General features: G+C 65.5%; 100 protein-coding genes and 1 pseudogene (2 of these 101 running past the window's edge). 58 read left to right on the top strand and 43 right to left on the bottom strand.

What is annotated here, in order from left to right:
• Together AB4Z10_RS09425 and AB4Z10_RS09430 are read left to right on the top strand one after the other, a co-directional pair.
• Nucleotides 1–953, top strand: the 3' portion of a protein-coding gene (locus AB4Z10_RS09425; protein ID WP_441470131.1) for a Na/Pi cotransporter family protein. Its footprint begins 712 nt before the window's first position; the window shows 953 of its 1665 coding nt (coding positions 713–1665); its start codon lies off the left edge, out of view; it ends in the stop codon at nt 951–953.
• A 98-nt stretch (nt 954–1051) separates the two neighbouring features.
• Nucleotides 1052–1789 (top strand): metallophosphoesterase family protein, encoded by a 738-nt coding sequence (locus tag AB4Z10_RS09430; RefSeq protein WP_441470132.1) that lies wholly within the window; start codon nt 1052–1054, stop codon nt 1787–1789.
• Nucleotides 1790–1799: 10 nt separating this feature from the next.
• Here the strand turns inward: AB4Z10_RS09430 and purU are convergent, their stop codons facing one another.
• The 5 genes from purU to pbfA all read right to left on the bottom strand — a co-directional run bounded on the left by purU (nt 1800) and on the right by pbfA (nt 8663).
• Nucleotides 1800–2672: a formyltetrahydrofolate deformylase gene (purU, locus tag AB4Z10_RS09435; protein WP_441470133.1), complete on the bottom strand. Its 873-nt coding sequence runs from the start codon at nt 2670–2672 to the stop codon at nt 1800–1802.
• A gap of 24 nt (nt 2673–2696) precedes the next feature.
• The gene (locus AB4Z10_RS09440) at nt 2697–5132 is read right to left on the bottom strand and encodes a GcvT family protein (protein ID WP_441470134.1); all 2436 of its coding nucleotides are present in this window, start codon (nt 5130–5132) and stop codon (nt 2697–2699) included.
• 72 nt (nt 5133–5204) lie between these two features.
• Entirely contained in the window at nt 5205–6179 is a 975-nt protein-coding gene (locus tag AB4Z10_RS09445; protein ID WP_441470135.1) for a DeoR family transcriptional regulator, read from the bottom strand.
• 72 nt (nt 6180–6251) lie between these two features.
• Nucleotides 6252–7262: a 2-hydroxyacid dehydrogenase gene (locus AB4Z10_RS09450; protein ID WP_441470136.1), complete on the bottom strand. Its 1011-nt coding sequence runs from the start codon at nt 7260–7262 to the stop codon at nt 6252–6254.
• A 39-nt stretch (nt 7263–7301) separates the two neighbouring features.
• Entirely contained in the window at nt 7302–8663 is a 1362-nt protein-coding gene (gene pbfA / locus AB4Z10_RS09455; protein ID WP_441470137.1) for a (R)-1-hydroxy-2-aminoethylphosphonate ammonia-lyase, read from the bottom strand.
• 194 nt (nt 8664–8857) lie between these two features.
• Between pbfA and AB4Z10_RS09460 the strand changes: the two genes are divergently transcribed.
• Nucleotides 8858–9718 (top strand): LysR substrate-binding domain-containing protein, encoded by an 861-nt coding sequence (locus AB4Z10_RS09460; protein WP_441470138.1) that lies wholly within the window; start codon nt 8858–8860, stop codon nt 9716–9718.
• A 209-nt stretch (nt 9719–9927) separates the two neighbouring features.
• Here AB4Z10_RS09460 and AB4Z10_RS09465 read toward each other — a convergent pair whose 3' ends face one another.
• Complete coding sequence (locus AB4Z10_RS09465; protein ID WP_441470139.1) at nt 9928–10638, bottom strand: L,D-transpeptidase; 711 nt, start codon at nt 10636–10638, stop codon at nt 9928–9930.
• 417 nt (nt 10639–11055) lie between these two features.
• Here AB4Z10_RS09465 and AB4Z10_RS09470 point away from each other — a divergent pair, with 417 nt between their 5' ends.
• Nucleotides 11056–11601 carry an ureidoglycolate lyase gene (locus tag AB4Z10_RS09470; RefSeq protein ID WP_441470140.1) on the top strand — a complete coding sequence of 182 codons (546 nt, stop codon included), beginning with the start codon at nt 11056–11058 and terminating at the stop codon, nt 11599–11601.
• A gap of 154 nt (nt 11602–11755) precedes the next feature.
• Here AB4Z10_RS09470 and AB4Z10_RS09475 read toward each other — a convergent pair.
• Together AB4Z10_RS09475 and AB4Z10_RS09480 are read right to left on the bottom strand one after the other, a co-directional pair.
• Nucleotides 11756–11869 (bottom strand): annotated as a pseudogene (locus tag AB4Z10_RS09475) (IMP dehydrogenase); the annotation flags it as partial.
• Between the two features lie 299 nt (nt 11870–12168).
• Entirely contained in the window at nt 12169–13098 is a 930-nt protein-coding gene (locus AB4Z10_RS09480; RefSeq protein ID WP_441470141.1) for a LysR substrate-binding domain-containing protein, read from the bottom strand.
• Between the two features lie 174 nt (nt 13099–13272).
• On the opposite strand from AB4Z10_RS09480, the gene AB4Z10_RS09485 reads away from it, so the two are divergent.
• The 10 genes from AB4Z10_RS09485 (at nt 13273) to AB4Z10_RS09530 (ending at nt 24503) form a co-directional block, all read left to right on the top strand.
• Nucleotides 13273–14106 carry a transporter substrate-binding domain-containing protein gene (locus AB4Z10_RS09485; protein WP_441470142.1) on the top strand — a complete coding sequence of 278 codons (834 nt, stop codon included), beginning with the start codon at nt 13273–13275 and terminating at the stop codon, nt 14104–14106.
• A 63-nt stretch (nt 14107–14169) separates the two neighbouring features.
• Nucleotides 14170–14832 (top strand): amino acid ABC transporter permease, encoded by a 663-nt coding sequence (locus AB4Z10_RS09490; RefSeq protein ID WP_441470143.1) that lies wholly within the window; start codon nt 14170–14172, stop codon nt 14830–14832.
• Nucleotides 14829–15608 carry an amino acid ABC transporter ATP-binding protein gene (locus AB4Z10_RS09495; RefSeq protein ID WP_441470144.1) on the top strand — a complete coding sequence of 260 codons (780 nt, stop codon included), beginning with the start codon at nt 14829–14831 and terminating at the stop codon, nt 15606–15608. The genes AB4Z10_RS09490 and AB4Z10_RS09495 overlap by 4 nt, the downstream gene beginning before the upstream one ends.
• A gap of 24 nt (nt 15609–15632) precedes the next feature.
• Nucleotides 15633–16754 (top strand): enolase C-terminal domain-like protein, encoded by a 1122-nt coding sequence (locus tag AB4Z10_RS09500; protein WP_441470145.1) that lies wholly within the window; start codon nt 15633–15635, stop codon nt 16752–16754.
• A 92-nt stretch (nt 16755–16846) separates the two neighbouring features.
• Nucleotides 16847–18136 carry an NAD(P)/FAD-dependent oxidoreductase gene (locus AB4Z10_RS09505; RefSeq protein ID WP_441470146.1) on the top strand — a complete coding sequence of 430 codons (1290 nt, stop codon included), beginning with the start codon at nt 16847–16849 and terminating at the stop codon, nt 18134–18136.
• A gap of 146 nt (nt 18137–18282) precedes the next feature.
• The gene (locus AB4Z10_RS09510; protein ID WP_441470147.1) at nt 18283–20037 is read left to right on the top strand and encodes a thiamine pyrophosphate-binding protein; all 1755 of its coding nucleotides are present in this window, start codon (nt 18283–18285) and stop codon (nt 20035–20037) included.
• A 245-nt stretch (nt 20038–20282) separates the two neighbouring features.
• Nucleotides 20283–21224: an ABC transporter permease gene (locus tag AB4Z10_RS09515; protein WP_441470148.1), complete on the top strand. Its 942-nt coding sequence runs from the start codon at nt 20283–20285 to the stop codon at nt 21222–21224.
• The gene (locus tag AB4Z10_RS09520; RefSeq protein WP_441470149.1) at nt 21224–22105 is read left to right on the top strand and encodes an ABC transporter permease; all 882 of its coding nucleotides are present in this window, start codon (nt 21224–21226) and stop codon (nt 22103–22105) included. Before AB4Z10_RS09515 ends, AB4Z10_RS09520 begins: the two co-directional genes overlap by 1 nt.
• A 2-nt stretch (nt 22106–22107) precedes the next feature.
• Nucleotides 22108–22872: a glycerophosphodiester phosphodiesterase gene (locus AB4Z10_RS09525; protein WP_441470150.1), complete on the top strand. Its 765-nt coding sequence runs from the start codon at nt 22108–22110 to the stop codon at nt 22870–22872.
• A 71-nt stretch (nt 22873–22943) separates the two neighbouring features.
• Nucleotides 22944–24503: an ABC transporter substrate-binding protein gene (locus tag AB4Z10_RS09530; protein ID WP_441470151.1), complete on the top strand. Its 1560-nt coding sequence runs from the start codon at nt 22944–22946 to the stop codon at nt 24501–24503.
• A gap of 200 nt (nt 24504–24703) precedes the next feature.
• Here AB4Z10_RS09530 and AB4Z10_RS09535 read toward each other — a convergent pair whose 3' ends face one another.
• The 4 genes from AB4Z10_RS09535 to AB4Z10_RS09550 all read right to left on the bottom strand — a co-directional run bounded on the left by AB4Z10_RS09535 (nt 24704) and on the right by AB4Z10_RS09550 (nt 28754).
• Nucleotides 24704–26170 (bottom strand): alkaline phosphatase family protein, encoded by a 1467-nt coding sequence (locus AB4Z10_RS09535; protein ID WP_441470152.1) that lies wholly within the window; start codon nt 26168–26170, stop codon nt 24704–24706.
• 31 nt (nt 26171–26201) lie between these two features.
• Nucleotides 26202–27185: an ABC transporter ATP-binding protein gene (locus AB4Z10_RS09540; protein WP_441470153.1), complete on the bottom strand. Its 984-nt coding sequence runs from the start codon at nt 27183–27185 to the stop codon at nt 26202–26204.
• Entirely contained in the window at nt 27182–28192 is a 1011-nt protein-coding gene (locus AB4Z10_RS09545) for an ABC transporter ATP-binding protein (RefSeq protein WP_441470154.1), read from the bottom strand. Before AB4Z10_RS09545 ends, AB4Z10_RS09540 begins: the two co-directional genes overlap by 4 nt.
• Nucleotides 28193–28454: 262 nt before the next feature.
• Complete coding sequence (locus tag AB4Z10_RS09550) at nt 28455–28754, bottom strand: type 2 periplasmic-binding domain-containing protein (protein ID WP_441470155.1); 300 nt, start codon at nt 28752–28754, stop codon at nt 28455–28457.
• On the opposite strand from AB4Z10_RS09550, the gene AB4Z10_RS09555 reads away from it, so the two are divergent.
• Entirely contained in the window at nt 28753–29028 is a 276-nt protein-coding gene (locus tag AB4Z10_RS09555; RefSeq protein WP_441470156.1) for a hypothetical protein, read from the top strand. The genes AB4Z10_RS09550 and AB4Z10_RS09555 overlap by 2 nt on opposite strands.
• 190 nt (nt 29029–29218) lie before the next feature.
• Here the strand turns inward: AB4Z10_RS09555 and AB4Z10_RS09560 are convergent, their stop codons facing one another.
• Nucleotides 29219–30127: a LysR family transcriptional regulator gene (locus AB4Z10_RS09560; protein WP_441470157.1), complete on the bottom strand. Its 909-nt coding sequence runs from the start codon at nt 30125–30127 to the stop codon at nt 29219–29221.
• Between the two features lie 135 nt (nt 30128–30262).
• Here AB4Z10_RS09560 and AB4Z10_RS09565 point away from each other — a divergent pair, with 135 nt between their 5' ends.
• From AB4Z10_RS09565 to AB4Z10_RS09590, 6 genes are read left to right on the top strand one after another with little or no spacing between them, the layout of a single operon-like run.
• Complete coding sequence (locus tag AB4Z10_RS09565; RefSeq protein WP_441470158.1) at nt 30263–30922, top strand: RraA family protein; 660 nt, start codon at nt 30263–30265, stop codon at nt 30920–30922.
• Nucleotides 30919–32139, top strand: coding sequence for an aspartate transaminase (locus AB4Z10_RS09570; protein WP_441470159.1), 1221 nt, complete (start codon nt 30919–30921; stop codon nt 32137–32139). The genes AB4Z10_RS09565 and AB4Z10_RS09570 overlap by 4 nt, the downstream gene beginning before the upstream one ends.
• A gap of 13 nt (nt 32140–32152) precedes the next feature.
• A complete protein-coding gene (locus AB4Z10_RS09575; RefSeq protein WP_441470160.1) occupies nt 32153–32965 on the top strand; it encodes an ABC transporter substrate-binding protein in 813 nt (270 codons plus the stop codon).
• 28 nt (nt 32966–32993) lie between these two features.
• A complete protein-coding gene (locus AB4Z10_RS09580) occupies nt 32994–33692 on the top strand; it encodes an amino acid ABC transporter permease (protein ID WP_441470161.1) in 699 nt (232 codons plus the stop codon).
• Nucleotides 33692–34402, top strand: a complete 711-nt coding sequence (locus AB4Z10_RS09585; RefSeq protein ID WP_441470162.1) for an amino acid ABC transporter permease — start codon at nt 33692–33694, stop codon at nt 34400–34402. The genes AB4Z10_RS09580 and AB4Z10_RS09585 overlap by 1 nt, the downstream gene beginning before the upstream one ends.
• 7 nt (nt 34403–34409) lie before the next feature.
• Complete coding sequence (locus tag AB4Z10_RS09590; RefSeq protein ID WP_441470163.1) at nt 34410–35141, top strand: amino acid ABC transporter ATP-binding protein; 732 nt, start codon at nt 34410–34412, stop codon at nt 35139–35141.
• A gap of 195 nt (nt 35142–35336) precedes the next feature.
• On the opposite strand, the gene phhA is transcribed toward AB4Z10_RS09590, so the two are convergent.
• Both phhA and AB4Z10_RS09600 read right to left on the bottom strand, forming a co-directional pair.
• A complete protein-coding gene (gene phhA / locus AB4Z10_RS09595; protein ID WP_441470164.1) occupies nt 35337–36212 on the bottom strand; it encodes a phenylalanine 4-monooxygenase in 876 nt (291 codons plus the stop codon).
• 393 nt (nt 36213–36605) lie between these two features.
• Nucleotides 36606–36812: a hypothetical protein gene (locus AB4Z10_RS09600; protein WP_441470165.1), complete on the bottom strand. Its 207-nt coding sequence runs from the start codon at nt 36810–36812 to the stop codon at nt 36606–36608.
• Nucleotides 36813–37167: 355 nt separating this feature from the next.
• Between AB4Z10_RS09600 and AB4Z10_RS09605 the strand changes: the two genes are divergently transcribed.
• Complete coding sequence (locus tag AB4Z10_RS09605) at nt 37168–37824, top strand: Hsp20/alpha crystallin family protein (RefSeq protein WP_441470166.1); 657 nt, start codon at nt 37168–37170, stop codon at nt 37822–37824.
• 171 nt (nt 37825–37995) lie between these two features.
• Nucleotides 37996–38193 carry a hypothetical protein gene (locus tag AB4Z10_RS09610; protein ID WP_441470167.1) on the top strand — a complete coding sequence of 66 codons (198 nt, stop codon included), beginning with the start codon at nt 37996–37998 and terminating at the stop codon, nt 38191–38193.
• Between the two features lie 53 nt (nt 38194–38246).
• Here AB4Z10_RS09610 and AB4Z10_RS09615 read toward each other — a convergent pair whose 3' ends face one another.
• Nucleotides 38247–38720 carry an NUDIX hydrolase gene (locus tag AB4Z10_RS09615; RefSeq protein WP_441470168.1) on the bottom strand — a complete coding sequence of 158 codons (474 nt, stop codon included), beginning with the start codon at nt 38718–38720 and terminating at the stop codon, nt 38247–38249.
• Between the two features lie 113 nt (nt 38721–38833).
• On the opposite strand from AB4Z10_RS09615, the gene AB4Z10_RS09620 reads away from it, so the two are divergent.
• The 3 genes from AB4Z10_RS09620 (at nt 38834) to AB4Z10_RS09630 (ending at nt 41496) form a co-directional block, all read left to right on the top strand.
• Entirely contained in the window at nt 38834–39235 is a 402-nt protein-coding gene (locus tag AB4Z10_RS09620) for a phasin family protein (RefSeq protein ID WP_441470169.1), read from the top strand.
• A 249-nt stretch (nt 39236–39484) separates the two neighbouring features.
• On the top strand, nt 39485–40468 hold the full coding sequence (locus AB4Z10_RS09625) for a zinc-dependent alcohol dehydrogenase family protein (protein ID WP_441470170.1): 984 nt from the start codon (nt 39485–39487) through the stop codon (nt 40466–40468).
• A gap of 86 nt (nt 40469–40554) precedes the next feature.
• The gene (locus AB4Z10_RS09630) at nt 40555–41496 is read left to right on the top strand and encodes an ABC transporter ATP-binding protein (RefSeq protein ID WP_441470171.1); all 942 of its coding nucleotides are present in this window, start codon (nt 40555–40557) and stop codon (nt 41494–41496) included.
• Here the strand turns inward: AB4Z10_RS09630 and mgtA are convergent.
• The gene (gene mgtA, locus AB4Z10_RS09635) at nt 41482–44085 is read right to left on the bottom strand and encodes a magnesium-translocating P-type ATPase (protein WP_441470172.1); all 2604 of its coding nucleotides are present in this window, start codon (nt 44083–44085) and stop codon (nt 41482–41484) included. The genes AB4Z10_RS09630 and mgtA overlap by 15 nt on opposite strands.
• Before the next feature lie 94 nt (nt 44086–44179).
• Nucleotides 44180–45304 (bottom strand): NAD(P)-dependent alcohol dehydrogenase, encoded by a 1125-nt coding sequence (locus AB4Z10_RS09640; RefSeq protein ID WP_441470411.1) that lies wholly within the window; start codon nt 45302–45304, stop codon nt 44180–44182.
• A gap of 192 nt (nt 45305–45496) precedes the next feature.
• Between AB4Z10_RS09640 and AB4Z10_RS09645 the strand changes: the two genes are divergently transcribed.
• The gene (locus AB4Z10_RS09645; protein ID WP_441470173.1) at nt 45497–46387 is read left to right on the top strand and encodes a universal stress protein; all 891 of its coding nucleotides are present in this window, start codon (nt 45497–45499) and stop codon (nt 46385–46387) included.
• Between the two features lie 52 nt (nt 46388–46439).
• Nucleotides 46440–47246 carry an ABC transporter ATP-binding protein gene (locus AB4Z10_RS09650; RefSeq protein WP_441470174.1) on the top strand — a complete coding sequence of 269 codons (807 nt, stop codon included), beginning with the start codon at nt 46440–46442 and terminating at the stop codon, nt 47244–47246.
• 152 nt (nt 47247–47398) lie between these two features.
• Here AB4Z10_RS09650 and AB4Z10_RS09655 read toward each other — a convergent pair whose 3' ends face one another.
• From AB4Z10_RS09655 to AB4Z10_RS09665, 3 genes are read right to left on the bottom strand one after another with little or no spacing between them, the layout of a single operon-like run.
• Nucleotides 47399–48469, bottom strand: coding sequence for a ligand-gated ion channel (locus AB4Z10_RS09655; protein ID WP_441470175.1), 1071 nt, complete (start codon nt 48467–48469; stop codon nt 47399–47401).
• A complete protein-coding gene (locus AB4Z10_RS09660) occupies nt 48466–49431 on the bottom strand; it encodes a cache domain-containing protein (RefSeq protein ID WP_441470176.1) in 966 nt (321 codons plus the stop codon). Before AB4Z10_RS09660 ends, AB4Z10_RS09655 begins: the two co-directional genes overlap by 4 nt.
• Nucleotides 49432–49448: 17 nt before the next feature.
• On the bottom strand, nt 49449–52526 hold the full coding sequence (locus AB4Z10_RS09665) for a S8 family peptidase (protein WP_441470177.1): 3078 nt from the start codon (nt 52524–52526) through the stop codon (nt 49449–49451).
• Nucleotides 52527–52755: 229 nt separating this feature from the next.
• Between AB4Z10_RS09665 and AB4Z10_RS09670 the strand changes: the two genes are divergently transcribed.
• Nucleotides 52756–53742 (top strand): AraC-like ligand-binding domain-containing protein, encoded by a 987-nt coding sequence (locus AB4Z10_RS09670; protein ID WP_441470178.1) that lies wholly within the window; start codon nt 52756–52758, stop codon nt 53740–53742.
• Nucleotides 53743–53770: 28 nt separating this feature from the next.
• On the opposite strand, the gene AB4Z10_RS09675 is transcribed toward AB4Z10_RS09670, so the two are convergent.
• Entirely contained in the window at nt 53771–54541 is a 771-nt protein-coding gene (locus tag AB4Z10_RS09675) for a response regulator (RefSeq protein ID WP_441470179.1), read from the bottom strand.
• Nucleotides 54542–55054: 513 nt separating this feature from the next.
• On the opposite strand from AB4Z10_RS09675, the gene AB4Z10_RS09680 reads away from it, so the two are divergent.
• Together AB4Z10_RS09680 and AB4Z10_RS09685 are read left to right on the top strand one after the other, a co-directional pair.
• A complete protein-coding gene (locus AB4Z10_RS09680; RefSeq protein ID WP_441470180.1) occupies nt 55055–56101 on the top strand; it encodes a DUF1254 domain-containing protein in 1047 nt (348 codons plus the stop codon).
• Nucleotides 56102–56309: 208 nt separating this feature from the next.
• A complete protein-coding gene (locus tag AB4Z10_RS09685) occupies nt 56310–57587 on the top strand; it encodes a DUF1254 domain-containing protein (RefSeq protein ID WP_441470181.1) in 1278 nt (425 codons plus the stop codon).
• A 220-nt stretch (nt 57588–57807) separates the two neighbouring features.
• On the opposite strand, the gene AB4Z10_RS09690 is transcribed toward AB4Z10_RS09685, so the two are convergent.
• The 8 genes from AB4Z10_RS09690 to AB4Z10_RS09725 form a co-directional block, all read right to left on the bottom strand.
• Entirely contained in the window at nt 57808–59391 is a 1584-nt protein-coding gene (locus AB4Z10_RS09690; protein ID WP_441470182.1) for a bifunctional aminoglycoside phosphotransferase/ATP-binding protein, read from the bottom strand.
• 457 nt (nt 59392–59848) lie between these two features.
• Entirely contained in the window at nt 59849–60124 is a 276-nt protein-coding gene (locus AB4Z10_RS09695; RefSeq protein ID WP_441470183.1) for a c-type cytochrome, read from the bottom strand.
• A gap of 268 nt (nt 60125–60392) precedes the next feature.
• Nucleotides 60393–60722 (bottom strand): c-type cytochrome, encoded by a 330-nt coding sequence (locus AB4Z10_RS09700; protein WP_441470184.1) that lies wholly within the window; start codon nt 60720–60722, stop codon nt 60393–60395.
• Nucleotides 60723–61031: 309 nt separating this feature from the next.
• Nucleotides 61032–61361, bottom strand: coding sequence for a hypothetical protein (locus AB4Z10_RS09705; protein WP_441470185.1), 330 nt, complete (start codon nt 61359–61361; stop codon nt 61032–61034).
• Between the two features lie 450 nt (nt 61362–61811).
• A complete protein-coding gene (locus AB4Z10_RS09710) occupies nt 61812–63272 on the bottom strand; it encodes an efflux transporter outer membrane subunit (RefSeq protein ID WP_441470186.1) in 1461 nt (486 codons plus the stop codon).
• 135 nt (nt 63273–63407) lie between these two features.
• Nucleotides 63408–66683 carry an efflux RND transporter permease subunit gene (locus tag AB4Z10_RS09715; protein ID WP_441470187.1) on the bottom strand — a complete coding sequence of 1092 codons (3276 nt, stop codon included), beginning with the start codon at nt 66681–66683 and terminating at the stop codon, nt 63408–63410.
• A gap of 2 nt (nt 66684–66685) precedes the next feature.
• On the bottom strand, nt 66686–69793 hold the full coding sequence (locus AB4Z10_RS09720; RefSeq protein WP_441470188.1) for an MdtB/MuxB family multidrug efflux RND transporter permease subunit: 3108 nt from the start codon (nt 69791–69793) through the stop codon (nt 66686–66688).
• Nucleotides 69790–71046: an MdtA/MuxA family multidrug efflux RND transporter periplasmic adaptor subunit gene (locus AB4Z10_RS09725; protein WP_441470189.1), complete on the bottom strand. Its 1257-nt coding sequence runs from the start codon at nt 71044–71046 to the stop codon at nt 69790–69792. The genes AB4Z10_RS09720 and AB4Z10_RS09725 overlap by 4 nt, the downstream gene beginning before the upstream one ends.
• Before the next feature lie 179 nt (nt 71047–71225).
• Here AB4Z10_RS09725 and AB4Z10_RS09730 point away from each other — a divergent pair, with 179 nt between their 5' ends.
• Entirely contained in the window at nt 71226–72908 is a 1683-nt protein-coding gene (locus AB4Z10_RS09730) for a SulP family inorganic anion transporter (RefSeq protein WP_441470190.1), read from the top strand.
• A 258-nt stretch (nt 72909–73166) separates the two neighbouring features.
• On the opposite strand, the gene AB4Z10_RS09735 is transcribed toward AB4Z10_RS09730, so the two are convergent.
• Nucleotides 73167–74174 carry a LacI family DNA-binding transcriptional regulator gene (locus AB4Z10_RS09735; protein ID WP_441470191.1) on the bottom strand — a complete coding sequence of 336 codons (1008 nt, stop codon included), beginning with the start codon at nt 74172–74174 and terminating at the stop codon, nt 73167–73169.
• Nucleotides 74175–74385: 211 nt separating this feature from the next.
• Between AB4Z10_RS09735 and AB4Z10_RS09740 the strand changes: the two genes are divergently transcribed.
• From AB4Z10_RS09740 to AB4Z10_RS09770, 7 genes are all read left to right on the top strand, one after another.
• The gene (locus AB4Z10_RS09740) at nt 74386–76299 is read left to right on the top strand and encodes an ABC transporter substrate-binding protein (RefSeq protein WP_441470192.1); all 1914 of its coding nucleotides are present in this window, start codon (nt 74386–74388) and stop codon (nt 76297–76299) included.
• 73 nt (nt 76300–76372) lie between these two features.
• The gene (locus tag AB4Z10_RS09745; RefSeq protein ID WP_441470193.1) at nt 76373–77359 is read left to right on the top strand and encodes an ABC transporter permease; all 987 of its coding nucleotides are present in this window, start codon (nt 76373–76375) and stop codon (nt 77357–77359) included.
• 7 nt (nt 77360–77366) lie between these two features.
• The gene (locus tag AB4Z10_RS09750; RefSeq protein ID WP_441470194.1) at nt 77367–78506 is read left to right on the top strand and encodes an ABC transporter permease; all 1140 of its coding nucleotides are present in this window, start codon (nt 77367–77369) and stop codon (nt 78504–78506) included.
• A complete protein-coding gene (locus AB4Z10_RS09755) occupies nt 78499–79566 on the top strand; it encodes an ABC transporter ATP-binding protein (protein WP_441470195.1) in 1068 nt (355 codons plus the stop codon). Before AB4Z10_RS09750 ends, AB4Z10_RS09755 begins: the two co-directional genes overlap by 8 nt.
• Nucleotides 79559–80623 (top strand): ABC transporter ATP-binding protein, encoded by a 1065-nt coding sequence (locus tag AB4Z10_RS09760; protein ID WP_441470196.1) that lies wholly within the window; start codon nt 79559–79561, stop codon nt 80621–80623. The genes AB4Z10_RS09755 and AB4Z10_RS09760 overlap by 8 nt, the downstream gene beginning before the upstream one ends.
• Nucleotides 80616–81449 (top strand): 5-deoxy-glucuronate isomerase, encoded by an 834-nt coding sequence (locus AB4Z10_RS09765; RefSeq protein WP_441470197.1) that lies wholly within the window; start codon nt 80616–80618, stop codon nt 81447–81449. The genes AB4Z10_RS09760 and AB4Z10_RS09765 overlap by 8 nt, the downstream gene beginning before the upstream one ends.
• Nucleotides 81450–81643: 194 nt before the next feature.
• Complete coding sequence (locus AB4Z10_RS09770) at nt 81644–83482, top strand: GH39 family glycosyl hydrolase (RefSeq protein WP_441470198.1); 1839 nt, start codon at nt 81644–81646, stop codon at nt 83480–83482.
• A gap of 259 nt (nt 83483–83741) precedes the next feature.
• Here the strand turns inward: AB4Z10_RS09770 and AB4Z10_RS09775 are convergent, their stop codons facing one another.
• Nucleotides 83742–84440 (bottom strand): IclR family transcriptional regulator, encoded by a 699-nt coding sequence (locus AB4Z10_RS09775; RefSeq protein WP_441470199.1) that lies wholly within the window; start codon nt 84438–84440, stop codon nt 83742–83744.
• A 173-nt stretch (nt 84441–84613) separates the two neighbouring features.
• On the opposite strand from AB4Z10_RS09775, the gene AB4Z10_RS09780 reads away from it, so the two are divergent.
• The 6 genes from AB4Z10_RS09780 (at nt 84614) to AB4Z10_RS09805 (ending at nt 90428) form a co-directional block, all read left to right on the top strand.
• Entirely contained in the window at nt 84614–85399 is a 786-nt protein-coding gene (locus AB4Z10_RS09780) for an ABC transporter ATP-binding protein (RefSeq protein WP_441470200.1), read from the top strand.
• Nucleotides 85400–85487: 88 nt separating this feature from the next.
• Nucleotides 85488–86252 (top strand): ABC transporter permease, encoded by a 765-nt coding sequence (locus AB4Z10_RS09785; RefSeq protein WP_441470412.1) that lies wholly within the window; start codon nt 85488–85490, stop codon nt 86250–86252.
• Nucleotides 86253–86294: 42 nt separating this feature from the next.
• Complete coding sequence (locus AB4Z10_RS09790) at nt 86295–87323, top strand: ABC transporter substrate-binding protein (protein WP_441470201.1); 1029 nt, start codon at nt 86295–86297, stop codon at nt 87321–87323.
• A gap of 23 nt (nt 87324–87346) precedes the next feature.
• Entirely contained in the window at nt 87347–88573 is a 1227-nt protein-coding gene (locus AB4Z10_RS09795; protein WP_441470202.1) for a CaiB/BaiF CoA transferase family protein, read from the top strand.
• Complete coding sequence (locus AB4Z10_RS09800) at nt 88570–89412, top strand: citryl-CoA lyase (RefSeq protein WP_441470203.1); 843 nt, start codon at nt 88570–88572, stop codon at nt 89410–89412. Before AB4Z10_RS09795 ends, AB4Z10_RS09800 begins: the two co-directional genes overlap by 4 nt.
• Nucleotides 89409–90428 carry an amidohydrolase family protein gene (locus AB4Z10_RS09805; protein WP_441470204.1) on the top strand — a complete coding sequence of 340 codons (1020 nt, stop codon included), beginning with the start codon at nt 89409–89411 and terminating at the stop codon, nt 90426–90428. Before AB4Z10_RS09800 ends, AB4Z10_RS09805 begins: the two co-directional genes overlap by 4 nt.
• A 243-nt stretch (nt 90429–90671) precedes the next feature.
• On the opposite strand, the gene AB4Z10_RS09810 is transcribed toward AB4Z10_RS09805, so the two are convergent.
• The 7 genes from AB4Z10_RS09810 to AB4Z10_RS09840 all read right to left on the bottom strand — a co-directional run bounded on the left by AB4Z10_RS09810 (nt 90672) and on the right by AB4Z10_RS09840 (nt 96508).
• Complete coding sequence (locus tag AB4Z10_RS09810; protein ID WP_441470205.1) at nt 90672–91466, bottom strand: ABC transporter permease; 795 nt, start codon at nt 91464–91466, stop codon at nt 90672–90674.
• On the bottom strand, nt 91460–92416 hold the full coding sequence (locus tag AB4Z10_RS09815) for an ABC transporter permease (RefSeq protein ID WP_441470206.1): 957 nt from the start codon (nt 92414–92416) through the stop codon (nt 91460–91462). The genes AB4Z10_RS09810 and AB4Z10_RS09815 overlap by 7 nt, the downstream gene beginning before the upstream one ends.
• Nucleotides 92417–93943, bottom strand: coding sequence for an ABC transporter substrate-binding protein (locus AB4Z10_RS09820; protein ID WP_441470207.1), 1527 nt, complete (start codon nt 93941–93943; stop codon nt 92417–92419). It abuts the gene before it with no gap.
• Between the two features lie 95 nt (nt 93944–94038).
• On the bottom strand, nt 94039–94476 hold the full coding sequence (gene nikR, locus AB4Z10_RS09825; protein WP_441470208.1) for a nickel-responsive transcriptional regulator NikR: 438 nt from the start codon (nt 94474–94476) through the stop codon (nt 94039–94041).
• 103 nt (nt 94477–94579) lie between these two features.
• Nucleotides 94580–95275 (bottom strand): urease accessory protein UreF, encoded by a 696-nt coding sequence (locus tag AB4Z10_RS09830; RefSeq protein ID WP_441470209.1) that lies wholly within the window; start codon nt 95273–95275, stop codon nt 94580–94582.
• Nucleotides 95276–95278: 3 nt separating this feature from the next.
• Complete coding sequence (gene ureG, locus AB4Z10_RS09835) at nt 95279–95929, bottom strand: urease accessory protein UreG (protein ID WP_441470210.1); 651 nt, start codon at nt 95927–95929, stop codon at nt 95279–95281.
• A gap of 42 nt (nt 95930–95971) precedes the next feature.
• Nucleotides 95972–96508, bottom strand: coding sequence for an urease accessory protein UreE (locus tag AB4Z10_RS09840; protein ID WP_441470211.1), 537 nt, complete (start codon nt 96506–96508; stop codon nt 95972–95974).
• A gap of 262 nt (nt 96509–96770) precedes the next feature.
• Between AB4Z10_RS09840 and AB4Z10_RS09845 the strand changes: the two genes are divergently transcribed.
• From AB4Z10_RS09845 to AB4Z10_RS09885, 9 genes are all read left to right on the top strand, one after another.
• The gene (locus AB4Z10_RS09845) at nt 96771–97751 is read left to right on the top strand and encodes an urease accessory protein UreD (RefSeq protein ID WP_441470212.1); all 981 of its coding nucleotides are present in this window, start codon (nt 96771–96773) and stop codon (nt 97749–97751) included.
• A 29-nt stretch (nt 97752–97780) separates the two neighbouring features.
• A complete protein-coding gene (ureA, locus tag AB4Z10_RS09850) occupies nt 97781–98083 on the top strand; it encodes an urease subunit gamma (protein ID WP_441470213.1) in 303 nt (100 codons plus the stop codon).
• 9 nt (nt 98084–98092) lie between these two features.
• Nucleotides 98093–98404: an urease subunit beta gene (locus AB4Z10_RS09855; protein ID WP_441470214.1), complete on the top strand. Its 312-nt coding sequence runs from the start codon at nt 98093–98095 to the stop codon at nt 98402–98404.
• Between the two features lies 1 nt (nt 98405).
• Nucleotides 98406–100109 (top strand): urease subunit alpha, encoded by a 1704-nt coding sequence (ureC, locus tag AB4Z10_RS09860; protein ID WP_441470215.1) that lies wholly within the window; start codon nt 98406–98408, stop codon nt 100107–100109.
• Nucleotides 100110–100859: 750 nt separating this feature from the next.
• Entirely contained in the window at nt 100860–102239 is a 1380-nt protein-coding gene (locus AB4Z10_RS09865; protein ID WP_441470216.1) for an L-serine ammonia-lyase, read from the top strand.
• A 74-nt stretch (nt 102240–102313) separates the two neighbouring features.
• On the top strand, nt 102314–103360 hold the full coding sequence (gene ltaE, locus AB4Z10_RS09870) for a low-specificity L-threonine aldolase (RefSeq protein ID WP_441470217.1): 1047 nt from the start codon (nt 102314–102316) through the stop codon (nt 103358–103360).
• A gap of 176 nt (nt 103361–103536) precedes the next feature.
• Nucleotides 103537–104976 carry an FAD-binding oxidoreductase gene (locus tag AB4Z10_RS09875; RefSeq protein WP_441470218.1) on the top strand — a complete coding sequence of 480 codons (1440 nt, stop codon included), beginning with the start codon at nt 103537–103539 and terminating at the stop codon, nt 104974–104976.
• Nucleotides 104977–105209: 233 nt separating this feature from the next.
• The gene (locus tag AB4Z10_RS09880; protein WP_441470219.1) at nt 105210–105695 is read left to right on the top strand and encodes a transporter substrate-binding domain-containing protein; all 486 of its coding nucleotides are present in this window, start codon (nt 105210–105212) and stop codon (nt 105693–105695) included.
• A gap of 44 nt (nt 105696–105739) precedes the next feature.
• The gene (locus tag AB4Z10_RS09885) at nt 105740–106063 is read left to right on the top strand and encodes a type 2 periplasmic-binding domain-containing protein (protein WP_441470220.1); all 324 of its coding nucleotides are present in this window, start codon (nt 105740–105742) and stop codon (nt 106061–106063) included.
• A 121-nt stretch (nt 106064–106184) separates the two neighbouring features.
• Here AB4Z10_RS09885 and AB4Z10_RS09890 read toward each other — a convergent pair whose 3' ends face one another.
• The 4 genes from AB4Z10_RS09890 to AB4Z10_RS09905 all read right to left on the bottom strand — a co-directional run bounded on the left by AB4Z10_RS09890 (nt 106185) and on the right by AB4Z10_RS09905 (nt 109297).
• On the bottom strand, nt 106185–106934 hold the full coding sequence (locus AB4Z10_RS09890; protein ID WP_441470221.1) for an SDR family NAD(P)-dependent oxidoreductase: 750 nt from the start codon (nt 106932–106934) through the stop codon (nt 106185–106187).
• A gap of 275 nt (nt 106935–107209) precedes the next feature.
• Nucleotides 107210–107476, bottom strand: a complete 267-nt coding sequence (locus AB4Z10_RS09895) for a tautomerase family protein (RefSeq protein ID WP_441470222.1) — start codon at nt 107474–107476, stop codon at nt 107210–107212.
• A gap of 29 nt (nt 107477–107505) precedes the next feature.
• Entirely contained in the window at nt 107506–108216 is a 711-nt protein-coding gene (locus tag AB4Z10_RS09900; RefSeq protein ID WP_441470223.1) for an SDR family NAD(P)-dependent oxidoreductase, read from the bottom strand.
• Between the two features lie 145 nt (nt 108217–108361).
• Nucleotides 108362–109297 carry a LysR family transcriptional regulator gene (locus AB4Z10_RS09905; RefSeq protein ID WP_441470224.1) on the bottom strand — a complete coding sequence of 312 codons (936 nt, stop codon included), beginning with the start codon at nt 109295–109297 and terminating at the stop codon, nt 108362–108364.
• 386 nt (nt 109298–109683) lie between these two features.
• On the opposite strand from AB4Z10_RS09905, the gene AB4Z10_RS09910 reads away from it, so the two are divergent.
• The 4 genes from AB4Z10_RS09910 to AB4Z10_RS09925 all read left to right on the top strand — a co-directional run.
• Complete coding sequence (locus AB4Z10_RS09910; protein WP_441470225.1) at nt 109684–110739, top strand: NAD(P)H-dependent flavin oxidoreductase; 1056 nt, start codon at nt 109684–109686, stop codon at nt 110737–110739.
• A gap of 298 nt (nt 110740–111037) precedes the next feature.
• Complete coding sequence (locus AB4Z10_RS09915; RefSeq protein WP_441470226.1) at nt 111038–111694, top strand: VOC family protein; 657 nt, start codon at nt 111038–111040, stop codon at nt 111692–111694.
• A 93-nt stretch (nt 111695–111787) separates the two neighbouring features.
• Nucleotides 111788–113167, top strand: coding sequence for an FAD-containing oxidoreductase (locus tag AB4Z10_RS09920; RefSeq protein ID WP_441470227.1), 1380 nt, complete (start codon nt 111788–111790; stop codon nt 113165–113167).
• Between the two features lie 110 nt (nt 113168–113277).
• A protein-coding gene (locus AB4Z10_RS09925) for a DUF1684 domain-containing protein (protein ID WP_441470228.1) crosses the window boundary here: on the top strand, nt 113278–113904 show its 5' portion. It continues 45 nt past the right edge of the window; the window shows 627 of its 672 coding nt (coding positions 1–627); its start codon is at nt 113278–113280; its stop codon lies off the right edge, out of view.

A 113904-nucleotide genomic window follows, 5' to 3' on the forward strand; every position in this document is an offset into this window, starting at 1 on the left:
ATGCCGCGGCCAGGCGCGTGCCGGTGGGCAACCTCGTCAACCGCATTCTGGGCTGCGCGGCTGGCCTGCTGCTTCTGCCCGTGCTCACACCGCTTGCGGAGCGGTTCGCGAGCCATCCGGCGCAATCGGCAGCGCTGTTCCACCTTGCCTTCAACATCGCGATGGCCGCGCTCTTCCTTGTCCCGCTGCCGGCTTTCGCGGGCATTCTGACGCGGCTGCTGCCCGATCCCGCTCCGGAAGCGGACCCATCGCGCCCGCGCTATCTCGATATCGCAGCGCTCACGACACCGACGATCGCGCTCGCCAACGCGACCCGCGAAGTGCTGCGCATGGCGGATGTCGTCGACGAGATGCTGAAGACGTCTCTGATGGCGTTCGATGGCGACGATCCGGCTCGGGTGGCCGAAGTGAGCCGGACCGACGACGTGCTCGACAACCTCTATAACCAGATCCAGCTCTATGTGGGCGCGATTGCGCATGAGACGCTGTCGGAATCCGACGAGCACCGGCTATCGGAGGTGCTGACATTGGCGATCAATCTCGAGCATATCGGCGACATCATCGAGAAGAATCTGATGCAGATGGCCGGCAAGCGCATCCGCGATCAGCGCCGATTGCCCGAGGAAGCACTCGGCCGCATCGCCGATACCCACGACAGGTTGCGGGATCATCTGCGCCTGGCGCTCACGGTCTTCATCTCGCAGGACGAAGCGACGGCGCGCCGGATCGTGCGCGAGAAGGAAACCTTTCGCGAACTGGAGCGAGGCGCGATCGAGGCCCATCTCGCCGAGATGCGCACCGGCAGCCGCGAAGCCGTGATCGTCAGCGCTCTGCAGCTCGATATCGCGCGGGACCTCAAGCGGATCGACGCTCATATCGCAGCAACCGTGCACGGACTTCTCGAGCAGAGGGGAGCCCTCATGGGAAGCCGCCTTTTGCGGGCAGCGGAGTGAGGGCACTTGCAGCCTGCCCGATCGGGCGCCGATTTCGTCGGCCTGCCTCGCATGCAGTACCCCGTGGGCACTCACACGCCCAACCATAGGAAGCCAACGTGCGCCTTGGCGTCATTGCCGATATTCACGGAAACCTGCCCGCCCTCCAGGCGGTGCTGTCGAGGCTCGACGCGCTGGGCGTGGACCACATCGTCAATCTCGGTGACTGCGCCTCGGGGCCACTCTGGCCGGTCGATACCGTTGCCCTGCTTCGCTCGCGTGCGCTGAGCCATGTCCGCGGCAACCACGACCGCGCCATGGCGGCCCGATCCCCTGACGGCCTCGGCTCGTCGGAGAGCTTTGCATGGCGCGCGCTCGACGCCGAGGCACGAAGCTGGCTGGCGGGACTGCCGGAAGAGGTCCGATTGGAAGAGGCGCTCTGCTTCCACGCCAGTCCCGGGTGCGACGAAAGCTATCTGATGGAAGAGGTCCGTGACGGCCGTCTCATGCCGGCTCGGCTTACGGCGATCGAGCAGCGCCTTGCCGGCAGAACCGCGCCGCTGATGCTGTGCGGGCACAGCCATCTGCCTCGGGTGGCGCGGCTGCGCTCCGGCACGGTCGTCCTGAACCCGGGTAGCGTAGGAAATCCGGCCTATCGTTCGGATGGGCCGCCTCATGTCGCCGAAACCGATACGCCTCATGCCCGCTGCGCGGTCGTCACGAATGAGGGCGGCATCGCTGCGGAACTTCACCTCGTCAGCTATGATTGGGAGCGCTCGGCGCGTCGCGCCGAGGAGAACGGGCGCAGCGACTGGGCCCATGCCTTGCGGACCGGAACCGCCCTGTCGCACCGATGACACAAGGTTCCTAGCGGAAGATGACCGTGCGTCGACCGGCCAGCATCACCCGCCGTTCGATGTGCAGGCGCAGGGCGCGCGCCAGGACGACGGCCTCGATGTCGCGGCCCACGCTGACGAGATCGTCGGGCGCGAGCGAATGATCGGCCCGGGCGACGTCCTGGTCGATGATCGGCCCCTCGTCGAGATCTGGGGTCACGTAATGCGCGGTCGCTCCGATCAGCTTCACGCCGCGCTCATAGGCCTGATGATAAGGCTTGGCGCCCTTGAAGCTCGGCAGGAAGGAATGATGGATGTTGATCGCCCGCCCGTCGAGAGCGCGGCAGAGGTCGTTGGAGAGCACCTGCATATAACGGGCGAGCACGACCAGCGACGCTTCGGTCTGCGCGACGATCTCCAGCAGCTTTGCCTCCTGCTCCGCCTTGGTCGCCGCCGTGACGGGCAGATAGTGAAAGGGAATGCCGTAGTTCTTCGCGAGCGGCTCGAAATCACGGTGGTTCGAGACGATGGCGGGAATCGCGATGTTGAGATTCCCCGTTGCCTGGCGGAAGAGCAGATCGTTCAGGCAATGGCCGAAGCGCGAGACCATCAGGACGACGCGTTGCGGGCGCGTTGCGTCGATGGCGTCCCAGCTCATGCGGAAGGTTCCGGCGACACCGTCGAATTCGCGTCGGAAGGCGGCATCGTCGAAGCGCTCGCCCGCGGCAAAGGCGACGCGCATGAAGAAGCGGCCATGGCGCGGATCGCTGAACTGCGCACTCTCCAGGATGTTGCAGCCGTGCCGGTAGAGCACCCCGCTGACGGCGTGCACGATGCCGGGCCGGTCCTCGCAGGAAAGGGTGAGGATGCGGGCAGGCTTCTGCACGACGATGTCCCGGGGCATGGCTGGCGAGAAGGGCGTGATCGCTCATGCCCGCACTCCGCGCACCGGCTTGCGGTCGAGCGGCGCAGCGAGGCTGGCGGTGACGGGTATTGCCGTGCCCGCGAGGTCGATCGTCCAGTTCCGCCCATCGAGCCACGCCTGGTCGATAGGCTCATGGCTTTCGGCCCAGCCGAGCGCGACGATGCCGTCGACGGTCGCGCCGAACGCCGCCGAGGTGATCTCGCCGACCGGCTTGCCATCGGCCAGGATCGCCTCACCGCCCCAGGCCATCTGACCATCCGGACGGGGGCCGACGAGCGCGATCAGCCGCTTGGTGCGCGGAGCTGCGCGGGCCGCGACGAGTGCGCTGCGGCCGAGGAAATCGCCCTTGTCCAGCCTCACGGCGAAGCCGAGGCCGGCCTCATACGGATTGACGTCCGGCGTCAGCTCGCGGCCCCAGGCGCGGAAGCCCTTCTCGATGCGCAGCGAGTCGACCGCATAGTATCCGACGTCGACGAGGCCGAGATCGGCACCGGCCTCGTGCAGCGCATCGTAGATGGCGGGCGCGAATTCGACGGGAACATAGAGCTCGAAGCCATCCCCCAGATAGGAGCGGCGGCAGGCCCAGCTCGTGGCATAGCCGATCGTGACCTGCCGGATCGCGTTGGCCGGGAATTCGGCTAGGTCGAAGGTGGCCGGCGAGACGCGGCCGAGGATCTCCACCACCTTCGGGCCGGCCAGGGAGAGCACGGCATAGGCCGAGGTCACATCCGTCAGCGTCACCCCCTCCGGGAGCTGGCGCCTGATCCAGTGCGCGTCGCGGGTCGCCTGAGCCGTGCCGGTGAGAAGGAGATAGGTGTCGGGCCCGATGCGGGCGGCGGTGAGATCGCTCTCGAAAGTGCCGCGCGCGTTGAGCAAGGCGGTGTAGACGGAGGTGCCGACCGGCACGGCGACATCGTTGGCCGCCAGGCGCTGCAGCGCCGCTTCGGCCTGCGGCCCCTGCAGCAGGAACTTGGCGAAGCTGCTCATGTCGACGAGCCCCGCCGCCTCGCGGCAGGCGCGGTGCTCGGCCGCGACCGTCTCGAACCAGTTCTGCTGTCCGAATGAATAGCGGATCGTGCGCTCATCCTCGTTGCGGGCAAAATAGTTCGCGCGCTCCCAGCCCATCTTGGAACCGAAGACAGCCCGCTTGGCTGCAAGACGTTCATAGAGCGGCGAGCGCCGGAATGGCCTTGCGGTATCGAGCTCGCGGTTCGGCCAGGGCATGGCGTAGTGGAGGCCCAGCGTCTCCTTGATGCGATCCTTCAGCCAGGCCGGATTGTTGTTGAAATCGGCGAAGCGGCGGATGTCGACGGGCCAGAGATCGCTCGTCGCCTCTCCCGCGACGATCCACTCGGCGAGCGCCCTTCCGGCACCGCCGCCGGAGGCGATGCCCATCGAGTTGAAGCCGGCGCCGATATAGATGCCCGCCACTTCCGGGGCCTCGCCCAGAAGGAAGTTATTGTCTGGCGTGAAGCTCTCGGGGCCATTGAGGAAGGTCTTGATCTCGGCCGTCTCCAGCGCCGGCACGCGCTGCAGCGCGTTCTCCATCAGGATCGAGAACTGATCCCAGTCGTCGGGCAGGAGCTGGAACTCGAACGGATGGGGGATCCCGTCCATGCCCCATGGTTTCGCATCGGGCTCGAAGCCGCCCATGACGAGACCGCCGACCTCCTCCTTGTAGTAGGTGTAGCCATCGGGATCGCGCATCACGGGCAGGTCCGGCGTCACGCCCTCGATCTTGCCGGTGACGATATACATGTGCTCGGCCGAATGCAGCGGCACCGACACGCCGCACATCTGTCCGACCGCACGCGTCCACTGCCCCGCGCAGATGGCGAGGACCTCGCACTCGACCCGGCCGTGGTCGGTGTGCACCGCCCTCACCCGTCCCTTCTCGGTCTCGATGCCGGTGACGCGGATACCTTCGCGCACGATTGCGCCGCCGTTACGGGCACCGCGCGCCAGCGCCTGGGTGATGTCGGCCGGGTTGGCCTTGCCGTCGCCGGGGAGCCAGACGCCGCCGACGAGATCGTCGGTGCGCATCACCGGCCATTTGTCGCCGGCCTCCTTCGGGCTCAGTTCCTCGATTTCCACGCCCTGAGCGCGCGCCGCCGAAATGGTCCGGCGCAGTTGCGTCATGCGCTCCGGCGTGCGTGCGACCGAAACCGAGCCGCAGCGCTTCCAGCCCGTGGCGAGCTCGGTCTCCTGCTCGAGCGAGGCGTAGAGCTCCGTCGAATAGCGGATCAGGCGCGTCATGCTCGACTGGCTGCGCAGCTGCCCGACCAGACCGGCCGCGTGCCAGGTGGTGCCCGAGGACAGGCGCCCCTGTTCGAGCAGGAGCACGTCGCGCCAGCCGAGCTTGGTCAGATGATAGGCGACAGAGCAGCCGACGATACCGCCACCGATGATGACAACGCGAGCTTGGGTGGGAATGGACATGAGCGCCTCCGCGATGGAGGCAGCTTAGCGGGCAAAATTCATAAAACAACAAAAAACCACAAAACGGGCAAATTAGGAAACGAGCAGGCGAACTCCGTTCTTCGTCAGATTGGAGGCGATCGGATCCGGAGGAAGCCGGTCGAGCAGCAGACCCGCGAAGGTCGCGTCACCGCCGATCCGGCTCGGCAGGACAAGGCCGAACTTGCTGCTGTCCGCCATCAGGAAACCTTGCTCTGCATTGCTCAGGAGCGCGCTTCGGATGGCCGCTCCGGCTCGCGTGTAGTCAGTCAGCCGTCCCTCCGCGTCAACGCCGCCGACGCTGACGAAGGAGAAATCCGCCGAGAGCCGTCCGATCGCCCGCAGGGCTTCGGCGCCCGAGGTTGCGTCCTCGTTGCGATCGAATTCGCCACCGATCAGGAAAACGCGGGCGCCCGGTAGCCGGCTGGCCAGCCGCGCATTCTCGAGCGAAGTCGTATGCACGACCAGTCGCTTTCGGTCCGATCGCACCAGCGCGCGCACCACCGCTTCGGTCGTGGTGCCGGAATCGAGCAAGATGGTCACGCCATCGCCAAGCATGGAGGCGGCGAGATTGGCGATCAGTTCCTTGCCTGCACGGTTCACGGCCCGGCGGCTGGCAAAGGATGCTTCCGAGCGCTCGGCTCGGATCGCTCCGCCGTGAACGACCGATAGCAGTCCCTCGGCCGACAACGCCTTGAGGTCTCGCCGGATCGTCTCGCGGGAGACGTCGAGCGATCGGGCAAGTTCCTCGACGCTGATCGTTTCCAGTCTTTCGAGACTTTCGAGGATGATGTGATGCCGTCGCGCAGCGATGTCGCGGGTCATGGAAACGAGGCCAAAAATCCTGGTCGGCAGGTGAAGCGACCATAATCTGCCACATATCGTTGATTCGTGCTTGGCAATCGAGCGGACACGGCCGGGTTCAACCGCAGCGCGGCAAACAAGGCGCGCAGCCAACGCAAGCAGCCTGAACCATCGCTCGAACGCCCCGAACGGCGGCATCCGGTTTTGATAGCCGGCCAGTTGCACGGGCCTGCCCCCCGACCCGGCGGAACTCAAGCCGCCGGCCGCAGGAATGCCGGCTCAGCGATCCCTTGCGCTTCAGGCGAAGGCGACGTTCTCGCGCTGCGCGCGCAGGCGGGGATCACGCGAGCGCACCTGGACCGGCCGCCCGTCGAGAACCTCGAAGCAGCGGGCGAGCGTATCGTCCGAGAGGCGCCGCATCGCCTCGACGGTGAAAAAGGTCAGGTGCGGAAAGAGAATGACGTCGTCGCGGCCAAAGAGCGGGCTGAGCACGTGCCCTGCCTTCGCCAGCGGTTCCTGGGAGTAGACATCGAGCCCGACGCCCCCGAGGCGGCCCGCAAGCACTGCCTCGACCAGCGCCGCCTCGTCGATGAGCGCCCCGCGCGAGACGTTGACGAGGACCGCGGAGGGCTTCAGGCAGGCGAGCTCGGCGGGTCCGATCAATCCACGCGTGGCTTCGCTCAGCACGCAATGGAGCGAGACGAAGTCGCATTCGCGCAGCATCGCATGGAGATCGTCCATTTTCTCGATCCCGGCCGCGGCGAGCGTCGCCCGGTCGACATTGGGGTCATAGCCCAGCACGCGGGCGCGAAACCCCTGCCCCGCCATCCGCGCCATGCTGCGGCCGATCTTGCCGGCACCCACGAGTCCCACCGTGGCACCGGCGATGTCGCGGCCGAGCCAGCGTTGTTCGGGCCAGATCCAGCCATCGGCCGCCATGGCGCGGCCGATTTCGGGCAGGCGTTTGGCCAGAGCGATCATCAGAGCGAACGCGCCCTCCGCGACGGTCTCCTCGGCGTATTCGGGGACGTTGACGACCGGGATGCCGCGCGCGCTAGCGGCGGGGATATCGATCGCATCGATGCCGACACCGTATTTGACGATGCCCCTGAGTTTCGGCGCAGCCTCGATGACGCGGGCCGTGATGGGCGTGTAGCACATCAGGATGAGCTCGGCGTCCGCGACGGCCTCGATCAGCTCGGCCTCCGGGATGCCATCGGGCAAGGTGACGAGCTCGACGCCACGTGCCCTGAGGCCGGCATCGATGTCGGGGCATTCCAGCTCACGATCCGTGCGGACGGCTTTCATATCGGACCCTTTCGATCGCAGGGAAGAGAGAGAGGCGCCTCAGCCTGCCGCGATCGCGGCCTCGACGATGTCGAGCGCACGGTCCAGGTCGGTTTTCGCGATCACCAGCGGCGGCGAGAGCGTCAGCACGTTGCCCTGGCTGATCTTGAAGCTCAGCCCTGCTTCGAGGCAGCGATAGTAGACACGTTCGGCGAGCGCGTTGTCGGGAGCCATATCCGCCTTGTCGGTCACGATCTCGACGCCGAACATCAGCCCGCGCCCGCGCACATCGCCGACATGAGGCGACCCTTCGCCGAAGGCGCGCAGACGGTCCATCGCCTGGCCACCGAGCTCGGCTGCCCGCTCCGGCAGCCCCTCCTCGCGGATGATCGCGATCGTGGTCAGCGCCGCGCGCGTCGTCACCGGGTTCTTCTCATGGGTGTAGTGGCCGATCGCGAAGTCGCCGGCGACATCGAGGTCGCGCCGCGCGATCGCCGCCGCGATGGGCAGGATGCCGCCGCCCAGCGCCTTGCCGACGACGAGGATGTCCGGCGTCACCTCGTCATGTTCGCTGGTGAAGAAGCGGCCGGTCTTGCCCAGCCCTGTCGGGATCTCGTCGAAGATCAGCAGCGTGCCGTGGCGGTCACAGGCTTCGCGCACCTTCTTCCAGAAGCCGGGCGCCGGCGGGTTCGGCGTCGCCCGCATCGGCTCGGCGACGAGGGCCGCGAAATCACCCTCCCGGCCGAGCACATAGGAAATCATGCTGGCGCAGGCGCGGGCCGAATCCTCCAGGCTGTTATGGCCATAGGCGCAGTGATGGTTCGCCCAGGGCGCGACATGCTCCGTGCCGGGCAGGAGCGGCCCGGCGATACCGGAGCGGAAGGTCGCCTCGCCACCGACGCTCGAGGCGCCGAAGCCCGCGCCATGAAAGGCATCCCAGAACGACAGCGTCTTGAAGCGCCCGGTGGCGGCGCGCGCGAGCTTCAGCGCCACCTCGACCGCATCCGAACCGCCCGTCGTGAACAGCACCTTCCCGAGATCGCCCGGTGCAAGGCGGCCGAGCGTCTCGGCCAGCTCGACTGCCGGCTCGCAGGTGAAGCGGCGCGGCGCGAAGCAGAGATCGTCGATCTGCTGCTTGATCGCAGCCTTCAGCCGGGGATGGCCGTAGCCGATATGGTGGACGCTGTTGCCATGGAAATCCATGTAGCGGCGCCCGGCCGTATCCTCGATCCAGATGCCCTCGGCCTTGGCGATCGCCGTGACGCAGGGGCTCGACAGGCTCTGGTGCAGAAAGGCCTCGGCGTCCCGCTTCAGCAGGCTACGCGTCGCCGGGTCATCGAGCCGCGCCGACCAGGCGCCGCGCGCTGCCGAGGTGTTCGACTCACCTTCAGTATGCACGAGTTTGGCGGAAAGACCTGACATCCTGAGGCTCCGTGCCGAGGCGATAAACCGGCGTTGCGGCAGGTCAATCCCGTCGCGACTGCTTTCGACGCCGGCATCATCGTCGGCGATGGGCCATCTGAAAAATCGTTATTTTCGATCGACTGATAAATTAAATCGTTGCATTAGGAATCGCCGTATCGCCTCCTTCGGTCCCAACCCGCCCGGATCCCCCCATGCGCTACGTCCAGCTCCGTGCTTTCCATSAGGTCGCGATCGCCGGCGGCTTTTCGCGCGCCGCGAGCGAGTTGAACCTGACGCAGCCGGCGATCTCCGATCAGGTCCGGAAGCTCGAGGAGGAATATGACGTGCTGCTGTTCAGCCGGCAGCACAGGCAGATCGCCCTGACGGCGATGGGCGAGAGGCTGCTCGCGATCACGCACCGCCTGTTCGATGCGGAGGACCAGGCGCGCGGGCTGCTCTCCGAGTCGCGCGCCTTGCGGCTCGGGACCCTGCGGCTCGCAGCCGATTCCGTCCACCATGTCCTGCAGGTGCTGACGGCGTTCCGCGAGATCTATCCGGGCGTGCGGATAACGGTGAGCGCCGGCAACACCGAGACCATCGTGGCGCAACTGCAGAGCTATGAGGCAGATATCGGCGTCCTCGGCGACATGGCTCCCCACCGCGATTTCGAGTTCATTCCGCTGAATGCGGCGCCGATCATCGCCGTCGCCGCACCCAATCATCCTATTGCCTCGCGCCGGTCGCTGGCGCTGGCGGAGCTCGCCGGTCTCCCCCTGGTGATACGGGAAAGCGGCTCGCGGACGCGCCGGCTTCTAGAACAGCGCGCGGCCGAGACCGGCGTCAGGCTGGGCTACGCTATCGAGGTCGAAGGGCGGGAGGCTGCACTCGACATCGTTGCGTCGGGTGCCGGCATCGGCTTTGTCTCGGAGGCCGAGCTGCGCGGAGATCGCGGCCTGGCCCGCATCGCTCTCGATGGGCCGCCAATCCTTATGGAGGAATCTCTGATCTGCCTGAGCGAGCGCAAGGAAAACAAGGCGATCAAAGCCTTCCTGGACGTCGCTCGAGGTCGCTGACGGTCAGGCCGGACTTGCCCGCACTCTTCGCTCGTACCGCGCCAGCACGCGCGCAGATGCGGACAGCAACGAGGCTCGGTGGGCGCCCATGGACTAGGCGTCGACCTCCAAGGGGATCGCCCGCCACAATCGCTATGGCTGTAATGAACGCCCCTGTCCTTCGCGCTGCCTGCATCGGCAGCGCAAGGATCAGGGGCTGACGCCGCCGCCTAGGCCGGCAGGACGACCACCTTCGTCTTGACCGGCGTCTGGTTGTAGAGATGGATCATGTCCTGGCTGAGCAGGCCGACGCAGCCGCTGGTGATGCCGTTGCCGATCGTCTCCGGGTCGCTCGACGCATAGATCGTGTAGAGCGTGTAGGCGCCGTTCTGATAGAGATGGAGCGTGCGGGCGCCGAGCGGATTGTCGAGGCCGCCCGGCATGCCGCGGGCGTATTTCGCCGCCTCGGGCTGGCGCTTGATCATTTCCTTCGGCGGGGTCCAGGTCGCCCATTCGGACTTGCGCCCGACATAGGCGTCGCCGTTCCAGCGGAAGCCGTCGCGGCCGACATTGGCGCCATAGCGGGTGGCGGTGCCGTCGCCCTCGACGCGATAGACATAGTAATTGCCGGGATCGACGATGATCGTGCCGGGCGCTTCCTTGGTCTCGTAGCGCACGGTCTTGCGGAAATATTTCGGATCGACCTTGCTGACATCGACCGCCGGGATCGGGAACTTCTCTTCGGGCACCGGCCCGTAGACCTTCTGCGCCTCGGCGAAGCTCATGCCGTCGGACGTCGCACAGCCGCCCAGCCCGAGCGCGCCGACACCGACGGCCGAGCCGACCAGAAACGACCGGCGGCTCAGAAGCCCCGCCCGATGCCCGAGCAGAGCGATCTCCTCCACGTTGCCGGCATCGGCATTCCTACCGTCCATAATCATGATTTGGCAGTTTCCCATGTCCTGTTGCCCGACGAGAGAATACTCCGGCAGACACCCGCTGAACCTCTTGCTGAGCTGAGATTGCCGTCACAAGGCGCGATTGGCAAGCTCGGGTCTAAGCTGCGCGGGGCTTGCGATGCGCCGAATTCGGTAACGTCCCCGCTGTCTCGCGGTCTGACTGCGCATGGCGCTCGGCGGGACGAAAATTCACGGACACGCACATTTGAGGACGGAATCCGATCGGCTGGGGCGGTTACGAACACCGAGGACCCAGGCTCAAAGAAGAGGTGAACGCTTCCGGAAGGATAGCCGCGGGCCATCTATTCGAGCTACACCGGCTCCACCGCCGCGCATCGGCGCGCTCATGGATGGCATGGGGTTCTGCGCGCCCGAATGCCTCGGAGAGAGATCGGCACCATGCGAGACAATCAGCCCACCGCCGGGCTTCTTTCCCCTCTCCCGCTCCGTGTTCAGCCGGTCACGAAGGCCGCCTTCGAGCCCTTCGGATGGGTGGTGGAAGCAGGCGATTCCGGCCGCGCTGCGAATAACGGCACGGCGCGCCGGCACGACATTCACGCGCTCGCGGCTGCGGATGTCAAAGCCGGATCCCGGCTGGTCACCTCGATTTTCGAAGCGAAGCGGCAGCCGCCGAACCCGGTGATCACGATGCTCGAGCGGCATGTGAATTCGGTCCAACTGATCGTTCCGCTGGATGGCGCCGGCCATATCGTCATCGTCAGTCAAACCAGCGAGGACGGCACGCCCGAGATTTCGGCGCTCGCCGCATTCGCGTTCACCGCGTCGCAGGGAATGATCTACCGACGGGGGCTTTGGCACCACCCGATCATAGCGATCGGGGCGGACGCTCGCTTCCTCGTCCAGTCCTGGCAAAACGGCACCGAGGCGGACTGTGAGATAGTCGCCATCGCCCCCTGGGCGGTATCCCCGGGCAGCGCAATCTAGAGCGTTTCCGCTGATAGACGCGCTGCGCCGATCAAATGCGCCATCATCGCGTCGACGTCACCTAGCCATACGCACTCGCGTCGAACCGCGATGAAGAATAGCCAAGGATATCCGCACCTCTCATGACCGGCGCCGCCCGCGCCGACTGGCTATTCTAGACAAGAAGAAGCGTCTTGATGGCGCGGCGCTCATCCATTGCGCGGTAACCTTCAGCCACGTCGGCCAAAGGAATAGTGAGATCAAACACCTTACCGGGATTGATCTTGCGACCAGCGGCCCGCAGCGGAGGCGGGCGGGTTCACGCCCAAGCCAACCGGCTCGCGTTCCCGGCGATCGACAAGCTGGAGCACGACACCGCGGTGCGGCGAGGCAATGTCACCAGGCCCATCATGACGACGGCTGAGGCGATCCAGACAGCCAAGGGTGCAAGCCCGTTTGCGTCTGGCGCTCGGCCGACGGAATTGAACGGCTATCCGGCGGGCTTGGGCGCTGGGCGAACGCTCGCTCACCGAGGCCGCAAGCCTCAACAGACCTTCGCGGCGATCTGCATGCCGGATATGACGCGCGCTACTGGGCCTTTAGCTTTCGATAGGTTCGCGTCTCCCGTGTGACCCACCCGCGGAATGCCACAACGCTTGGCAGCTGCGCCTTTCGTTCAGGGTAGACCGCATAATAGGAGTCGCCGGACAGAATTGGCGGCCCAAAGGGCATGTGGAGTTCGTTCCGCGCGAGTTCCGCTTCGATGTAGCAAACGGGCACGATGGCGATACCTATGCCCTGAACCGCGGCGTTGATGAGCATCTCGGTGTGCGCGAAACGAGTTCCCTGAATTCGACCCTGATAGTTGAGCCCTGACAGGCGCAACCAATGCAGCCACATACTGGGGCGGCTCGCGTTCTGCAGCATTGGGAATTTCGCGAAATCGCCGTTTTCGAGCTTCGTTCCGAGATTCACCAATTTAGGTGAGGTCACCACGGCGATCTCTTCAGCAAATAATTCAACCGATCTTGCGTTCAACCAAGTTCCCACCCCTCGCAGGATGGCAACGTCGAGACGCGTGGTTTCAAAGTCCAGATCGGCAGACGCGAGGGTTACTTCCACCGGAATGTCTGAATGCGCACGGATGAATGTTTCAATCCGTCTCGGCAGCCAACGCGCGCCCAGCGTAGGATGGGTCCCGATCATGAGGGAGCTATCGACGGAACGCCCCCGCACGGCGTCGATCGTGATTTCCTGGAGCTTGTCCAGCGTCAGCGCGAGGTCCCGGTAATAATTCGCGCCGACTTCCGTGAGGACCAGACGCGGCCCTGTTCGGTGAAACAACGGTACGCCGAGGAACTTCTCGAGATTGTGGATCTGCCTGCTGATGCCACTCTGCGTGAGGCCCAGGTCCTCCGCCGCCTTGGTGAAATTCATGAATCGCGCTGCCGCCTCAAACGCATGCAATGCTGACAACGATGGCAGATATCGTCTCATTAGAACCCCGGCGGCGACCATGATTAAAACTCATCCTAGACGAAATTTTCAACGTTTTTGTTTCGCCCGGGGCTCGGTCACACTCGATCCGTCCGGCTCAAAAACAAAAGCGCGAGCGTCTGATCCGAGGGGAACAGAGACCAGCTCCGTTGCGCACAATCAGAGCCACCAAACGAAGATTGAGAGGGGAAGAGTATGGACAGGCGCGAATTCAACAAGCTCATGGGCTTGGGCGCGGTTTCCGCTGCAGCAGGTCTTTACACCGGCAAAGGCGCTCTCGCGGCTGGCTCTCTCGAGCGGGTCAAGTCCTCGGGGACCCTGCGTATCGGAGCCGTTGCCGACGGTGCTCCCTATTATCAGAAGATGGTGACCGACGGCAGTTGGCGCGGGTTCTACATCGACATCTGCAAGAAGCTCGCAGACGATCTCGGGGTCAAGATGACGATCCTCGAGACGACCTGGGGCAACTCGGTGCTCGATCTCCAGGCCGACAAGATCGACGTCTTCTTCGGCCTCAACCCCACACCGGAACGGCAGAAGGTCATCGATTTCTCCGGTCCCGTCTTCAAGAACGCCTTCACCATGGTCACCAAGAAGGGGCTGGGAGCGAAGACCTGGGACGACTTCAACAAGCCGGAGATGCGGATCGCGGTCGACGCGGGTTCTTCACACGACGCTGCCGTCACCCGCCTCGCGCCGCAGTCCCAGATTTCACGGTTGAAGACGGCTAGCGACGCCACCGCCGCGCTGCAGGCTGGCCGCGTCGATGCACAGTGCCTGGTTCTGATCCTCTCGCTCTCGCTGCGGGCCAAGAACGCCGCGCTCGGCGAGATCGTCATGCCGACGCCTGCCGACTTCACCACTTCGAATGCGGGCTTCCGGCGAGAGGCGGATCAATCCTGGCGTGAATTCGTCGACGGCTGGATCAGCAAGGAGCGCGCCAGCGGCTTCATCAAGAACGCCGTCGTGAAGAACATGGAGCTCGTCGGCGTCAAAGAGAGCGACTTCCCCCCCGGCTTCGAAATCTGATGATCTCATATGGCGGGGCCTCGGCCCCTCCATATCCGGTTTCGAGCACGGGAACTCACCACCATGTATGAATGGGATTTCTCCATCCTGTGGGGCTACCGCTGGTTGCTCCTGCAGGGTCTGGGCGTGACTGTGGCTTTCACAGCCGCGACGATCGCCGGTGGCTTGGTCATCGGCATGACCGCGGCCATCTGCCTCCTGTCCCGCTTCAAGATTCTGCGCGGGATCGCCCTCGGCTTCATCGAGATCTTTCGCTGCACCCCGGTCCTGGTGCAGCTGATCTGGTGCTATTATGCGCTGCCGATGATCGCGGGCATCGAGATGACCCCGATTACCGCCTCGCTTCTCGCTCTATCCTGCTACGGCGGCTCGTTCTACGCCGAGATCATCCGCGGCGGCATCGTGTCGATCGATTCCGGCCAATCCGAAGCGGCTTCGGCGTTGGGAATGACACCGGCGCTGGCGATGCGCCGCATTATCCTGCCGCAGGCGCTGCGCCGGATGCTCCCGGCGCTGATGAACCAGTCGATTCTTCAGTTCAAGAACACGTCCCTGGTGTCCGTTCTCGCTGTTCCGGACCTGGTCTACCAGGGCCAGATCGCGGCCCATGACAGCTTCCGCCCGCTGGAAACCTACACAGCCGTGGCGGTCGCCTATTTCATGATCCTCTTCCCCCTGACGCTGTATGTGCGCCACCGCGAACGCCGGTTGGGAGCAGCCCGATGACAGCGACATCGCCAATGATCGAGATCTCGAAACTGCGGAAGCGTTTCGGCCAGCTCGAGGTCCTGAAGGACATCAATCTTCAGGTCCAGCAGGGCGGCGTCGTCGCCTTGCTGGGACCATCCGGGTCGGGCAAGTCAACACTTCTGAGGTGCATCAACCTGCTGGTGGTGCCTGATGACGGAACCATTCGCGTCGGGCAAACCAGCTTCCAGTTCGGCAAATCGGTTCAGGAACCGAAAGCAAAACCGCTTGCCGCGTTCCGCTCCCGTACCGGGATGGTGTTCCAGAGCTTCAATCTGTTCCCGCACATGTCGGTCCTGGGGAACGTCATCGAGGCTCCCATCCATGTGAAGGGATTGGACAGGAAGACGGCGACCGACCGTGCGATGGCTCAGCTCGAAAAGGTCGGGCTTGCTGACCGCGCTTCCCAGATGCCCGACACGCTGTCGGGCGGCCAGAAGCAGCGCGTCGCGATCGCCCGGGCGCTGGCCATGGAGCCGGAAGTCATGCTGTTCGACGAGGCGACCTCGGCTCTCGATCCGGAACTGGTCGGCGAAGTCCTGCAGGCGATCCAGAAGCTTGCCGCCGACGGGATGACGATGGTGATCGTCACCCACGAAATCACCTTTGCGCGCGACGTCGCGGACCGCGTGGTCTTCATGCGCGACGGCTATGTCGTGGAAGAGGGGCCGGCCCGCGACGTGATCGACACACCCAAGATGGACGCGACGAAGACGTTCCTGAGCCATTTCCATAAGGGCGCGGCGCCCCGGTAAGTGCCTAGAGAAGAGTTCGATACCATGGAAACAATCAGCAATCTCCGCGTCTTTCTGATCGAAAGCCCGATCAAGATGGCGAGGCAACAGGGTGTCGGCGACGTCAAGGGCACGGTGAAGCGTGTCCTGGTCGAGTTGACCTCTTCATCCGGCATCGTCGGATGGGGCGAGGCGGCGCCGTGGGAAGTGTTCACTGGAACGGCCGAGGCCGCCGTTGCGGCCATCGACATCTATCTGCGTCCGCTTGTCATCGGCGCCCGGGTCGACCGGATCCGCGCACTGACACTGCAGATGAAGAAGGCTCTCGTCGGCCATGGCGAGGCCAAGCTCGCGATCGAAACCGCAATGTTCGACATTCTCGGGCAATCGTCGGGGCTCTCGATCGCCGATCTGCTAGGCGGCCGCGTTCGTGACACCATCCCCCTCTCCTTCTCCATCGCCGATCCAGACTTCGACGCGGACATGCGGCGAATGGAAGAGATGGTTCCGCAGGGCAACCGGATCTTCAAGGTGAAGACCGGGGTGAAAACCCATCAGGAGGACGTGGCGCACCTCGAAGCGATGCGGAACGCCTTCGGCGACCGGATCGATCTGCGCATCGATTACAATCAGGCCCTGCAGCCATTCGGCGCGATCAAGAAGCTACGTGACGTCGATCAGTTCAAGCTGACCTTCATCGAGCAGCCGGTCCCACGAGATTGCCTGGCGGCCATGGCGTCTTTTACTGCGGACCTGGACACCCCGATCCTGGCCGACGAGAGCTGCTTCGACGCGCGCGACTTGCAGGAGATCATCAGGCTGCAGGCAGCCGACGCCATCTCGGTTAAACTGATGAAAACCGGCGGCATGCTCAACGCACAGGCGCTGATGGCGCTGGCGGATCTCGCCAGCATCCCCGGCTACGGTGGAACGCTGTACGAGGGCGGGGTCGCGCTCGCGGCCGGAACACAGTTCATCGCGGCGACACCAGGCATTTCGCTCGGCTGCGAATTCTACATGCCTCACCATGTCCTCACCGAAGACGTGCTCGAGGAGAAGATCCAGAACCGCAACGGCGAAGTCGTCGTGCCCGATGGACCGGGTCTGGGAATTCGCGTGTCCGAGCGCTCGCTGAGATCGAACGCGCGCGTTCTCGCAGAGCGCTGACGCCCGACTGAAAACCGCCGCTTTTCCTTGCCGCTCACGGTCCTGCCGTGACGGAGACGAGAACTCTTGCCCAAATGCCGGGGGAAATGGCCATGCCCAGCGCCGCCAGAACGCACACATTGGTCATCGGCAGCGGCATCATTGGCGCCTGCAGTGCACTGGAACTCGTGCGCGCAGGCCATGCCGTAACTCTGATCGACACCGGCGAGCCGGCGGGCAGGCAGTCCGCAAGCTATGGCCATGGCTGCTGGATCAGCCCGGCATCGGTCGTCCCGATGTCGATGCCCGGCCTCTGGAAAAAGATCCCGGGATATCTGCTGAACCCGAAGGGCCCCCTCGTCATTCGATGGCGCCATTTTCCGCGTCTCGTGCCGTGGCTGATTCGTTTCCTGTGGGCGGGCTCCTCCATGCCGCGCGTCGAGGCAACCGCCCGCGCGCTGAGCCATTTGCTTCATGACAGCCCCGCACGTCACCGAGCGTTGAGCCAGGAGATCGGCGTGCCGGATCTGATCCGCCGCGAAGGGCTGCTCTATGCCTATCCCGACCGGAGCGCGTTCGAAGCTGAGGCCCTGTCCTGGCATCTGCGGCGGATGACCGGCCTGCGATGGCGAGAACTTGACGCCAGCGCGCTAGCCAACCGGGAGCCTGGCCTCGATCAGCACTACACGTTCGGGATCCTCGCCGAGGACGGCGCTCATTGCCTGGATCCTGCAGCTTACGTCTCCAAGATCGTCGAAACCGCTTGCGCGCAGGGCGCAAAGGCGATCCGCGCCAAGGCGAACGGATTTGTATTCGACGGGGAGCGGCTTGTCGGCGTCCAAACCGATGTCGGCTTGATCAAATGCGACCAGGCGGTCATCGCGGCCGGGGCATGGTCGAAAAGGCTGGCGAGCGGTGCCGGCGATAACATTCCGCTCGAAAGCGAGCGGGGCTATCACGGCGTCATTCCCCTGAACGCGGGAGGACCGCGCCACCCGGTCATGCCGAGCGACGGCAAGATGGCGAACACGCCGACGCTGGCGGGCCTGCGCCTTTCCGGCCAGGTCGAGCTGGCATCGGTCGATACGCCCCCGAACTGGAGCCGCGTCGATATCCTGATCGGCCATGCCCGCAGGACCTACCCTGCGCTGACCCGGATGCAGGAGCTGAGCGTCGACAAATGGATGGGGCATCGCCCATCGACGCCAGACGGCCTTCCGGTCATCGGGAGATCCACGCGATCCCCAAACGTCTTCTACGCCTTCGGGCATGGTCATGTCGGCTTTGCCTCGGGCCCGGTGACCGGACGCATCGTGGCCGAGCATCTGGCGGGGCTCCCCGGCGCCTTCGACATCGACCCGTATTCGCCCCGGCGCTTCGGGCTCGGACGGATCGAGCCATGAGGGCCGGCATCGTCGGCTGCGGCATCTCGGGCAAAGCCGCCGTTCCGGGCACGCGGCTCCCGAATACGAAACAGGCCGTCCGCTTCCGGGCTCAACGGCCCCGTCGATAGCCAAGACATTGCAAGACATTGAAGGAGAAATCGGAAATGCGTGGCGCAGATATCCTCGTGGAGATGCTGATCGGCTATGGCGTCGAGGTGGTCTTCGGCGTGCCGGGCGACACGAACGTGCCGTTCTACGAAGCGCTGCAACAGCACGAGGGCCGCATTCGCCATGTCATGGCGCGCGACGAGCGTTCGGCAGGCTACATGGCCGATGCCTATGGCCGCTTCACCAAGAAGCCGGGTGTCTTCGAGTGCCCGTCGGGCGCCGGCGCCATGTATTCGCTGCCCCCGGTCGCCGAATCCAACGCCTCCTCGGTCCCGGTCATTCTTCTGACGATCGACATTCCCCTGCCGGGCGAAGGTCGCGGCGTCCTGACCGAGCTCGATTGCGCTCGGCTTTTCGAGCCGATCACCAAGATGTCCGTGCAGGTGAAGTCGGCGGAGAAGCTGCCTGAGATCATCCGCCGCGCGTTCCGCGTCGCCTGCTCCGGCAAGCCCGGCGCCGTTCACCTGCAGATCCCGGAGGATATGCTCCTGGCCGAGGTCGATCCGGCTCGCATCTCCATGCATGTCGAGGCGGAATGCATGGAGTTTCCAGCCTATCCGACGCTCCCTGCCCCGGAGAAGCTCGACACGCTGCTTGCTCAGCTGACCACCAGCAAGCGGCCGCTGATCGTCTCGGGCGGCGGGGTCAATCGCTCCTGCGCCGGCGCGGAAGTCACCGCGTTGGCGGAACGCCTGAACATTCCGGTCTGCACAACGATGACCGGACAGGGAACCATGCCTGACGACCATCGACTCGCGGTCGGCGTCATCGGCGACAACGGCTTCCACCCGCATGCCAATTGGGCCCTGGAACATGCCGACTTCGTGCTCTTCGTAGGCTCCCGAATGGGCTCGGTCGTCACCATCGGCTGGACCTTCCCCAAGATCACCCTGAACAAGCGCGTCGCCCAGATCGACATCGATCCCGAGATCATGGCGAACAACTATGAGAACGTGGTGTCCGTCCAGGGCGATGCGAGCCTCGTCCTGCGACGCCTGATCGACATGGCTCCCCCCAACAATGACGCCGGCAGGACGCAGGAGTGGGTGGATGAACTCAACGAGCTGCGCGCGAATTTCTGGGCGAACGCCGAAACCCTGCTAAGCTCGGAGGCGACGCCTCTGCGGCCGGAACGGGCGGTGCGCTGCTTCAATGAGGCTCTGGAGCTCTACGGCAAGCCCGCTCACATCTACTCGGACGCGGGTACGCCAACGCCTCACATGACGCGCTTTCTCAAGCTCAAGGATCGCAGGACGCGCTTCGCCATCCCGCGCGCCTTCGGCGGCCTCGGTTCGGCGCTGCCCGCAACTGTCGGCGCTTGGTTCGCGGACAAGGAGCGCAGGCCCATCGGCATGTTCGGCGATGGCTCATTCGGGATGTCGGTCGGCGAATTGGAGACGCTGGTCCGGCTACAGGTTCCAGCCATCCTTTTGCTGTTCAACAACGGCACCTTCGGATGGATCAAGGGCCTGCATCGGCTGAAAGGTCATAACCAGTGCTTCGGCGTCGATTTTACGCCTCCGCGCGGACAAGCCATCGCCGAGGCCTTCGATGTGAAAGCCTGGACGGCGACGAACTCCGAGGAACTCGACGCGGCGCTGGCCAAGGCCTTCGCCTACACCGACGGGCCGTGCCTGATCGATATCCACATTGAATCGATCGCCGATCGTGTGCCGCCGGTTTATTCATGGCTGACGAAGCGTGGCAAAGATCCGCTGAGCGTCGAGGCCGAGGAAGTGCGCTACTTCTGACGAGCAGAGATGCATCGGGGCGGCGATACGACCGCCTCGCCGCCGTCTGCATTGCCGCAACCGTCAGCAACTGGCTATGAGCCGAACCCTAAGCAGGGGGAGGGAAAGAGGACATACGGAGACAGTGCGCGAGCCCAGTCTCGATCCGGTCATCGCGGCGGAAAGCGTGCGCGACAAAGGTTCGTCATCAATCTGTCGTGGAGCAGCTTGCAGAACCACGGTTCTGCAAGCTGCTGCCGAGTCTGATGTTCCGTTTTCTTTCTCTCCGCCTGTTGCGTGCCCTCCTGACCGTGACGATCTGCGTGTCGGCCGTTTTCATCGCGCTGCGTCTGGCGGGTGATCCCGCCGACATCATGCTGTCGATCGACACGCCACCGGACGTCCGGGCCTACTATCGCGAGCTGTGGGGCCTCGACCGGCCGCTGGCCGAGCAGTATCTGCGCTATATCGCCAGTGCCGTCCGGGGCGATTTCGGCCTGTCCTTCGCCGACGATCGAGCCGCCTTCGCGGCCGTTATGGAAGCCCTGCCGAAGACCCTCCTGCTCGGCGCCTCGGCCCTGATGCTCGCGCTCGTCGTCGGCCTGCCGCTGGGCATCCTCGCGGCGCTCCGCCACAACCGCGCCGCGGACCGACTGGCCATGGCGGTCGCGGTATTCGGCTATGCGATCCCGGTTTTCTTCCTCGGCATCCTCCTGATCCTGCTCTTCGCGCTGAAGCTGCGTGTGCTGCCTTCGGCCGGCTCGGAGAGCCTCTGGCACCTCATCTTGCCGGCCGTGACGCTCGGCCTGCCTCTCGCCGGCCGCTTGGCACGCTTCGCTCGCACCGCGACGCTGGAAGTGCTCGGCAAGCCCTATATCCGGGCCGCGCGCGGGCGAGGCGTGATGCCGCTCGCTGTGATCATCCGGCATGCCCTGCCCAATGCGGCGGTGCCGCTTTTGATGTTCATCGGCATCGAGATCGGTCACATCCTCGCCGGGAGCGCGGTTGTGGAGACCATCTTCGCCTGGCCCGGCATCGGGCGGTTGCTGGTCGACTCGGTCTCGACGCGGGATCTCGCCGTCGTCCAGGCCGTGATCTTCACGGTGACGGTGATCATGGTCGGCGCCAATCTCCTCGTCGACATCGTGCACATCCTGATCGATCCGCGGCTCGGCGGCTTCTCTCGCGCCATGGGCAAGCCGGCCTGATGACAGCTCTCGACCTTCCATCCGCTCCGGCTCCTGCCACCCGTGCCCGCAAGAATGCGATGTCGCCGGTGGTAAGGCTCTCGGCCGGTTTCCTGCTCTTCATCGTCGTCGTGGCGCTGCTGGCCGACTGGCTGGCCCCGCTGCCCTACACCGCGCAGAACCTCGCCGCGCGGCTGAAGCCGCCTCTGACGGAAGCCGGCGGCACGATATACTGGCTCGGCACCGATCAACTCGGCCGCGACATTCTCAGCCGCATGATCTTCGCCGTCCGCAGCTCGATTTTGATCGCAGTGATGGGCACGCTGATCGGCGCGGTCGTCGGCACCTTCCTCGGCTTCGTGGCGGCGCGCCTGCGGGGCTTCGCCGACCAGGCCATCATGATGCTGGTCGATGCGCAGGCCGCGATCCCCGCTCTGTTTCTCGCGCTGACGATGCTCGCCTTCTTCGGCAACAACATCGTCCAGTTCATCATCCTGGTCAGCATCGACGGCTGGGACCGCTACACCCGGCTCGCGCGCGGGCTCGTGGTCTCCGAGCAGGAAAGCGACTACATCAACGCCATCGAAGCCTTGGGCGCGGAACCCTCCCGGGTCATCCTGCGCCATCTCCTGCCCAACATCGCGGCGGCGCTGGTGGTCCAGGCGACGCTGAACTTCCCCGGCACGATCCTGCTCGAAACCTCCCTCTCCTTCCTTGGGCTCGGCGTGCAGCCGCCTGGCACCTCTCTCGGGCTGATGCTCGGCGAAGGGCGCCGCTATCTGCTCAACGCCTGGTGGATCGCGGTCTTTCCCGGGCTGGTGATCTTCTTCACGACGCTCTCCATGAGCCTGTTCGGCGACTGGCTGCGCGACCGCTTCGACCCGACGAGCGACAGGCATTGAGCATGGCGATCGCAAATCTCGGCGCGTCTCATCCGCTGGCGATCGCGCATCGCGGGGGCGCCCTGCTCGGACCGGAGAACACGGCTGAGGCCTTCCGCGCTGCTGCGGCGGCGGGCGCGGCGATGGTCGAGACCGATTTGCGCCTGACGGCCGACGGGGAGCTGGTCTGCCTGCACGACGCCGATTTGACGCGGCTCGCGGGCGACTGCCGCCCGGTCGCGGACACCGACCTTGCTACCCTGCGCGCGATGCTGCCGGACTTGCTGACACTCGACGAGGCGATCTCCGCATCGGCTCCGCTCGGCCTGCTGCTCGACGTCAAGCTGCTGGACGCGGCGATCCTGCCGCCCATCCTGGCCGTGCTCACCGCGAAGGAGGCGCTGCAGCGCTGCGTATTGGGCCTCCGCGACAGCGCTCTCCTGTCGGCAGCGCGCCGGCTTTCGCCGAATGTCGCACTGCTCGCCTTTGCGACCGACCCCGATGCGACGGCCGAAGCAAAGGAGGCCGGAGCGGGCTGGTTCCGGCTCTGGCAGGCCGATGCGACGGAGGAGCGGATGGCGTCCATCCGCACTGCCGGCATGCGGTCGGTGATCATGGTCGGTCAACCGCGCTCGGTCGCCCTGCCGGGCTACCCGCCCTTCCCGGTCGGGCGCATCGATGCCGACGGCATCCGCCGGGTCACCGCGTTGCGCCCGGACGCGGTCATGCTCGACGATCCACGCCAACTCATTGCCTCGCGCGCTGTCACGGCCCTGTCGCCAAGCTGAGTCAAGGCAGCGGGACCGGCGCGCCGCTCCGATCCGCGCGCCGCAACAGCTCGACACGAGAAGGCTCAATGATGACGATCTCCCGCCGCCGTTTCCTGGAAGGTGCGGCCGCCACCCCGGTCCTGCTCGCCGCGCCGCTGGCGTTCGCTGCCGGCGATACCCGGCCGAACTTCACCGTCGCCGTCGCCGACCTGCCGGCCACGCTCGAGCCGGCTCGCGAGCTCTCCAATGTCGGTACCCGCGTCACCTATTCGATCTTCGACACGCTGATCCGCCGCGACTTCCTGGGCGCGGCCGATGGCGGCGGCTCGGAGCTGAAGCCGCACCTCGCGACGAAGTGGGAACGCGTTTCTCCGCAGGAGCTGGTCGTCACGCTGCGCCAGGGCGTCAAGTTCCACAATGGCGACGAGCTGACCTCGGAAGACGTGGCCTATACCTTCCGCGAAGGCCGCCTCTGGGGCGACAAGGCGCAGATCCCCGGCGGCAAGCCGTATTTCGGCATTCTCGCCAGCGTCGAGCCGATCGACCGCTACAGCGTCCGCTTCAGGACGAAGGTTGCGGATGTGCTGCTGGAGCAGCGCTTGGCATCCTGGTGCGCCTGGATCGTCAACAAGCGTGCCTATGAAGCGATGGGCTTCGAGGCCTATTCGCGCAAGCCGGTCGCGACCGGGCCCTATCGCGTCGTCTCGCACTCAGCGGCGGATGCGACGGTTCTCGAAGCCTTCGACGACTATTTCATGGGCAAGCCCACGGCGAAGCGCGTCACCTTCAAGCGCGTGCCTGAACTCGCTGCCCGCGTCGCCGGCCTGGTCGCGGGCGATTACGATCTCATCACCAATATCCCGCCCGATCAGATGGGCGTCGTCGGCGGCTACAAGGACATCGACGTGCGCTCGGTCGTGCTGGCCAATGTCCATGTGCTCGCCTTCAACGAGCAGGACAAGGTCCTCGCGGACAAGCGCGTCCGGCAGGCGCTCTGCTACGCGATCGACCGCCAGAAGCTGGTCGACACGCTCTGGCAAGGCACGGCCCAGGTTCCGGCCAGCCACAACTTCCCGGAATACGGCCAGATGTTCGTCGAGGGCCGCAAGCTGCCTTACGACCCGGCGAAGGCGAAGGCTCTGCTGAAGGAAGCCGGTTACAAGGGCGAGCCGGTCGTCTACCGCACCCAGGCCAACTACTACACCAACGCGCTGGAGGCGGCGCAGATCCTGGTCGAGCAGTGGAAGGCCGTCGGCGTCAATGCCTCCCTGCAGGTCGTCGAGAATTCCGCGCAGCTGCGCGGCCCCGGCGTGCAGATCTTCAACTGGTCGAACTCGACCCGCCTGCCCGATCCGTTGGGCTCGATCTGGGTCGCCTGGGGTCCGGCCGGCGAAGCCCAGGTCTCGAAGTTCTGGACCTCGGCGCAGGCCTTCAACAAGGCCGGCACGGCGCTGGAGGCGGAGGTCGATCCGGCCAAGCGCAAGGCGCTCTTCACCGAGATGCTCGACAGCTGGGAGGCCGAAGCCCCGGCGACGATCCTGTACCAGCCGAGCGAGGCCTACGCGATCAAGAAGTCGATCGGCTGGCGGCCGACGACCTTCTATTTCATGGATCTGCGCCCGGACAATCTCAGCTTCGCCAAGGCCTGAGGCTTCGGTCTGCAACCCAAGATTGGAAAAGGCGGCCGTGGGCCGCCTTTTTTTACTTTTCCGGAGAGGTGCGGGTCATCCCGGCGGGAGCGAAGCGCAGAGCCGGGATCGATGCCTGAACCTCGATCGGAAGCACTACAGCATGGATCCTCGGCTCAAGCCCGGGATGCCGGCGGGGCTCTCTGAAAAACCGCCAGAGGCTACTGCCCGCCGCCGAGGATGAAGCGGCGGCCGTCCTGCTCGACGACATCGACATGCTGGGCGAAGGCGCCCGCTCCCGCCGAATGCCGCACGACGCGGGCCTCCTGCCGCGCCGGCTGCGCGAGGTTGCGGCCGAGCATGCTGTCTGCCGGTGCCAGCCCGAGCAGGCCGAGCACGGTCGGGCCGATATCGATGATCCCTGCCGGCTCATGCGAAACCGAGGCGGCTTCGTTGCCGCCAAGGATCAGCACGGTGTTCAACTCGTGCGGATTGATGCCGCCATGCATGCCGCCGCCGAGCGGCACATCCCCGGGCGTCATCGCCCCAAGCCCGGGCAGCCCATACTGGTCCGGGTCGAGGCTCGATTTCAGGATGAACATCAGTTCGGGCCGGCGCGCGGCATGGCCAGCGCCCATCAGGGCGAGCGAGAGCGTGCCTGCGACCTCGCCCTCGACGCCGTTGCGGTCCGGCGAAAAGACGTGGCCGACTGCGGGATGCTGCATCAGCCACGCGGCAATACGGTCGATCTCGCCGCGATCGCCATCGCGCAGACGGATCTCGCCGCTGATGCCGCCGGTCGCGACCAGCGTCGCGCTGTCGATCACCTTCGCCGCACTGAGATCGAATCCGGCCTGCAGCGCCGTCTCGAACAGCGGTTCCACCGAGCCTGTCGAGATCTGGCCATGGTCGGAGGCGGCGATCACCGCGATGCGCTCAGAATCCGGCTGGGCCTCGACCCAGTCGAGAATGGTTCCGAAGGCCTTGTCCGCCTCGCGCAGTCCGGCCATCGCCTCCGGCGATCCCAGGCCCCGATAATGGAAGGTGGTATCCGGCTCGTTGAACCAGATCAGCGCGACATCCGGCTGGAGCTCCGGCAACACGAGATCCGTCATCACGCGGCCGCCATAGGCGACCTCCTGCAGCCGCGGCAACTCGCGCTCCGGCAGAGGGCCGAGCCGTTCGATCGCCTGCTCCACCGCCTCCGGCGTCTGCGTCGCGCCGGCGCCGTGCATGGAGAAGGTCCAGTGCCCGTTGGCGCGGGCGCGCGGATTGATGAAATGCGCGGAACCGGCCGAGCCGGTATGCACGACAGCCAGCCGCTTGCCCGCACGGGCCAGCATGTCGCCGAAGGTGTCGGCGGCGAGCAGGCGGCCGTCATGATGGGCCTCCGCACGGCGGATCATCGCGACATCGCTCGTGTCGAACATGCGGTCGGCGATGGCGGCGCGATGATAGAAGGCGTTGCCGACGATGCCATGCACGATCGGCGGCGCACCGGCTGCGATCGAGCTCGTCGCCACGCGGGTGACCGACGGGAAGACGCTGCGCGCCCGGCGGAACCATGTCCCGCGCGCAACCAGCCGCATGATGTTGGGGGTCAGCTCGGGCGTGACGAGGTCCGGCCGCAGGCCGTCAAAGACGGCGATGACGACGCGGTCGGTGGTCGGCTGGTCAGGGCGGCTCATCTCGTCTCCGGTGCAGGCAAAGGCTATCAGGTCAGGCAGCGGCCGCCGCCGGTGAGGCGGCGACCAGATGGCAGGCGGCGAGGCGGCCATCGGCCACGGCCTTGAGCGTCGGCGCCTCCTCCCGGCAACGGGCCACCGCACGTGGGCAGCGCGGATGGAAGGCGCACCCCCGCGGCCGATCGACGGGATTCGGCGGATCGCCCTTCAGAATGATGCGCCCCTGCGTGCCGCGCACCGGTGTCGGCACGGCCGAGACCAGAGCCTCCGTATAGGGATGAGCCGGCGCATGGAACAGCGCGTCCGGCGGCCCTTGCTCGACGATGCGGCCCAGATACATCACCGCAACCTCGTCGGCGGTCTGCCGGACCACCTTGAGATCATGGCTGATGAAGAGATAGGCCATGCCGAAGCGGGCCTGCAGGTCCTGCATGAGGTTGATGACCTGGGCCGCGACGGAGACATCGAGTGCCGAGATCGGCTCGTCGCAGACGAGCAGCACCGGGTCGAGCACCAGCGCGCGGGCCAGCACGACGCGCTGACGCTGCCCGCCGGAGAGTTCGTGCGGATAGCGTCCGAAGAGATCCGGCCTGAGGCCGACCGCGTCGAACAGCGCGAGCGCCTTCTGCCGCCGCGCGTTCTCGTTGTCCTCGAGCCGGTGGATGGCCAGAGGCTCGACGACCTGCTGCCCCACCGGCAGACGGCGATCGAGCGCGGCGAGCGGGTCCTGATGTACCATCTGCATCCGCCGACGCATGGCGCGCCAATCCCGGTCTCGCAGCGCCGTGACCGGGGCGCCCTCGAAGGTGATCTGTCCGCGCGTCGCTGGCAGCAGGCCGAGCGTCAGCTTCGCGGTGGTGGACTTGCCGCAGCCGGACTCCCCGACGATGCCGAGCGTCCTGCCGCGCTCGAGCGAAAAGCTCACGCCATCGACGGCGTGCAGGATCCGGCGCTCGCCTCCAGCCGTCGAGACGGGATATTCACGCGATAGGTCGCGAACGTCGAGAAGCGGCGTCATGCTGGCACCTCAGTCTGGCGAGGCAACGTCGCGGCGGGAAGCAAGCCATCTCCGGACACCGGCAGCTCATCGAGTCGCAGGCACGCCGCCCGCTGGTCTTGCCCGGCAAAGACGAGCTCCGGCAGCGCGCGGCCGCAGCGCTCGGCGGCAGCCGGGCATCGCGGGGCGAAGGCGCATCCTGCCGGAATGGCGGTCGGCGCGGGAACGGTTCCGGGGATCGGCGTCAGCCGCTGGCGTGGGCCGTCGAGTGTCGGCAAGGCCGCGAGCAGGCCCTGCGTATAGGGGTGACGCGGACGCGTGAGCAGGTCGCGCGTTGCCGCCGTCTCGACGATCCGCCCGGCATACATCACCGCGATGCGATCGCAGAGATCGCCGACCACGCCGAGATCGTGCGAGATCAGGATGAGTGCCATCCCCGTCTCGCGGCGGATGTCGCGGATCAGGTCGAGCACCTGCGCCTGGATGGTGGCGTCGAGCGCCGTCGTCGGTTCGTCGGCGACAAGCACGTCGGGCTCGCCCGCCAGGGCAAGCGCGATCATGACGCGCTGGTTCATGCCGCCGGAGAACTCATGCGGGTATTGCCTCAGCCGCCGCGGGCCATCGGCGATGCCGACGCGATCGAGAAGGCGCAGGGCTTCCCTGCGTGCAGGCTCCCCCGTCAGGCCGCGGTGCAGGCGCAGCACCTCGGCCAGCTGCGTGTCGATGCGCTGCACGGGGTTCAGCGCACTCGAAGGATCCTGGAAGATCAGCGCGATACGGCCGCCGCGAATGCGCGCGAGTTCGCGTTCGGACAGCCCTGCCAGGTCGCGCCCATCGAGCAGGGCTTCCCCGCCTGTCGTCACGCCCTGCCCCAGCAGGCGCAGCGCCGCGAGCCAGGTGATGCTCTTGCCGCACCCCGATTCCCCGACGATGCCGAGCGCTTCGCCTTTGGCGACGGATAGCTCGATACCGCGGACGATCGGCACGTCGCCCCGAATCGAGACGGTGAAATCGTGTAGGCGGAGCAAAGGCGCGCCGGCGCTCGCCGCGGCGAGTGCCGAGACGGACGCCGCAGGCCGATCCGGCGTTGGAACTGATGTTGGCTGCATGGCGGCTGGCATACCGCCGGCCTCATGACCGTCTTGTGACGAGGCCCTCAGAGGTTCAGCGCGACCCACAATTTGCGCCTGGCTGGCCAGCCACGCAGACGCGCCGTTCCCCGGGTGGCGCTGGCTATAGCGCGCCGGTAGAGCTGGACCGGCGCCCTGTCGAGCGCGATCGGGCCCTCGGTTACATCAGGGGGCGACAGGTCCCCGATAGGCCAAGGGGGGCGATCCGGGACCTTTCCTTGGCAACCACAGAGGCTACGGCGGAGAAGGCAGCCACGCTGCCCAGGCTGCGGGTCTCGCGCCGCGTAACGAGATACTCCCCGGCCACGATCTCGAAGTCAGAGACGGTGATTGCCCTGAGCCGAGGGTCGAAACCTCGCTCCTGATCGAGCACGATGCCGATGCCGATCCCCGCCGCAACCGCCTCCTTCACCGCTTCACGGCTGCCGAGGATGAAGCCAGACGGTATGGAAACTTTCATGCGCAACCTCTCCAGCAAGATGATCGCGCGTCTCGCCGCGACGGCGACATTCGCGCTCGCGAGCGGCGCTGCCCTGGCCACGCAGGTCGTGATCTACAACGCCTCCGACTGCGTCAACAGCGCGCTCGTCCGAGCCCGTATGGAGGGCGGTCTCTCGACGACCTCCATGGGCGACGCCAGCATCGGGTTTTCCTTGCCGATGACCGTCAGCGATTCAGAGCTCGATCTGATATTCGAAGCCGTCCGGAAAGTGGCCGAGGCGATCCAACGCTGAACGTCGGATCGTCCGCGCGCCGTCGGATATCGACAAAGGCTTCGGCAGCAGCCCCACCTGCGGCGAGTTCGGCGCGCGGTCGCCGCGGTTCGACAACGCCGTTTGCGGACGCTGGATGACCGCTGCGAAGTCCAGCCCGGGCTGACGTCTCCAAGCTGCGGGCACGCCGCGCTGGCGTGCAACCCGACGCCTAATCGCTCGGCAGGCTGCGAGCGGTGAAATCGCAGCATCGCTGCGCGATGGCGGCGACGCGCTCGGCCAATGGCGAAATATCGCCCTTGCGATGCACGGCGTAGTAGCGCAGCGGCGGGATCGGCGGCTCGGTCTTGATGACGCGCAGGCGGCCGCGGGCGATCTCCGAGCCGAAATGGCTGGCGGTCAGGAAGGTGACGCCGAGCCCGGCCGCGGCGAGCGCCGCCAGGACGTTCAGGCTGTTGCACTGGACCACGCGATTGGACTGCAGCCCGTTGGCAGCCGCCCAATCCAGCACCAGCTTCTGCAGTCCCGAGCCATAAGTCTGGCTCAGGATCGGGTACTTCGCCATCTCACCCAGCGGGATCACGTCCTCCTGCGGGCCGAACCCAGGCGCCGACACCCATTCGAGCTGGACGGAATCGAGCGGCAGCATGGCGAAGTCGGTGCGCTGCGGCGGGTTGAGACCGATGGCGAGATCGAGCTCGTTGGCGCCGAGCTTGCCGAACAGGTCGACGCTGGCGGCAACTTCGGGCACCGGCACGACATTGGGATAATCCTGTTTCATCGCGACGATCAGCTTGGGCAGCCAGGTCAGGGCGACGAGTTCGGTCGTGCCGAAGCGGAAGGGGCCCGAGAGTGTCGCGGCGCCCCCAGCCGCCTCGCGGAAGCGCGGCTCCAGCGCCAGTAGCTCGGCGGCGATCGGCAAGCTCGCCTCGCCGGACCGCGTCAGACGCAGGACGTGGCTGGCACGGTCGAAGAGCGGCCCACCGACCACGGCCTCGAGCTCGATGATCCGCTTCGATACGGTCGATTGCGCCAGATGGAGATGGCGCGCCGCCTCGGTGAAGCCGCCGAGCCGGGCAGTCCAGTAGAAGGCCTCGATCTGCCTCAGGCTCGCTGGCATCGCTCTCCCCGCCTTCTCTGCCGCCGCGTTTCCTAATGAAGAAAAGCGATCGATGCCGAGAAATATATTCGCTTTCTGTCATCGGCACCATGTCACATAATTTCTGTAATGACTCCCTACGGGACAGAATCTTCCATGCCGCTGATCGGTCATCGCAATAATCCAAGCGGCCTCGCCGTCCCCCGCGCGATCCTCGACGGTTTCCGGGACGCTCCGGTCTCGATCATCTCCGACGTGATGAACCGCCTGCACGGGACCAAGTCGCTGCGACCCTATCATCGCTCCGGCCGGCTCCTCGGCACGGCAGTGACGGTCAAGACCAGGCCCGGCGACAACCAGACGCTGCATCGCGCCTACGAAGTGCTGCGGCCGGGCGATGTCCTCGTCGTCGATGGCGGGGGCGACCTGATCCAGGCCCTGGTCGGCGAGATCATGATGAGCCGCGCACGCAAGATGGGCGTCGCCGGCTTCGTCATCGACGGCGCGATCCGCGACGTCGACGCGTTCCAGCAATCGGATTTCCCCTGCTACGCCCGCGGCGTGACGCATCGCGGCCCCTATAAGAGCGGGCCGGGCGAGATCAACGTGCCGATCGCGATCGACGGCATGGTGGTGATGCCGGGCGATGTCGTGGTCGGCGATACGGATGGCGTCGTCGCCTTCGATCGCGCCGATGCGGCCGAGCTCCTCGCCTTGGTGCGCCAGCAGGAAGAGCGCGAGGCAAACGCGCTCGCCGCGATCGCGGAGGGACGCGTCGACACCTTCTATATGGGTGCCGAGAAGGCCGCGCCGTGACCGCGCCTGCGATCTCACTCTCCGCGCGCGTCAGCCGGATCAAGCCCTCGCCCAGCATGATGGCGCGCCGGCGCGCCCAGGAGCTGCAGGCGCAGGGGCACGACATCATCGACCTGACCACCGGCGAGCCCGATTTCGACACCCCTGCCCATATCCAGCAGGCTGCGAACGCCGCCATGGCCGCCGGCGAGACGCGCTATGCACCGGTCAACGGCACGGTGCGCCTGCGCAAGGCGATCGTCGCCAAGTTCGCGCGAGAGAACGGGGTCAGCTACGCCCTCGACCAGATCGTCGTCAGCAGCGGCGCCAAGCAGGTGATCTTCAACGCGCTGGCGGCAACCATCGGCAAAGGCGACGAGGTTGTCATCCCCACGCCCTATTGGGTGTCCTATCCAGACATGGTGCTCGCCTGCGACGGCACGCCGGTGACAGTAGCCTGCGGCGAGAATGCCGGCTTCAAGCTCACCGCCGCGGCGCTGGAGGGCGCAATCACGCCGCGCACGCGCTGGCTGATCCTCAACACGCCCTCGAACCCGACCGGGGCCTTCTACGCCGCTGCCGAGATGACGGCGCTGACCGAGGTCCTGAAGCGCCATCCGCAGGTGGCGCTAATGACCGACGACATCTACGAGCATATCCGCTTCGACGACGGCGAGCCGGTCTGCCCGATCGCGATTGCGCCGGAGCTGCGCGAGCGCACCCTCCTCGTCAATGGCGTCTCCAAAACCTATGCGATGACCGGCTTCCGGATCGGCTATGGCGCCGGCCCGAAGGCGCTGGTCGAGGCGATGAACGTCATCCAGTCGCAGACGACCTCCGGCGCCGCCTCGATGTGCATGGCAGCGGCCGCGGCAGCGCTCGAAGGCGATCAGAGCTTCGTCGAGGAGGCGCGCGCCGCCTATCGGCAGCGACGCGACCGGGCGGTCGAGCTGCTCGACGCAATCGACGGGATGAGCTGCCTGAAGCCCGACGGCGCCTTCTACGTCTATCCGAGTTGCGCCGGCCTTATCGGCCGGCGCCGGGGGGACGGGCGGGTGCTCCAGAGCGATCTCGACGTCGCGCTCTACTTCCTCGAAGCGGCGGGCGTCGCCGTCCTCGACGGCTCGGCCTATGGGCTCTCGCCCTATCTGCGCCTGTCGATCGCGACCTCGCTCGCCACGATCGAGGACGCCTGCGCGCGCCTGAAGCGGGCAAGCGAAGCTCTGCAACGACCATAACAAGGGGATAAGGATGAAGGTCTTTTCGGTTCTCGGCCTCGCGGCCGTCCTCACCGCCGGCCTCGCGGCCACCGCCCAGGCCGACCAGCTCGCCGACATCAAGGCGCGTGGCAAGCTGATCTGCGGCACGCTCGGCACCTCCGAGCCGTTCTCCTTCCAGCATCCGCAGACACGCGAGATCGTCGGCTATGATGTCGACATCTGCAAGAAGGTTGCGGAGGCGGTCGGCGTCCCGCTCGAGCTGAAGACGATCGCGGTCGAGGCCCGCATCCCGGAACTGCTGCAGGGGCGGGTCGACATCCTTGCCGCCAATCTCGGCTATACGCCTGAGCGCGCCCAGCAGATCGACTTCTCCTATTCCTATTTCGTCAGCCAGCAGAAGCTGCTGACCACGAAGGAGTCGGGCATTACGACGATCGAAGGGTTCGGCGGCAAGAAGATCACCGCGCTCAAGGGCTCCACCTCCGAGCAGGGCGTGCGCCGGCTGATCCCGACCGCTGAGACCGTGACCTTCCAAGACACCTCCGCCGCCTTCCTGGCCCTGACGCAGGACAAGGTCGACGCCTTCTGCGCCTCCGAACTGATCCTGGTGAAGCTCGCCAAGCAGTCCAAGGTGCCGATGATCGTGGTCGAGAAGTCGCTCTTCGTCGAGCCGTGGGGGCTCGGCCTGCGCAAGGGCGAGGCGGCCTTCAAGGCTCTGGTCAACGAGACCCTCGCGAAGGCCACCGGCTCGGGCGAGATCGACAAGACCTTCTCGAAGTGGTTCGGGCCGGACACCGCCTTCAACATCCAGCGCGACTACAAGATCGAAGAGATCAAGGGCTGATCTGCAGCGGCGCCTCGGGAACCAGTCGATGACCTATGTCTTCGATCTCGGCAGCGTGCTGAGCGGGAAATATCTCGACTGGTTCCTGACCGGGCTTGCCACCACCCTGGCTCTGACGGCGGTGGCCTGGTGCCTCGCCATGACGATGGGGATCGTCCTGACCCTCATCAGGATGATCCCGTTCCCGCCGCTCGGCTGGTTCGTGGCGCTCTATGTCGAGTACCACCGCAACGTGCCGCTGCTGGTCCAGCTTTTCGTCTGGTATTTCGGCGTGCCTTCGCTGCTGCCACGCCCGGCCCGGCAATGGATCAACGCCCATCACGGCGAATTCCTGTTGGCGGCGGTCGCGCTCGGCCTCGCCGCGGCGGCTTATGTCGCCGAGGATATCCGCAGCGGCATCCGCTCGATCCCGAAGGTGCAGTACGAGGCCGCCCGTTCAATCGGCTTCGGCTATCTCGGCGCAATGGGCTATGTCGTTCTGCCGCAGGCGCTGCGCATCGCCGTGCCGCCGCTGATCAACCAGACGCTGCTCCTGTTCAAGAACACCAGCCTCGCCATGGCGATCGGCGTCGGCGAGCTGACCTATCGGACCCGCGAGGTCGACAGCTACACCTTCAAGACCTTCGAGGCCTTCGCGGTCGCAACCGCGATCTATCTCGCCATCTCCTTCGGCATCATGGCGCTGGGCAGCTGGTGCGGCCACCGCCTCAAGCTCGAGATGCGCTGATGCTCGAGATCCTGCAGAACAACTGGCTGCTCTTCCTGGTCGGGCAGTATCCGCACGGGCCGATCGGCGGCCTCACCATGACGCTGTTCATGGCCTCGATCTCGCTGGCGCTGTGCTTTCCCTTCGCCATCGCGCTGGCACTCGCCCGCTTGAGCCCCTGTCGCTGGCTGCGACTGCCGGCGACCGTGATCGTGCATACGGTGCGCGGCCTGCCGCTGGTCATGTTCATCTTCTGGGCCTATTTCGTATCGCCGCTGATCATCGGCCGGGCGGTCGGCGGGGTCGAAACGCTGGTGATCGCGCTCGTCGTCTACGAGGCGGCCTATCTTTCCGAGATCATCCGGGCGGGCATCGAGAGCCTGCCGAAGGGCCAGGTCGAGGCGGCGACCTCGCTCGGCCTGCGCTACTGGCCGACGACGATCCAGGTCGTGCTGCCGCAGGCGCTGCACAACATGCTGCCGAGCATGGTCAGCCAGTTCGTCTCGACCATCAAGGAGACCTCGCTCGGCTACGTCATCAGCGCCCACGAACTCACCTTCGCGGCCGCCCAGGTCAACAATGTCCTGCTGACGCAGCCCTTCGAGGTCTATGGCATCCTGGCGCTGACCTATTTCGCCCTCTGCTTCGCGCTGACATCGCTGGCGCGCCTCATCGGGCGGCGCATCTCGGCCGGCCGTGGCGGCACGCCCGGCATCGTGATCGCGGCGTGAGGCAAGCATGATCCGCTTCGAAAACGTCGACAAATGGTTCGGGGCGCTGCAGGTGCTGGCCGACGTCTCCGGCGAGGTCCGCCGCGGCGAGGTGAAGGTCCTGGTCGGCCCCTCCGGCTCGGGCAAATCGACTTTGATCCGCACCGTCACGCGGCTCGAGACGATCCAGGGCGGGCGCGTGCTGATCGACGGCGCCGACGTCGCGGCCCGCAGCCTCGACATCAACGCGCTGCGCCGGCGAGTCGGCTTCGTCTTCCAGGCCTACAACTTGTTCCCGCATCTCACCGCGATCGGCAACATCACGCTCGGCCTGACCAAGCTGCGCGGCATGTCGAAGGCGGCAGCGCATGAGCGCGCCATGGAGGAACTCGCCTGCGTCGGCCTGACCGAAAAGGCGAACGAGATGCCCGGCATGCTCTCGGGCGGACAGAAGCAGCGCGTCGCCATCGCCCGCTCGCTGGCGATGGACCCGGCGGTGATGCTGTTCGACGAGCCGACTTCGGCGCTCGATCCGGAGATGGTAGGCGAGGTGCTGGCCGCGATGAAGCGGCTCGCGGCGGCCGGCATGACCATGATCTGCGTCACGCATGAGATCGGCTTCGCTCGCGAGGTCGCCGACGAAATCTGGTTCATGGAAGCCGGCAGGGTGATCGAGCGCGGCAGGCCAGCAGAGCTGACGCATGCCGCCGCTTGTCCGAGGCTCGCAGCCTTCCTGCGCATGGTCGGTCATCACCGATAGGCTTCAGGCTGCCTTTCCCGAGCAAGCCGCGCCTCGAACGCGGACTGGCTCGGGCCGCCCCGAGCTGTTGGCGCTCGTTCCGCGCTTCGTTCGGCCTTGGTATGCCTGTGAGAACGGTTCTTGTTTCGCCCCCAAAAAAGCCCTTCGAGGCCGGCACTGCCACGCTCGAAGAGCTGGCCGGCGTCGGACTAGACCTCACTTCAGCTTCGTCTTCGCTGCCGGGAAATCGCGCCAGAAATGGCCGGTGCCTTTCCGGATGACCACGTCCTGCGGCAGGATGTCGAAGGGCGTGTGGGCCGGCAAGGCGCGCAACTCCTCGAAGCGGTTGGTGAAATCGGTGCCCCTGAGCAGGTCGAACAGGTCCTCGAAGCGGTCGATGACGAAATAGGTCGCCTGGAAATCGTCGATGTAATAGCCGGTGCGCAGCACGCGCTCGAGATCGAAAGCCAGGTGGTGGGCGGAGGGGTCGTCCACCACGTATTTCGCCTCGCCGAAGGACGAGACGATGCCGGCGCCGTAGATGCGGATGCCCTCGGGCTTGCGGATCAGCCCGAATTCGATGGTGTACCAGTTGAGGCGGGCGAGGAACTTCACCCCCTTGGTCTCGACGGCGACCAGTCCGATACGGCCATATTCGTTCATGTAGTCGGCATAGGCGGGATTGGTCAGCAGCGGCACGTGGCCGAAGACATCGTGGAAGATGTCGGGCTCCTCCAGATAGTCGAGCTGCTCGCGGCTGCGGATGAAGGTGCCGGCCGGAAACTGGCGGTTGGCAAGCATCTGGAAGAAGGGGCGCGACGGGATCAGCCCCGGCACCGCCACCACCTCCCAGCCGGTCAGCCGCCGCAACCGTTCGTTCATGCGCGCGAAATTCGGCACGCCTTCGGGGCCGATGCCCAGCGCGGCGAGGCCGTCGAGATATTCCTGGCACACATGGCCCCTCAGGGTCCGCAGCTGACGCTCGAACAGCACGCCCCAGATGGCGCGGTCCTCGGCGGTGTAGCGCTCCCAGCCCTGGTCGATGATGCAGTCCTCGACGGTCTGCGCAGTCAAAAGAGCATGTCCGGACATCGGTTCACTCCTGAGAGCCGGCCCCCAACTCCGGCAGCGAGGCTCCGCATAGCCATAACGAGCGACATGGCCTCGCAGATCCGGCAGCGCCGGGAGTGAATCCAGAATACCCCCTTGGCGGCCAGGCGCGAAGGACGTGAAAGCTTCAGAGCTGCGCTCCCTGCCTGCAGGAGAAAGTGGCCGTGCAGCTACCGGTGGGGCTGCGGCTCTCCAGTTTGCGTGGTTCCGCATGCGGCTTCGCAGGCCGTTTGACAGCTGGCGTGCGATGCAAAGAAAGCCGGTGCCAGCCCACGCGGCCACCTCCGTGGAGCGGCTCGCGATTGCCAGTAGGGTCGGGAAGGACAGAATCTACCGCCGCTTCCGGTCAAGGCGCGCCTTGTTCGCAGTCTATCATCAATCCTGTCTCTTGTTGGGATGCTGCATTTCCCAGTCGCGGACCGCCTCCTTGAGCGCTTCCAACTCGCGGAAACTGCTCCCATCCTGCACCGAGAGCGCCTTGATGCGGTGTTTGACGAGCGCGTAGTCTTCAACTGTCTCGATCGTGAAGCTAGGCGGGTCTGACCTGCAGGATTCCCGCCCGTGTTTGATTGCCGTTTTCATGGGCGACCTCCGCGGACGATAGAGCGTTCGATAATTGATACTCCAGATTTAAGCGCCGGCATTTGCGCCATATCAAACCGATCGCCGCTGCAGGATGGCCGCTGCGCGCGGCACTCCGCCTCCGCAGCCTTATCGCCGTGGCCTCCCACGGCCGACGCGGGGCCCGTCGTCTGCTCCCGGCCAGGCAGACCTCCGAACGCGAGCCAATAGTCGGGTTCCGGCCCAGGTGGTCAGATGGTGCCCACGTCGAGGAAATAGACGGAGCCGGATCGCCGTCATCTCGCAACCCGCCAGCCCGTATCCCTGAGCTTCCGAGCCGGCGTTTTTTTGATTTCTCTCAAAGTGGCGGACATCGATGCGTGTTTGGATCACTCATCGTCCCCGGCTGGCAGGGTGCCACGCGCCGGGCTTCGATCGAGCGGCGCGAGCGCGCAATCCGCGGAGTGACGCCGCCCGCCAAGTCTCACAGGAGGCGATCATGGCAGAAGCACCAACCAAACTCCCGATCAAAAGCGAAACGCGCAAGCCTGGCCTCCCTCAATCCGAATTGGTCGGATTCGATCGCTTCTGGAGCGAGATGGATCGATTGTTCGACAATTTCGGCTTCCGTCCGGGCCGGCGGCCCTTTGCGGCTCCGCTATCCCTCGATTTGTCTCTGCCCCGCTTCGAACGCTGGGGGAGCGTCCCTGCCGTCGACGTTTCCAAGACGGACACGCTCTACGAGATCACGGCGGAGCTCCCGGGCATGGCGCCGGCTGACGTGCAGGTCAAACTCTCGGACGGGCTCCTGACGGTCAGTGGAGAAAAGAAGAGCGAAAAGGAGCGCAAGGACGAAGATGCTTATGTCTCCGAGCGGCACTACGGCTCGTTCCTTCGCTCGTTCCGGCTGCCGGACGATATCGTCGCGGACAAGATCGAGGCTCGGTATGCGAATGGCGTTCTGAGCATCACCGTGCCGCGGCGGGCCAAGGCTCAGCCAAAGGAAGACGTCATCCCGGTCAAAGCGGCCTAACTCGACCGGAAGCCCTCGCCGGCCGGCGCAGTTGAAATTCTCATGAACCAGATTGCTCGCCGCGCCGGCCTCTCGAGCTGAAGACGGCCCCGCATGCCAGAGCGCCCGTCCGCGATCACGAGATCATCGCAAGCATCCGGGTGATTGGCTGGATGATGTCGAGGAGCGGCCATGCTTGCGACACAACTCACGAAGCATGAAGAGCGAAGCATTCGAAGAACCCACTCCGCGTTGATCCCTGCCTACATCTTGCGCGATGACGGCAGCGTCATGAAGTTCTGGCCAAGCGGACATGTCGAGCAGATCGTTCCCCCGCGCGGCGACGACGCTTGTCAGGGCGTCAAAAGAAGCGAGAAAGCGACCAGCTAGCGAGAAGAGGCCACCGGCGGCGCAGCCATCGGGCGGCCTCAAAGCAAGGCCGCTCACGCGCGTTCGTCGACCAGCTTTCTCTCAAGACGGTCAAGAAGTTCGCGTTGCGCCTCCAGGATGCGCAGCCGGGCCTCGGGAAGCGAAAACCACGCCGCCCGGTCGATCTCGGGAAAGCGGCGGATATGACCGCTGCCGCGCGGCCATTCCATCTCGACCTCACTACTGCAACGAGCCTGCTCCGCCGCCAGATCGCCCCTCAGCGCAAAAGCTTCAACGACCTTCCCCGCCCGTTGCTGAATGCATCCGAGCGCAACCAGGGGGCCGGTCGGCACCGTCCCCAATTCTTCTGCGAACTCCCGTCGCGCCGTTTCCTGCGCCGTCTCGCCCGGCTGCGGCTCGCCCTTGGGGATAGACCAGGCGCCTAGATCCTTGCGCTGCCAGAAGGGACCGCCCGGATGGACGAGAAGGACCTCGGCTCCTTCTTCCGCAAGGCGGTACATCAAGATGCCGGCACTGAATGAAGCCATCAAAAAACCTCGGCCCGCGCCCGAATTTGCGATGTGTCAAGGACCGGGCGACGCGGCCCGAGGAAACTCCGCACTGCCGCAGCTCAGGCGGCCGAGACAATCAGGAGGTTCACATGCCTACGATGAAGCCTGTCTCCGACTCCCTCGCTGCCGACCAGATCGGGGCCACAGCGATGATCAATGAAGGAATGCAGATCGTCAAAACCCAGCTCGGCTCGGCAACCGTGCTGCCGCAGAAGATCTGGGAAGCCCAGTTCGCCATGGTCTCCGAAGTCCTGGCCTTCATGGGGCGCCGAATGCAGGCCCAGGCGGAATTCTGCGCCAAGCTCGGTCGCTGCAAGGAGATCGCCCAGGCGGTCGACGCCCAGCAGGATTTCGCCAAAGGCGTCGGAGGCGCTTACGCCGACGAGGCAGAGAGACTGTCCACGCTCGCCCGCCAGAACATGGACGCCTGGACCGGGATCAGCACGCAGTACGCGTCGAACTGGACGAGCGCCCAGAAGGCCGCGGCCTGAGAGGCGCCCTCGAGCCCGTCCGAGCTGCGCCTCGCCGGTCAGCTCGGACGGCTCATCCGGCAGCCTTTGCCGTTCGATGTCATGATGCCGAAGCGGCAGTCGGTAGCAAAGGTCGCCCCGGACTGCCGTCAAACCGGCAGAAGCGGTTCGCAAACATGCACCCTGAGAGCCATATACTCCTTGAGCTTGATCAAGGCCGGCTCGGTATAGCGCCGGTACCGTTCCGTTGCGCGCTGGCCGGAGAAGCCGATGAGAGCGATGGTTCTGAAGGTTCCGGGTCAACCGCTTGTCGAGGAGCGACGCCCCGATCCAGTGCCCGCGCCCGGGGAGCTGCGCATCCGGATCGAGGTATGCGCAGTCTGCCGCACCGACCTGCATGTCGTCGACGGTGAATTGCCCGGCTTGAAATGCCCGCGCGTGCCGGGGCACGAGGTCGTCGGCCGGGTCGATCTGATCGGCAACGGCATCGCGCGCGAGCTGCTCGGCCGGCGGGTCGGCCTCGGCTGGCTGGGGCACACATGCGGACATTGTCGCTATTGCCGCAGCCTTCGGGAAAACCTGTGCGACGAGCCGGAATTCACCGGCTACACGCGCGATGGCGGCTTCGCCACTCATGTCATCGCCGACGCGGCCTATGTCTTTCCGCTGGACGGCTTTGACGATCCGGTCGCGGCCGCGCCGCTGATGTGCGCGGGGCTTATTGGATGGAGGAGCCTGCGTAGCGCCGGCGCGGCCCGGCGGGTCGGCCTCTACGGATTCGGGGCTGCCGCTCACATCCTCGCGCAGATTTGCCATTGGCAGGGCCGCGAAGTCTACGCCTTCACGCGCCCGGGCGACGAAGCGGCGCAGGCCCATGCGCGCGCGCTTGGAGCGTGCTGGGCCGGCAGTTCGGAAGACAAGCCGCCCGAGCCTCTCGACGCGGCGATCATCTTCGCTCCCGTCGGGGCGCTCGTTCCATTGGCCTTGAGCGCGGTAGCCAAGGGCGGGCGCGTCGTCTGCGGCGGCATCCACATGAGCGACATTCCGAGCTTCGGCTACGACCTGCTCTGGCAGGAGCGAGAGCTCGTCTCGGTCGCCAACCTCACCCGGGCGGATGCAACCGAGTTCCTGGGAATCGCCCGGCAGGCCGGGATCGTCACCAAAACCACCGCCTATCCTCTCGAAATGGCGAACGAGGCCCTGTCCGATCTGCGTGCCGGCCGATTGCAGGGCGCCGCGGTCCTGGTGCCGTGAGGCTGCGCGCCATCATCGCCGCGGCTTTCGCCCGGCCTTCCAAGTACCCGCGGGAAGGAGCCAGTGCGCCGGAGCCGCCACCGTCCTTGCTGCGTTTCGTCCTGATATCCGGCGGATGGCATCAGGCGGCGGTCTGTGCGCTGTCCGTCGCGGTCTCCCTGCTCAACGCAGCTCCGATCGAGACGCAGCGACGCATCATCGACACGGCGGTACACCGGGGCCCGATCGCCGTCATCCTGTCGCTCGTGTTGGCGCAATGCACCATCCTGATCGTCTACGGGTTGGCGAAGCTGGCGATGAACATCTATCGCGCCTGGCTCGGCGAATGCGCGACGCAGGACCTGCGCCTCGTGGTGACCCGGCGACTCGCGCAAGCGGATGAGCAGAATCCCTCCTTGGCCAACGGAACCGGCCTCGCCATGATCCTGGCGGAGGCGGACGACATCGGCGGCTTTGTCGGTGCCAGCCTCAGCCTTCCAATCGTCGAGGCCGGCTTCCTGATCAGCGTCTTCATCTATCTCGCTGCGCTCGATCTGGAGATGATGGCGGCCAGCCTGTTGATCCTGGCGCCGCAATTCGTCTTCATTCCAATGATGCAGCGCGCGATCAACCGGCGCATCGCGCAGCGGACCCGGCTGCTGCGGCGCTTCGGCGACGAGATGCTGTCTCCCGGCACCTGGGAGAGGGGCGCGCAGCGCCTGGACGAGGTCTTCACCGTCGACATGGGCGTGTTCAAGGTGAAGTTCTCGCTCAACTTCCTGATGAATCTGACGACGTCCGTCGGCAGCCTCCTCGTCCTGGGCATCGGAAGCGTGCTGGTAGTGCACGGCCGGACCGAGATCGCCACCGTCGTCACCTTCCTGTCCGCGGTCGGCAGGATCGTCGATCCCTGGAATGACATCGTCGACTGGGGCCGCGGTTTCGCGATGACCATGGTGAAGTACGATCTTGTCGTCCAGGCGCTTGCCGGCCCCCCTCCCCCCGACGATGGAGCCCGATCCGGAGCCCCCCGCTCAGAACGGGCCTAGCCGGCTGCGATGACCGGCAGGATGCCGCGAAGCGGGGCCGCGAGCGCCCCGCGAAGCCTTCATGGCAAGGGGTTTCAACGCCTCCGCCAGCGCGAGATAGACGAGCGCGATCGCCAGGATCGACGCCAGGATCGGGGCCGGCAGCGGCACGAAGCCGAAGGGGCGGCCGAGCGGTGTCAGGGCGAGGGCCAGCGCGGCGGCGAGCGCGCCGAGAGAGGTCAGGACGAGAAAGCGGTGCGGCCGGCTGCGCCAGAAGCGTGCCGAGGTTCTGATGACGAAGATCACCAGGATCTGCGTGAGAATCGACTCGACGAACCAGGCGGTGCGGAACGCATCCACGCCCGTACCGAAGACGCCGAGAAGCAATACGAAGGTCGCGGCGTCGAAGAGCGACGAAAGCGGCCCCATCACCAGCGTGAAACGCAGGACCGCACCCATGTCCCAATGCTGCGGCCGCGCGAGATCGCCAGGATCGGCCTCGTCGAACGGGATGCCGGTCTCCGAGAGATCATAGAGCATGTTGTTGACCAGGATCTGCAGCGGGTTGAGCGGCAGGAACGGCAGCACCATCGAAGCGAGCGCCATCGAGAGCATGTTGCCGAAATTCGAGCTCGTGCCCATGCGGACATATTTCATGATGTTCGCATAAGTGCGCCGGCCTTCGGCGATGCCCTGCGCGAGCACGCCGAGATCGGGAGCGAGCAGGACGATCGCCGCCGCCTCGCGCGCGACCTCGGTACCGCCCTCGACCGAGAGGCCGACATCGGCGGCGTGGATCGCCGGCGCATCGTTGATACCGTCGCCGATGAAGCCGACCGTGTGCCCTGCCCTGCGTAGCGCCAGCACGATGCGCGCCTTCTGCTCCGGCGCGATCCGGACGAACAGGTCGATATCTCGCACGCGGGCAGCAAGCGCGGCGTCACCCAATGCCGCGATCTCCTCCCCAGTCATCAGGCCACGCGACGGGAGCGCCAGAGTTTCGGCGAGATGCCGGACGACGGGAGCCGCATCTCCCGAGATCACCTTGACGCACACGCCGGCCGCCGCGAGCTGGCGGACCGCCACACCTGCCGAGGCCTTGGGTGGATCGACAAAGGCAGCACACCCGGCAAAGACGAGCCCGGCCTCATCCTCGCGGACCAGCGTGTCGGTTCCCGGCGCCATGGATCGGCGGGCGACACCGAGCAGGCGCAGCCCCTGTGCACCCCTGGCATCGATGAGGGCGAGAATCCCGCCCCGTGCCGCATCGTCGAGCTTGACGGCCTTGCCATCCGCTCGCTCGAACCGGTCGCACAAGGCGAGCAAGGCTTCGGGAGCGCCTTTGACGATCATCTCCCGCTCGCCGCCTCTCTCCACGAGGACCGAGGAACGACGCCGCTCGAAATCGAACGGCAGATCGGCCAGCGACCGCCAGGAACCGTCATCTTCTCCCGAGGTGGCAAGCAGGGCAGTGTCGAGGTTGTTGCGCAGTCCGCTGCAGAAGCGGCTGTTGACGCGGGCGAGCTCGGTCACGTCGGCGCTTTCGGTGCCGTCGCAGCCGAAGCTCCCGACATGGGCTATCCTCGCTTCCGTCAGCGTCCCAGTCTTGTCGGTACACAACACGTCCATCGCGCCGAGATCGTGGATCGCGGAAAGACGCTTCACCACGACCTTGCGCTGTGCCATCCGCATGGCGCCACGCGCCAGTGTCACCGTCATCACCACAGGCAGCAGCTCGGGCGTCAGTCCCACGGCCAGCGCGACGGCGAACAGGAAGCTCTCCATCGACAAGCCGTGCTGCACGAGCTGCGTCAGCAGGACGAACAGCACCAGGAAACCGGTGAGGCGCAGGATCAGCATGCCGAGACCGTGGACGCCCCGCTCGAAGGCGGTGGGCGGCTCGCTCGCCTGCATCGAGCGAGCAATCGCGCCCAACCGCGTTTCGGCGCCCGTCGCGGCGACGAGCATGCGGACATCACCCGAGACAAGGCTGGTTCCACCAAACAGTGCTGTATTGGTTCCGTCGTTGCCCCGGTCGGACGGCGTCGCCAGTTTCTCGACAGGGAAAGGCTCGCCGGTGAGCACCGCTTCGTCAGCCATCGCATCATGGCTTTCGAGGATCAGTCCGTCGGCCGGGATGAGATCGCCGGCATGAAGGGCGACAACGTCGCCCGGGACGACCTCCCGCACCGGAATCTCGACAGCTTTTCCACTCCGAAGTACCGTGACGTGCACCGCCACGGTGCGCCGCAGCGCGTCGACGGCGTTCTCAGCCTGTGTCTCCTGCACGACATCGAGGGCGATCGACACCAGAACAATCAAAACAATGATGAGCAGGCTCTGCCAGTCGCCGGTCGCGCCCGAGATCAGCGCAGCGATCAGCAGGATCGCGATCAGAGGTTCGACGAGCCGCTTCGCGATCTTGAATAGCAGCCCGCGCCGTAGGCTGGTCACCGCGAGATTGGGGCCACCGCTGCGCAGGCGCTCCGCCGCCTCGCCGTCGCTCAAGCCAACCGGAGTCGACCGAAGTCGTCGCAGCAGCGCGTTCCGGTCTTCTCGCCAGAACTCTCCCTCGCCTGTCGCTGCCGCTTTCGCGGGGGCCGTGGTCATTCCGTGTGCGACCCCCATGGGCATCATCGGGTTCTCGAGCGCCGTGAAGGCAGAGTTCAGCAGATGCGACCGGGAAACGAAACCGATCCGGCCCTCAGGGGGTAATCGCAACCTTGAGCACGCCGTCCCGCTGCTGCGCGAACAGCTCGTAAGCGTCCTTGATGCGCTCCAGCGGGAAGCGGTGCGTGACCAACCCGCCCAGATCGACCCGGCCGGACGCGACGACATCGATCAGGCGGCGCATCCGTTCCTTGCCGCCAGGGCAGAGCGTCGTGACGATGCGGTGGTCGCCGAGCCCTGCGGCGAAGGCGCCGAGCGGGATCGTCAGGTCGCTCGAATAGACGCCCAGCGAGGACAGTGTGCCGCCCGGCCGCAGCACGCGCAGCGCTGCAGAAAAGGTCTCCTGCCGCCCGAGCGCCTCGATCGCGACGTCGACGCCCCGCCCGTCGGTCAGGCGCATGATCTCGTCGACGGGATCGCCCTTCGAGAAGTCGACGATCTCGTCGGCGCCAAGCCTGCGCGCCATCGCCTGCCGCTCCGGAATGCTCTCCACCGCGATGATGCGCGTCGCCCCCATCAGGCGGGCGCCGGCCGTCGCGCACAGCCCGATCGGCCCCTGCGCAAAGACGGCGACGCAATCGCCGATCCTGACCCGGCCGCTTTCGGCGCCGGAAAAGCCGGTCGACATGATGTCGGGGCACATCAGCACCTGCTCGTCGGTCAGCCCCGACGGCACATGGGCGAGATTGACCATGGCATCGGGCACGAGCAAGTACTCGGCCTGCGCGCCGTCGATGGTGTTGCCGAAGCGCCAGCCACCCATCGCCTTGAAGCCGTGGCGCTCGCCGGGGCCGTCCTGCGAGGCGCAGCCGCAGAGGCAGGCGGCGCTGTGTCCCGAAGGCGTGATCGCGCCCGCGATCACGCGCTGGCCCTCCCGGAAGCCCCTCACCTCCGAGCCCAGCTTCTCGATCAAGCCGACCGGTTCATGGCCGATGGTCAGGCCGCGCGCGACAGGATACTCGCCCTTGAGAATGTGGATGTCGGTGCCGCAGATCGTCGTCGTGGTGATGCGCAGCAGCGCGTCGAGCGGACCGACATCCGGAACCGGCTTGTCTTCAAGCTCGATGCGACCTGCCTCCTGGAATACGGCCGCGCACATCATCTTGGGTCGGCTCGTCCGCGTTGCCCTCGGAGCGGACGGTGCGTCGGACTGAAGCATTGGCGACATGTTCGCTCTCCGAAATCGTCGTTGAGATCGCGTGGCCTCAACCTGCCGGGAATCCGCGCCGTTGGATTTGATTCAGCGCAAACCGCATGAAACCCGCGCGCATTTGACGAAAATCAATGCGGACAACCTGCTTCCGCCGCTCAATACTTGGACAAGGGTAGCACTATCGATGCGGAGGTCGGCATGAACGATATCATCCTGTCTTCGGGCACCACCGCAACGGTGCAGCCCAATCCCGGGACCGCCTATCGTGACATCGCGGTCCATCTCGACGGTTCGCCGGAAGACGAAGTGCGTTTGGCTCATGCCGAGGCGCTGGCAGTGCACCACGGGGCGCGGATCACCGGGATCTTTACGAATCTTCTGCCCGATCCTGCCCTTTTCGTGGGTGAATTCGGCACCTCCGCGATCGGGCAATTGGTCGATGACGTCACCGCGGAAGGAGACGCCAGCGAAAAGCAACTGCAACAGCGCCTGAGCCGCCTTGGGGCCGCTCACGAATTGCGCCGCCTGGACGCCTTCCCCGGCCTTCTCGAGCAGTCCGTCACCAGTGAAGCGCGCTGGAACGACCTCTTTGTCGCGACCTGTCCACGCGGCGACGGCCACGCGCGCTGGCGCCCCATGATCGAGAGCGTCTTGTTCGACGGGGGGAGAGGGCTCTACCTCCTCCCCCCGCAAGCCGTACCACGCTCCGCGATCCGAACCGTTCTGATCGCATGGGTCGACACGCGCCAGAGCGCCCGTGCGGTGGCAGAGGCATTGCCTTTGATCGCCCAGGCGACGCAGGTGCAGATTATTACGGTCAGGGAAGCAACGCATGGACGGCTGGGGGGCGCCGAAGTCCTTGCCGATATCACCGCTCACCTCGCGCGCCACGGTGTCGAAGCAGCCGCAAGCGTGCTGAATTCGCGGGGGTTCATCCCGGATGCCATTCTCGCAGAAGCTGAGAGGATTTCGGCAGACCTGATCGTCGCAGGTGCCTACGGCCATTCGCGTTTCCGCGAATGGGTACTCGGCGGGGTTACCGAGGAACTCCTCGCCAGCGCATCTATCCCGCTCTTGTTCGCGCACTAAAGCAGCCGAGGACATCCCGCGCCTCCTTCGAACAGCTCGCCAGGAGAGGTCGATGGATTCTGTTGATCCGGAAGACCCCGGACAAAAGAGCGAATTCGCGGTGCGTGTCCGGGAACTGCAGGTCGTGTTGGACGGCAAGACGATCCTGGACCACCTCGACCTCGACATCATGCGCGGCGAGATTCTCGGCGTTATCGGAGCGTCTGGCTCCGGCAAGTCGGTTCTGGCGCGCACCATACTGGGCCTCGTGCCCAAACGGAGCGGCGTCATCGAGCTCTTCGGCAAGAATCTCGATGACCTGAGAGAAAGCGAGAGACGAGCCCTCGAACAGCGCTGCGGCGTCATGTTTCAGCAGGGCGCCCTGTTCTCTTCGTTGACGATCGCCGAAAATATCCAGCTCCCGATGCGCGAGCTTCTGCATCTGTCGCCAAGTTTGCTGGCCGAGATGGCCATGCTGAAGATCGAGCTGGTCGGATTGCCGCTTGATGCAGCGAAAAAATACCCGGCAGAGCTCTCGGGCGGCATGACCAAGCGGGCGGCCCTGGCGCGAGCTCTCGCTCTCGATCTCGAGATCCTATTTCTCGACGAGCCGACCTCGGGGCTCGACCCGATCGCGGCCGATGCCTTCGATCAGCTCTTGCTGACCCTCAAGGCAAGCCTGAGTCTGACTGTGATGATGATCACGCATGATCTGAGCAGCCTTCACGCGACCTGTGACAGGATCGCGGCAATTGCACGAGGCAAGATCATCGTCGTGGGAACGCTGCAGCACCTGCTGGCGCACGAGGACCCGTGGCTCCGGCAGTACTTCGCAGGCGAGCGTGGCCGGACCATTTTCTCCGATGAAATCACCGCATGATGCTCGGCCCACCGTGGCGGGGCGAGACCGCATGGCTCCGAAACTTCCCGTAATCGCCGCCTGGAACCATGGCGGGACGTGTTCTGTGCGCGTCACTGACCTCCGTGTGGCAGCGCGCCGCCGCCAAAATGCTCGATGACACAACCACCATGTCATCCCGGCAAGGCGCGGACCGCAGCCCCGACGCAAATGATCAACATCATCGCAGGTACAGCCCAACGCAGATGCCAACGCAGTTCTGCGGCATGGCCGCGCCAACGGAAACCGGGGTGAGCGATGGCGACCGACAGGGCGATTTCGAACATCAGCACCGCGACGAGATAGAGGTAACCAAGCGATATCATCTCGGCGACGGGGGTATTGAGAGAGATCGACCCCGGAAAGGAGGATTCGAAGGTGAAGCTGATCGCGGCCAGGGCCAGTAGCGAGGAGAAGATCAGGCCTCCCTTGTCCTGCTCCTTCAAGCCCGGAGACCACAGCACGAACAAGGAGACCGCCAGCACGGCTGCAATGGGAACGAACACACGCAGAAGATAGCGCTCCGCGTAGCGCGCGATCGTCACGGTCGCGTTGAGGCGCGAGTAGGAGCGCGCGTTCCAGCCGATCGCCAGATCGTTGGTGAAACGCAAGCCGACAGGCCGCCAGTCGACGACCGAGAGCGTGTCTTCGACACCGGAGAACGGCCGGTCGGCCTCCGTTGTCAGAACGATCGCCTCCTGCTGCGCATAGCGCGGCAGCGAGAGACCGATCGTCAGGTGCTGCCGGTCGAATGGAAAGGCGTCCATGTTCATTCGAAAGCGGAAATCGCTTTCGAAGCGCTCGATCACCACCACCTCACCATTGGCGTACACCGAGAGAGCTACCGTGCGGGCGTCCTTGTCGCCGATCTGGTTGTCGAGCGAGAGTCCGGGTGACCAGATGGCCTTCAGATAATTGTCGGCCTCCTCGCCCACCTTGTCCTCGCGGGCGAGGCCATGCGCGACAGCGTCGAAAGCAAGGCGCGGGTCGCGCCAGCGCTGTGTCAATTCGAGGTGCAGCCGCCCCTGCCCGGAGACCTCCTTGATCTCAAGGACGTTGAGCACGCGTAACGCGATGTGGACCCGCACCGGCAATCCCGCTGCCTCCGGCAGCGTGGTTCTGCCACTGCTCGCCCTTTCCTCTCCCGATGCGCCCTGAGGCATACCAAGAAGGATCAAGAGAAGGAGGAACAAGCGGCAAGTCATGAAGCGAGCCGCCGCAGGCGCGAGAGCACGAGGAAGCCAACGAAAGCGAGTATGCCGCCGCAAAGGGCGATGACCCATAGCTCCGTGCTCAGGCGGCGCCAGTCCGACCCGGCGTCCTCCTTGAGCATCAGGACGGTTCCGACCAGCTTGCCGGAAAAGTCGACCAGCGGCTGGCTCATGAACGTGTAGCCGCGTTCGCCGATCTGCCTTCGACCGAACTCCACGTCTCGCTGCGGCTGCGCCGCCCGGGCACGCAGGAGGCTCAGGAACAGCTGATCGTCGGTCGACGCCATGATGCTGAGGTCGCCGGCCGAAGGCAGTTTGGGGTCGAGCGCAACGCCAACGAGGGACGCTGCGGAGATCACGGCGATTTCGCTATTGGTCGCCGTTTTGACCAGCTCGATCAACGGGCGAAGGTCCAGCCCGACCTCCATAGTCCCGAAGAACTCAGAACCACTTTGGACGAGTGCGACACCGCGAATGCCGATGCCGGCGATGCCGATCTCGATCCCGGTCTGGGCACGCCGAAGCCGGTTGGCGGCGACGATCATGGCGCGGAAGGCGGATATGTCGTCGCCATGCTGGTCGGGGCGGTGCATGCGCAGCAGGTAGCGCAGGTCCTTGCCGTGATAGCCGAAGATCTGCACGTTCGCCTGCCGGCTGAGGTATTGGTAGGCATCCTCAGACAGAGACTGCAGTCGACCGCGATCTTCAGCCGCCAGCGCTTCGCGGATCTCGGCGTTGCGCGCAAAAGCCTCGGCGAGCGAGAGCGAGAATTTTGCGGCCTGATCGAAACTGGAACTCAGCAAGGAGCCCACGAGCCGCATCTGCTCTTCCCGGCTACGGGATGCGACGTTCTCGAGGCTGCGATGCTGGTGCCAGAGCATCGCCCCGAGAATGAAGGCGATGAGAAGTGCCGGCAGGCCGGCGCCCAGCAGGCGCCTTCTGAAGGTTGGGCCCATTGACATCTCCCGGCAGCCTACCAACGGGTCATCGCCTGGAAGGCGAAGCGATGGGTCGTGGCACCCATGCGGAGGTCGCCATCGTAGGAGCCGGTCACCTCGATCTGCGGCGTGATGAAGCCCGACAGGCTGGCACCGATGACTGCGCCGTCCCGCGCGGCCTCGGGGCTTCGCGTCAGGAAGCTCGCCCCGAGCAGGCTGGTCTGCAGAACGGCGACATTGTCGGCCAGCTCGTGAGACCAGTAGGCCTTGATGTCGAGGCGCAGCTTCGCGTCGCTCGCCAGCGGCGTCGATAGCCGGGCGCCGAGCAGGGAGCGTGCAGAGGTCTGGCTTTGGCCGCGCAGGGTCAAGGCAAAAGCGCCAGCCTGGGTCTCGGTCAGGCCGTCCTGCTGGAAGTAGTTCAGGCTGATGCCGGCTTCGGGCGACAGATCGAGACCGGCAAGCGAGGCAAGACGATATCCGGCGATGACATTGCCGAAGACGCCGTAGCCTTCGCCCTCCCCATGCGCGAGACGCTGGACATTGCTGAGCTGGATCGTTCGGCGGACGTCCGTTTTGCCGTAGCTGGCTCCGATCGAACCGCGCAGCGTCACGGCACCGAAGTCGGCACGGCCATAGGTTGCGAGACTGTAGTTGTCGACCGCGTCGCGGCCGGCAGCATCGGTCTTCGAGTCTCCGTTCGAGCGTGAGTACCCCAGGGCGGCGCCGACCAATCCGGTCTCGAACGCGGTCCTTTCCGCGCCGACAAGGGCACCGGCGAGGCCGAAGCTCGAGCCCGCTCCATTCGCGTCTCGGCCTGTGCGCCCGAAACCGTAGAGCGCTTGCCCCCACAGCGCACCGTCCGCGACCGGTTGCACCCGGCCAGGCTCAGCCACGGCACCGCCAAGGCTGGAATAACCGGCAGCTCCCAGACCGGCCACCGGGTTGGAGCGAGCAGCTCCGCCAGCGGTCAGGCGCTGATCGAGTGCCGTGCCCACCGTCCTCTGCGCGTTCATCATCGCCATGCGGGCATCGGCATAGCTCTGGCCGGATAGCGAACTCAGCGAATTTGAAAGTGCGCTGGGTGCCGTGGTGTAGAGCGCATCGAACACCTCCTGCCGCGCCGTATCCGGGCGGGTACCCGCGGCCGGCCGAACGGTGTCGAGCGCCCTCGCGACGGACCAGGCATTGCCGCTCAGGCCAGCGAGGGCGGCGTAGGAGCCGGGGGTCACGATCAGCGAAAGCCCCGAGGTACCATACAGGGCGTCAAAGCGGGCATTTCCAGGCAGGCCGCTAGCCGGCTGGTCCAGTCCGCTGAAACTGCCGCTCAAGCCCCCCTCGGCCACCAACACACGGAAGGCGGTTCCGAGCGAAGGCGTAAAGACATTGCTCGCATCGCCGGTGATACCACGCAGTACCGGGACGATCCGCCCGTCTACCGTGACATGTCCCAACGTGGTCTGGGCGACGAGGCGGGAATAATTGCCCGCACCGTTGCCTGTGCCGGTTCCGTCCATGTCGAGGACGAAGCGGTTCGTGCCGCCGAAGCTCACCGGCCCCTTGACGAACAGCGTTCCCGGGGAGTTGCCGGGCATGACCGTGCCGGCGCTGAATAGGCCGGCCTCGATCGAGCCGGTTCCGCGCAATGTGCCCTGCCGACCGACGGACACGGCGGAGGCAACGGAGCCGTTCAGTGCGAGCGTCCCCCCGACGACGGAGGTGCCTCCACCATAGGTATTGCGGCCGGTCAGCTCGAGGCGACCTTCGCCCCGCTTGATCAGCCCGCCCACACCGGCAATGTCATTGCCGAACGTCGCCGAATAGCCTTTCGTGTCGACGTCGAAAGTCTGCACAAACTGGCCAGGGCCGCGCACCGCCTTGCCGACGTTGAGCAAACCCCAGCCGTAGATTTCGGGAGAGCCGAGATCGGTCGCTGTGGTCAGGATCGACTGGACCACCTGCGGAGCTGTCATGAACGGGAAGGCTTCGCGGACGAGGGCCGCCGCACCCGCCACATGCGGGGCGGCCATCGAGGTCCCGCTCGAGAGATTATACGGCTGCGTGGGAGAGATTCCCTTGTCCGGGGTCACGGTCGAGAGGATGTCGACTCCCGGAGCGGCGAGGCACCAAGCGGCCGCGATGCCGCAGTAGTTGCTGAATGATGCGATCTTGCGATCGCGATCCACCGCGACGACGGCGAGCGTGTACGGCTGGAGATCAGAGTAGTTCAGGTGGCTTGAGCCGACCTCGTCGCCGTTGTTGTCGAGAAAGACGTAGAGGTTCTTGCCGGCATTCTCGGGACGGATTGCCGGGTAGAATGCGGCCCCCGTCGGATTCTGGGCGATCACCGGCTGGTCCTCACGCTCGTTGCCGGCGGCGAAGACCATGACCATGTCCGCAGCGCCGGCCTGTCGAATGGCCGAGACTTCGGCGGAGGTGCCGTCGACATGGTAGGGCTGGATCGGGACGAGGCTGTAGTCCGGGTTTGGGCTGCCGTCCGGCAGGCTCAGCGAGGGATAGGACGGGCCGTAGCTGCCGTTCAGGACCTTTGCGCCCTGCTCGCTCGCGTAGCGGATGGCGGCGGCAACGTCACCGCCGGCCGGGACGATCGCGCGCAAGGCCAGAATCTCGGCATTGTAGGCAACGCCATGCATGCCGTTGCCGTCTCTCGCAGCGGCAATGGTCCCGGCGACATGTGTCCCGTGCGACGTCCTATCACGATCGAGGAGGTCGGCTGGATCAGGTCGGTCGAAGCCGAAATTGCGGGACAGTGGCGAAAGCCTGCCGGCAAATTCGGAATGAGCCGGGTCGATGCCGCTGTCGACCACCGCCACGAGCACGCCCCTCCCGCTGAGCCCAAGCGAATAGGCGTCGGCGGCGTTGATCTGGGCGAGTCCATAGCTGGCATTGTATTCGGGCGTCACGAAGTACGCGGGCGCCTGCATCGTGAGGGCCGGCGGGAGGCCGCGGGCCGGGCGGCCGTAGAAGGCATCCGGCAGAGGCGTCCCGTCCGACGCCATGGCGACGAGCGGCACGAGAGCCGCAAGCAGAGGTGCTGCGGTCGAGATGAGGAAGGCAGAACGAAGGCCGGAACAGCGCGCGGCGGAGATCGGCATAGGCAAGGCTCGTGGGCGTCGTCCACCAAGCGTGGACCAGTCGTTCGGCGCGTATCATGAAACGAAAATCGAGGAGATGGCTCGCAGGCGACGTTGCGTCCCAATCATCCGGAACGGCGTATCAGGGGGCGTCTGAATGCCTCTTGACGGTGGGCAGATCTCCGGCGTCTAGAGACCTCTCTGATGCGCGGCGACCGGCAGCGCGGCGTGGGCACGGGCGGGCTCGGCGATGAAGGAAGAAGGCAGCCACGCGCGCCGGATTTTCGGCGACTGGCGCGAGACCATCGCGCCGATCTTCGATGTCCGGCCGCTTGCAGCGGACTGGGATACCGGATTTCATGCCGAGCTCGACCGGCATCATCTGAGCACCGCGCTGGTCGGGCGCGTGGCGACGAGCGCCCAACACTACGAACGCTCAGAAGGCCTGATCGGCGCGGTCGGTGTCGATCATCTGCTGATCCAGCTCTACGAGGCCGGTCATACGACGCTCGACCTGGACGGGGAGGAAACGCACGCCGGTCCGGGCGACGTCCTGGTTTTCGACCTGTCCCGCCCGGTGCGGTCGCACGCCAGCGACATGCGGGCTGTCAGCCTGGTGCTGCCGCGCAGCCTTCTCGCCCTCGATGCCAGCAGCCTCGACCGCGTGCACGGCACCGTGCTCTCCTCGGCGAACCCACTCGGCTCCCTGGCGGGAGATCATCTCCGCAGCCTGCTGAAGGCGGCGCCCACGCTCGAACCGACCGCAGCACCCGATATCGCCAAGGCAAGCGCGCAGTTGCTGTCGGCCTGCCTGTCGCCATCGCTGATGCGCGACCGCGAAGCCCCGGCCACGCTGACGGCGACCGTCGCCATGATCTGCCGCTTTATCGACCGCCATATCGGCGATCCCGGCCTGGATGCCAGAATGCTCTGCAGCGCATTTGGCATGTCGCGCTCGGCATTGTACCGGCTGTTCGCACCGATTGGCGGCGTTTCGGACTACATCCGCCAGCGCAGGCTTGCGCGTGCGCGCCTCGCACTCAATGCCGCGACGCGCGGGAGGGGCGGCGTCGGAAAGATTGCGCGCCAGTTCGGCTTTTCGAGCGATGACGCCTTCTCGCGGGCCTTCAAGGCACAGTTCGGCATCGCGCCCCGGGACGCCGCGCATCTGCGCATATCGCCGTCGATCGAACCGGACGTTGGCAGCCTGGCGAACTGGCTACGACAGCTGGCGTGATCGTTAGCCCCCGAAAGGCCTGCAAAGGTCATTCGCGATGCATCAGTCCACGGCCCAGGTCGTGCGGAGCTAATGACTGACCTGTGAAGACGTAGCCAACTCCTCGCACGGCTTTGATGAGCGGGAGCGCATTCTTGTCAGCCTCGATCTTCTTACGCAGGCGTGAGATCTGCGCGTCAATCGCTCGGTCAAACGCCTCGTAATTGCGGCCTCGCGTCAAATTCATCAATGTATCTCGTGAGAAGACGCGCCCGGGATGCTTAGCCATCACCAGCAGGATGTTGAACTCTCCCGTCGTGAGATCGACTTCCGCTCCCTCCGGCGTCACCAGTCGACGTTGCCGCGCGTCGAGCATCCATCCATTGAATCGGATCACCTCCCCTTCTTCGGTATCGATCGATTGAAGGGGCCGTGAATGGTGGCGGCGCAGCACAGTGCGTAACCTTGCCAGGACTTCCCGCAGATGAAACGGCTTTGCGATGTAATCGTCGGCCCCGATTTCCAGTCCGACGATCCGATCCACAACCTCGTCGCGCCCCGTCAGCATGATGATCGGCACATCCGACCTTGTGCGGACCTCGCGCGCCAGCGCCAATCCATCCTCGCCGCCAGGCAAGATCAGATCCAGCAGAATGATGTCGATCGCGAAGCGCTGCAACGCATCGCGCATCCCCCGCCCATCCGCCACCGCGCTGACGTGATAGCCTTCCTCTTCGAAGTAGCGGGCCAACATCTGGCGGATGCGCGGATCGTCGTCCACGACCAAAATATGGGCGTTGCGGGACGCCGGTTCGGCCATGGCGGAATGTTCCGGATAGGGCCACGGGGCGGATGTTACGATCGGTAACAATTTTATGTACACGCTAACACGCAGACCGTTGCAGCGCCATTCGGCGCGCTTTCTTCCCGCCGAGCAGTTCCGCCCTCAGTTCGCCAACTGGCTGTGCCGGGACATGGTCAACGCTCAAGCGATACCGGTGTTGTTCGCCCGCAGGAATGCCGAAAAGCGCGTGTGCAATCTGGTCTGATTGCGTTTGCCGGCAGAGGCCTTTCTGCCAGTCACATTGAAACGCCCCCTCGCGGACGTTGATAGGCCCGAGACGGGTGGAAAGCGCACCTTGCAGAAAAGGCCGTGTCATGTCCGGCGTCAGAGCGCTGGCTGACCTGTCGCACGCTGCATTGCCTCCCTCGAGTGCGTCTGATCAACTCAAGCCACGACACCAGCAGAATCCATCGTCAGCAGTCAAAAACGCCAAAACCGCGATCCCGCTGTGCCGGGTCGATCCGACGGTCTGTGTGAAAGGGCTATTCCATGAAGGCGACGCTCGTATTGCATGCCACGATCCTCGCCCTCGCCACGGCAGGCATGGCCTCGGCCCAACCGGCATCGCCGGGCGGGAATTCCGGCGGTGCCATCAAGGTCACTCCGGACAACTTCGTTCGGGCCGAGTCCGATCTCTACTTCAGCAATGTCGTCAAGGACGGCGGTTTGGGTAAGTTCGTGCATCGGCGCGAGCCTGCGGCGGTCAACAATCAAACCGTGATCCGCCTGAACCGCGACACGCTGTATTCTGCGGCGGTCTTCGATCTCGATGCCGGCCCTGTCACGATCACGATCCCGGATGTCGGCAAGCGCTTCGTGTCGATGCAGGTCATCAACGAGGACCAGTACACCCCGCAGGTCAGCTACGGCTCTGGCGCCCGCACCGTGACCCGCGAGAAGGTCGGCACGCGTTACGCGATCGTCGCAGTGCGCACCCTGGTTGATCCAGCAGATCCGAAGGATGTCCAGCAGGTGCATGCCCTGCAGGACGCGATCAAGGTCAAGCAGAATGGCCCGGGCACCTTCGTTGTGCCCGCCTGGGATCCAGCGAGCCAGAAGAAGGTACGCGATGCGCTCCTCGTCCTGGCCTCGACGCTTCCCGATGCGAACCGCATGTTCGGCACGAAAGCGCAAGTCGACCCGGTTCGTCGACTGATCGGAGCCGCCTCGGCCTGGGGCGGCAATCCCGACAAGGAGGCCATCTACCTCAACGTCACGCCAGCCCGGAATGATGGAACGACGGTCTACAAGCTGAACGTCAAGGACGTGCCGGTGGATGGCTTCTGGTCGATCAGTCTCTACAATCCGGAAGGCTATTACGAAAAGAACCCGCTCGACGCCTATTCGCTGAACAACATCACGGCAAAGAAGAGCGATGACGGATCGATCACGGTTCAATTCGGCGGCTGCGACGGCAAAATCCCCAACTGCATGCCGATCATGAAAGGCTGGAACTACATGGTTCGCCTTTACCGGCCGCGCGCCGAAATCCTGAGCGGCAAGTGGAAGTTCCCGGAGGCGCAAATCGTTCGGTAAGCGCGGTGCGTCGGCGGCGTTCATGCGAAACGCTCACTGCTTTCAAGCAGAGCCGCCGGCTGCAGGTTCGCCGAATGGACAAAGCTCCGGCAAATTTAATCTTCACTGAGATGAGGTCAGCATGTTCCGCGCTCTCAGCATTTTCCTGATATCGGTTGTCGCTGCTCTTCCTCTGAGTGCGGGAGCACAGACTCCCTCTGCGGAGCAGGTGCGCGCCATCGCGAAGGAGGCCTACATCTACGCCTATCCGATCCTGGAAGGCTATCAGACCTGGCGGAAGCAGGCGGTCGACGACAAGGCGCCTGAATATGTCGGGGGCTTCAACAAGTTCCGGCATTATTCGGAGCCTTTCACTCCGGACAACAAGGACATCGTCACGCCGAACAACGACACGCCCTATTCGTGGGCGTGGCTCGATCTGCGGGCCGAGCCGATCGTGGTCTCCGTTCCGGCCGTGGCCAAGGATCGCTACTACGTGATGCAGTGGATCGACCTGTTCACGCAGAACTTTGCTTATGTCGGGGTGAGGTCGACCGGGTTCGGCGCCGGCAGCTACATGATCGCCGGCCCGAAATGGAAAGGCACCAAGCCCGCGGGCATCAAGCGGGTTTTCCGGGCCGAGACCGACATCGTCGGCACGCTGACGCGGACCTCGCTGTCGGGACCCGAGGATGTCGCGAACCTGAAAGCGCTGCAGGCGCAGTACAAGCTCCAGCCCCTGAGCGCATTCCTGGGCCATCCCGCACCTCCGCCGGCGCCCGCATTGTCATTCCCGGCCTATGACCCCGCCAAGGCGCGCACGCACGACTTCATCGGCTATCTCAACTTCATGCTGCAACTGGCTGAGCCGCCCGATCCCAGCGAAGTGGCCTTGCGCAAGCGCTTCGCAACGATCGGCATCGAGCCGGGCAAGGCGTGGGACCCGGCGAAGGTTGCTCCGGCGACGCTCGCCGCCATCGATGCTGGTGTGAAGGACGGCCAGACCGCGATCGACGCGCTCGCGGCGAAGACTTTCGATACGAACGGCCTCTTCGGCTCGCGCGCGCAGCTCAAGAACAACTACCTCAACCGCGCCGTTGCCGCGATGAAGGGGCTCTTCGGCAACTCGATCGAGGAAGCGTGGTATGGCGGCTATCTCTGCGACGGCACGAAGCCATCCGTCGTGCACTTCACGAAAGCCAGCCTTCCGCCGGGACGCTTCTTCTGGTCGATGACGATGTACACGCTGCCGGACCGGCTGCTGTATGCCAATGCGATCAATCGATACTCGATCGGCGATCGAACCAAGGGTTTGGTCTACGGCAAGGACGGTTCGCTGGATATCTACGTCAGCAATACCTCGCCGGGGGCCGGCAAGGAGAGCAACTGGCTGCCGGCTCCTGCCGGGCGATGCAGCCTCGTTGCGCGCGTGTATGGCCCCAGCAGGGCCGCCATGACGGGGAAATGGAAGCTGCCGCCATTGCAGCCCCTCGGCGCCGCACAATGATGCAGCCCGCCGGGCGCCTCTTCCAGAAGCCATGCACATCGAAGGAATTAGCGGTGCGTTCGCGTTTGCTCCTCGATCGAGAGTGCCTTCCGCGACAGAAACGATCTGAGGCAGCGTTCCGGCCCCCCAGTCTCTCGACTGAGCGCCGGCTCAGCAACACGGTAGCTTTGAGCGCGATCCCTCGTCACCTGCGAGACGGCCTGCGCTGCCGGCCTCCCGCTTATCCGATGCCGTGGGTTTCCGGTCGCGTGCAGACCGGATTCGGCCAGATCGCCTGCACCGTCGTGTGAGAGCCGATCTCGGCAAGGGCTGCGGTTGCGACGACGTCGACGTCGCCCCGCGCCGGGATCCACGCCCATTCCGTCGCCGCACCATGCCGGGCGATCTGAGCCATAACGACGTCCGGCGTGGCATCGGAGGGATCGCCGTGGCGCGCAGCCACGCGCTGAACGAGCATCTGTTCGGGTGCCTGGAGCCAAAGGCCGCAGAACGGCACACCGGCGCGCCGGGCAACCTCCTCGATCCGCTCGCGTTCGGCACGACGGTCGAACACGGCATCGGCGACAGCCGCGTGGCCCTGTGCCAGCGCGCTCTCCGCGAGTTGCGTCATCGCGCGATAGGTCCGGGCAGAGATCTCGTCGCTATAGGCATCGGCGGATAGCCGCGTCTCGGCGGCGACACCGCAGAGCTTCTTTCGGATCCGATCGCTGGCCGAGATCCGAGCGCCAGGCGGCGGCCCGAGCGTCGGTGCGACTTGCGCCGCGAGCGTCGACTTTCCCGAACCCGAATAGCCGCCGATGGCGACGAACATGGGCCGCCTCCCCTTCAGAAGGTCGCGGCAAAGCTGCAGATAAGCTTGCGCCTCGGACAACCGCGAAGCCGAAGGTTTGCCGCTATCGATGGCGGTGACATGTGCACGCACGGCAGCTCTCACCGCCATGAAGAAGGGCAGCAAGCGGATGCCGGTCTCATCGCCCGTGGCGTCGAGATAGCGATTGAACAGGATGTTCGCGAGCGGCGCGAGCTTGCGGTGCCAGAGATCCATCAGAACGAAGGCGAGGTCGTAGAGGACATCTACGGTCGCAAGGTCCTCGTCGAACTCCAGGCAATCGAAAAGCAGCGGCTTGCCCTCGACCAGGCAGATATTGCGCAGATGCAGATCGCCGTGCCCGCGCCGGACCTTCCCTTCCCGCGCTCTCCGGTCGAGCAGCCCCGCATGGCGCGCGAGCGCTTCGCGGCAAGCGGAGATGACGGGCTCCACCTCGCTCCGTGACAGTATATCGGCATGGGCGAAGGATCGTTCGTTGACGGTGAGCACGCGCTCCATTCGCTTCGCCCCGTCGCTGTCGGCCGAGACGGGCGCCGTGCGGTGGAAACGTGCGACCGCTCCTGCGAGCTCGGCCATATCGTCTGCCGTGAGACGCCCGCGCTGCGCCATTCGGTCGAACAGGAAACTGTCGTCGAAGCGTTCCATCTCCAGCACAGCGTCGACCAACTCGCCCTGACCATTCAGCGCCAGATCGCCGTTCCGCTCACGCGTGATCCTATGAACCGCACGATACAGATCTGGCGCGGTCCGGCGGTTCAGCATCAGTTCGTGCTCGCACATCGCCAGTCGCCGTTCCGGCGTCGACAGATCGACGTAAGGCAACTTGACCGGACGCTTCAGCTTGAGGGCGCGGGGGCCGATCAACAGCACAATCGAAATATGGGTGGAAACCATCTCGATCCAGTCGGCGCCACCACCGAAGCCGTCGGACGATCCCAGAAAGCAGATCGTTCCATTCTGGCTGGCAATCTGCATAACGAGACTCCGTTCGAACGAACGATCATTCTCCCGTCGCGCAAAACGGCATTGATATTCGTCAAGTTCAGCCGTCTTAAATCTCTTTCCCTTGGAAGAAGCGCGAACAACCGAACAGCGCAAAACGAAAAAGTGCGTCGGCGCAGTTCTCCAACCAGTCCGCGTGCTTGTTTCGAAGGGACAGCGGACGGCTCGCCGCCAATTTATAGGCAGAGCGCTTAGGAAGGCCGTCGCCATGCCCGAGCGAAGCGCGGTTCGCGAACGAATGCTGCGATGTCAGGTTGCAACCGAAGGAGCCCTGTCTGATACCCGAGACGTGCAACCTGGCTATCACGTCACCATGCCGTCAGGGTTGAGCAGGCGCGTTAGCGGCGCTGGTCTGCGTCGCCATCCATGCGGTCAGAGCGCGGCGCGAGTGGGCCTCTCCTGGCGCCACGTTGCAGAACGGCGCTGATCCCTATTTCACCCGGCGCTTGATGTAAGCGACGAGATCCGCAATCTCGGAACGCGTGAGCGACAGGTTCGGCATGCGCGTGTCATGCGGGTTCGCCAGGAAGGCTGCGAGCGTCGCTTCGTCGAAGCGCCCGGCCCTGCTGATCTGGGCGAAAGTCGGGACAGCGTCGGAGGCCCGCCGCTGCCCGGGAGCAACGACATGGCACTCGGCGCACCAGCGCTCGGCAATCCGCTGTCCTCTGGCGCTATCGGCGGCCGCTCCCTCACTCGCAGGTGCCACGAGCAGAGCCGCAACGACGCCCAAATATGCGCGGCGTCCACCTGCCATCCCCATAACCATACCCTCCCCCGAGTTCCCTTCGAGTGGTTCGCCGGCAACCCCGCGCCGGCGGCGACGCTCGCAGCAGCAGGCCGAGGAAGCATGCCTGGGCGCGGCTGCTGCGCGGTTCGGACAGATCGATGGGGCGGTTACACCAGGCCCGGCGCGCGGGAGGCCGCCGGCAAATTCGCCGCGCTCCGCCGTTTGACCGAGTGCTTTCGACTGCCCGTCACTGTCCCCCCTTCAAGCTGAGGATGTAGGCAGCGACATTGGCGATTTCGTCTGCCTCCAAGATCAGGTTCGGCATTGTAGGGTGAGACGTCCGGAGGAACGCATACAACGCCATCCCGGTCATACCGCGCGTGTTCGCGATCGCGCCGAACGGCGGCGCCTGGGCGTTCGGCGAAGAAGGCTGCCCGCGCTCCACCGCGTGACAAGCAGCACAAGCCTGCCGCGCGAACGCCAGCCCCTGTTGCGTGTCACCCGTCTGCTGCGCGCTCAGGCTTGCAGGCACAACCGAAAGGACCGCACCAACCGCAAAGCCCCGCAGGCGTCCCATGACCAGACCCTCGCTGTTAACGCATTTTATTGAATAGAACAGCAGATGGCTATACCGTCGGCGTCGCGATTACCTTGCGTTAGATCCCGCCCCTGGATCAGCGCGCGCTGGTCTGCAGCACGTTGACCGGCCCGTTCCGACCAGGGGCATTCAGCCCGATCGGATCCGGCTCCAGTCATCATCGTACGCCGCAATTCGTTGGGGCGCGAGACCGGAGAAAGCGATCCCGTCTTCGACGGCTCGGTCTGGGAATGAACGAATGGAGCGCTGCTTCACTCCCGAGAGGATGTGCGATGACCGCCGAAAACGTCAGTTCGTTGCACCGAGAGACAGTTTTATCTCCCTGACCATCGCCATGCAGCCTTTTACATCCTGCTTTTGCGCGAGGATACGGGCTTTGGCCAAGCGATCATCGAGCTCGTTCCAAGCCTCTTTGCTGGCCTGCGCCATCGATTGCGCAGTCGGCTGCCGGTGGAGCCTGGCCTGCGCCGTTTCGTCGTACTCAGGGGTCTCTTTCCGGCTCTGAACGAGCTGTTCAATCTGCGCGATCTCGCGCTGGCATTCTCCCGTTTGGCCAAAGGCCAAAGAGCTTTGAAGGCAGAGAACTATCGGCAGCGCCACACCTAACCGTTTCATCATGACGAAACCTTCGAGGCGTTGGACCCTCCCAAGCAACGAGCACCCTATCGCAGGGTTGGCACCTAACAATACGGATCGATCGCATCATGGCCGCGCTAGCCGCATCCGGGGTTCGGAGCTTTCAAGATCGAGCCGCCCGGTATGCTTCTCCGGTCTTCGGCGCGACCACGGTCATATCCACGGCTCGTCCGCGAGAACGCGCGCAGTGTAGCATGAACTCATCGAGAGATTCAGTGGCCACTTGAAGCGCTGGGCTATTGACTTGGAGCTTGCGGCGACGCCGCTGAGAACGGCGCCGATCTCGACCGCGCAAGATCCGCATGAGCGCGTCGGAGACAGATCAAGGCCGAACGCAACTGGCGCATCGGTGGACAGGAACGCGTTCCAGATCCGGCTCGGGCCTCCGAGATGCCGGATACATGCGCGGTTGCGGTATCCGTCTGAGCATCATCAAAGAGGTGGCAGATCGCGGGTCCATCCGCCGCCCAGCGCCTGAAACAGGCTCGTCGCGGCAAGAAAGCGGTTTAATCTGACCTGCGCCAGATTATCCTCGGCGGCAAAGAGCGTCTGCTGGCTCTGCAATACGCTGATGAGATTTGCCGTGCCGCCGCGCAACTGCGCTTCGGCGACTTCGAAGGCCCGGCGCGCACTGGTGACGACCTCTGACTGAAGCCTTTCCTGCCGGGTTATCTGGGTCAGCGCCACCAGTGCTTTCTCGACATCGGCAAAGGACGAGAGAACCGATTGACGGTAGGCCTGCAAGGCCTGCAGTTGTGCCCCCCTCGCTTGGTCGAGTTGGCTTTGCAGGAGCCATCCGTCGAAGATCGGCTGCGTCAAGCCGGCGGCCAGCGTATAGTACCAAGCACCCGGTCCAAACAGCGAGGTCAGCGCCTTGCTTTGGAAGCCGCCAATACCTGTAAGCTGGATCTGCGGAAAGAAGGCCGCCCGCGCTGACTCGACGCTGAAATTTGATGCGGCGAGCTGTGCCTCAGCCTCCAGCACATCGGGTCTGCGGTGCAATAGCTCCGATGGCAGGCCCGGCGTCACCCGCGGCACCGAAACCTTTGCCATACCACCGCTGATCACTCTGAAATTCGCAGACGCCCGGGCGAGCAAAAGGGCCAAGGTCACGTTGTTCTGGGCCGCGGCAAGCTCGAGTGGCGGGACCGTCGCCTTCTGCGTCGCGACGAGTGTCTCCTGTTGGGAGAGATCGAGCTGCGACACCGTTCCGGCGTTGAATTGCTGCCGCACCAGCGTCAGTATCCGCTCGGCCGCGGCGACGTTGCTGTAGGCGATCCGCAAGCGGTCGTTGGCCGTCAGGATCTGGAAGTAGGTATTGGCGACGCTGACGGTCGTACTGAGGGTGACGACGTCGCGATTGTACCTGGCCGCTATGGCATTCTCCTGCGCGGCATATAGGGTTGCTCGGTTTTTTCCCCAGAAGTCGATCATGTAGCTCGCCGTCAGCCCGACGCCGAACTGGGACTTCGTGCTGGACCCCGAACTGCCGCTGGTCGTCGGCAGCCGTATGCGCTCTGCGTTGCCAGTTCCAGTCACGGTCGGGAGCAACGGCGCACCGGCGATCCCGGCCTGCGCATCCGCCTGGACAATCTGTGCGACTGCGACCGCGATGTCGAGGTTGGCGGATTGCGCGGCTTCGATCAGGCTCGTGAGCTCTGCGGAGCGGAAGCCGCGCCACCAGTCGAGACCGGGCAGCGCCGCGTCGGGGCTTCGGTTTCCGCCTCGGTAGCTGGCGGGCACCTCCAAATCGGCAGCCGGATGCTCGCTGCCGAGAATGCAGCCCGACAGGCCGAGCGAAATGGCGACCAAGGCACCGATGCCGTGCCAACCGAACGAAGGCGCGTGCCTTGCCGAGATGCAAGTCGAAGCGAACGCAACGCGATCACACATGCATGGACTCCCCCGCCGATTCTCGGAGTTCATCCGATCGCGCCGCGAAGCGATAGACTTGGTCGGGAAACGGGGAAAGTTTCGGCATGGGGAGCCGTCGCAGCGCAGGCTCCACGGCCTCGCCGTCCTTCCCCATCATGCCGTGGCATCCGGGGCGGGCGCAGGCCGACGTCTGCGCAGCTTCCCGCACCAGGCGCGAAAGCGGTCAGCGTAGAGATAAACGACCGGCGTCGTGTAGAGCGTCAGAATCTGGCTCAGGACCAACCCGCCGACGATGGCGATGCCAAGCGGGCGCCGCAGTTCTCCCCCTTCGCCGAAGCCGATCGCGAGCGGCATCGCGCCGAGCATGGCGGCCATCGTCGTCATCATGATCGGCCGGAACCGCAACAGGCAGGCCTCCTGAATGGCTTCGAACGGGGGCAGGCCGCGCTGGCGCTGCGCGTCGAGCGCGAAGTCGATCATCATGATCGCATTCTTCTTAACGATACCGATCAGAAGGATCACCCCGATCAGCGCCATGATGCTGAATTCGACGCCGAAAGCCATCAGCGCGAGCAATGCGCCGACCCCRGCCGACGGCAGCGTCGAGAGGATCGTTAGCGGGTGCACGAAGCTCTCGTAGAGCACTCCCAGGACAAGGTAGATCGTCACCAATGCCGCCAGGATGAGATAGGGCTGGCTGCCAAGAGCGTCCTGGAAGGCGCGGGCCGTTCCCTGATAGGTGCCGTGGATGGTGACGGGCACACCTATCCGGTTTATGGCGGCCTCGATCGACTCGATTGCCGTGCTCAGCGACACGTCCGCCGGGAGGTTGAACGAGATGGTATTGGCGACGAGCAGCCCCTGATGGTTGACGGCGAGCGGCGTCGCGCCCAGCTCGAAGCGCGCGATCGCCGAGAGCGGTATCATCGTCTCCAGCACCGTGCTGACAGCCGAGCCGGTCGAGACCGCTCCCTTGCCGGTCGCGCCGATGGAGTTGGTGGCGAGATTGCGGGCCGCATCCGCCGCGACGCTGCTCGCCGGGGTCGATTTGCCCGCGGCCGCGACCGTGCCGGCGACCGCATTGGTTGCCTGAGAGCCTCCGACCGACCCGCCGGCAGTGCTGATGAAAACCTGCTTCAGCGTTTCCGGGTTCTGCCAGAAGCGCGGCGCCACCTCCATGATGACATGGTACTGGTTGCGCGCGACATAGATCGTCGACACCTGCCGCTGGCCGAAGGCGTCGTAAAGGGTGTTGTTCACCTGCGCCATGGTGAGGCCGAGGCGCGCGGCCGTATCGCGATCGACGATGACGTTGGATTCCAGCCCCTTGTTCTGCTGGTCGCTGTTGACGTCGGCGAGCGTCGGCAGCGCCTGCAGCGCGGCGGTGATCCTCGGCGTCCATTCCGCGAGATCCTCCAGGGTCGAGCCCTGCAGCGTATACTGGTACTGGGCATTGCCGACCCGGCCGCCTACCCGGATATCTTGAACCGCCTGCAGGAAGAGGCTCGCGCCGGGCACGACTGCCAGATCCCGCCGCAGGCGCGCAATCACCTGGTCGGCAGAGACGACGCGTTCGGCGAGCGGCTTCAGCGCGATGAAGACGCTGCCGGAATTGGTCTGCCCACCGCCGGTGAACCCGACGACGGTGTCGACGGCCGGGTCGGCCTTCACGATCGAGACGAAGCGCGAAAGCTTCTGCTGCATAAGCTGGAAGGAGATGCTCTGATCGGCCTGGATGGAACCGACGATGCGTCCCGTGTCCTGCTGGGGAAAGAAGCCCTTCGGAATGGCGCCGTAAAGATAGAAGTTGAGGCCCAGCACGGCTGCGAAGACCAGCATGATCGCCCCGGGATGGCCAAGCGCGACTGTCAGCGTTCGCCTGTATCCGCCAAGCATCCAGGCGAAGACCCGCTCGCTGCCGCGATATAGTCGGCCATGCCGAAGCTCGGAATTCCTGCGCAGGAGCGCGGCGCACATCATCGGTGTCGTCGTCAGCGAGATCAGCAGCGAGATGATGATCGCCAGCGAGGTCGTCATGGCGAATTCGCGAAACAGCCGCCCGACGATGCCCCCCATCAGCAGGATCGGGATGAACACTGCGACCAGCGAGATGCTCATGGACAGGACCGTGAAGCCGACCTCCTGCGCGCCCTTGAGCGCGGCCTCGCGCGGCTCCATCCCGCCCTCGACATGGCGCGCGATGTTTTCGAGAACCACGATGCAATCGTCGACGACGAACCCCGTCGCGACGGTCAAGGCCATCAGCGACAGGTTGTTGAGGCTGTAGCCCAGCAGGTACATCGCCGCGAAGGTGGCGATCAGCGATACGGACACGGCCACGATCGGCACGAGCATGGTCCGCCAGTCCCGCAGGAACGCGAACACCACGGCGATCACCAGCAGGATCGCGATCAGCAGCGTGCGCTCGACATCGTTGAGCGAAGCCCGGATCGTCGTGGATCGGTCGACGGCCGGCGCGAGATCGATGGCCGGCGAAATGGAGGCCCGGAGCGTCGGCAGGAGGGCCTTCACCCGGTCGACCACGCCGATGATGTTCGCGTTGGGTTGCCGGAACAACACGAGGAGAACGCCGGGCTTGCCGTCGACGAGCCCGGCATTGCGCAGATTCTCGACCGAATCCGTCACCTCGCCGATATCGGACAGCCGGATGGGCGCGCCGTCGCGATAGGCGATGGTGAGGGAGCGATATTGTTGCGCCTTTTCTGCCTGGTCGTTGGCATAGATCTGGTAACGGCGATCGCCGACATCGATCCCACCCTTGGGGCTGTGGGCGTTGGCGCTGGCTATGGCGGCGCGGACGTCCTCCAGGCCGATGCCGTATTTGTAGACGGCCTGCGGATTCAGCTCGACCCTGACGGCCGGCAGCGAACCGCCGCCGACGATGACCTCGCCGACCCCTTCCACCTGAGACAGTTTCTGCGCGAGCACCGTGGAGGCCGCATCGTAGAGCTCGCCCCGGGTCTTCGTGTCCGAAGTCAGCGTCAGGATGAGCACGGGCGCATCCGCCGGGTTGACCTTCCGATAGGTCGGATTCGCGCGCAGGCTTGCCGGCAGGTCGGCGCGAGCCGCGTTGATCGCAGCCTGCACGTCGCGCGCAGCGCCGTCGATGTCGCGCTTCAGGCCGAACTGGAGGGTGATCCGCGTTCCTCCGACCGTGCTTGACGAGGTCATCTCCGTCACATCGGCGATCTGGCCGAGATGGCGCTCCAGCGGGCTCGCCACGGTCGCCGCCACATCTTGCGGGCTTCCGCCCGGCAACGTGGCCTGGACCGAAATTGTCGGGAAATCGACCTCCGGCAGGGGGGAGACAGGGAGCTGGAAGTAAGCGACGGCGCCCACCCCGGCAAGCCAGACGGTCAGCAGCGTGGTCGCAACCGGTCGGCGGATGAAGGTCCCCGACGGGTTCATGACTAAGGCACTTCTTGGGCCGGCGGGACAGCCGCCCCGGCACCGGTGGAGCGCACAGCCAGCCGATCGAACCAGAGATAGATCACTGGCGTGGTGAACAGCGTCAGGAACTGGCTGACCAGCAGCCCGCCGACGATGGCGATGCCGAGCGGATGCCGGAGCTCGGAGCCCACGCCGGTTCCGAGCATCAGCGGGAGCGCACCCAGCATCGCGGCCATCGTCGTCATCAGGATGGGCCGGAACCGCAACAGGCAGGCCTGGCGGATCGCCTCGCGCGGCGCCCTGCCCTCGTTGCGCTCGGCGTCCAGCGCAAAATCGATCATCATGATCGCGTTCTTCTTCACGATGCCGATCAGGAGGATAATGCCGATGATCGCGACGATGGTGAGCTGTTGGCCCGCCATCATCAGAGCCAGCAGCGCGCCGATGCCCGCCGACGGCAACGTCGAGAGGATCGTCAGGGGATGGGTGAAGCTCTCGTAGAGCACTCCCAGCACGATATAGACTGTCACGATCGCCGCGAGGATCAGCAGGACCTGGTTGGACAGGGACGCCTGAAATGCCTGCGTCGTGCCCAGGAAGGTGCTGACGACGCTTCCTGGAAGGCCGATTTCGGCCTGGACCTGCTTGATCGCGCTGACGGCCTCACCGATCGAGGCGTCCGGGGCGAGGTTGAAGGAGATCGTGGCCGAGGGAAATTGGCCGAGATGGGACACCTGCAGCGGTGCGGTTCCCTCGCGGATCTTCGCGACGACCGCCAGCGGCACAGGTCCCCCGCCCACCGATGACGGCAGATAGATCGCCGATAGCGATCGTAGCGAGGTCTGCAGCAACGGATCGGCCTCCAGGATGACACGATACTGGTTTGCATTGGTGAAGATCGTGGAGACGATGCGCTGTCCGAAGGAGTCGTAGAGCGCGTTGTCGATTGTCGCCGGGGTGATACCGAAGCGAGCCGCCTGGTCGCGGTCGATATCGACGAAAACGGCGAGCCCTCGTGCGGAGATATCGCTGGCGACCTCGGCAAGCTGCGGAAGCTCCGCCAGCCGCTCGACGAGCTTCGGTGTCCATTCGGCGAGCTGAACCGCGTCGGCATCCTGCAGGACAAACTGGTACTGCATTCGGCTGACGATGCCCTCGACCGTCAGGTCCTGCACGGGCTGCATATAGAGCGAGATACCCGGCAGCGAGGCTGTGCGCTGCCGCAGGCGATCCATCACCACCGCGATGTTGGACGCGCGCTCCTCATGAGGCTTCAGATTGATCAGGATCCGACCGCTGTTCAGCGTGCTGTTGGTGCCGTCGACGCCGATAAAGGAGGATAGGCTTACGACATCGGGGTCCTTCAGTATCTCGGCGGCGAGCTCCTGCTGCCGCGTGGCCATCGCGGCGAAGGAGACCGATTGCGGCGCCTCCGTGATCGCCTGGATGATGCCGGTGTCCTGTTGCGGGAAGAAGCCCTTGGGAATGACGGCGTAGAGATACCCCGTCAGCCCGAACGTCGTCAGGGCGATCAGCAGCACCATCGTCTGCCGGTCGAGCACCCAGTCCAGCATCCGGGCATAGCCGGCGATGATGCTGTCGAAGGCCTCGCGGCTCGCGCGCTGGAAGCGGTTCTCCGTGGTCTCCGCCACTGGCTTCAGCAGCTTGGCGCAGGCCATCGGGACCAATGTCAGCGAGACGACCGCCGAGATCAGGATCGTCACCGACAGCGTGACGGCGAACTCCCGGAACAGGCGGCCGACCACGTCGCCCATGAACAGCAGCGGGATCAACACAGCGATCAGGGAGACCGTCAGCGAGATGATGGTGAAGCCAATTTGCTCGGAGCCGCGCAGCGCGGCCTCAAGCGCCGCATGTCCCTCCTCAAGATAGCGGGAGATGTTCTCGATCACGACGATCGCGTCGTCGACCACGAAGCCGGACGAGATGGTCAGTGCCATCAGCGTCAGGTTGTTGAGACTGAAGCCCAGCAGGTACATCACGCCGAGCGTCCCGACGAGCGAAAGCGGGACGGACAGGCTCGGGATCAGCGTCGCGCGCGGGCTGCGCAAGAAGACGAAGATCACCAGAACGACGAGTATCACCGCGAGGCCGAGCTCGTATTCGACGTCACGGACCGAAGCCCGGATGGTGACCGTGCGGTCGGTCAGAATCGTCATGTCGACGGCCGCCGGCAGCGATGCCTTGAGTTGCGGCAACAGCGCCTTGATACTCTCGACCACCGAGATGACATTGGCGCCCGGCTGACGCTGGATGTTCAGGATCACAGCCGGCGTCGTGTTCATCCAGGCACCGAGCTTGTCGTTCTCGGCTCCGTCTACGACTTCTCCGACATCGCCAAGCCGGACCGGAGCGCCGTTCTTGTACGCGACGATCAGCGAGCGGTAGCCGCCGGCGGAGCGGATCTGGTCGTTGGCGTTGATCGTCGAAGCCCGCATCGGCCCGTCGAAACTGCCTTTCGGCGTGTTAACGTTGGCGTTGGCCAGCGTGGTGCGCAGGTCATCGATGTTCAGGCCGTAGGCGGCGAGCTTGCGGATATCGGCACGGATCCTCACGGCCGGCCGCTGGCCGCCGCTGATGCTGACAAGGCCCACGCCGGGAAGTTGCGATATCTTCTGCGCCAGCCGCGTGTTGGCGAAGTCCTGCACCTGCGTGAGCGGAACAGTGGCGGAGGTCAGCCCAAGAGTCAGGATGGGCGCGTCGGCGGGGTTGACCTTCGCGTAGATCGGAGGCGCCGGGAGATCCGCCGGCAGGAGGTTGCCCGCGGCGTTGATCGCGGCCTGCACCTCCTGCTCCGCAACATCCAGCGAGATGTTCAGGTCGAATTGCAGAGTGATGACCGAGGCGCCGCCCGAACTGACCGAGCTCATCTGGTTCAGGTTCGGCATCTGGCCGAACTGCACCTCGAGCGGCGCCGTCACCGAGGAGGTCATCACATCGGGGCTGGCGCCCGGATAGAAGGTCTGGACCTGGATGGTCGGGTAATCGACCTCGGGCAGCGCCGCCACCGGGAGAAACCGGAAGGCGAGGATGCCCGAAAGCATGATGGCCACCATCAGCAGCGTCGTGGCCACGGGCCGCATAATGAACGGCCGGGACGGGCTCACGGGGCTGACCTCGCGCCCGCGCGGCGGCCAGTGCCCGCAGGCGGCGGCACCGTTGCATCGAGGGGCGCCCGCACGCTGATCCTGGCGCCTTCACGCAGCTTGTCGGCGCCGTCGATGACGACCGTGTCGCCCGGCTTGAGACCCGACAGGACCTCCACATGGTCGCCATCGGTCACGCCGAGTTCGACCTTGCGGACCGAGACGGTGTCGTTCGCGTTGACGATATAGACGAAGGTACCCGGCACGCCGCGCTGGACCCCCGCGGACGGGATTTGCGTGACGCCTTTGCGCGTATCGAGCAGCAGGCGAATGTTGACGAACTGGTTGGGATAAAGCGACCGCCCCTCGTTTCCGAAGAGTGCACGCAGCTTGATCGTTCCCGTGGTGGGATCGATCTGGCTGTCGAACGTCTGCAGCGTCCCATCTGCGAGCTTCGCCGTGCCGGCGCGGTTGAATGCCTGGACCGGCAGCGTAGCGCCCGTCCGCAGGCGCGCGGCGACCGGCTGCAGATTGTCCTCCGGGAGGGTGAAGAGCACGCTTATGGGCTCGAGCTGCGTGATTACGACGATGCCGCTCGCGTCGCCGGCCGTAACGTAGTTTCCCGCGTCGACCTGGCGCAAACCGGCGCGCCCGTTGATCGGCGAAACGATCCTGCAATACTGGAGATTGACTTCGGCCGCCGTGACCTGCGCGTGATCGGCGGCGACGGTTCCCTCATATTGAGCGACCTGCGCGATCTGCGTATCCAGAGTTTGGTGCGGCACGGCGTTCTGGGCTGACAGTCTCCTGTAGCGCTCCAGGTCGACCCGTGCCCCGCTGAGCAGCGCCTCGTCGCGCGCCAACTGCCCCTTCGCCTGGGCCAGGGCGGCCTCATAGGGACGGGAATCGATCTCGGCTAGCAGATCCCCCTTGCGGAGGTCCTGCCCCTCCTCGAAATCCACCCCGAGGAGCTTTCCGGCGATCTGGGACTTGACCGTGACGGTCGCGAGCGCAGTGACGGTACCAAGCGCATCGAGGTTGATCGCGATATCGCCCTGCGTCGCTTTCGCGGACACGATCGACATCGCTTGAACGCCGCGGTTGGCTCCCACCGGCTTCTCGGCACCCGGTCGCACCCACCACCACAATCCGAGCCCTGCCGCGACCAGAACGACCAACAGCGCGCCAAGACGGCCGCTCCGCGGCTTCGGCGAGACCGTTTGCGAACGATCTGTCACAGGAGCCACGGCTGGGAACTCGGGCTTCTGGTTCATCGCTGCACCGATGCCGCTTATAACTCCACCGGCATGCTATACGTATTTTCGCAGCGCCGCACATGAAACGGGCGTAACCTTCCGTTCATCTCGGACAAATCCATGTGCCTAAGCGTTCATAGGGCGAACTGCTATGATCGCAGCCGCATGGGCTTCGCATGCAACGACGGTGGCCGGTCATGCAAAGCAACGCACCTCTGACCGGATCGGGGCAGCACTCTCCCGGAGGCCCTTCACGTCGCGGAGGTTTTGGGCGCAATGTGCTCGCCGGCTTGACACTTGCGGCGATCACCATCCCGGAGCAGATGGCAACGGCGCGCCTCGGCGGCTTCCCTGTGCAGGTGGGGTTGTTCGCCTTCGTTGCAGCGACGCTCGGCTTCCTGCTGCTGGGCGCCAGCCGGGTCCTCACCGTCGGAGCCGATTCGACGATCACCCCCATCTTCGCCGGCGCGCTCGCCGCGCTTGCGGCCGGTGGCATCATATCCCCGGCGGCGGCGCCGACACTCGCCGTGCTGGTCGGCCTCCTGCTGCTTGGGGCCGGCTTCCTGCGCTTTGGCTGGATCGCCGATTTTCTGTCGACGCCGGTCGTGTTTGGTTTCCTGGCCGGCATCGCAGCCCATATCGTCGTGTCCCAGCTCCCGAGCCTGCTGGGGCTGAACGTGCAGGCGAGCAGTCTGCTTCCCCGGTTGGCGGAAATTTGGGCGGCGCGTGCAGCCAGCAATCCGTTCTCGGCCCTGCTGGGCCTCGGCGTGCTCGCCGTCATCGTCCTCTGCGAAAGGCTGGCGGCCTGGCTGCCCGGGGCCTTGATCGCCTTCGCCCTGGCGACGGCTGCGGTCGTGGTGCTCGGTCTGGAGAGCCGAGGCGTCGCAGTGCTCGGCTCGTTGCCCGAGGGGTTGCCGCCATGGCCGGGCTTCGATCTGTCCTGGGCCGATTTGCGGTCGCTCGTCCCGCTGGCCCTGATCGTCGCGCTCATCGTGATGATGCAGACGGCGACAGTCAGCCGGTCCTTCCGCGACCCCGATGGCTGCGAGCCCGATGTCGGGCGTGACTATCTCGGACTGGCGGGCGCCAACCTGCTTGCCGGGCTGGCTGGCACATTCCCCGTCAACGCCAGCCCGCCACGAACAGCCATCGTCGTCGAGAGCGGGGGCCGCAACCCTGTCTCCGGTCTCGCCGCCGCGGCGCTGGTCCTGGGGCTCGCGCTCTTCGGCGCCGATGTTCTCGCCGATGTCCCCGAGGCAGCCTTTGCCGGCGTTCTCTTCTTCGTGGCCGGGCGGATCTTGAGAGTGGGCCTGATCGTGCAGATCGCGCGCCAGAGCCCGCAGGAATTCGCGCTCGTCCTGCTGACCGCTCTCGCCGTTGCCCTGCTGCCGATCGAAAGCGGCGTGGCCATCGGCATTGGCCTGTCCTTGCTGCACGGCATCTGGATGACGACCCGCAGCCATCTGGTCGAGTTCGGTCGTATCGCTGGCACGACGATCTGGTGGCCACCGGGTCCGGGGCAGCCGTTGACGACCCTTCCGGGAATCCTCGTCGCCGGCTTTCCTGCGCCATTGCTGTTCGCCAATGCGTCCGGGTTCCAGCAGGACCTGCTCGACCGGCTCGCAGAACAAAAGCCGAGGCTGGTCATATTGGAGGCCAGCGGCATTGCAGCCATCGACTATACGGCGGCGCAATCGCTGCTTGCCGTCGCCCGGGCCTGCGAAGAGCAGGGAACCACCTTCGCGATCGCGCGGGTGGAATCCGCACGGGCCCGCGAAGCGCTGGAGCGCTTCGGCATTGTTCGCACGATTGGAGAAGGCCGGATTTTCCACAGCGTCGACGAAGCTGTTACCCAGCTTGGCGGGGGCACTCCCTGCTGAACGGGAAGCGGAGAACATCCGGCATATCAACGAGGTTCGAAAAGGCGCCGAAGATCAAGGGCATCGTCATCTGCGACCGCGCCGAGATTTCCATCACCGGAGCCGACATCCGGCTGCCCGAGGCTGTCTTCGCCAAGGCTCGGAAGCCGGCATACGGACGCTGCAGGCGCAAATGGTAGCAGGCTGCTGTCGACAGGTTGGAGTTCTACGCCGAACTCGCAGCGCTCGATCGAGAAAAAGCGGCGTTCAAGTCTTCCCTCACAAGGTGGGCGTCGTCGCCCTCCAGATCAGATCCGGCTCGATGACGATACCTTGCTGGGCGTTGCGGCCCGCGATCCGGTCGAGCAGCATCCGCATCGCCATCTCGCCGAGATCCTGCTTGGCGATCCTGAGCGTGGTCAAAGCCGGCGACACCAGCGACGCAGCCGGAATGTCGTCGCATCCCACGATCGCGATATCATCCGGCACCCTGATGCCCGCCTGCTCGAGCGGCTTCATCAACCCGAGCGCGATCAGGTCGTTGTAGCAGATCATGGCATCGATCCGCGCGGCCTCGGGCAGGAATCGGGCGGCGATGTCGGCTCCGCCCTGAAGGTCCGGCGTGCAGGGCTGGTCGAAAGCGAGGGAGAGCCCATGGCGCGCCAGGGCCGCCTCGATCCCCTCCCGCCTTTTGCGCCCGCCATGCGACGAGGCCAGCCCGGCAGCGAAACCGAAGCGCCGCCGCCCCTGGGCGACAAGCTGCGTAATGAGGGCCTCCACGCCGGAGCGGTAGTCGACCTCGATGGTGCCGGCATGGCGCTTGGCGACGGATCGGTTGATCAGCACAACGGCCCGGTGCGGCGCGACCGCGCGCAAGAGCCGCTCCTCGTCGAGGCGAGCGCTGCAGATGATGACCCCGTCGACGCGCTTGTCGAGCAGCGTGCCGAGCACCTCCTCCTCGCGCTCGGGATCCTCGACCACATTGCAGGACAGCAGCGTATAGCCGGCCGGCCGCGCCACGAGCTCGGCTCCCCGGATGATCTCGGGGAAGAACGGGTTGACGATATCCGGCACAACGATGCCGACCGTGTGGGAGCGGTCACTCTTCAGGCTCTGGGCGAAGGCATTAGGCCGGTAATTCAGAGCCTGGGCCGCCTCCAGCACGCGCTGGCGTGTTTCCTCACCGGCGCCGCCTCGGCCGTTGAGTACGCGCGAAACCGTCATCGGCGAGACACCGGCCGCCGTGGCGACATCGGTGATCGTGGACGGCCGCAGGGCTGGTTTCATCTCCATGTCGCCTTATCTCACGATAACGATAACTTTTTCCAGAGGCTTCCTTCACAGCCGAAGGCGCAATTTTTTCCAGCTCGATCGCACTATAGTGTCGGTATAGGGCATTCCTCATCGCCGACCCAAGCAGGCTTGACGCCTCGATTGAGATAACGATAACGTATCCCCATAGCGCCCGCCATGAGCAGAAGGCGCAGCGGAGGAAACGATGGCAGCTTTTCCTGGGCGCGCCCTGCGTGGCGTCGCGCTGTCCCTGATCCTTGCCCTCTCCGGCGCCGCCGCGGCCGCCGAGTACCAGGAGGCGCCGGGGCTTTCGGAGCTGGTGAAGGGCGGCAAGCTGCCGCCGGTCCAACAGCGCCTGCCCGAGAAGCCGCTGGTCCTCGCCCCGGTCGAGAAGGCCGGCAAGTACGGCGGCACCTGGCGGCAGGCCCTGATGGGCGGCAGCGACTCGCTGATCGAGCGCTCCGTCGGCTACACCCGCCTCGTCCGCTGGAACCGCGACTGGACCGCGGTCGAGCCCGACGTCGCCGAGAAGGTCGACATCAAGCCGGACGGCACCGAATACGTCTTCCACCTGCGCAAGGGCACGCGCTGGTCGGACGGCGCGCCGTTCACGGCCGACGACATCCTGTTCTGGTACCAGGACGTGCTGATGAACAAGGAACTGACGCCGTCTGCGCCGCGCTGGCTGCGCAGCGGCAACGACCCCGTCACCGTCGAGAAGATCGACGATTACACGGTCAGGTTCCGCTTCACCGGCCCGAACGGCATGTTGCTGGAGAACATGGCGACGACCTTCGGCTCAGACATCCTCGCGGCGGCGCCGGCGCATTACCTCAAGCAGTTCCACAAGAAGTACAATCCCGACGGCGTCGACAAGCTGGTCGCCGAAGCCAAGGCAGCGAACTGGGCAGCGCTTTTCCTCAACAAGACCAGCTTCCCCGGCCGCTGGCGCGATACCGGCCGGCCGGTGCTCGATCCCTGGAAGCTGACCGTGCCCTATGGCGGCACGACCCAGGTCGTGCTCGAGCGCAACCCCTATTACTTCAAGGTCGATCCGGCGGGGCGGCAACTGCCCTATATCGACCGCGTCACCTTCGACATCATGGGAGACCAGCAGGCGATCGTGCTGAAGGCGATCAATGGCGAGCTCGACATGCAGAACCAGCGCCTCAACGGGCTGGAGACGCGCATCGTGCTCGCCCAGAACCGCGAGCGCAGCGGCTACCGGCTGTTCAAGGCGCAGCCGGCCTGGTCGAATGCGATGTGCATCTCGCTCAACCAGACCAGCAAGAACCCGGTGCTGCGCGAGGTCTTCCGCAACAAGGATTTCCGCGTCGCGCTCTCTCTCGCCATCAACCGCGACGAGCTCAACGACCTGATCTATGCCGGCCAGTCGCAACCCTATCAGGCGGCGCCGCGCCCGGGCACCGCGCTCTATGACGAGCAGATGGCGACGCAGTACACCAAGTACGATCCCAAGGCCGCGAACGAACTGCTCGACAAGGCCGGCTTTGCCAAGCGCGATGCGCAGAAATTCCGGCTGGCACCCGACGGCAAGCGCATCTCCTTCGCCGTCGATGCCGCAACCTCGCGCCGCTACCAGATCGACGCGCTCGAGCTGATCAAGAAATACTGGGCCGCAGTCGGCATCGAGATGCAGGTGAAGACGGTCGAGGAGTCCTTCGCCTTCGCCCGCATGCTCGCCAACGAGCATGACGCGATGGTCTGGATCGGCGGCGGCGGCTACGACTTCCTCGGCATCCTCGATCCGAAATGGTACTTCCCCTACGAGAACCAGGCGGCCTTCGCCTCGGCCTGGGGGATCTATTTCCAGAACCCGAAGGATCCCAACGCCGAGGAGCCGCCGGAGCCGGCCAGGCAGCAGCAGGCGCTCTACGTCCAGATGCAGAAGACTCCTGGCACGGCCGGGCAGATCGAGGTGATGAAGAAGATCCTCGCGATCGCCCGTGACCAGTTCTACGTGATCGGCACGAACATGGACGCCGACAATTACGGCGTCGTGAAGAACAATATGCGCAATGTGCCCGATCTGATGCCGGACACGTTCTTCTACATGACGCCGGGCCCGACCAATCCGGAACAGTACTTCTACGAATAGTTCCGGTCAGCGATCCGCAGCCCGGAGCATCTGCTCCGGCCCCCTCCCCGCCCGACCGCACCGGAGGCCCCAGATGCTCCGCTACATGCTGAGACGGCTCGTCTATACGCTCGCCACGCTGGCAGCGGTGTCGGTGGTCGCCTTCCTGGTCATCCAGTTGCCGCCGGGCGATTTCCTGACCTCGTTCAGCGCCAAGTTCGCCGAGCAGGGCGGCTCGCTCGACAACGACACGCTGTCCGCCCTGAAGCTGCGCTACGGGCTCGATCAGCCCTGGTACGTACAATACTGGCTGTGGATCTCAGGCATCCTGTTCCGCGGCGACTTCGGCGAGTCCTTCGAATGGAACAAGCCGGTCTCCGAGCTGATGTGGGACCGGTTCGGCCTCACCGTCCTGCTCTCGGGCATCACCCTGGTCTTCACCTGGCTGGTCGCCCTGCCGATCGGCATCTACAGCGCGGTCCGGCGCTATTCCTGGCTCGACTATGTCGTGACTTTCCTCGGCTTCCTCGGGCTCGCCGTGCCGAGCTTTCTGCTGGCGCTGGCGCTGATGTACGTGTTCTCACGCTATTTCGGCATGAGCGTCAGCGGGCTGTTCTCGCCGCAATATGTCAACGCACCCTGGAGCCTGGCCAAGGTCGGCGACCTCGCCATGCATCTGTGGCTGCCGGTCTTCGTGCTGGCGACCCATGGCACGGCGGCGCTGATCCGCGTCATGCGCGCCAACCTGATCGACGAACTCTACAAGCCCTATGTCCAGACCGCCCGCGCCAACGGGCTCGGCGAGATGGAGCTTCTGTTCAAGTACCCGGTCCGGGTCGCGCTCAACCCCTTCGTCTCGACCATCGGCTGGGTTCTGCCGAACCTCGTCTCCGGCGCGATCGTGACGTCGGTGGTGATGAGCCTGCCGACCGCGGGGCCGCTGCTGCTCTCGGCCCTGCTGGCGCAGGACATGTACCTCGCCGGCAGCTTCATCCTGATGCTGAGCGCACTCACCGTTATCGGCACCCTGATCTCCGACCTCCTGCTCGCGTGGCTCGATCCACGCGTGCGCTACGCCTGAGGCTGGAATGAGCGACATCGCCGCGCCCGCCGCTCCCGAAACCGCCGCCCCGGCGGTCCGCAGGCTTGCCGAAGCCAGTCAGTGGCGGCTGATTGTCCGCCGCTTCCGCCGGCACCGGCTGGCCTATGCCAGCTTCTTCGTCGTCATCGGCATCTATCTCGTCGCGCTGCTGGCCGAGTTCTTCGCGCCCTTCGCGCCCGACGCCTACAATGCCCGCTTCACCTACGGCCCGCCGCAGGCGCTGAGGTTCTTCGGCACGGATGCGGCCGGCGAAACGCACTTCATGTATGTCAACGGCTACCGGATGAGCTTCGACCCGGTGGCGCTGAAGCGGAGCTTCGTGGTCGACGAGAAGTCGGTCCATCCGGTCGTCTTCTTCGCCAAGGGCGAGCCCTACAAGCTCTTCGGGCTGATCCCCTGGGACCGGCATCTGATCGGCCCGGCCGACCCGTCCCAGCCGATGTATCTCTGGGGCGCCGACCGGCTCGGGCGGGACGTGCTGTCGCGCACCATTCACGGCGCGCGCATCTCGATGTCGATCGGCCTCGTCGGCGTCGCGGTCAGCCTCTTCCTCGGCCTGCTGCTCGGCGGCATCTCCGGCTATTACGGTGGCTGGATCGACGAAGTCGTCCAGCGAAGCATCGACTTCCTGAAGTCGATCCCGACCATCCCGCTCTGGATGGGGCTGGCCGCGGCGGTGCCGGCGAGCATGGACCCACTGCTGGTCTATCTCTGGATCACCATCATCCTCTCGCTGATCGGCTGGACGGATCTGGCGCGCGTGGTACGCGGCCGCTTCCTCTCGCTCAGGACCGAGGATTTCGTTCTGGCGGCGCGGCTCGACGGCTGCTCGCGCCAGCGCGTCATCTGGCGGCACATGGTGCCCTCCTTCACCAGCCATATCGTCGCCTCGGTGACGCTGGCGATCCCGAGCATGATCCTCGCCGAGACGGCACTCTCCTTCCTCGGCATCGGGCTGAAGGAGCCGGTGGTGAGCTGGGGCGTGCTGCTCAAGGACGCGCAGAGCATCATGGCCCTGACCACCGCGCCCTGGCTGCTCGCTCCCGGCGCCGCGGTGGTGATCGCGGTGCTCGCCCTCAACTTCCTCGGTGACGGAATTCGCGATGCGGCCGATCCCTATGCCTGAGCCCCGCCCTTACCCGAGCCCGGCGCCGGCGGACGGCGCCACGCCGCTCGTTGCCGTCAGGGACCTCAAGGTCCAGATCGGCACCGATGACGGGCTGGTGCGCGCGGTCGACGGGGTGACATTCGACGTGCGGCGCGGGCGCACTCTCTGCATCGTCGGCGAGTCCGGCTCGGGCAAGAGCGTCACCGGCCGCGCCCTGATGAGCCTGTTGCCGCCGAGCGGCCGCATCGCCTCCGGCAGCATCACCTATTCCGGCCGCGACGGCGAAGCGATCGACGTCACCGCGCTCGACCCGCGCGGCCGCCGGATCCGCGGCCTGCGCGGCAAGGAGATCTCGCTGATCTCGCAGGAGCCGATGGCGGCGCTCTCGCCGGTCCACACCATCGGCCAGCAGCTCGTTCCGGTGATCCGCCGCCATCTCGATCTCTCGAAGAAGGCCGCCGAGGCCCGCGCCGTCGAGATGCTCGGCCGCGTCGGGATCCCAAGGCCGGCGGAGCGGCTGAACAACTATCCCTTCGAATTCTCCGGCGGCATGCGCCAGCGCGTTTGCATAGCGCTCGCCCTCTCCTGCCGGCCGCGCCTCCTCATCGCCGACGAGCCGACGACCGCGCTCGACGTCACCACCCAAGCCAACATCATCGACCTGCTGCAGGAACTGCAGCGCGAGGACGGCCTCTCGATCCTGTTCATCACCCATGATCTCGGAGTGGTCGCCGAGATCGCCGACGATGTCGCGGTGATGTATCTCGGCAAGATCGTCGAGCGCGGCACGGTCGAGGAGATCTTCGCCGATCCGCGCCATCCCTATACGCGGGCACTGCTGAAATCCGTGCCACGGCTCGGCGCCGGGCGCGGCTCCCGGCTCGCCGCCGTTCGCGGCATGGTGCCCTCGCCCTTCGACCGGCCGGCGGGCTGCGACTTCCATCCGCGCTGCGATGCGGCGCTCAAGGGCGTCTGCGACGTCGCCGATCCCGGCACGGTCTCGATCGGGCCCCGGCGGGACGTGCGCTGCATCCTTGCACGCCAGCCCTCTGCCATGGAGGGCGCCCGTCATGGCTGATCCCGCTTCGCTTGCACCCGACGTGCTGCTCGAGGTGCGCGGGCTCACCAAGCTGTTCCCGCCGCGCCGGACACTGTTCCAGCGCAAGGCCGCCAATCCCGTGCGCGCCGTCGAGGATGTCTCCTTCGCGATCCGCCAAGGCGAGACGCTGGGCCTTGTCGGCGAATCCGGCTGCGGCAAGTCGACCGTGACGCGCCTGTTGCTCGGCATCCACCAGCCGACCGCCGGCACCATGCGCTATCGCCGGAAGGACGGCGGCAGCGTCGATCTCGACCGTCTCTCGGAGAATGAGCGGCTCGCCTATTGCACCGATCTGCGCCTCGTCTTCCAGGACCCGCAATCCTCGCTCAATCCGCGCCTGCAGGTCCGCGACATCGTCGGCGAGGTGCTGAAGGTCAACCGGCTGGTGCCGCCGGGCGAGATCGAGGCCAAGGTCCGCGAGCTCCTTGCCAAGGTTGGCTTGCGGCCGGAATACGCCCGGCGCTATCCGCATGCCTTCTCCGGCGGCGAGCGCCAGCGTGTCGGGATAGCCCGTGCGCTCGCGACCCATCCCCGCCTCGTCGTGCTCGACGAAGCCGTCTCGGCGCTCGACGTGAGCGTCCGGGCGCAGACGCTCAACCTGCTGCGCGACCTGCAGGAGGAGTTCGGCCTGACCTATCTCTTCGTCAGCCACGATCTCAGCGTGATCGAGTATATCTGCGACCGCGTCGTCGTGATGTATGTCGGCCAGATCGTCGAGATCGCGAGCTCCGAAGCGCTCTTCGCCCGGCCGCTGCATCCCTACACCGAGGCGCTGCTCTCGGCCCTGCCGATCCCCGACCCCGCCCATCGCCGGCAGAACCGCCGCATCCGCCTGCCGGGCGAGGTCGCCGATCCCGCGAACCGCCCGAGCGGTTGCGCCTTCCATCCACGCTGCCGTTTCGCCACCGAGATCTGCCGCTCGACCCAGCCGCCCTTGCGCGATCTCGGCGACCGCAGCGTCGCCTGCCATCACGCCGAGACGCTCACGCTCCGCGGCGTCGACGCCATCCAGATCGGACAAGCCACACATGCCTAAGCACATACCCGCCCGCGACAACGCCAACAGCGCCATCGTCAGCGACGATCCGGCCCTACCGCACGTCCATTTCAACCTGCTGAGACTGCAACCGGGCGAGATCGTCGAGCAGCGCCTGCCGCGGCATGAGAGCGTCCATGTCGTGCTCTCCGGTACGGTCGACATCGTCGTCGACGGGGAACGCTTCGCGGCCGTCGGCAAGCGGCGCGACATCTGGTCGGGCGAGGCGGATTCCGTCTATGCCCCTCCGGGCAGCGCGGTGCGGCTGGAGAATGCCGCCGGCCCCGTCGAGATCGCCGTCGCCGGCGGCCTCTGCGACGACGACGGGCTGAAGCCCTTCCGCATCGCGCCGGAGGCGGTCGCGATGGTCGATGTCGGCTCGCCCGACACCCATAGCCGCCGCCGCATCTTCCACATCCTCGGCCAGAACGGCCAGGGGCGCGCCGGAAACCTTCTCGTCAGCGAGCTCTATGCCGACCCCGGTTGCTGGTCCGGCTATCCGCCGCACAAGCACGATGCCGACCGCGAGGGCGAGACGGCGCATGACGAGCTCTACCATTACCGCTACCAGCCCGGCACCGGCTTCGGCGCCCAGATCATCTATGCCGACGGCCAATCAGAATGCTTCATGGTGCAGGATCGCGACACGATCCTGGTCGATCGCGGCTATCACCCGACCGTCACCTCGCCCGGCCATCGCTGCTACATCTTCACCATCCTGGTCGGGAAGACACAGCGCGGGCTGGTCCAGCATTTCGACGACCGGCACGCCCACCTGATGGCCGCGATCCCTGGCATCCAGTCGATGCGCGACAAATTCAAGTGAGAGTGCATCCGTGACTCCCACAGGAGCTCATCCTGAGGAGCGAGCTTCAGCTCGCGTCCCGAAGGGTGTTCCAGAGCGCACTGGATCATCCTTCGAGACGCGCCTGTGGCGCTCCTCAGGATGAGGGCTGAGGTTTCGATCTCATTAAAATTAGCCGGCAACAAATTAACTCCGCTATCAGCGAAGGACCCGTCATGTCCGAAAAGACCCGCATAGACATCGACCTCGCCGCCCCGACCAAGCGGTTCCGGCGCTTCTGGCGCAGCACGGGCTTTTCACCGGCCGAGCTGCTGCTGGAGCCGGAGATGCGGCAGACGCTCGCCTATGTCGGCGCCGTGCCCAATCGCGGCATCGAATACATGCGCGTGCACTACATGCTCGATCTCGTCACCGCGTCGTCTTTCGGCCGATACGACTGGTCGCGGCTCGATGCGGCCATCGACGTCATGCTCGAGCACCGCATCCGTCCGTTCTTCGAGCTGATGGGCAATCCCTCCTACATCTACACCGACTTCAACGACGTCGCGCAGGCGCATCATTGGCGCGACTTCATGGGTGAGATGGCGGAGCGCTACCGTGCACGCTACGGCGCGGACGAGCTGCGCCAGTGGTATTTCGAGACCTGGAACGAGCCCGACATCTGGTGGAAGCTCGGCGGCGAGACCGGCTTCAACAACTACTACGACGCCTGCTCGGAGGCGCTGAAGGCGGTCGATCCCCAGCTCAGGCTCGGCGGCCCCGGCGTCGCCCGGCGCATCCCGCCGATCTTCAAGAGCTTCCTCGCCCATTGCGACACCGGCACCAATCTCTTCACCGGCGAGACCGGCATGCGGCTCGACTTCATCTCGGTGCATGAGAAGGGCGTGAAGAAGCATGCCGAGGATTTGACGCCGAACAGCCTCGCCATCATCCGGCACGAGATGATGGCGGTCGACTATATCCGCGAGCATCATCCGCGCTTCGCCAACCTGCCTTTCGTCAATGACGAATGCGACCCGCAGATCGGCTGGCATCTCTACCATACCTGGCACGGCATGCCCTATTTCGCCGGGCTCGCCGCCAAGATCATCGACCAGCACCAGCGCCTGATGATCGATGGCGAAGGCGTCGACTACGAGGTCCTCAGCAATGACAACGGCTTCGTCGGCCACTGGGGGCACCGCACGCATCTGACCTATTTCGGGAAGCGCCCGGTGCGCGCCGCTCAGGCCGAGCACAAGACCGACATCGCTGCGCTGGAAGCGCGCCGGGCAGAGCCCGAGCCGTTCGATCTGGTCAAGAAGCCGGCGCTCAGCGTCATGGAATTGCTCGGCCTGCTGAGCGAGCGCCGATTCACACTCGACGGCCAGGGCCTCGACCCCGACCGCAGCGGCCTCGGCGCGATCGCGACGGCGCTGGGAAGCGCCTCCGAGCCGTCCGGCGCGAGCGTGCTCCTCTACAACAGCGTCGACCGCATCTGGCAGTCTGGCGAGAGCACAGTGGAACTCGCTTTTTCCGGGTTGCAGCCCGGTGCCTATGCGCTCGCCACCTTCCGCATCGCCCATGGCAAGGGCGATCCCTTCACCGTCTGGGAGGATCTCGGCGCGCCCGACCTGCCGGGTGCTGCGGAGCTCGAAGCGATGCGCCTGGCGCAGGAGCCCGCCCTGACCGTCGAGCATCTCCAGATCGGCGGCGCTGCGACGCGGCACGAGGTCCAGCTCGACATGCCGCTGCCGTCGGTAGCCTTGGCCGCGCTCGTCCGACGCGTCGATGCCGCGCCCGCGGCGCCCTCCACTCCCCGCCTCCAGGTCTTTGGCGGGCTGAACGGCAGCAACCGCGTTCTGTTCTGGGAGCCGGCGCCATACGAGAGCATCCAGCTCTTCGACGTGCTCTGGAGCGCGCAGGAAAGCGGCCCCTGGCAGGTGATCAACCCGGCCGGCCTGCTCTCGAGCGTCTATCTTGATCCACGCGACGCGACCGGCTTCTACCGCATCCGCGCCCGCGATCTGTTCGGCCGTGTCAGCGCCGACAGCAACTCCATTGCGGCAGCCTGAGAGCGCTCGATATCGGCGAGTTCTCAGACGCGCGACCGGCAAGACGGAGCAACCTCGTCAGGCTGGCCCGACCGCGATATTCCCGGCAGAAGCGGACTCTGGTGTGCCTGAAGCCCGCTTCCTGCCCAAAGCAGACTATCGTTTGAACGATAGTCTGCTTCTGGCGGATTGGGCGGGGTCCACGCCACTTGCCGAAGACAACCGTGTCAGGCCCCTCTCGGCTCTGCAAGTTGCGCGGTGGCCGCCGGCAAAGCCCTGGTCATTCGGCCGGAAGCCGCGCCGCGAGATTTTTCGCTGCCGGCACGATGGCTTCCGCCAGCTTGTGCTGAGCCGCCTCGTCGAAGCGGCTCATCAGCGTCGAGAGCGAGAGCGCGCCGCGCAGATGGCCGGCACTGTCGATGACCGGCGCGGATACCGCCGCCACGTCGGGATCGCGCTCTCCGCGCGAAATCACCAGGCCAGCGTCCCTGATTGGTTGCAGTGAAGGGTCGTGGAGCTCGGTGAAGGCGAGCAGCACGCGCCCGGCGGCGCCGCGGCCGAGCGGCAGCCGCACGCCCTCATCGAGGTGATGGCGGGCCGAGCGCGGCGAGTTGAGCCGGTAGAGGCAGATGCGCTGATCGCCGTCACGGATGTAGAAGGAGGCCGTCTCCTGCGTTGCCTCGACCAGGGCGCGCAGCGTCGGGCGGACATATTCGCCGAGATCGAAGCTGCGCCGGTAGAGCGAGCCTAGCCGCCAGAGCTCGGGCCCCAGGCGAAAGGTACCGTCACCCCCGCGCGTGAGGAAGCGGGTGTGCTCGAGCGAGGCCGCCAGCCGCAGGATCGTGCTCTTGTAGAGCCCCGTCCGCCGGGCCAGCTCGGCAAGGCTCAGCTCCTGGGCCTGCTCGCTGAAGGCCGAGAGAATGGCCAGCGCCCGCTCCACCGCGTCGACTCCCTCCCGTTTCGTGCCGGGTTCGGACATGTCTACCTCGTCATCAAGATCGTTCTGTCTAGTAGAACGCAGTTTGCATCATCATGCAAGAAGCCAAGGCTCACGAGCTTTTTCCGTTCTGTCGAGCGAAACCCTCTTGACGCGACCATCCAGACCCTGCTAGAAGCGCGACAAAATAGAATGATGTTCTATCAGGAGGAACGATGACAGAGGGGACAGCAGCTGTTCGGCTGCACGACGTCGCTGTGCGCTTTGGCGCCTTCACCGCCGTCGGCAACATGAATCTCACCGTGGGCGACACCGAGTTCGTGGCTGTGGTCGGGCCGACCGGCTGCGGCAAGTCGACCATCCTCAACGTGGTCACCGGGTTGCTTCGGCCGGCCGCCGGTGAGGTCACCGTGTTCGGCAAACCGCTCCAGGGCCTGAACGGCGACAGCGGCTATATGCTCCAGCAGGAAGCGATCCTTCCCTGGAAGACCGCCGAGGACAATGTCGCGCTGGGCCTGATCTTTCGCGGCATGAACAAGGAAGAGGCTCGAGCCAAGGCGCAGATCTGGATGGCCCGGGTCGGCCTGAAGGGCTTCGAGAAGCGCTATCCTCACCAGCTCTCGGGCGGGCAGCGCAAGCGCGTCGCCATGGCGCAGACGCTGATCATGGAACCGCGCATCGTCCTGATGGACGAGCCATTCTCGGCTCTCGACGTGCATACCCGTCGTCTGATGCACCGGATCCTGCTGGATCTGTGGCAGGCGGACCGCCGCTCGCTTGTCTTCATCACCCACGATCTCGACGAGGCGATCACCCTTGCAGACCGGGTCGTGGTCATGTCAGCCGGCCCCGCCAGCCGCGTGATCGGAGAGGTCAACATCACACTGCCGCGGCCGCGCGACGTCTCGGCGCTGGCGACCACCGATGCCTTCGTCAGCCTTTACCGAGAGATCTGGAATCTCCTCGGTGCCGAAGTGGAGAAGAGCTATGTCGTCCAGTAAGTCGCAGACGCTCGCCTTCGCGCCGCCAGTGGACACCACCGAGGATGCCATCGAGGCGCGCCGGCGCAGCGCCGCTTCCGCCTATCGCATGAAGATCAGGCTGACCCGGCTGGTGCTGATCGGTGGCTTCTTCGCCGCCTGGGAAGCGGGCGCCAGAAGCGGCATGATCGACCCGTTCTTCTTTCCGGCCCCCTCGGCCATCCTCGGGCGCATCGCGCAATGGTTCGCGGAGGGCGACATCTGGCGCGACCTCGGCATCACCCTGCTCGAGACCGTCCTGTCGTTCGTGCTCGGTGTCACCGGCGGTACCGCGCTCGGCATCTGGCTCGGCCTCTCGCGCTTCGCGGCCGACGTCATCCAGCCGATCATAAAGGTCTTCAACGCGATCCCGCGCGTGCTGCTGGCGCCGATCTTCGTGATCTGGTTCGGCCTCGGGCTCGCTTCCAAGGTCGCGCTCGGCATGACGATCGTGATCTTCATCGCCTTCTTCAACACCTATCAGGGTGTGCGCGAGGTCAATCCGGTCGTGCTGGCCAATGCCCGCCTGCTGCGGGCCAGCAAGCTCTCGCTGCTGCGGCACGTCTACATCCCATCGGCCATGAGCTGGATCCTGTCGTCGCTCCGCGTCTCGGTCGGCATGGCGGTGATGGGAGCGGTGGTCGCCGAATATCTCGGTTCCTCGATGGGCCTCGGCCATATCATCGCGCAGGCCGAGGGCGTGATGGACGCCACCGGCGTCTTCGCCGGCATCGTCGTGCTCTCCGTCTTCGTGGTGTGCCTCGATCTCGTGGTCGACCGCCTCGAAAAGCGGCTCCTCGTCTGGCGTCCGGCCCCGTCGCTCGACGACGCCTGACCCGCATCGCAACGACAAACATAATCGAGCAGGAGGAAACAGATGACATCGTTCGCAAGCCGGGCTGCGGCCCTCGCCCTCGCGCTGCTTCTCCCGGCGGGCGCTACGCGCGCCGCCGACCCCGAGAACAAGGCGGTTAGCCTCGCCGTCGGCTCCGCCATTCTCAACTACATGCCGCTGGCGCTCGCCGACTCCCTCGGGAACTTCAAGAAGGAAGGCCTCGACGTCACGATCCAGAACTTCCAGGCCGGTGGCGCCAAGGCGCTGCAGGCACTGGTCGGCGGCTCGGTCGACGGCGTGGTCGGCTTCTACGACCATACCATCCAGATGCAGGCGAAGAAGAAGGATATCTCCTGCGTCTTTCTGCTCAACGACGTCCCCGGCATCGTGTTCGGCGTCCGCGCCGATCTCGGGGACAAGGTGAAGAGCGGCGCCGACCTGAAGGGCATGAAGGTCGGCATCACCACGCCGGGCTCGTCGACCGACATGATCGCGCGCTATTACGCCAAGGTGAACGGGCTTGGGCCCCGTGACGTCGAGTTCATCGGCGTCGGCAGCGGCGCCCCGGGCATGAAGGCGCTCGAAAGCAAGGCGGTCGACGTGTTGGGTTTCTACGACCCGACCGCGACCATCCTGACCCGCAAGAACGCCGTGAAAATCCTGTTCGACGGCCGCACCGAGGAAGGGTCGAAGAAGGCCTTCGGCGGCGTCTATCCGACGGCCTGCCTCTATCTCAACCAGAGCTACATCGACAAGAATCCGGAAACCGTGCAGCGCCTCGCCAACGCCATGTTGCGGACCGTGCGCTGGATTCATTCGAACAGCCCGGAGGCCGTCGTCGATGCGATCCCGGCGGCGTACAAGCTCGACGATCGCCAGCTCAACATCGAGATCATGCGCGCCTCGACCGGGCTGTTCTCCAAGGATGGCCGGTTCGCGCCGGAAACCCTGAAGACGCCGCTGTCGGTGCTCACCGCCTATGATCCGGCGATCGCCGCCGCCGGTATCGACCTTTCCAAGACCTACACGAACAAGTTCGCCGACGAAGCCGCAAGGCGTATCGGCAAATAATCCCGCGCAGCCGGAGACAGAAGATGACTATGCCACTTGCGGGCGTGCGCGTTCTCGACCTCTCGAACGTGCTCGCCGGCCCGTTCTGCGGGTACAACCTCGCCCGCCTGGGCGCCGAGGTGATCAAGATCGAGAAGCCGGACGGCGGCGACCTCGCCCGCAAGCTTGGCGCCGATCCCGAGATGGCGGCACGCCTCTCCGGCCTTTCCTTCGTCGCGGTCAATGCCGACAAGCAGTCGATCGCGCTCGATCTCAAGGCGCCGGAGGGTCGCGAGGTCTTCCTGCGGCTCGTCGCCACCGCCGACGTCGTCCTCGAGAACTTCCGCCCCGGCGTCATGAAGCGGCTGGGCCTCGCCTATGACGACCTGTCGCAGGTCAATCCGCGCCTGGTCTACTGCGCGATTTCCGGCTTCGGCCAGACCGGGCCCTGGGCGGGGCGCCCGGCCTACGACCAGATCGTGCAGGGTCTCTCCGGTGTCATGAGCGTGACCGGCGATGAGGAGAGCGCCCCGCTTCGCACCGGCTTTCCGATCTCCGACACGATCTCCGGGTTGACCGCTGCCTTCGCGATCTCGGCGGCGCTCGTCGATCAGAAGCAGAGCGGGCGGGGTCGCTTCATCGACGTGTCCCTGCTCGAATCGACGCTCGCCGCGATGGGCTGGGTCGTGTCGAACCATCTCAATGCCGATGTCGATCCGCAGCCGATCGGCAACGAAAACTTCACCGCCGCCCCGTCCGGGACCTTCCGGACAGCGAACGGGCCGCTCAACATCGCGGCCAACGAGCAGAAGCAATACGAGGCGCTGTGCCGCCTGATCGAACGGCCCGAGCTGATCGACGATCCGCGCTTCGCATCCCGCCAGGCCCGCAAGGACAATCGCCGGGCGCTGACCGCGGCGCTGGAACAGGCGCTCGCCACGCGCCCGGCACGCGAATGGGAGCGTCTGATGAACGCTGCCGGCGTGCCGGCGGGCTGCGTCCTCACCGTGCCGGAGGTGATGGCGGAGCCACAGGTGGCGCAGCGCGGCTTCGTGGAGCCCGTCGATGCCCAGGGCCGCGGCGGTCGCCCGCTGCGCGTGACCCGGCCAGGTTTCCTGCTGGACGAGCCGTTCGCGCCGCCGGCACACCCGCCCGCACTTGGGGCGGACACGACCGCCTGGCTGCGGCGCCTTGGCTATGGCGAAGACGAGATCGAGAGCCTGATCGCGCGCCGGATCGTCGGCTGCGAACGGCACAGGAGCGCAGCATGAACGGTGAAGCTCCGTCCTCGGATCGTGACAAGATCGCCGAGTACTGGTCGACAGGGATCGCGGACATCGCGCCGGGCCGCATCGCCTTTCGCGGCTATCCGATCGAGGAGCTGATCGGCGCCGTCTCCTTTCCGGCGATGATCTGGCTGATGCTGCGCGGCGAGCTGCCGAGCCCGGAGCAGGAGCAACTGCTTCAGGCCGCGCTCGTCGCCTCGGTCGACCACGGCCCGCATGCGCCCTCCATCGCCATCTCGCGCATGGCGGTGTCCTGCGGGCTGCCGCTGAACGGAGCGCTGGCCTCCGCGCTCAACACCCTCGATGACGTGCATGGTGGAGCAGGCGAGCAGGCGCTCGAACTCTATGACGAGCTGCTGGCGAGATGTGCGGCGGGCTGTGGCATGGACGATGCGGCAGCAGCCGCGATCGATGCCTTTATCGCGACGCGCGGCAAGTACCTGCCCGGCTTCGGACACCGCTTCCACCCGGTCGACCCACGCTCCGGCCGCCTGCTGGCACTCGTCGACGCCGCGGTCGGCAAGGGCGGCATCACCGGCCGCTACGCAACGGCCGCACGAGCGGTCGAACGCTGCCTGGAGCGGCGCAAGGGGCGGCTGATCCCGATGAACATCGACGGTGCCACCGCGGTGATCTATGGCGAGCTCGGCTTCGCCGCGCCGCTCGCGCGCGGCGTGTTCTGTCTGTCGCGGGCGGTCGGCATCCTCGCCCATGCCTGGGAGCAGAGCGGACGCGGCGAGCGCAACAAGGGGCCGATCCCGCGCAGCTTCGCCTATCGCTACGACGGGCCGTCACGACGGCCCGTGCCCAGCCGCGAGCGATGAACGCGCCGGTTGCCAATTATCTGCCGCTGCGCCCCGACTGGCTGGCGCAGGCACCGGAGGCTGCGCTCGAACCAGAACTGCCAATCGTCGACGCCCATCACCATCTCTGGGACCGGCCGGGCTGGAGATTCCTGATCGACGATTACAAGGCAGAGCTCGCCGCGAGCGGCCATCGCATCGTCGCCTCCGTTTTCATGCAATGTCAGACAGCCTATGATGCAACCCAGCCGGTGCATCTGCGCCCGGTCGGCGAGACCGCCTATATCGCGGCCGAGGCGGAGCGGCTCGGCCCGGACCAGCCTGCCCTGTGCTCCGGCATCGTCGGCCATGCCGATCTGCGCCTGGGCGCGGCGGTCGAGGACGTTCTTCTCGCGCATCTGGAGAAGGGGTGCGGCAGGTTCCGTGGCATCCGTCACATCACGGTGTGGGACGCCGACCCGACCTTGATGAACCCGCTGAGCGCCGGCCCGCCCGGCCTGCTCGGCGACGCCCGTTTCCGGGAAGGGTTCGCCCGGCTGGCACCGCTCGGGCTAAGCTTCGACGCCTGGCTGTTCCAGCCGCAGCTCGACGAACTGACGGCGCTGGCGCACTCCTTCCCGGAGACGACGATCGTACTCGACCATCTCGGCGGCATCCTCGGCGCCGGTGCCTATCAGGGGCGGCGTGACGATCTGTTCCAGGTCTGGGAGCGCGCGATCCGCAACCTCGCCCGCTGCCCGAACGTGGTCGCCAAGATCGGCGGCCTCGGGATGCGGATCAACGGATTCGGCTTCGAGCGAGCGACGCGGCCGCCCGATTCACGCGCGCTCGCCGACGCGTGGCGGCCTTATGTGGAAACCGCGATCGAGGCCTTCGAACCGAGGCGCTGCATGCTGGAAAGCAACGCACCGGTGGACCGTGGCTCTTATGCCTGCGCGGCAGGCTGGAACGCCTTCAAGCGCCTGACGGCGGACCTCTCCGCCGACGACAGGTCGTCGCTGTTTTCGGACACGGCCACGCGCATCTATCGCCTCTAGCGGGGGCGGCGCGGAAGCGAATGGTGTGGCTCGATCGGCATTCCCGCCCTCATGCCTCAAGAACACCCTCCCCTATAGCTGGCGACACTACCCGCAGAAGAACAGAATTATTGCGGCGGACTTCTTCAACGCAATTTGCCTATATCGGGCACGTGGTGCGTCCACTTACGGGAAGCGCGATGATCCCTGTCGCTCCGAGCCCGTCGTTTCGACCGCGAGGGCGTACGATCCTGGCGGCCGATACTAGGACGCCAGACGCCTGTTGACGCTGCGTGCGATCGAGAGGGCGAAAGCTGTCAGCAGGAAAAGAAACACGCCGGGCGCGATCGCGAGCCAGGGAGCACGCGAGAAATACGGTCGTGCTTCGGCGATCATCGCTCCCCATTCCGGAGTCGGCGGAGCAACACCGATGCCGAGGAATCCGAGCGCGGCGATGTTCAGGATGTTGTGCCCGAACTGGAGAGGGAGCAGGCCGGTGAAGACAGGCAGGAGCTGGGGAAGGATATGCCTCCTGAGGAGATAGAGGCGCCTCCCCCCTGCAGCCCGGGCGGCGGTGACGAACTCCCGCTCCCGGAGCGAGTACGTCGTGGCCCGGGCGATCCGCGCATATTTCACCCATCCGGCCAGCGACAGGGCGAGAACGAGCGACAGCGCTCCACCGCCAAGATAAACGGATAGGATCAGCGCGATCACGATCTGCGGCAGCGCGATCAGCACGTCCATCGCAAAGGTCAGGGCGCGGTCGAGCCGCCCGCCGATCGCGGCGGCCAGCATGCCGATGCCCAAGCCGATCGCGAATGACAACGCCGCGATGGCCAGCGACAGACAGACATCGAGCACGAAGCCATGTGCGATGCGGGCGAGCACGTCGCGGCCGAGATGGTCGGTCCCGAGCAGGAATTCCGCCCCGGGCGGCCGCAGGCTGGCGCGGAGCGAGCCGTCGAGAGGATTGAGCATCAGCCCGTAACCGATCGGCACCAGCAGGAGCGCCGACAGCAGGATGCGCGCCCGCCCCGCCCGCCAAGGCCGTTTCACCACGCGGGCCTGTCGAGCCCGATGCGCGGATCGATCCGCGCGACGGCCAGATCCGCGGCGAGATTGACCGTGGAAACCGTCAGCGCAATGACGCCGATCGCGCCAAGGAAGGCCGGGCCGTCATGGTTGTCGAGGGCATCGGTCAGGTAGCCGCCCAGGCCGGGGATCGAGAACAGGCGCTCGACCACCACCACGCCGCCGATCAGGAAGGCGAATTGCAGCGCGAGATAGGGGATCAACGGCACGACCGCGTTGGGCAGGGCGTGGACGAATAGCACCCTGCCCTCGTCCAACCCCTTCGCTCGCGCGGTCGCAATATGAGGGGCGCCGAAAGCGTCGCTCAGGGCATCGTCCAGAAGAATGGCGTTGAAGCCGAACTGGCCGAGCGCCAGGACGGCGACCGGCAGGACGAGATGCGTCCAATCCGCGAAACCGCTGACCGGCAGCCAATCAAGTCCGATGGCGAAGACGATGATCAGGAGCGCGCCGAGAAAGAAGGTGGGCAGCGCAACCGAGCCGACGGCGAGAAGCTCGAGTCCCCGGGCGGCGAGCGGTGTCGCAACCGCGCGTTTCAGGGCGACGAGGGCGATGGTCAGCGCGAGCGACAGAAGCGTCGCGAAGAAAGCGAGAAGCCCGGTCGCGGAGAGCCGCCAGCCGAGTTCGACCGCGACCGGGCGACCGGTCCGGATCGAATGACCGAGGTCTCCGCTCACGGCGCCGAGGAGCCAGCGCCCGTATTGCACGACCAGCGGAGCGTCGAGCCCGAAGCGCCCGGCAATGGCTGCGACGTCCGCCTGCGAGACGGCCGCGGTCTGGTCCTGGATAAAGACCCGCGTGAGGATCACCTCCGCCGGCTCTCCCGGGACCAGACGCAGGAGCACATAGGTCAGGAAGGTGGCGCACAGGACGATCGCAACCGCCAGCGCTAACCTCCTGAGGACATAGGCCGTCATCTAGTGGGCGACCTTCATGCGCGGATCGAGCATGTAGTCGTGGGCGATCGGATTGAAGGTGTAATTGGTGATGCCGGGCTTCATCACGACGTTGACGCCATAATGAGCGATGGTCAGGCACGGCTCCTCCTCGGCCACGATGCGCTGAACGCGCTTATAGGCGGCCGTGCGCTCGGCTTCGTCATGCGTCGAAAGCACTGTCGCAAGGTCGTGGTCGACCTGCGCATTGGCGTAGCCCCAGCTGTTGATCGCCCCCCGCGAATGATAGGTCTGGCGCAGGTAGAAATCGGGATGCGGATACATGGCCGTGGCCAGGGCGGCGAGCCTAGCGTCGCCGGGTTTCATCTCCCTGGCGATCGCGGAGAAGGTCGTCACCTTGATCTCGACGGGCACCCCCAGCTTGCGGAGCTGGTTCTGGAGCGCCCCGGCGATCGGCACGAGCCCCGGCCGCTGCGCATAGGTATAAAGGGTGAAGCCGAGCGGCTTGCCGTCCTTCGTCATGACGCCGCCCGGCCCAGGCGCATATCCGGCGTCCGTCAGGAGCCTTCGGGCTCCCGCCAGATCGGGCTTCGGCACGGCGATGGACCTGTCGGCGAAAGCCATGTTGTCCGGGAAGGCACCGATGCCGGCGCGGCCCATGCCGAACAAGACGTATTGCGCGATCTCCTCCCGATCGATGGCGAGCGACAGCGCCTTGCGGACACGGAGATCGGCGAAGGGCGTATCCTTGAGGCTGCCGAAGCTCAGCACGTAGTTGCGGGCGGTGACGTTGCGCGAGACGGTGAAACCCTTTCTCGCAAGCAGGTCGAGGTCGCCGTAAGGGACCTCCGAGGCGAAATCGACGCTGCCCTTCTGCAGTTCGAGCGACCGGGTGGTCGGGTCGGGAATCCCGCGGAAATTGATCGCGGGAATCGAGGGCTTCTCGCCCCAATAGCCGTCGAAGCGCTCGACGGCGAAGCTCTGCGCGGCCGGTTGCCAGGCCGTGATCCTGAAGGGGCCGGTGCCGATCGGACGCTCGATCGCGCCGTCATCCGACCGGGGCGAGGTCGGCGATACGATCGCCGCGCTGGAATACACCAATGCCGCGGGCAGCGCCGGGAACGGCTTGGAGGTGGTGATGGCGACGGTGCCGGCGTCGCGCGCCTCCAGATCGGCGATCTTGGTGTAGCTCCTGACGGAGCCGCTCCGCTTCAGCGTGTCGGACAGGCTCGCGACCACCGCCCCGGCCGTCAGCGGCGAGCCGTCATGGAAACTCACGCCCGGCCGCAGCTTGAAAAGCCAGACTGTGTCGCTCTCGCGCGTCCATGACAGCGCCAGCCCTGGACCGAGAGTGAAATCCGGAGTGCTGGTCACCAGCGTCTCGGTGACCATCGCCTTTTCCTTCATCAGGGTGCCGTCCTGAGAGGGGTCGAGCGTCGGGATTTCCCAGATCTCGGCCACGCGTAGCGGCTTCTCCTGTGCCGCGGCGAAGGAAGCGGCGAGCAGGGTCGCGGCCAGAGCAAGGGTGCGCAGATGGGCACGAAGCATGACGCATCGATGTATGAGGTTTTGATAGAAAACTCATACGATATGCGCGGAAGGCTGTATCGCCGAAATGTTGAGCAGCGGAGCGCCCGAAATGCTCAGTGATCGTGCTCGTGCGGACGCTTGTCGTCGGCCGCGGTCGCATCGGGCACGATCTGAAGATGGCCATGCCGGACGCCGCGCTGGCTGGTGACGCTGTCGGCGAAGGCGCGGACCTCGCCGCTGGAACCGCGGAGCACCGAGACTTCCAGGCATTCATGCCGGTCGAGATGAACATGCAGGGTCGCGACCGAGAGATCATGATGGTCGTGCTGCTGGTTCGTCAGCCGGCGTGCGAGATCTCGCGTCTCGTGATCGAAAACGTAGGCAAGCGTCGCGAAGCAGGGTGCGTCGGGATCGGCGTTGGCCTCCACGCGGGCCGCCTGTCGCAGAATGTCCCTGATCGCCTCGGAACGGCTGCCATAGCCTTTCGAGGCGCTCAGCGTATCGACGAATGCGAGCAGATCCGCATCGATGGTAATCGTGATCCGTTCCACCTTCACCCCAATTCTGACCCAGCGGATCGGCTGCAAAGTAGAGCGAGCACCGGGCAATTGCGAGACGCAGATCGTTCGCGTCAGACGCCTGTCTTGCCGTGCGCTAGGATTGAAACAGGCGGCTATACTGCGTCTCGTGCCAGGCACTTGCCATGGCCAAGGCCGGGGACAGGCTGCCGACCTCGTCGTCGCTGAGCGATCGGGCGCGGGTGCCCGCCTGCTCGATCGCATCGACGGCCTCGACGAGGATGCGCTGTCCCGCGGTATGGCCGAGCGGGACCAGCCGGATCGCCGCGTTCACCTGTCCCTCGACATAGACCCACAGCAATCCGCTCAGCGCCGCAGCAGGAGCGATGCGCCAATGATGGGCGGCCAGCGCAAAAGCGCCCGAAAAGGTCAGTTCGCCGTCGCGATGGGACAAGGCGGCGGGAACCTCGAGATCGACGAGGAGGCGCAGGAGCGCTTCGCCCAGGCGTCTGTCCTCCAGTTGGAATTCGCGGCTTTCTCGCCCCGCCGCGAGCCAGGCATTCGCCGCGCGGAAGCTTTCCTGGTCGGCGGCTTCCAGAGCATTCGCCATGCGCCAGAACAGGGCGCCGTCCAGCTGCGCGACATTCGTCCGAAGCGTGCCGAGAATCCAGTCGCGCGCCGTTGCCTCGTTCAGGACCCAACCGGCCTGAACGGCCGCCTCAAGGCCGCGGGAATAGGAGAAGCCGCCGACGGGCAGGCCCTGACTGACCAGGCGCAGCAAGTGCAGCGGTATCGTATCCTGGCGGGCTGGTGAAGTTGGATCCGTGTCCATCGATCAGGCTTCTGCCAAGCCATGCTCCTTGCCACGGCTTTCCGACAGGCCGCCATATTCGACGATGAAGTCGATGACGTCTTCGAGCCCCTTGCCGCGGGAGAGGTCGGTGAAGCCGAAGGGGCGCGTGCCACGCATCCGCGCCGCGTCCGCTTGCATCACGTCCAGGTCGACATTCACATAAGGCGCGAGGTCGCTCTTGTTGATGATCAGGAAGTCGGAGCGCGTGATCCCCGGCCCGCCCTTGCGGGGGATCTCCTCACCCTGGCAAACCGAGATGACATACAGCGTCAGGTCGGCAAGATCGGGTGAGAAGGTCGCCGCCAGATTGTCCCCGCCGGATTCGATGAAGACGATATCGAGACCGGGAATCCTCCGGTTGATCTCGGCAATCGCCTGCAGGTTGATCGAAGCGTCTTCGCGGATCGCGGTATGCGGGCAGCCGCCGGTTTCGACGCCGACGATCCGATCTTCCGGCAGCGCCTGCCGGCGCGCCAGGATCATCGCATCTTCCTTGGTGTAGATGTCGTTGGTGATGACGGCGATGGAGAACTCCTCCCGCATCGCCTTGCACAATTTCTCCGTCAGCATCGTCTTGCCCGACCCGACGGGGCCGCCGATACCGACGCGGAGGGGGCCGTTCTTGGATGTCATCGGTGCAAATGCCTCGGCTTGCGGGATCGGCGCTCCACGGCTTCAGCCGTGATGGCGACCTTGCTCCCCGTGAGTATGGGGATGGGAATGGTGCTCGCCATCCCCATGATGATGCCCCGAACCGCCATGCGAGTGGCCGTGACCGGAATAGGCGCCGCGAACCGGATTGAACTCCGCCACGATCTCCTCGACCCTGGCGCCAAGTCCCTCGAGCATCGCCTTGATGACATGATCGCGCAGGATCAGGATTCGGTCCGCCTCGATGGCCGCGGCGAGGTGACGGTTGCCGATATGCCAGGCGAGCTCCGTGACATGGACGGGATCTTGGCCGCGGATGGCGTAAAGGGGCTCGCTCGCGGCCGCGATCTCGATGCAGCCGCTTCCTTCCAGCAGCAACTCGTCACCGGCCGTCAGCACGACCGTCTCGGAGAGATCGACCTGGATCTTCCGGCCATCGACCAGTTCGATCGCCCGGCGACGCAGGTGACGCTCGTCGTGCTGAAGGACCGCCCTGCCAAGCACCGGCTCATGGCTCGTCCCCATCTGCGATGCGCGCCTGACGGCTACCGCTTTCAACATTCGACATCCCGCCCTGGCTGATGTGGTGCCCGGCCTTCAGCGAAACGACAGGAGGGGCTCCAGTGACGCTTCCGCAATGAAGGCTCGCTAGGAGTTAACGCAAAGAGCGCAGCTGCACTAGTATCCAGTCGGGAACCATTTCGATGCTCGACGGAGCGGCAGTCAGCCAGCGTGAAGTAGACTGTATTGAAATGGGGCTGTGGGCAATTTTTGAGCTATCTGACCGCCGATTGCCGCTTTTATTTGCTGCGCTGCCGAAGCCATGCGACGCAACCCGGCTTCAATTGAGCTTGTTTTTGATCCAAAACACTTGAACGATTTGGCTGAAGAGCGGTTCATGAATGCGACCATGGCAGTTCCGCATTCGGAAGCTGCGCGGTTACCTGCCGATATGAACGAGCGTGCACGCTATGTCGCGCAGCCGAGCCATTGGCTTGCCGAGCTGGAGTTGTGGTTCGCGTCGAATGCCGGCAAGAGCCGCCTCATGCGCCGCCGCCATCTCGGCCCGCTCGTCGTGCAGCGCCCCTTCCATCCGGAAAAGGATGGAACCTGCCATGTCTATCTGCTGCATCCGCCGGGTGGCGTTGCGGGCGGCGACAGGCTCGACCTGCGTTTTCATCTCGATGCCGAAGCGCGCGTGGTGCTGACGACGCCCGGTGCGACGAAATTCTACCGCAGCGACCAGGACAGCAGCACGCAGTCGACCTCCATCGAGGCCGGGGCCGGGGCGGTCTGCGAATACCTGCCGCAGGAAACGATCCTTTTCGATGGTGCCGATGCCTGCATCGAGACCAAGGTGTCGCTCGCGGCCGACGCCACCTATGTCGGGTGGGACTTTCTCTGCCTGGGCCGTCCTGCCGCCGATGAGCGTTTCGAGACGGGAAGACTCAGGCAACGCGTCGAGATCACGCGGGACGGCAAGCCGATCTGGTTCGAGCGGATCGAACTCGCCGGCGGATCCGCCCTCCTCCGCGCAGCATTTGCGCTGGCCGGGCAGCCGACATGGGGCACGATGGTCTATGCCGGGGCAGTTCCTAACGACGCGGCGGAGCAGGTACAGGCCGCCATCGGCGAAAGCGCCCCGGGCACCTTTTCAGTCAGCCAGCTCGAACAGGTGGTGGTGTGCCGCTACCTCGGGCCGCGGGTCGCGGACGGCAAGGCGCTGTTCGTCCGTGCATGGGATAGGCTGCGGACGCTGGGCCAAGGCAAGGCCGCGAGCGCGCCGCGCATCTGGGCAACCTAGACACTCTAGCCGCTGAGCGAGGGAAGGCGATGGAACTTCTTCCACGTGAAAAAGATAAGCTCCTCCTCTTCACGGCAGCGTTGCTGGCGGAACGAAGGAAGGCGCGCGGGATCAAGCTGAACTATCCCGAAGCGGTTGCCTATATTTCGGCGGCCATCCTCGAAGGCGCGCGGGAAGGCCGCACGGTGGCGGATCTGATGTCCTATGGCGCGACCCTGTTGACGCGCGAGGACGTGATGGAGGGCGTGCCGGAGATGATCCACGACGTCCAGGTCGAGGCCACCTTCCCGGACGGAACCAAGCTGGTCACCGTCCACAGCCCCATTCCGTGAGGTTGCGACATGATCCCAGGTGAATTCTTCATCGAGGACGGCGAGATCGAGCTCAATGCCGGGCGCGAAACCCGGTCGATCGACGTCGCCAATTCCGGCGACCGGCCGATCCAGGTCGGTTCGCACTATCATTTCTACGAGACCAATGCGGCGCTGCACTTCGACCGCGAGGCGGCGAGAGGCTTCCGGCTCGACATTCCCGCCGGGACGGCCGTGCGCTTCGAGCCCGGACAACTGCGGACGGTCCGGCTCGTCGCGCTCGCCGGCGACCGGATCGTCTACGGCTTCAACGCCAGGGTCATGGGAAAGCTGGAGGCCTGAGATGGTGCGCATCACCCGCGAAAACTACGCGTCCCTCTACGGCCCGACCAAGGGCGATCGCATCCGCCTCGCCGACACCGAATTGGTGATCGAGATCGAGGAAGACCGCACCGTCTATGGCGACGAAGTCACCTTCGGCGGCGGCAAGGTCATCCGCGACGGCATGGGCCAGGGCCAGCGCAATGCCGCCGAGGTCGTGGACCTCGTGATTACCAACGCGGTCATCCTCGACCATTGGGGGATCGTGAAGGCGGATGTCGGCATCAAGGACGGGCGCATCGCCGCGATCGGCAAGGCTGGCAATCCCGACATCCAGCCCGGCGTCGACATCGTCATCGGCCCGGGCACCGACGTCATCGCGGGCGAAGGCAAGATTCTGACCGCGGGCGGCATCGACAGCCATATCCATTTCATCGCGCCGCAGCAGGCGGACGAGGCGCTCAACAGTGGCACGACCACGCTGGTCGGCGGCGGCACGGGGCCTTCCGTCGGCACGCTCGCCACCACCGTTACACCGGGGCCCTGGTACATCCACCGCATGCTGGAGGCGATCGAGGACCTGCCAGTCAATGTGGGCCTGCTCGGCAAGGGCAACGCCAGCCTGCCGGAGCCGCTGCGCGAGCAGGTTCGGGCCGGCGTCATCGGCCTCAAGCTGCACGAGGACTGGGGCACGACCCCGGCCGCGATCGACAACTGCCTGACGGTTGCCGACGAGATGGACGTCCAGGTCGCGCTGCATTCGGACACGCTGAACGAGAGCGGCTTCGTCGCCGATACCTTCGCGGCGATGAAGGGCCGCGCCATCCACTCCTTCCATACGGAAGGTGCCGGTGGCGGCCATGCACCGGACATCATCACCGCGGCGGGGCAGGAGAACATCCTTCCGTCCTCGACCAACCCGACCCGCCCCTACACGATCAACACCATCGACGAGCATCTCGACATGCTGATGGTGTGCCACCATCTCAGCCCGCAGATTCCGGAGGATGTCGCCTTCGCCGAGTCGCGCATCCGCAAGGAGACGATCGCGGCGGAGGATATCCTCCACGATCTCGGCGCCTTCTCGATGATGTCGTCGGACTCGCAGGCCATGGGCCGCATCGGCGAGACGACGCTTCGCTGCTGGCAGACTGCGCACAAGATGAAGGTTCAGCGGGGACCGCTGCCCGAGGACAGCGAGCGCAACGACAATTTCCGGTGCAAGCGCTATGTCGCCAAATACACGATCAATCCCGCGATCACGCATGGCTTCGCCCATGAGGTCGGCTCGGTCGAAATCGGCAAGCGTGCCGACCTCGTGCTCTGGAAGCCGGCCTTCTTCGGCGTCAAGCCATCGCTGGTCCTGATCGGTGGCATGATCGCCACCGCGCCGATGGGAGACCCGAACGCCTCGATCTCGACGCCGCAGCCGGTGCATTACCGGCCGATGTTCGGCATCCTCGGCCGGGCGCGCGGCAAGACCGGGGTCACCTTCGTCTCGCAGGCGGCACTCGACGACAAGATCGGCGACAAGCTCAATCTGCAGAAGCAGTTGGTGGCGGTGAAAGGCACGCGCGGCGTCCGCAAGAAGGACATGATCCACAATTCGCTGACGCCGAAGATCGAGGTTGATCCGCAGAACTATCAGGTGCGCATCGACGGTGAGCTCATCACCTGCGAGCCGGCGGCTTCGCTTCCCATGGCCCAACGCTACTTCCTGTTCTGAAGTCCCCACGGGCTCGGCATGGCCGCCTGGCCGTGCCAAGCCGGGCCCCGAAGCCGCGTTGAACCTCCCGCGTCCCTCCCCGGCAGGACCATTCAGCCGCCCTGCGCTGCAATCAGCCCGACTTTCGCCCGCGCTCGTTTTCGGAAGGAAGGCGCGCATATTCCTGCATCTACGGCGTGATGTGCCTGCTGGCTGCGGTCGTCGAGCCGCATCCCGATTGGATGGGAGTGTTCCCGCATGCCGAGAGCGTCGAACGGTCGATCCGGCGCCGGACGGTGTCGTTCGTCCGCCGCGCCGAGGAAGAGCGGACGATACCGCGTTCGATCCATGACGACCCCACCGAAAGGGACACCCCGATCGCTTCGTCTGCAGCGAACAGCCGTGCATTGACGGCCAAAGGCGAACGGCCGCTTCTGCAATTCCAGAGCATGCGCCGATCAGATCGCGGTCCGATCCGATTGGATTCCGCGTTCTCTATGGATCATGGCCGTTTCGAACGCGATCGGCATCTCCAACGACATTCGCCGCTGCGTCAGCACCGAACTCACCGGCGCCGGATACGACGTCAGGCGTTCGGCCCAGACATTCCCTTTCGCCGCACTCCATGCGATCGGGATTGTCGATGGGACGTGTTCGGGTGGAGCCGATCCACAGCGCGACGGTATGGCGATCGCTGTCTGAGGTTAGGCGACGGCCGCGGATCCTCGTTCGCGCGCATCGCGCAAGATCGAGTTCGACAGGAGTCGCAGAATGTTCCTGAGCGTTTTCGACGTCTTCAAGATCGGCATCGGCCCCTCGTCTTCGCATACGATGGGGCCGATGACGGCTGCGGGGCATTTCTTGGACCTCCTGCGCCGATGCCCCGCTCGTGGTCGCGCGGCGGCAGTCGGGGCGACGCTGTACGGCTCGCTCGCATTCACGGGAAAGGGCCATGCCACGGACCGTGCCGTGACGCTCGGCCTTCTCGGCTGGACGCCGGCCGAGTTCGATTTCGACGCGGCGGAGCGTCAGTTCGAGGCACTCGGTCGCAGTCATCTCCTGCACCTCGAGGGACTGCCGCCGCTCGCGTTCGATCCAGCCACCGACATCGTCTTCGACTACGGGCCGCCCTTGCCCGGTCATGCAAACGGGCTCGTTCTGTCTGCTCGCGATTCCACCGGGGCGGTGGTGTTGAGCGAGACCTACTATTCGATCGGCGGCGGCTTTGTGGTGACGGCACAGGAGCGCGAGGCGCCGCCGTCCGCGACGGAGGCGGCATCCTGGCCCTATCCCTTCGCGAACGCGGCGACGATGCTGCGCATGGCGCAAGAGAGCGGGCTGTCCATCGCGGAGATGAAGCGCGCGAACGAGATCCACCTCCAGCCGCCCGAAGAGGTCGAACGCGGTCTCGCCCGCCTCTGGTCGGTCATGAATGGGTGCATCGAACGCGGCCTGAACCAGGACGGCGAACTGCCGGGCGGGCTGCGCGTGCGGCGGAGAGCGGCGAGAATTCATCGGCAGCTCATTGCCGAGCGGCAGGCCAATCGCTCCCAGCCTCACGCGGCCGCGGACTGGCTCAGCGTCTACGCAATGGCCGTGAACGAAGAGAATGCAGCCGGCGGCAGGGTGGTGACCTCCCCGACCAACGGCGCCGCAGGCGTCGTGCCCGCGGTGCTGCGCTATTATCTGGATCATTGCATCGGGGCGGAACCCGAGAAGATCACCGATTTCCTGCTCACGGCTGCGGCCATCGGCGGATTGATCAAGCACAACGCTTCGATCTCCGGAGCCGAGGCAGGTTGCCAGGGCGAAGTCGGTTCCGCAGCCGCGATGGCAGCCGCCGGCTTCTGCGGCGTGCTGGGTGGATCGCCGGCACAGATCGAGAATGCCGCGGAGATCGCCCTCGAACACCATCTCGGCATGACCTGCGATCCTGCGGCGGGCCTCGTCCAGGTGCCGTGCATCGAACGCAACGGAATAGGCGCCATCAAGGCCGTCGCGGCGGCATCGCTCGCCCTGCGCGGCGACGGCTCGCATTTCATGCCGCTCGACAACTGCATCGAGGCCATGCGGCAGACAGGCGAAGCCATGAACGAGCGTTTCAAGGAAACCAGCCTCGGCGGCTTGGCGGTCAATTTGCCCGAATGTTGAGCCGCGTCTTTTCGCATACCGCCCGCAGCGGGGCCCTCGCTGCGGCAAACTCACAGTCAAAAAGGATCTGATCGATGCTGGTGGATGACTTCCGTTCGGATACGGTCACGCGCCCCGACAAGGGGATGCGTGCTGCCATGGCTGCGGCTGAGGTTGGCGACGCCGTCTATGACGACTGCCCGACCACCAAGCGCCTGGAGGCCATGACCGCCGAGCGATTGGGGAAGGAAGCCGCCCTCTTCTTCCCCACCGGCACGCAGGCCAACCTCGCCGGGCTGATGGCCCATTGCGGCCGCGGCGAGGAGTATCTCGTCGGCCAGATGGCCCACACCTATCGGCTGGAAGGCGGCGGCGCGGCCGTGCTGGGCTCGATCCAGCCGCAGCCCCTGCCTAACGAGCCGGACGGAACGATCGCGCTGGAGGCCATCGCCAACGCGATCAAGCCGAACGACTTTCACTTCGCGATCACCCGGCTGCTGGCGCTGGAGAACACCTTCAACGGCCTCGTCCTGCCCGATGCCTATCTGGAGGCTGCGACAGGGCTCGCCCGCTCGCGCGGCCTTGCGACCCATCTCGACGGCGCCCGCCTGATGAACGCGGCCGCGGCGAGCAACCGCGATGCCGCCTGGATCGCCGGGCAGTTCGACACCGTGTCCCTGTGCCTTTCCAAGGGCCTGGGAGCGCCGATCGGCTCCATCCTCGTCGGCCCGAAGGAGTTCATCGAAAAGGCCCGCCGGATCCGGAAGATGCTGGGCGGCGGCATGCGCCAGACCGGCGTGATCGCTGCGGCCGCGATCTACGCGCTGGAGCACAACGTCACACGGCTCAGCGAAGATCATCGGCGCGCCGCGGATCTCGCGGCGGTGCTCGCGCATTTCCCCGACCTTGGCGCAGGATCGGCACGCACGAACATGGTGTTCATGACGCCCAAGGGGCTCGACGTCGGCGCCTTCGTCGAGTTTCTGCGCAGTCGCGGTATCGCGGTCAGCGGGCGCTACGGAACGCTGCGCTGGGTCACCCATCTGGACGTCGATGACGAATCCGTAGGGCGCGTCGCCGAGGCCTGCGAGCTCTTCTTCGACAGGCTGAAGCTCACTTCCGACTCCAGATTACACGCTTAACTCTCTGTAAAAGATAAGTTTTTGTGATTTCTGAAGCGGAGTCTATGGAGATCGTCGGTTGTCGCTTTGCAGCTCGCGGCTGTGTGAGCTGCATCACGGAGAGGAGCCACGAATGGACGCACATTCCCGATAGCCGGGGGGCCGAAACCTAGTGCACCCGCTCGGGAGGAGCCATCATGCCTGCATACAGCCTCACGACGCTGACGGCCGGAAAGACGAGCATCGCTACCTCGGTCATCGAAACGCTTGCCGCGCAACTGAGCGGCAGCATCCTCGACACGAGCGACGCAGGCTACGATGACGCGCGCGCAATCTGGAACGGGATGATCGATCGCAGACCCGGGCTGATCATACGCTGTATGTCCGCCGCCGATGTCGTCAGCGCGGTTCGCTTTGCGCGCGACAACGGCCTGCTCGTCTCGGTGCGGGGCGGTGGCCATGGCATCGCCGGGAATGCCGTCTGCGATGGCGGCCTGATGATCGATCTTTCGCAGATGAAATCAGTCCGCGTCGATGCGGCGGCACAGCGTGCCTGGGTCGAACCGGGTGCAACCCTTGCCGATGTCGACAAGGAGACGCAGGCCGCCGGGCTGATCGTGCCGACGGGCATCAATTCGACCACAGGTATCGCCGGGCTGACGCTGGGAGGCGGCTTCGGCTGGATCACGCGGAAGTTTGGCCTGACCCTGGACAACCTCGTGTCGGTGGAGATCGTTACTGCCGATGGCGAACTCCGGCGGGCCAGCGCGACGGAGGATCCGGACCTGTTCTGGGCTCTTCGCGGCGGCGGCGGCAATTTCGGCGTCGTGACGGGGTTCGAGTTCCGGCTTCACAGGTTTGGCCCCAACGTCCTTTCCGGCCTCGTCGTGCATCCGCTCGACGATGCCGAGCTGGTCCTGAAGAACTACCGCGCGGCGCTCGAAACCGCCCCCGACGAGCTGACTTGCTGGGCTGTGATACGGCAGGCACCGCCTCTCCCGTTTCTGCCGGCGGAATGGCACGGCAAGGAAGTTCTGATCCTCGCGATGTGCTACTGCGGCGACATCGCCGAGGGCGAAAAGGCGACTGCCAGGCTGCGCTCGATCGGGATGCCGATCGCCGATGTGGTGGGAGCCGCCCCCTTCACCGCATGGCAGCAGGCGTTCGATCCCCTGCTCACACTGGGCGCCCGCAACTACTGGAAAAGCCACGATTTCACCGATCTCTCGGATGCGGCTATCGAAATCCTGATCCGTGCGGCGCGCCAGCTGCCGGGCCCGGAGTGCGAGATCTTCATCGCTCATGTCGGCGGCGCGGCAGGCCGCGTAGCCGCCGCCTCCACGGCGTTTCCCCAGCGCAGCTCGCATTTCGTGATGAACGTCCATGCGCGATGGCGTGAACAGAGCATGGATCGGGCCTGCATCGGCTGGGCGCGAGACCTATTCGAAACCGCGAGACCGCTTTCTGCCGGGACGGCCTATATCAATTTCATGCCGGCCGACGAGGCGGATCGTGTCCAGGAGGCTTACGGAGCCAGCTATCATCGCCTCGCCATGCTGAAGCAGCGTTACGATCCGTCGAACCTGTTCCGCATGAATCAGAATGTGACGCCGATGACGAGTACAAAAGCTGCCTGAGCCTGGAGCATTTCCGCGTTTCTCCGAAACGTGGAAATGCTTCATCACTTTATTTCGCGGCATTCTTGCGCGGACCGGCGTCCGCTTCGCTCGCAAACGCTCTGGTCGCGCGTGCCGAACGGCCGCGCGCCGGAGGTCGCGATCGCGTCGATACGCAAGCGTCGCAAGCCTCTGCCGCCAGAAACGACGTTCTTCGATTTATCCTGCCGGCCTAGTGTGCGCATACTTGCCAGATGACGGGGGCGATTATGCGGGCGTTTTTGATCGCGTTTCTTTGCACGGCGATATCGACGGCAAGCGCGGCGGCTGACACCCTGGCACGGGCTCGCGAGACCGGTACATTGCGGCTTGGCTTCCGGGCCGATGCGCCGCCCTACTCCTATCGGACGACCAGGGGGGAGCCATCCGGATACATTGTCGACCTCTGCCGCGAAGTCGCTGCCGGCGTGAAGAAGACGCAAGCCATCCCTGCCCTCAAAATTGAATATGTCGAGGTCTCCTCAGCGGATCGCCTGGAAGCGCTGCGTGATGGCAAGATCGATCTTCTGTGCGACCCGACTTCGATGACGATGTCGCGCCGCGCAATCGTCGATTTTTCGCTCCCGACCTTCATTGACGGCGCCGGGGTTCTCCACCGGAGCAGCGAAATCGTCCGCCTCGAGGATCTGCGCGGCAAGAAGATCGGCGTATTGCGGGCACGACGACAGAGGAAGTCCTGAAGGCGACTTTGGCGCAACTCGGAATCCAGGCCGAGATCATTCCGATGCCGACTCATCCGGACGGTGTGCGGAGCCTATCCGCGGGAAGGGTCGACGCCTATTTCGCCGATCGCGGGATCCTCAGCTACCATCTGCTGAACAGCCCGAACCGCTCCGGCATGAAGCTCTCCGACCAGTATTTCACGTTCGAGACCTACGCGCTGGCTCTGCCGCGTGGCGACGAAAAGCTGCGTTTGCTCGTCGACGCCACGCTTGCGGAGCTCTATCGCACGGATCGTGTGAAGGAGATCTATGCCCGTAGCTTTGGAAGCTTCCCGCCCGATCAGTTCACGCGCGCCCTCTTCGTGATCAACGGCGTGCCGAAATGAGCGCGGATTGAAGAACTTTACATCTGCGGACGTCGCGCGTCCGCTAGCGGGCAACGATCCAGCGCTCGCGCTTGGCGCGGTTGCTGCGCGCCAAGGTCATAGCCGCGACGACGGGCGGAGGTCAGGGTCCGACAAGTTGGCCGCCGTCGACCACGATGCTTTGGCCGGTGACCCAGCTGGCCTTGCCCGAAGCGAGGAAAAGCACGACCTCGGCGACCTCCTCGGGCTTGCCCATCCGTCCGAAGGGGATATTGGCCAGCGTCGCCCGGTAGAGCTCGGGGTTGGACGTCTTGCGATTTTCCCACGAGCCGCCCGGGAACTCGATCGAGCCCGGCGCGACGCAGTTCACCCGGATGCCCTTCCGCGACAGCATCTTCGCCTGACTTGCCGTGTAGTGCATGACGGCCGCCTTGATGGCGCCGTAAGGCGCCGAACGCGAGGAGGCCCGCAGGGCTGAGATCGACGAGATGTTCACGATCGACGAGCCCGGTTCCATATGCGGGATTGCCGCATGGCTGCCCCGTACAACGGCCATCATGTCGACGCTGAGCGAGGCCGCCCAGCCCTCCTCGTCATCCGATTGGCCGAAGCCGGAGGCATTGTTGACGAGGACATCCAGCCCTCCGAGAGCCTTCACCGCCTCGGGCACATAGGTCGCAATCGCATCCGCGTCAGCAAGGTCGACGCTGGCCGCATGAGCTGTGACGCCGAGCGCCTCAATCTCCCGGCGCGTCGCCTCGAGCGGTCCCGCGCCCCGCGCACAGATGGAAACGGATGCGCCGCCCGCCGCGAAGCCAAGCGCGATGGAGCGTCCGATGCCACGGCTGCCGCCCATCACGATCACTCGCTTGCCGGTGAATTCCTTGGCCATGCGGGCACTCCCCTTCCGACTGCGTCTTGGCGCCCTTATTGCTGCGGTCACAGGCTCGGTTTCAAGACCCGTCAACGCGCGGGCAGGGTTGCGCAACCGGCGGGCGAGGATGGCCGGGCTCCCGCCGGTTTGACGGCAGATGAGGCCACCGGACCAAACGCGGGCTCTCGAGAAGGACCGCGCCTGGCGCCCTCACCTGCGTAATCGCCACCTCGGCGCCGGGCAGATCGAACGACCGGGACTGGCCAGCCCCGGTCATGGCAGTCCTTTGGATATCACGCGGATTGCCGGCCTGAGCTTGCTGCGGCGGACTCATTTGCCGCTCGTCGCCTGCGGTATTCCGGGACAGGCAGGCCACCCCAGCCCCAGTTGTCGAGATCGACTTCCTCGATCACCACGAAGGTGGAGTCGAGCGGCTTGCTCAGCACGTCGAGCAGGAGCCGGCTGACGCCGGCGATGAGCTTGGCCTTCTCCTCGGCGGTTGCCGCGGTACGGCCAGGGCCGGAGCCCTCCCGCGTGACCTGGATGGTGACGATCGGCATGAAAGCCTCCTTCTGGTTCGGCTTGCGCTTTAGTGGCCGGCGCTCTGTCCGCCATCGACATGCAGGATCTCGCCCGTGACGAACGGGGCGCTCTCCAGGAACAGCACGGCGTCGACGATGTCCTTGATTTCGCCCATGCGCTTGACCGGGTGGAGATTGGCCAGGAACTCGTGCGTCTGCGGCGCGTGCATCGGCGTCTTGATCACGCCCGGCGAGACCGCGTTCACGCGGATGCCGCTCTGGGCGTATTCGATCGCGAGCGCCTTGGTCGCCGAATTGATGCCGCCCTTGGTCAGATTGGCGAGTACGGTGGGGACGCCGGCGATCGCGTGGTCGGACAGGCTCGTGGTGATGCTGACGATGTGGCCCGAGCCCTGCGTCAGCATCGCCCCCGCGGTCTTCTGGGTGATGTGGAAGAAACCGGCGAGGTTGGTCGCGATCTTGCCGGCAAAGTCTTCGGCCGTGTAATCGGTGAAGGGCTTGGCGATGAAGATGCCGGCATTGTTCACCAGCGTGTCGATCCGTCCAAAGCGGGCGAGTGCTTCGCGGACGACCGCTTCGGCCGTCGCGGGATCGGCGATATCGCCGGGAACCGCGAGAATGTCGAGGTCAGTGCCCTGCTTGATGGAGCGCGAGGTCGCGACGACGCGATAGTTGCGATCGCGGAAACCCTTGACCAGCGCGGCGCCGATGCCCTGCGAAGCACCGGTGATGATCGCCACCTTCCGTTCGTTGCTCATGATGATCCTCGTCTCTTCGACAGCGCGCGGAATGCACGCCGCCTGGCCGGCTCGGCCTGGTGACCACCATTTTGGGAATTTCATCGTTCGACTGAATGYGCGACGCTCGGCAGTCATTCTTCCATGAATCGGAAGAATGATGGTCTCAGCGCTGCATCGCCACCGACTCGGCCGAAAGCCGGGCGAAGTCCGCGCGCAGCCGGGGCACCGCGAAGTCGAGGAACGCCCTGACCTTCGGCACGCTCGAACGCCCCTGCGGCAGCACCAGATTGACTGGGCGTGCCGGTGGCTCGGCGTCCCGCAGCAGGAGCTGGAGCGATCCATCCTGCACGCGCTCGGCGACGTGATAGGTGAGGAGGCGGGTGACGCCCAGCCCGCCGACGGCCGCGCCGAGCGCCGCCCGCACGCTGTTGACGATGAGTCGCGGCTTGAACTGGACGGAGCGGGGAACCGAGCCGCCCTTCGCGGGCGGGAAGACCCAGGCGTCGCGCCCGAAATCGGTGCAGGCGACGATGCTGTGCCTGCTGAGATCGCCGGGCTCGGCGATGCGCGGGTGCTGGCTGAGATAGCGCGGCGAGGCCACGATCACCGGCCTGACGCCGCCGCCGATGCGGATCGCCGTCATCGCGGAATCCGGCAGCTCCAGGATTCGCAGGGCGATGTCGATCCCCTCCTCGATCAAGTTCGCGCCCCGCACGAGCAGGACGAGATTGACCGAGACGGTCGGGTAGGCCTCGACGAAGGCGTCGATGATGGGCCGCAGGATCTCCTCGCCGCTGATCGGCGGCGCCGTGATGGTCAGGGTGCCATGCGGCGCGACGCGCTCGCCGGCCGCCACGGCTTCGGCTTCCTGCAATTCGGTGAGGACGCGGCGGCACGCGGTGGCATAGCGCTCGCCGATCTCGCTCAGTCTGATCGCCCGGGTGGTACGGTGGAGCAGCGTCGCGTCGACCTGCTGCTCGAGGAAGGCGATCGCCCGACTCACAGCTGCCGGAGACCGCCCGAGCTGGCGCCCCGCCCCGGCGAGGCTCCCCTCGTCCAAGGCGGCTATGAACACCTTCATCGCGTCGATGCGATCCATGCAGTGCCAGTAGCCTCGTAACGCCCAACCTTCGCGGTTTCAGCAGCTTGTCAAGCGCGGAGCCTCGGCGACCGGATGGCACACTTGCCCTCGTCGACGCGCGCAGCCGGTATCAGCCGGGCGCGACATCCGGGTCGTCTCGTCAGAGCCATGCGCATCAGTGCAATGGGATCCAGAGCGGCCGCCGCCTAAGGGCTTTCGTTCCTCTTCTCGTTCAGCGGCGGAAGCTACCGGCTGCTGTTCGTGATCGGCGCCGCAGCGATGATCCTGGCTTTGACGATCGACCTCGTCGCAAACCGATCGCCAAAGAGCTCCCAGCGGAGGCCTATCGCGGCTAAGCTCCGTCCCGCCCGCCAACAACCGGGCACCAATCGAAGAGGTTCACCGTGAACGCGACAGGAAACACGAGACTCCTGGATCTCCTGGGCATCGATCTGCCGATCATCCAGGGCCCGATGGCTCTCGCGACGACACCGGAGATGGTCATCGCCGTGAGCGAGGCCGGGGGGCTCGGCTCGCTGGCGGGCGCGCAATACAACGAGGCGGGCCTCAGGGCCGCGCTCGACAAGGTGCGGGCCGGCACGCGCCGGCCGATCAATGTCAACTTCTTCTGCCACACGCCCCCGAGCGACGATCCGGCACGGCAGGCAGCCTGGCTCGCACGGCTGTCCGGCTATTACGCCGAGGCCGGCCTCGATCCGGACATGCCGAAGACGCCGAGCGGCCGCACGCCCTTCGACGCAACCCTCGCGACTGTCATCGAGGATTATCGGCCCGAGGTCGTCAGCTTTCATTTCGGCCTGCCCGCTCCCGAATTGTTCGAGCGGGTGAAGCGCGCCGGCGCCAAGGTGATCGCCTCCGCCACCACCGTGCCCGAGGCGCGCTGGTTGGCCGAACACGGCGTCGACGCCGTCATCGCCATGGGCGCCGAAGCCGGCGGCCATCGCGGCACTTTCCTGACCGACCGGATCTCCGAGCAGGTTGGCACCTTCGCGCTGGTGCCGCAAATCGTCGACGCCGTCTCCGTCCCGGTCATCGCGGCCGGCGGCATCACGGACAGACGCGGCGTCAGAGCCGCTTTCGCACTTGGCGCCGCTGCCGTCCAGGTCGGCACCGCCTATCTGTTCACGCCCGAGGCGAACATCTCGCCGATCTACCGCAAGGCGCTCGGCATGAGCGAGCGGCCGACCGCGATCACCAACCTGTTCACCGGCCGGCCGGCGCGCGGCATCGTCAACCGCGTGATGTCGGAACTCGGACCGCTGTCGGAGCTGTCGCCGGCCTTTCCGACCGCCGGCACGGCGCTGGGGCCGCTACGCAGCGCGGCCGAGGCGGCAGGTCGCGACGACTTCACCCTGCTTTGGGCCGGCCAAGCCTTCCCGCTCGCAAGGCCGATGTCGTCCGCCGCTCTGACACGGATGCTGGCGGGCCTGGACTCCTGACGGTGTCAGCCGGGGCCAAGGGCGCAGAGCTGTGTCGGATCAGGCGGATATCGACATCGATGTTGCGGCGGATCGCCCTTGAATAGGGGCGGATCTCATGCGCATCATCGACGATCGCCTGCCGAGGCGGTGTGGGCGAAGCCGGGACTTCGCTCATCCTGCTGTGTCCATGCCATCCTCATGGCAATCAATACGCAGCTGAAAAACCGCTTCGCATTGCAGCTGCCGACATGACCCGGCCCCGGCCGATATGAGCACAGGACCACTTTCAGGACATTCGCAAAGCGAGGAGTCCGATATGAGCGACACTCAGGAACATAGCGAAACTGCGGGTGGAGCGGCCAAGGTGCCGGGCGTCGACCTGAAGCTCGAGGTCGTCGCCATTCCCGTCGCGGATGTCGATCGTGCGAAACGGTTCTATAGCGGATTGGGCTGGCGGCTGGATGCCGACTTCCCGGTTGGTGCCAGCTTCCGCGTCGTCCAGTTTACGCCGCCAGGCTCGCCCGCCTCGATCCATTTCGGCACCGGCATCACCTCGGCTGCGCCCGGCTCGGCCAGCGGTCTTTATCTCGTCGTCTCCGATATCGAGGCCGCGCGCACCGAACTCGTCAAGGGCGGCGCCGAGGTCAGTGAGGTATTCCATCGGACGGGGCCGGGCCAGCCGGCACTCAGCGGCCGGGATCCGCAGGGGCGCAGCTATCTTTCATACGCGACCTTCACCGACCCGGACGGCAATGGCTGGCTGCTGCAGGAGATCACCCAGCGCTTCCCCGGACGCGTGGACAGCGGCAACACCGCATTCGCGTCGTCGGACGACCTCGCTGCCGCGCTCAAACGCGCCGCCGCCGCGCATGGCGAGCACGAAAAGCGCACCGGCGAGCACGACGAGAACTGGCCGGAATGGTATGCCGACTTCATGGTAGCCGAGCAGAGCGGCGCGCCATTGCCGAGCTGACCGGCACCGGCGCGGCGAACCGCTGGCGCAACGAGACGTCCGCCGACAGCCACGACCGTAGTTCCCGTCCCAGCACGGATGGAGGCCCACGCCATGGAGCTCAGCTTCGACGCCATCATCATCGGGGCCGGACAGGCTGGCCCTTCTCTCGCGGGGCGGCTGACCGCTTCAGGGATGAAGGTGGCCTTCGCAGAGCGTCACCTGTTCGGCGGGACCTGCGTCAATACCGGCTGCATGCCGACCAAGACGCTGGTGGCAAGCGCCTATGCCGCGCATCAGGCCCGTCGCGGCGCCGAGTACGGGGTCGGGATCGACAGCCCGATCCGCATCGACATGGAGCGGGTCTCGGCCCGCGCCAACACCGTCGCGACCAATGCCCGCACGGGTGTCGAGAGCTGGCTGCGAGGGATGGAGGGTTTGACCGTCTTTCTTGGGCATGCGCGTTTCGAAGGCCCTGACCGCGTCCGCATTGGAGAGACCCTGCTGAGCGCGCCGCGCATTTTCATCGATGTCGGCGGGCGCGCGAGCGTGCCGGACATGCCGGGCATCGCCGAGGTCGACTACCTGACGAACACCTCCATTCTCCGGCTCGACACCGTGCCGAAGCACCTGGTCGTCGTGGGCGGGAGTTACATCGGGCTCGAATTCGCGCAGATGTATCGCCGCTTCGGCGCGCAGGTCACTGTCGTCGAGAAGGGGCCGCGGCTGATAGCCCGTGAAGACGAGGACGTCTCCGAGGCTATCCGGGAGCTCCTGACGGAGGAAGGGATAGCGGTTCGCACGAACGCGACCTGCATCGCGTTCAAGCCGCAGCAGGACGGCGTGGCTGTCGGCGTCGACTGCACCTCCGGTGATCCTGAGGTGGTCGGCTCGCACGTCCTGCTGGCGGTGGGACGCCGGCCGAACACCGATGATCTCGGCCTCGACCAGGCCGGCGTCGCGACGGACGCCCGCGGCTACGTCACCGTGGACGATGGCCTCGCCACCTCCGTTCCCGGCATCTGGGCGCTGGGCGATTGCAACGGTCGCGGCGCCTTCACCCACACCGCCTATAACGACTTCGAGATCGTCGCCGCCAATCTCCTGGACGGCGCGAGCCGCCGCGTCAGCGACCGCATCCCCGCCTATGCGCTCTATATCGACCCGCCGCTCGGCCGAGTCGGGATGACCGAGACCGAGGCCCGCAAGAGCGGGCGACCCCTGCTGGTCTCGAAGCGACCGATGACGCGGGTAGGCCGCGCCGTCGAACGGGCCGAGACCAAGGGTTTCATGAAGGTCGTGGCCGATGCCGATACCAAGCGGATCCTCGGCGCCGCGATCCTCGGCGTCAGCGGTGACGAAGCGATCCACGGCGTCCTCGACACGATGAATGCCGACGCCCCCTACCCGACCCTGCAATGGGCCGTGCCGATCCACCCGACTGTCTCGGAGCTGATCCCGACCGTGCTCGGAGATCTCCGGCCGGTCGCGTGAGCCAAGTACCCACTGACATGATGTGACGCTGAGTCATCGCTTCTGTGATCCGCCCATGGCGGCAGATCGGCCGGGGCGGCCGCAGCGGTCCTAACGAGGAAGGTATCTCGATGGCCGAAGCATTCCAGGAACCGGGTCGTCTCAGGTCAACGACCGGCTCGCTGCAGCATTTCTCCAGCCTGCACGATTGGCGGCGGCAGGTCGCCGATCTCTATGCGACGATCCGCTCCATGCCGGGGCACGAAGGATGGGAGCTTTGGCGCAGCACGCGCGAGCGGCTGTTTCGCGAGCACGTGCAGTCGCCGCTTCCGCCGGAACGACGCGCCCGCTTCGGCGGTATCGATTGCTTCCCCTACGATCCGGCACTCCGCTTCGATGTCGGTCTGCAGAGCGTCGGCCCTCGCGAGGCGATCGATATCAGCCTCGGCGAGGATGAGGCGGTCCGGCTCGTCCCGTTCGCGCTCACCGATGGGCTCGGCGCCGCGCTCGGCAAGGAACTCACGCTGTACTGGATCACCGGCTATGGCGGCGGCGTCTTCCTGCCCTTCGGCGACCTGACCAACCGCGACGAGACCTATCCCGCCGGGCGCTATCTCCTCGACACGATCAAGAGCGCCGATCTCGGCACGAGCGGTGACGGCCGGCTGATCCTCGACTTCAACTTCGCCTACTTCCCATCCTGCGCCCATTCCGACGCCTGGGTCTGCCCGCTTTCGCCAGCCGAGAATCGCCTGCCG

Source organism: Allobosea sp. RAF48 (genome assembly GCF_052114025.1).
In the GTDB taxonomy this organism is placed as follows: domain Bacteria; phylum Pseudomonadota; class Alphaproteobacteria; order Rhizobiales; family Beijerinckiaceae; genus Allobosea.

Excerpts from the sequence above, each read along its gene's own strand:
- AB4Z10_RS09575 (WP_441470160.1), top strand. The coding sequence starts at position 32,153 with ATGAAGGTCTTTTCGGTTCTCGGCCTCGCGGCCGTCCTCACCGCCGGC.
- AB4Z10_RS09470 (WP_441470140.1), top strand. The coding sequence starts at position 11,056 with ATGCGAGACAATCAGCCCACCGCCGGGCTTCTTTCCCCTCTCCCGCTC.
- ureA (WP_441470213.1), top strand. The coding sequence starts at position 97,781 with ATGGAACTTCTTCCACGTGAAAAAGATAAGCTCCTCCTCTTCACGGCA.
- AB4Z10_RS09525 (WP_441470150.1), top strand. The coding sequence starts at position 22,108 with ATGGCGATCGCAAATCTCGGCGCGTCTCATCCGCTGGCGATCGCGCAT.
- AB4Z10_RS09755 (WP_441470195.1), top strand. The coding sequence starts at position 78,499 with ATGCCTGAGCCCCGCCCTTACCCGAGCCCGGCGCCGGCGGACGGCGCC.
- AB4Z10_RS09655 (WP_441470175.1), bottom strand. The coding sequence starts at position 48,469 with ATGACTTGCCGCTTGTTCCTCCTTCTCTTGATCCTTCTTGGTATGCCT.
- purU (WP_441470133.1), bottom strand. The coding sequence starts at position 2,672 with ATGCCCCGGGACATCGTCGTGCAGAAGCCTGCCCGCATCCTCACCCTT.
- AB4Z10_RS09565 (WP_441470158.1), top strand. The coding sequence starts at position 30,263 with ATGCCGCTGATCGGTCATCGCAATAATCCAAGCGGCCTCGCCGTCCCC.
- AB4Z10_RS09600 (WP_441470165.1), bottom strand. The coding sequence starts at position 36,812 with ATGAAAACGGCAATCAAACACGGGCGGGAATCCTGCAGGTCAGACCCG.
- AB4Z10_RS09620 (WP_441470169.1), top strand. The coding sequence starts at position 38,834 with ATGCCTACGATGAAGCCTGTCTCCGACTCCCTCGCTGCCGACCAGATC.
- mgtA (WP_441470172.1), bottom strand. The coding sequence starts at position 44,085 with ATGACCACGGCCCCCGCGAAAGCGGCAGCGACAGGCGAGGGAGAGTTC.
- AB4Z10_RS09675 (WP_441470179.1), bottom strand. The coding sequence starts at position 54,541 with ATGGCCGAACCGGCGTCCCGCAACGCCCATATTTTGGTCGTGGACGAC.
- AB4Z10_RS09615 (WP_441470168.1), bottom strand. The coding sequence starts at position 38,720 with ATGGCTTCATTCAGTGCCGGCATCTTGATGTACCGCCTTGCGGAAGAA.
- AB4Z10_RS09440 (WP_441470134.1), bottom strand. The coding sequence starts at position 5,132 with ATGTCCATTCCCACCCAAGCTCGCGTTGTCATCATCGGTGGCGGTATC.
- AB4Z10_RS09560 (WP_441470157.1), bottom strand. The coding sequence starts at position 30,127 with ATGCCAGCGAGCCTGAGGCAGATCGAGGCCTTCTACTGGACTGCCCGG.
- AB4Z10_RS09670 (WP_441470178.1), top strand. The coding sequence starts at position 52,756 with ATGAAGGAAGAAGGCAGCCACGCGCGCCGGATTTTCGGCGACTGGCGC.
- AB4Z10_RS09800 (WP_441470203.1), top strand. The coding sequence starts at position 88,570 with ATGAACGGTGAAGCTCCGTCCTCGGATCGTGACAAGATCGCCGAGTAC.
- AB4Z10_RS09450 (WP_441470136.1), bottom strand. The coding sequence starts at position 7,262 with ATGAAAGCCGTCCGCACGGATCGTGAGCTGGAATGCCCCGACATCGAT.
- AB4Z10_RS09770 (WP_441470198.1), top strand. The coding sequence starts at position 81,644 with ATGTCCGAAAAGACCCGCATAGACATCGACCTCGCCGCCCCGACCAAG.
- AB4Z10_RS09625 (WP_441470170.1), top strand. The coding sequence starts at position 39,485 with ATGAGAGCGATGGTTCTGAAGGTTCCGGGTCAACCGCTTGTCGAGGAG.
- AB4Z10_RS09680 (WP_441470180.1), top strand. The coding sequence starts at position 55,055 with ATGAAGGCGACGCTCGTATTGCATGCCACGATCCTCGCCCTCGCCACG.
- phhA (WP_441470164.1), bottom strand. The coding sequence starts at position 36,212 with ATGTCCGGACATGCTCTTTTGACTGCGCAGACCGTCGAGGACTGCATC.
- AB4Z10_RS09535 (WP_441470152.1), bottom strand. The coding sequence starts at position 26,170 with ATGAGCCGCCCTGACCAGCCGACCACCGACCGCGTCGTCATCGCCGTC.
- AB4Z10_RS09920 (WP_441470227.1), top strand. The coding sequence starts at position 111,788 with ATGGAGCTCAGCTTCGACGCCATCATCATCGGGGCCGGACAGGCTGGC.
- AB4Z10_RS09555 (WP_441470156.1), top strand. The coding sequence starts at position 28,753 with ATGCGCAACCTCTCCAGCAAGATGATCGCGCGTCTCGCCGCGACGGCG.
- AB4Z10_RS09705 (WP_441470185.1), bottom strand. The coding sequence starts at position 61,361 with ATGATGAAACGGTTAGGTGTGGCGCTGCCGATAGTTCTCTGCCTTCAA.
- AB4Z10_RS09820 (WP_441470207.1), bottom strand. The coding sequence starts at position 93,943 with ATGCTTCGTGCCCATCTGCGCACCCTTGCTCTGGCCGCGACCCTGCTC.
- AB4Z10_RS09815 (WP_441470206.1), bottom strand. The coding sequence starts at position 92,416 with ATGACGGCCTATGTCCTCAGGAGGTTAGCGCTGGCGGTTGCGATCGTC.
- AB4Z10_RS09895 (WP_441470222.1), bottom strand. The coding sequence starts at position 107,476 with ATGCCGATCGTCACCATCCAGGTCACGCGGGAGGGCTCCGGCCCTGGC.
- AB4Z10_RS09735 (WP_441470191.1), bottom strand. The coding sequence starts at position 74,174 with ATGAAACCAGCCCTGCGGCCGTCCACGATCACCGATGTCGCCACGGCG.
- AB4Z10_RS09845 (WP_441470212.1), top strand. The coding sequence starts at position 96,771 with ATGCGACGCAACCCGGCTTCAATTGAGCTTGTTTTTGATCCAAAACAC.
- AB4Z10_RS09880 (WP_441470219.1), top strand. The coding sequence starts at position 105,210 with ATGACGGGGGCGATTATGCGGGCGTTTTTGATCGCGTTTCTTTGCACG.
- AB4Z10_RS09875 (WP_441470218.1), top strand. The coding sequence starts at position 103,537 with ATGCCTGCATACAGCCTCACGACGCTGACGGCCGGAAAGACGAGCATC.
- AB4Z10_RS09690 (WP_441470182.1), bottom strand. The coding sequence starts at position 59,391 with ATGCAGATTGCCAGCCAGAATGGAACGATCTGCTTTCTGGGATCGTCC.
- AB4Z10_RS09590 (WP_441470163.1), top strand. The coding sequence starts at position 34,410 with ATGATCCGCTTCGAAAACGTCGACAAATGGTTCGGGGCGCTGCAGGTG.
- AB4Z10_RS09785 (WP_441470412.1), top strand. The coding sequence starts at position 85,488 with ATGAAGATCAGGCTGACCCGGCTGGTGCTGATCGGTGGCTTCTTCGCC.
- AB4Z10_RS09510 (WP_441470147.1), top strand. The coding sequence starts at position 18,283 with ATGCGTGGCGCAGATATCCTCGTGGAGATGCTGATCGGCTATGGCGTC.
- AB4Z10_RS09660 (WP_441470176.1), bottom strand. The coding sequence starts at position 49,431 with ATGGGCCCAACCTTCAGAAGGCGCCTGCTGGGCGCCGGCCTGCCGGCA.
- AB4Z10_RS09915 (WP_441470226.1), top strand. The coding sequence starts at position 111,038 with ATGAGCGACACTCAGGAACATAGCGAAACTGCGGGTGGAGCGGCCAAG.
- AB4Z10_RS09490 (WP_441470143.1), top strand. The coding sequence starts at position 14,170 with ATGTATGAATGGGATTTCTCCATCCTGTGGGGCTACCGCTGGTTGCTC.
- AB4Z10_RS09905 (WP_441470224.1), bottom strand. The coding sequence starts at position 109,297 with ATGGATCGCATCGACGCGATGAAGGTGTTCATAGCCGCCTTGGACGAG.
- AB4Z10_RS09840 (WP_441470211.1), bottom strand. The coding sequence starts at position 96,508 with ATGTTGAAAGCGGTAGCCGTCAGGCGCGCATCGCAGATGGGGACGAGC.
- AB4Z10_RS09505 (WP_441470146.1), top strand. The coding sequence starts at position 16,847 with ATGCCCAGCGCCGCCAGAACGCACACATTGGTCATCGGCAGCGGCATC.
- AB4Z10_RS09665 (WP_441470177.1), bottom strand. The coding sequence starts at position 52,526 with ATGCCGATCTCCGCCGCGCGCTGTTCCGGCCTTCGTTCTGCCTTCCTC.
- ureG (WP_441470210.1), bottom strand. The coding sequence starts at position 95,929 with ATGACATCCAAGAACGGCCCCCTCCGCGTCGGTATCGGCGGCCCCGTC.
- AB4Z10_RS09530 (WP_441470151.1), top strand. The coding sequence starts at position 22,944 with ATGACGATCTCCCGCCGCCGTTTCCTGGAAGGTGCGGCCGCCACCCCG.
- AB4Z10_RS09645 (WP_441470173.1), top strand. The coding sequence starts at position 45,497 with ATGAACGATATCATCCTGTCTTCGGGCACCACCGCAACGGTGCAGCCC.
- AB4Z10_RS09795 (WP_441470202.1), top strand. The coding sequence starts at position 87,347 with ATGACTATGCCACTTGCGGGCGTGCGCGTTCTCGACCTCTCGAACGTG.
- AB4Z10_RS09480 (WP_441470141.1), bottom strand. The coding sequence starts at position 13,098 with ATGGTCGCCGCCGGGGTTCTAATGAGACGATATCTGCCATCGTTGTCA.
- AB4Z10_RS09740 (WP_441470192.1), top strand. The coding sequence starts at position 74,386 with ATGGCAGCTTTTCCTGGGCGCGCCCTGCGTGGCGTCGCGCTGTCCCTG.
- ureC (WP_441470215.1), top strand. The coding sequence starts at position 98,406 with ATGGTGCGCATCACCCGCGAAAACTACGCGTCCCTCTACGGCCCGACC.
- AB4Z10_RS09495 (WP_441470144.1), top strand. The coding sequence starts at position 14,829 with ATGACAGCGACATCGCCAATGATCGAGATCTCGAAACTGCGGAAGCGT.
- AB4Z10_RS09605 (WP_441470166.1), top strand. The coding sequence starts at position 37,168 with ATGCGTGTTTGGATCACTCATCGTCCCCGGCTGGCAGGGTGCCACGCG.
- AB4Z10_RS09700 (WP_441470184.1), bottom strand. The coding sequence starts at position 60,722 with ATGGGACGCCTGCGGGGCTTTGCGGTTGGTGCGGTCCTTTCGGTTGTG.
- AB4Z10_RS09745 (WP_441470193.1), top strand. The coding sequence starts at position 76,373 with ATGCTCCGCTACATGCTGAGACGGCTCGTCTATACGCTCGCCACGCTG.
- AB4Z10_RS09540 (WP_441470153.1), bottom strand. The coding sequence starts at position 27,185 with ATGACGCCGCTTCTCGACGTTCGCGACCTATCGCGTGAATATCCCGTC.
- AB4Z10_RS09805 (WP_441470204.1), top strand. The coding sequence starts at position 89,409 with ATGAACGCGCCGGTTGCCAATTATCTGCCGCTGCGCCCCGACTGGCTG.
- AB4Z10_RS09520 (WP_441470149.1), top strand. The coding sequence starts at position 21,224 with ATGACAGCTCTCGACCTTCCATCCGCTCCGGCTCCTGCCACCCGTGCC.
- AB4Z10_RS09650 (WP_441470174.1), top strand. The coding sequence starts at position 46,440 with ATGGATTCTGTTGATCCGGAAGACCCCGGACAAAAGAGCGAATTCGCG.
- AB4Z10_RS09500 (WP_441470145.1), top strand. The coding sequence starts at position 15,633 with ATGGAAACAATCAGCAATCTCCGCGTCTTTCTGATCGAAAGCCCGATC.
- AB4Z10_RS09750 (WP_441470194.1), top strand. The coding sequence starts at position 77,367 with ATGAGCGACATCGCCGCGCCCGCCGCTCCCGAAACCGCCGCCCCGGCG.
- AB4Z10_RS09780 (WP_441470200.1), top strand. The coding sequence starts at position 84,614 with ATGACAGAGGGGACAGCAGCTGTTCGGCTGCACGACGTCGCTGTGCGC.
- AB4Z10_RS09885 (WP_441470220.1), top strand. The coding sequence starts at position 105,740 with ATGCCGACTCATCCGGACGGTGTGCGGAGCCTATCCGCGGGAAGGGTC.
- AB4Z10_RS09580 (WP_441470161.1), top strand. The coding sequence starts at position 32,994 with ATGACCTATGTCTTCGATCTCGGCAGCGTGCTGAGCGGGAAATATCTC.
- AB4Z10_RS09760 (WP_441470196.1), top strand. The coding sequence starts at position 79,559 with ATGGCTGATCCCGCTTCGCTTGCACCCGACGTGCTGCTCGAGGTGCGC.
- AB4Z10_RS09640 (WP_441470411.1), bottom strand. The coding sequence starts at position 45,304 with ATGCTTCAGTCCGACGCACCGTCCGCTCCGAGGGCAACGCGGACGAGC.
- AB4Z10_RS09725 (WP_441470189.1), bottom strand. The coding sequence starts at position 71,046 with ATGAACCAGAAGCCCGAGTTCCCAGCCGTGGCTCCTGTGACAGATCGT.
- AB4Z10_RS09790 (WP_441470201.1), top strand. The coding sequence starts at position 86,295 with ATGACATCGTTCGCAAGCCGGGCTGCGGCCCTCGCCCTCGCGCTGCTT.
- pbfA (WP_441470137.1), bottom strand. The coding sequence starts at position 8,663 with ATGTCAGGTCTTTCCGCCAAACTCGTGCATACTGAAGGTGAGTCGAAC.
- AB4Z10_RS09765 (WP_441470197.1), top strand. The coding sequence starts at position 80,616 with ATGCCTAAGCACATACCCGCCCGCGACAACGCCAACAGCGCCATCGTC.
- ltaE (WP_441470217.1), top strand. The coding sequence starts at position 102,314 with ATGCTGGTGGATGACTTCCGTTCGGATACGGTCACGCGCCCCGACAAG.
- AB4Z10_RS09775 (WP_441470199.1), bottom strand. The coding sequence starts at position 84,440 with ATGTCCGAACCCGGCACGAAACGGGAGGGAGTCGACGCGGTGGAGCGG.
- AB4Z10_RS09855 (WP_441470214.1), top strand. The coding sequence starts at position 98,093 with ATGATCCCAGGTGAATTCTTCATCGAGGACGGCGAGATCGAGCTCAAT.
- AB4Z10_RS09865 (WP_441470216.1), top strand. The coding sequence starts at position 100,860 with ATGTTCCTGAGCGTTTTCGACGTCTTCAAGATCGGCATCGGCCCCTCG.
- AB4Z10_RS09585 (WP_441470162.1), top strand. The coding sequence starts at position 33,692 with ATGCTCGAGATCCTGCAGAACAACTGGCTGCTCTTCCTGGTCGGGCAG.
- AB4Z10_RS09485 (WP_441470142.1), top strand. The coding sequence starts at position 13,273 with ATGGACAGGCGCGAATTCAACAAGCTCATGGGCTTGGGCGCGGTTTCC.
- AB4Z10_RS09465 (WP_441470139.1), bottom strand. The coding sequence starts at position 10,638 with ATGATTATGGACGGTAGGAATGCCGATGCCGGCAACGTGGAGGAGATC.
- AB4Z10_RS09730 (WP_441470190.1), top strand. The coding sequence starts at position 71,226 with ATGCAAAGCAACGCACCTCTGACCGGATCGGGGCAGCACTCTCCCGGA.
- AB4Z10_RS09900 (WP_441470223.1), bottom strand. The coding sequence starts at position 108,216 with ATGAGCAACGAACGGAAGGTGGCGATCATCACCGGTGCTTCGCAGGGC.
- AB4Z10_RS09550 (WP_441470155.1), bottom strand. The coding sequence starts at position 28,754 with ATGAAAGTTTCCATACCGTCTGGCTTCATCCTCGGCAGCCGTGAAGCG.
- AB4Z10_RS09710 (WP_441470186.1), bottom strand. The coding sequence starts at position 63,272 with ATGTGTGATCGCGTTGCGTTCGCTTCGACTTGCATCTCGGCAAGGCAC.
- AB4Z10_RS09610 (WP_441470167.1), top strand. The coding sequence starts at position 37,996 with ATGCTTGCGACACAACTCACGAAGCATGAAGAGCGAAGCATTCGAAGA.
- AB4Z10_RS09890 (WP_441470221.1), bottom strand. The coding sequence starts at position 106,934 with ATGGCCAAGGAATTCACCGGCAAGCGAGTGATCGTGATGGGCGGCAGC.
- AB4Z10_RS09830 (WP_441470209.1), bottom strand. The coding sequence starts at position 95,275 with ATGGACACGGATCCAACTTCACCAGCCCGCCAGGATACGATACCGCTG.
- AB4Z10_RS09515 (WP_441470148.1), top strand. The coding sequence starts at position 20,283 with ATGTTCCGTTTTCTTTCTCTCCGCCTGTTGCGTGCCCTCCTGACCGTG.